The sequence below is a fragment of the Leclercia adecarboxylata genome (genome assembly GCF_035787115.1).
Taxonomy (GTDB): Bacteria; Pseudomonadota; Gammaproteobacteria; order Enterobacterales; family Enterobacteriaceae; genus Enterobacter; species Enterobacter adecarboxylatus_E.
The window spans coordinates 229,736-315,024 of sequence record NZ_JALKTL010000006.1; the positions used below are offsets into that span (position 1 = coordinate 229,736).

General features: G+C 57.6%; 82 protein-coding genes and 1 riboswitch (1 of these 83 cut by a window edge). Of the genes, 44 read left to right on the plus strand and 38 right to left on the minus strand.

Annotated elements, in window-relative coordinates:
* On the plus strand, window positions 1-1,840 hold the 3' portion of the coding sequence (locus tag MXM41_RS18385) for a S8 family serine peptidase (RefSeq protein WP_325933542.1). 212 nt of this gene lie to the left of the window's left edge; only the last 1,840 of its 2,052 coding nucleotides appear in the window; its start codon lies off the left edge, out of view; it ends in the stop codon at window positions 1,838-1,840.
* Window positions 1,841-1,871: 31 nt separating this feature from the next.
* On the opposite strand, the gene ureG is transcribed toward MXM41_RS18385, so the two are convergent.
* From ureG to plsY, 9 genes are all read right to left on the minus strand, one after another.
* Complete coding sequence (ureG, locus tag MXM41_RS18390; protein ID WP_325933543.1) at window positions 1,872-2,489, minus strand: urease accessory protein UreG; 618 nt, start codon at window positions 2,487-2,489, stop codon at window positions 1,872-1,874.
* Between the two features lie 9 nt (window positions 2,490-2,498).
* A complete protein-coding gene (locus tag MXM41_RS18395; protein WP_325933544.1) occupies window positions 2,499-3,173 on the minus strand; it encodes an urease accessory protein UreF in 675 nt (224 codons plus the stop codon).
* Complete coding sequence (locus tag MXM41_RS18400; protein ID WP_325933545.1) at window positions 3,173-3,712, minus strand: HupE/UreJ family protein; 540 nt, start codon at window positions 3,710-3,712, stop codon at window positions 3,173-3,175. Before MXM41_RS18400 ends, MXM41_RS18395 begins: the two co-directional genes overlap by 1 nt.
* A gap of 9 nt (window positions 3,713-3,721) precedes the next feature.
* Window positions 3,722-4,186 carry an urease accessory protein UreE gene (ureE, locus tag MXM41_RS18405; RefSeq protein ID WP_325933546.1) on the minus strand — a complete coding sequence of 155 codons (465 nt, stop codon included), beginning with the start codon at window positions 4,184-4,186 and terminating at the stop codon, window positions 3,722-3,724.
* A gap of 9 nt (window positions 4,187-4,195) precedes the next feature.
* On the minus strand, window positions 4,196-5,899 hold the full coding sequence (gene ureC, locus MXM41_RS18410; RefSeq protein ID WP_325933548.1) for an urease subunit alpha: 1,704 nt from the start codon (window positions 5,897-5,899) through the stop codon (window positions 4,196-4,198).
* Window positions 5,892-6,206: an urease subunit beta gene (locus MXM41_RS18415; RefSeq protein ID WP_325933550.1), complete on the minus strand. Its 315-nt coding sequence runs from the start codon at window positions 6,204-6,206 to the stop codon at window positions 5,892-5,894. Before MXM41_RS18415 ends, ureC begins: the two co-directional genes overlap by 8 nt.
* 9 nt (window positions 6,207-6,215) lie before the next feature.
* Window positions 6,216-6,518 (minus strand): urease subunit gamma, encoded by a 303-nt coding sequence (locus tag MXM41_RS18420; protein ID WP_039031754.1) that lies wholly within the window; start codon window positions 6,516-6,518, stop codon window positions 6,216-6,218.
* 10 nt (window positions 6,519-6,528) lie between these two features.
* Window positions 6,529-7,356 carry an urease accessory protein UreD gene (locus MXM41_RS18425; RefSeq protein ID WP_325933553.1) on the minus strand — a complete coding sequence of 276 codons (828 nt, stop codon included), beginning with the start codon at window positions 7,354-7,356 and terminating at the stop codon, window positions 6,529-6,531.
* Window positions 7,357-8,130: 774 nt separating this feature from the next.
* Entirely contained in the window at window positions 8,131-8,745 is a 615-nt protein-coding gene (gene plsY / locus MXM41_RS18430; RefSeq protein WP_114316766.1) for a glycerol-3-phosphate 1-O-acyltransferase PlsY, read from the minus strand.
* A gap of 107 nt (window positions 8,746-8,852) precedes the next feature.
* Here plsY and folB point away from each other — a divergent pair, with 107 nt between their 5' ends.
* Together folB and bacA are read left to right on the plus strand one after the other, a co-directional pair.
* Window positions 8,853-9,221, plus strand: a complete 369-nt coding sequence (folB, locus tag MXM41_RS18435; protein ID WP_114385734.1) for a bifunctional dihydroneopterin aldolase/7,8-dihydroneopterin epimerase — start codon at window positions 8,853-8,855, stop codon at window positions 9,219-9,221.
* Between the two features lie 104 nt (window positions 9,222-9,325).
* Window positions 9,326-10,144: an undecaprenyl-diphosphate phosphatase gene (gene bacA, locus MXM41_RS18440; RefSeq protein WP_325933555.1), complete on the plus strand. Its 819-nt coding sequence runs from the start codon at window positions 9,326-9,328 to the stop codon at window positions 10,142-10,144.
* An 11-nt stretch (window positions 10,145-10,155) separates the two neighbouring features.
* On the opposite strand, the gene MXM41_RS18445 is transcribed toward bacA, so the two are convergent.
* Together MXM41_RS18445 and MXM41_RS18450 are read right to left on the minus strand one after the other, a co-directional pair.
* A complete protein-coding gene (locus MXM41_RS18445; protein WP_325933557.1) occupies window positions 10,156-11,397 on the minus strand; it encodes a multifunctional CCA addition/repair protein in 1,242 nt (413 codons plus the stop codon).
* A gap of 58 nt (window positions 11,398-11,455) precedes the next feature.
* Window positions 11,456-12,076: a TIGR04211 family SH3 domain-containing protein gene (locus MXM41_RS18450; RefSeq protein WP_039031844.1), complete on the minus strand. Its 621-nt coding sequence runs from the start codon at window positions 12,074-12,076 to the stop codon at window positions 11,456-11,458.
* 238 nt (window positions 12,077-12,314) lie between these two features.
* On the opposite strand from MXM41_RS18450, the gene MXM41_RS18455 reads away from it, so the two are divergent.
* The 3 genes from MXM41_RS18455 to hldE are packed head-to-tail and all read left to right on the plus strand — an operon-like array spanning window position 12,315 to window position 17,967.
* The gene (locus tag MXM41_RS18455) at window positions 12,315-13,616 is read left to right on the plus strand and encodes an inorganic triphosphatase (protein WP_325933559.1); all 1,302 of its coding nucleotides are present in this window, start codon (window positions 12,315-12,317) and stop codon (window positions 13,614-13,616) included.
* An 18-nt stretch (window positions 13,617-13,634) separates the two neighbouring features.
* Window positions 13,635-16,493: a bifunctional [glutamate--ammonia ligase]-adenylyl-L-tyrosine phosphorylase/[glutamate--ammonia-ligase] adenylyltransferase gene (gene glnE, locus MXM41_RS18460; RefSeq protein WP_325933560.1), complete on the plus strand. Its 2,859-nt coding sequence runs from the start codon at window positions 13,635-13,637 to the stop codon at window positions 16,491-16,493.
* Window positions 16,494-16,533: 40 nt separating this feature from the next.
* Entirely contained in the window at window positions 16,534-17,967 is a 1,434-nt protein-coding gene (gene hldE, locus MXM41_RS18465) for a bifunctional D-glycero-beta-D-manno-heptose-7-phosphate kinase/D-glycero-beta-D-manno-heptose 1-phosphate adenylyltransferase HldE (RefSeq protein WP_325933561.1), read from the plus strand.
* 99 nt (window positions 17,968-18,066) lie between these two features.
* On the opposite strand, the gene ubiK is transcribed toward hldE, so the two are convergent.
* Window positions 18,067-18,363: a ubiquinone biosynthesis accessory factor UbiK gene (ubiK, locus tag MXM41_RS18470; protein ID WP_325933562.1), complete on the minus strand. Its 297-nt coding sequence runs from the start codon at window positions 18,361-18,363 to the stop codon at window positions 18,067-18,069.
* A gap of 120 nt (window positions 18,364-18,483) precedes the next feature.
* A riboswitch (FMN riboswitch) is annotated at window positions 18,484-18,634 on the plus strand.
* A gap of 104 nt (window positions 18,635-18,738) precedes the next feature.
* On the opposite strand from ubiK, the gene ribB reads away from it, so the two are divergent.
* Window positions 18,739-19,392: a 3,4-dihydroxy-2-butanone-4-phosphate synthase gene (gene ribB, locus MXM41_RS18475; RefSeq protein WP_325933564.1), complete on the plus strand. Its 654-nt coding sequence runs from the start codon at window positions 18,739-18,741 to the stop codon at window positions 19,390-19,392.
* A gap of 41 nt (window positions 19,393-19,433) precedes the next feature.
* Here the strand turns inward: ribB and zupT are convergent, their stop codons facing one another.
* The gene (gene zupT / locus MXM41_RS18480) at window positions 19,434-20,207 is read right to left on the minus strand and encodes a zinc transporter ZupT (RefSeq protein ID WP_325933565.1); all 774 of its coding nucleotides are present in this window, start codon (window positions 20,205-20,207) and stop codon (window positions 19,434-19,436) included.
* A gap of 196 nt (window positions 20,208-20,403) precedes the next feature.
* On the opposite strand from zupT, the gene ygiD reads away from it, so the two are divergent.
* Window positions 20,404-21,195 carry a 4,5-DOPA dioxygenase extradiol gene (gene ygiD / locus MXM41_RS18485; protein WP_325933566.1) on the plus strand — a complete coding sequence of 264 codons (792 nt, stop codon included), beginning with the start codon at window positions 20,404-20,406 and terminating at the stop codon, window positions 21,193-21,195.
* A gap of 103 nt (window positions 21,196-21,298) precedes the next feature.
* Here the strand turns inward: ygiD and MXM41_RS18490 are convergent, their stop codons facing one another.
* The 3 genes from MXM41_RS18490 to tolC all read right to left on the minus strand — a co-directional run bounded on the left by MXM41_RS18490 (window position 21,299) and on the right by tolC (window position 24,729).
* A complete protein-coding gene (locus MXM41_RS18490) occupies window positions 21,299-22,459 on the minus strand; it encodes a glutathionylspermidine synthase family protein (RefSeq protein WP_325933567.1) in 1,161 nt (386 codons plus the stop codon).
* A 2-nt stretch (window positions 22,460-22,461) separates the two neighbouring features.
* Entirely contained in the window at window positions 22,462-23,133 is a 672-nt protein-coding gene (locus MXM41_RS18495) for a DUF1190 family protein (RefSeq protein WP_325933568.1), read from the minus strand.
* A gap of 174 nt (window positions 23,134-23,307) precedes the next feature.
* Window positions 23,308-24,729, minus strand: a complete 1,422-nt coding sequence (gene tolC / locus MXM41_RS18500) for an outer membrane channel protein TolC (protein ID WP_325933569.1) — start codon at window positions 24,727-24,729, stop codon at window positions 23,308-23,310.
* Window positions 24,730-24,932: 203 nt separating this feature from the next.
* On the opposite strand from tolC, the gene nudF reads away from it, so the two are divergent.
* Genes nudF through parE form a run of 5 tightly spaced genes read left to right on the plus strand, consistent with a single transcriptional unit; the run spans window position 24,933 to window position 29,342 of the window.
* The gene (gene nudF / locus MXM41_RS18505) at window positions 24,933-25,565 is read left to right on the plus strand and encodes an ADP-ribose diphosphatase (RefSeq protein ID WP_325933570.1); all 633 of its coding nucleotides are present in this window, start codon (window positions 24,933-24,935) and stop codon (window positions 25,563-25,565) included.
* Window positions 25,562-25,984 carry a DUF1249 family protein gene (locus MXM41_RS18510; RefSeq protein ID WP_003862516.1) on the plus strand — a complete coding sequence of 141 codons (423 nt, stop codon included), beginning with the start codon at window positions 25,562-25,564 and terminating at the stop codon, window positions 25,982-25,984. The genes nudF and MXM41_RS18510 overlap by 4 nt, the downstream gene beginning before the upstream one ends.
* Before the next feature lie 28 nt (window positions 25,985-26,012).
* Window positions 26,013-26,840 carry a 3',5'-cyclic-AMP phosphodiesterase gene (gene cpdA, locus MXM41_RS18515; RefSeq protein ID WP_325933571.1) on the plus strand — a complete coding sequence of 276 codons (828 nt, stop codon included), beginning with the start codon at window positions 26,013-26,015 and terminating at the stop codon, window positions 26,838-26,840.
* On the plus strand, window positions 26,840-27,421 hold the full coding sequence (yqiA, locus tag MXM41_RS18520) for an esterase YqiA (protein WP_325933573.1): 582 nt from the start codon (window positions 26,840-26,842) through the stop codon (window positions 27,419-27,421). The genes cpdA and yqiA overlap by 1 nt, the downstream gene beginning before the upstream one ends.
* Before the next feature lie 28 nt (window positions 27,422-27,449).
* Window positions 27,450-29,342, plus strand: coding sequence for a DNA topoisomerase IV subunit B (gene parE, locus MXM41_RS18525; protein WP_325933574.1), 1,893 nt, complete (start codon window positions 27,450-27,452; stop codon window positions 29,340-29,342).
* A 132-nt stretch (window positions 29,343-29,474) separates the two neighbouring features.
* On the opposite strand, the gene MXM41_RS18530 is transcribed toward parE, so the two are convergent.
* Window positions 29,475-30,311: an AraC family transcriptional regulator gene (locus tag MXM41_RS18530; protein WP_325933575.1), complete on the minus strand. Its 837-nt coding sequence runs from the start codon at window positions 30,309-30,311 to the stop codon at window positions 29,475-29,477.
* Window positions 30,312-30,477: 166 nt separating this feature from the next.
* On the opposite strand from MXM41_RS18530, the gene MXM41_RS18535 reads away from it, so the two are divergent.
* Genes MXM41_RS18535 through MXM41_RS18545 form a run of 3 tightly spaced genes read left to right on the plus strand, consistent with a single transcriptional unit; the run spans window position 30,478 to window position 34,777 of the window.
* Entirely contained in the window at window positions 30,478-32,286 is a 1,809-nt protein-coding gene (locus tag MXM41_RS18535; RefSeq protein ID WP_325933576.1) for a DUF2264 domain-containing protein, read from the plus strand.
* Between the two features lie 30 nt (window positions 32,287-32,316).
* Complete coding sequence (locus MXM41_RS18540) at window positions 32,317-33,561, plus strand: oligosaccharide MFS transporter (protein WP_325933577.1); 1,245 nt, start codon at window positions 32,317-32,319, stop codon at window positions 33,559-33,561.
* 28 nt (window positions 33,562-33,589) lie between these two features.
* The gene (locus MXM41_RS18545) at window positions 33,590-34,777 is read left to right on the plus strand and encodes a glycoside hydrolase family 88 protein (protein WP_325933579.1); all 1,188 of its coding nucleotides are present in this window, start codon (window positions 33,590-33,592) and stop codon (window positions 34,775-34,777) included.
* Between the two features lie 21 nt (window positions 34,778-34,798).
* Here the strand turns inward: MXM41_RS18545 and MXM41_RS18550 are convergent, their stop codons facing one another.
* The 6 genes from MXM41_RS18550 to qseB all read right to left on the minus strand — a co-directional run bounded on the left by MXM41_RS18550 (window position 34,799) and on the right by qseB (window position 38,973).
* Window positions 34,799-35,326, minus strand: coding sequence for a hypothetical protein (locus tag MXM41_RS18550; protein WP_325933581.1), 528 nt, complete (start codon window positions 35,324-35,326; stop codon window positions 34,799-34,801).
* 41 nt (window positions 35,327-35,367) lie between these two features.
* Window positions 35,368-35,808, minus strand: a complete 441-nt coding sequence (lysM, locus tag MXM41_RS18555; RefSeq protein WP_325933583.1) for a peptidoglycan-binding protein LysM — start codon at window positions 35,806-35,808, stop codon at window positions 35,368-35,370.
* 127 nt (window positions 35,809-35,935) lie between these two features.
* Complete coding sequence (locus MXM41_RS18560) at window positions 35,936-36,250, minus strand: putative quinol monooxygenase (RefSeq protein WP_103822963.1); 315 nt, start codon at window positions 36,248-36,250, stop codon at window positions 35,936-35,938.
* Window positions 36,251-36,279: 29 nt separating this feature from the next.
* On the minus strand, window positions 36,280-36,861 hold the full coding sequence (locus tag MXM41_RS18565) for an NAD(P)H-dependent oxidoreductase (protein WP_325933586.1): 582 nt from the start codon (window positions 36,859-36,861) through the stop codon (window positions 36,280-36,282).
* 106 nt (window positions 36,862-36,967) lie between these two features.
* Window positions 36,968-38,317 (minus strand): quorum sensing histidine kinase QseC, encoded by a 1,350-nt coding sequence (gene qseC, locus MXM41_RS18570; protein WP_325933587.1) that lies wholly within the window; start codon window positions 38,315-38,317, stop codon window positions 36,968-36,970.
* The gene (gene qseB / locus MXM41_RS18575) at window positions 38,314-38,973 is read right to left on the minus strand and encodes a quorum sensing response regulator transcription factor QseB (RefSeq protein ID WP_325933588.1); all 660 of its coding nucleotides are present in this window, start codon (window positions 38,971-38,973) and stop codon (window positions 38,314-38,316) included. Before qseB ends, qseC begins: the two co-directional genes overlap by 4 nt.
* A 138-nt stretch (window positions 38,974-39,111) precedes the next feature.
* Between qseB and MXM41_RS18580 the strand changes: the two genes are divergently transcribed.
* The 5 genes from MXM41_RS18580 to MXM41_RS18600 all read left to right on the plus strand — a co-directional run bounded on the left by MXM41_RS18580 (window position 39,112) and on the right by MXM41_RS18600 (window position 46,909).
* Entirely contained in the window at window positions 39,112-39,519 is a 408-nt protein-coding gene (locus MXM41_RS18580; RefSeq protein WP_325933589.1) for a NirD/YgiW/YdeI family stress tolerance protein, read from the plus strand.
* A 119-nt stretch (window positions 39,520-39,638) separates the two neighbouring features.
* Complete coding sequence (gene parC / locus MXM41_RS18585; protein ID WP_325933590.1) at window positions 39,639-41,897, plus strand: DNA topoisomerase IV subunit A; 2,259 nt, start codon at window positions 39,639-39,641, stop codon at window positions 41,895-41,897.
* A gap of 122 nt (window positions 41,898-42,019) precedes the next feature.
* Window positions 42,020-42,757, plus strand: coding sequence for a 1-acylglycerol-3-phosphate O-acyltransferase (plsC, locus tag MXM41_RS18590; protein WP_325933591.1), 738 nt, complete (start codon window positions 42,020-42,022; stop codon window positions 42,755-42,757).
* 59 nt (window positions 42,758-42,816) lie between these two features.
* On the plus strand, window positions 42,817-44,229 hold the full coding sequence (ftsP, locus tag MXM41_RS18595; protein ID WP_325933592.1) for a cell division protein FtsP: 1,413 nt from the start codon (window positions 42,817-42,819) through the stop codon (window positions 44,227-44,229).
* 502 nt (window positions 44,230-44,731) lie between these two features.
* Window positions 44,732-46,909: a YgiQ family radical SAM protein gene (locus MXM41_RS18600; RefSeq protein WP_325933593.1), complete on the plus strand. Its 2,178-nt coding sequence runs from the start codon at window positions 44,732-44,734 to the stop codon at window positions 46,907-46,909.
* Between the two features lie 87 nt (window positions 46,910-46,996).
* Here the strand turns inward: MXM41_RS18600 and dkgA are convergent, their stop codons facing one another.
* Both dkgA and yqhD read right to left on the minus strand, forming a co-directional pair.
* Entirely contained in the window at window positions 46,997-47,824 is an 828-nt protein-coding gene (gene dkgA, locus MXM41_RS18605; RefSeq protein ID WP_325933595.1) for a 2,5-didehydrogluconate reductase DkgA, read from the minus strand.
* A gap of 105 nt (window positions 47,825-47,929) precedes the next feature.
* The gene (gene yqhD, locus MXM41_RS18610; RefSeq protein ID WP_325933597.1) at window positions 47,930-49,093 is read right to left on the minus strand and encodes an alcohol dehydrogenase; all 1,164 of its coding nucleotides are present in this window, start codon (window positions 49,091-49,093) and stop codon (window positions 47,930-47,932) included.
* A gap of 195 nt (window positions 49,094-49,288) precedes the next feature.
* Here yqhD and MXM41_RS18615 point away from each other — a divergent pair, with 195 nt between their 5' ends.
* Window positions 49,289-50,185 (plus strand): AraC family transcriptional regulator, encoded by an 897-nt coding sequence (locus tag MXM41_RS18615; protein ID WP_325933598.1) that lies wholly within the window; start codon window positions 49,289-49,291, stop codon window positions 50,183-50,185.
* Window positions 50,186-50,237: 52 nt separating this feature from the next.
* Here MXM41_RS18615 and yghB read toward each other — a convergent pair whose 3' ends face one another.
* Together yghB and metC are read right to left on the minus strand one after the other, a co-directional pair.
* Complete coding sequence (gene yghB / locus MXM41_RS18620) at window positions 50,238-50,897, minus strand: DedA family general envelope maintenance protein YghB (RefSeq protein WP_325933599.1); 660 nt, start codon at window positions 50,895-50,897, stop codon at window positions 50,238-50,240.
* Window positions 50,898-51,038: 141 nt separating this feature from the next.
* Complete coding sequence (gene metC, locus MXM41_RS18625) at window positions 51,039-52,226, minus strand: cystathionine beta-lyase (RefSeq protein WP_325933600.1); 1,188 nt, start codon at window positions 52,224-52,226, stop codon at window positions 51,039-51,041.
* A gap of 251 nt (window positions 52,227-52,477) precedes the next feature.
* Here metC and exbB point away from each other — a divergent pair, with 251 nt between their 5' ends.
* Both exbB and exbD read left to right on the plus strand, forming a co-directional pair.
* Window positions 52,478-53,209, plus strand: a complete 732-nt coding sequence (gene exbB, locus MXM41_RS18630; RefSeq protein WP_325933601.1) for a tol-pal system-associated acyl-CoA thioesterase — start codon at window positions 52,478-52,480, stop codon at window positions 53,207-53,209.
* Window positions 53,210-53,215: 6 nt separating this feature from the next.
* Entirely contained in the window at window positions 53,216-53,641 is a 426-nt protein-coding gene (gene exbD, locus MXM41_RS18635) for a TonB system transport protein ExbD (RefSeq protein ID WP_114316790.1), read from the plus strand.
* 82 nt (window positions 53,642-53,723) lie between these two features.
* Here the strand turns inward: exbD and MXM41_RS18640 are convergent, their stop codons facing one another.
* The 3 genes from MXM41_RS18640 to MXM41_RS18650 form a co-directional block, all read right to left on the minus strand.
* A complete protein-coding gene (locus tag MXM41_RS18640) occupies window positions 53,724-54,620 on the minus strand; it encodes an SDR family oxidoreductase (RefSeq protein WP_325933602.1) in 897 nt (298 codons plus the stop codon).
* A 120-nt stretch (window positions 54,621-54,740) separates the two neighbouring features.
* On the minus strand, window positions 54,741-55,193 hold the full coding sequence (locus MXM41_RS18645; RefSeq protein ID WP_325933603.1) for a cytoplasmic protein: 453 nt from the start codon (window positions 55,191-55,193) through the stop codon (window positions 54,741-54,743).
* Complete coding sequence (locus MXM41_RS18650; protein WP_325933604.1) at window positions 55,186-55,590, minus strand: hypothetical protein; 405 nt, start codon at window positions 55,588-55,590, stop codon at window positions 55,186-55,188. The genes MXM41_RS18645 and MXM41_RS18650 overlap by 8 nt, the downstream gene beginning before the upstream one ends.
* Window positions 55,591-55,695: 105 nt before the next feature.
* On the opposite strand from MXM41_RS18650, the gene MXM41_RS18655 reads away from it, so the two are divergent.
* Together MXM41_RS18655 and MXM41_RS18660 are read left to right on the plus strand one after the other, a co-directional pair.
* A complete protein-coding gene (locus MXM41_RS18655) occupies window positions 55,696-56,199 on the plus strand; it encodes an ESA_00282 family adhesion-associated protein (RefSeq protein WP_325933606.1) in 504 nt (167 codons plus the stop codon).
* 81 nt (window positions 56,200-56,280) lie between these two features.
* Window positions 56,281-56,769: a TIGR00645 family protein gene (locus tag MXM41_RS18660; protein WP_103822854.1), complete on the plus strand. Its 489-nt coding sequence runs from the start codon at window positions 56,281-56,283 to the stop codon at window positions 56,767-56,769.
* 390 nt (window positions 56,770-57,159) lie between these two features.
* On the opposite strand, the gene MXM41_RS18665 is transcribed toward MXM41_RS18660, so the two are convergent.
* Entirely contained in the window at window positions 57,160-58,200 is a 1,041-nt protein-coding gene (locus MXM41_RS18665; RefSeq protein ID WP_325933607.1) for an aldo/keto reductase, read from the minus strand.
* Window positions 58,201-58,283: 83 nt separating this feature from the next.
* Between MXM41_RS18665 and yghX the strand changes: the two genes are divergently transcribed.
* Both yghX and MXM41_RS18675 read left to right on the plus strand, forming a co-directional pair.
* Window positions 58,284-59,171 (plus strand): YghX family hydrolase, encoded by an 888-nt coding sequence (yghX, locus tag MXM41_RS18670; RefSeq protein ID WP_325933609.1) that lies wholly within the window; start codon window positions 58,284-58,286, stop codon window positions 59,169-59,171.
* A gap of 377 nt (window positions 59,172-59,548) precedes the next feature.
* Window positions 59,549-61,096: a methyl-accepting chemotaxis protein gene (locus MXM41_RS18675; RefSeq protein WP_325933610.1), complete on the plus strand. Its 1,548-nt coding sequence runs from the start codon at window positions 59,549-59,551 to the stop codon at window positions 61,094-61,096.
* Here the strand turns inward: MXM41_RS18675 and fucR are convergent.
* On the minus strand, window positions 61,093-61,809 hold the full coding sequence (gene fucR / locus MXM41_RS18680) for an L-fucose operon activator (RefSeq protein WP_325933611.1): 717 nt from the start codon (window positions 61,807-61,809) through the stop codon (window positions 61,093-61,095). The two genes, MXM41_RS18675 and fucR, sit on opposite strands and share 4 nt — an antisense overlap.
* Window positions 61,806-62,789 (minus strand): sensor domain-containing diguanylate cyclase, encoded by a 984-nt coding sequence (locus tag MXM41_RS18685; RefSeq protein WP_325933612.1) that lies wholly within the window; start codon window positions 62,787-62,789, stop codon window positions 61,806-61,808. The genes fucR and MXM41_RS18685 overlap by 4 nt, the downstream gene beginning before the upstream one ends.
* 167 nt (window positions 62,790-62,956) lie before the next feature.
* On the opposite strand from MXM41_RS18685, the gene MXM41_RS18690 reads away from it, so the two are divergent.
* Together MXM41_RS18690 and MXM41_RS18695 are read left to right on the plus strand one after the other, a co-directional pair.
* On the plus strand, window positions 62,957-64,009 hold the full coding sequence (locus tag MXM41_RS18690; RefSeq protein ID WP_325933652.1) for an ABC transporter substrate-binding protein: 1,053 nt from the start codon (window positions 62,957-62,959) through the stop codon (window positions 64,007-64,009).
* Window positions 64,009-64,692, plus strand: coding sequence for a molybdate ABC transporter substrate-binding protein (locus tag MXM41_RS18695; protein WP_325933614.1), 684 nt, complete (start codon window positions 64,009-64,011; stop codon window positions 64,690-64,692). The genes MXM41_RS18690 and MXM41_RS18695 overlap by 1 nt, the downstream gene beginning before the upstream one ends.
* Window positions 64,693-64,767: 75 nt before the next feature.
* Here MXM41_RS18695 and yghU read toward each other — a convergent pair whose 3' ends face one another.
* Window positions 64,768-65,637 (minus strand): glutathione-dependent disulfide-bond oxidoreductase, encoded by an 870-nt coding sequence (gene yghU / locus MXM41_RS18700; RefSeq protein ID WP_325933615.1) that lies wholly within the window; start codon window positions 65,635-65,637, stop codon window positions 64,768-64,770.
* Window positions 65,638-65,895: 258 nt separating this feature from the next.
* Between yghU and MXM41_RS18705 the strand changes: the two genes are divergently transcribed.
* The 11 genes from MXM41_RS18705 to cobT all read left to right on the plus strand — a co-directional run bounded on the left by MXM41_RS18705 (window position 65,896) and on the right by cobT (window position 76,477).
* The gene (locus MXM41_RS18705; RefSeq protein WP_325933616.1) at window positions 65,896-67,485 is read left to right on the plus strand and encodes an ABC transporter substrate-binding protein; all 1,590 of its coding nucleotides are present in this window, start codon (window positions 65,896-65,898) and stop codon (window positions 67,483-67,485) included.
* A 61-nt stretch (window positions 67,486-67,546) separates the two neighbouring features.
* Window positions 67,547-68,500, plus strand: a complete 954-nt coding sequence (locus tag MXM41_RS18710) for an ABC transporter permease (protein WP_325933618.1) — start codon at window positions 67,547-67,549, stop codon at window positions 68,498-68,500.
* 5 nt (window positions 68,501-68,505) lie between these two features.
* Entirely contained in the window at window positions 68,506-69,351 is an 846-nt protein-coding gene (locus tag MXM41_RS18715; protein ID WP_325933620.1) for an ABC transporter permease, read from the plus strand.
* Window positions 69,344-70,321: an ABC transporter ATP-binding protein gene (locus MXM41_RS18720; protein ID WP_325933621.1), complete on the plus strand. Its 978-nt coding sequence runs from the start codon at window positions 69,344-69,346 to the stop codon at window positions 70,319-70,321. Before MXM41_RS18715 ends, MXM41_RS18720 begins: the two co-directional genes overlap by 8 nt.
* Entirely contained in the window at window positions 70,318-71,295 is a 978-nt protein-coding gene (locus tag MXM41_RS18725) for an ABC transporter ATP-binding protein (RefSeq protein ID WP_325933622.1), read from the plus strand. The genes MXM41_RS18720 and MXM41_RS18725 overlap by 4 nt, the downstream gene beginning before the upstream one ends.
* 117 nt (window positions 71,296-71,412) lie before the next feature.
* Window positions 71,413-71,964 carry a peroxiredoxin gene (locus MXM41_RS18730; RefSeq protein ID WP_325933623.1) on the plus strand — a complete coding sequence of 184 codons (552 nt, stop codon included), beginning with the start codon at window positions 71,413-71,415 and terminating at the stop codon, window positions 71,962-71,964.
* A 31-nt stretch (window positions 71,965-71,995) separates the two neighbouring features.
* Window positions 71,996-73,516, plus strand: coding sequence for a cobyric acid synthase (locus MXM41_RS18735; protein ID WP_325933624.1), 1,521 nt, complete (start codon window positions 71,996-71,998; stop codon window positions 73,514-73,516).
* Window positions 73,513-74,058, plus strand: a complete 546-nt coding sequence (gene cobU, locus MXM41_RS18740) for a bifunctional adenosylcobinamide kinase/adenosylcobinamide-phosphate guanylyltransferase (RefSeq protein ID WP_325933625.1) — start codon at window positions 73,513-73,515, stop codon at window positions 74,056-74,058. The genes MXM41_RS18735 and cobU overlap by 4 nt, the downstream gene beginning before the upstream one ends.
* Window positions 74,055-74,813 carry an adenosylcobinamide-GDP ribazoletransferase gene (gene cobS / locus MXM41_RS18745; protein ID WP_325933626.1) on the plus strand — a complete coding sequence of 253 codons (759 nt, stop codon included), beginning with the start codon at window positions 74,055-74,057 and terminating at the stop codon, window positions 74,811-74,813. Before cobU ends, cobS begins: the two co-directional genes overlap by 4 nt.
* A gap of 3 nt (window positions 74,814-74,816) precedes the next feature.
* Complete coding sequence (locus MXM41_RS18750; protein WP_325933627.1) at window positions 74,817-75,416, plus strand: adenosylcobalamin/alpha-ribazole phosphatase; 600 nt, start codon at window positions 74,817-74,819, stop codon at window positions 75,414-75,416.
* 11 nt (window positions 75,417-75,427) lie between these two features.
* Window positions 75,428-76,477, plus strand: coding sequence for a nicotinate-nucleotide--dimethylbenzimidazole phosphoribosyltransferase (cobT, locus tag MXM41_RS18755; protein ID WP_325933628.1), 1,050 nt, complete (start codon window positions 75,428-75,430; stop codon window positions 76,475-76,477).
* Here cobT and MXM41_RS18760 read toward each other — a convergent pair.
* Together MXM41_RS18760 and MXM41_RS18765 are read right to left on the minus strand one after the other, a co-directional pair.
* Window positions 76,461-77,078, minus strand: a complete 618-nt coding sequence (locus MXM41_RS18760; RefSeq protein ID WP_325933633.1) for a DUF2238 domain-containing protein — start codon at window positions 77,076-77,078, stop codon at window positions 76,461-76,463. The two genes, cobT and MXM41_RS18760, sit on opposite strands and share 17 nt — an antisense overlap.
* A 116-nt stretch (window positions 77,079-77,194) precedes the next feature.
* On the minus strand, window positions 77,195-80,170 hold the full coding sequence (locus MXM41_RS18765) for an autotransporter domain-containing protein (protein ID WP_325933634.1): 2,976 nt from the start codon (window positions 80,168-80,170) through the stop codon (window positions 77,195-77,197).
* 187 nt (window positions 80,171-80,357) lie between these two features.
* On the opposite strand from MXM41_RS18765, the gene MXM41_RS18770 reads away from it, so the two are divergent.
* Together MXM41_RS18770 and MXM41_RS18775 are read left to right on the plus strand one after the other, a co-directional pair.
* A complete protein-coding gene (locus MXM41_RS18770) occupies window positions 80,358-81,197 on the plus strand; it encodes an alpha/beta hydrolase (RefSeq protein ID WP_325933636.1) in 840 nt (279 codons plus the stop codon).
* A gap of 36 nt (window positions 81,198-81,233) precedes the next feature.
* Window positions 81,234-81,953 carry a GntR family transcriptional regulator gene (locus MXM41_RS18775; protein WP_325933637.1) on the plus strand — a complete coding sequence of 240 codons (720 nt, stop codon included), beginning with the start codon at window positions 81,234-81,236 and terminating at the stop codon, window positions 81,951-81,953.
* Here the strand turns inward: MXM41_RS18775 and MXM41_RS18780 are convergent.
* A complete protein-coding gene (locus MXM41_RS18780) occupies window positions 81,941-83,140 on the minus strand; it encodes an enolase C-terminal domain-like protein (protein WP_325933639.1) in 1,200 nt (399 codons plus the stop codon). The two genes, MXM41_RS18775 and MXM41_RS18780, sit on opposite strands and share 13 nt — an antisense overlap.
* Window positions 83,141-83,415: 275 nt before the next feature.
* On the opposite strand from MXM41_RS18780, the gene MXM41_RS18785 reads away from it, so the two are divergent.
* On the plus strand, window positions 83,416-84,789 hold the full coding sequence (locus MXM41_RS18785; RefSeq protein ID WP_325933641.1) for a PTS transporter subunit EIIC: 1,374 nt from the start codon (window positions 83,416-83,418) through the stop codon (window positions 84,787-84,789).
* Between the two features lie 193 nt (window positions 84,790-84,982).
* Here the strand turns inward: MXM41_RS18785 and MXM41_RS18790 are convergent.
* Window positions 84,983-85,289, minus strand: a 307-nt coding sequence (locus MXM41_RS18790; RefSeq protein WP_325933642.1) for a hypothetical protein, incomplete at its 5' end; no start/stop codon positions are given.

Genomic DNA, 85,289 nt, shown 5'->3' on the forward strand with positions numbered 1-85,289 from the left:
AAGCGCGGCGGGCGCTGCCGAATTGCTGGCGCTGAATAAACGTTATGGCTTCGATCGTTATTTACGGATTAACTTACCGGTTAATAAAAGCCAGGACAAACGCTACATTAACAGCATTATTACTGAGCTGGAACATCATCAGAATATTGAGTCCGTTTATCCTGAGTCGCTGCCTGTTTCGTTAGAAGAGACGCCAGAGGGAACCACGCCAGCTAAACCAAAGTTAAAGTCGTCGGCAAATAATCTCACTGCGGCGGCTGTCCCGGATTATCGCCATCTTCAGGATTATTTAAAATCACCTGTCGAAAAGCGCACGGGTTATTATATGGGGGGAGTTAACCGCGACAGTGTAAATCAGTATCAAGGCAACGAAGGGGAAAATATCACCCTCGTCTCTTCCGAAAACTGTGTCTGGAATGCCAATCACGTCAATTTACCGCCGGTGGCTTTTAGCAATGGAAGCACCAGTGAGACCTGCAAAAGCCGGGAACATAATACGGCTTCTGTCGGCATTCTGGCTGCGCGGGATATCGGCGCCGGTATACGCGGGCTGAGCTGGAAAAGTAAAGTGGGCTATGCCACCTGGCCGTCGGTTCACCTTTTTAACCTGATCCCACAGTTAAAAGCGGGGGATGTGGTTTCGCTGAATATGCAGATGTACGGCGCTGAAACGGCGGTCAGCACCTGCAAAAAAGATTGTTATGTCCCCATTGAATTCGATCAGGCCTACTACAACGTGATCAAAGCGCTCACCGACAAAGGCGTGTTTGTGGTGAGCTCCGCAGGCAACGGTGGTATTAACCTTGATGCGCCGGGCTTCAACGGCATGTGGGACACCCACGTCCGTGATTCCGGGGCGATCATCGTCGGTGCATTCTGTGCCAAAACCGGTATGAAAGCCTGGTACAGCACCTATGGCAAGCGCGTGACCAGTTCATCCTGGGGCTGCGATGATGTCTTCAGCACCGGTTATGGCACGTTTAATAACACCCTCAACGCTAACTACACCCATAACTACGGTGGTACCTCATCGGCGACGCCGATTGTCGCGGGGGTTGTTGCCAGCCTGTCGGGAATCGCAAAAGCCCACGGCATTACGGTGACGCCACTTCAGATGCGACAGATCCTCCAGGAGACCGGGACGCCTGCCGCGAGCGGTACCGCTGGGATCATCGGTACGCAACCCGATATGGCGCGTGCCGTCGCCAGGATTCTGGCCCTGAAAAACGGCGGTGACACCCTGCCCGCCCCGACTGCGGCGGCAGGAGCGGATTACTCAATGACTTCCTCTGCCACGGGCATCAGCACCTGGCCGCTGGACGGCAGCAAGAGCCTGAATGCGAAGTCATATAACTGGAGCGTGACCAAAGGTTCTGGCACCTTCTTTGTTCAGGAAAAACTGAACGGTACCCTGAGCAATAGCGTTAACAGCGCTCACGCTTACGCGGTGATCCCGGCCAATACGGAAGGAGAGGCTACCTTCACGCTGACCACTACTGGCGAAGATGGCCGTACAGCCCAGGACAGCATGACGATTAAGGTCAGCAAACCGGCTGCTCCGGCGCAGGATCCAACCCCGGCGCAGGACGAAACGCCATCCCAGGACCAGTCGCCAGCCCAGGATACGACGCCACCCCAGGATACGACGCCAGCGAAAGACACCGTGCCGGCTTACAATCCAAAAATTGCCTATCCGGTGAAGTGCACCAAAGTCTCCCATAACGGCAAAATTTGGCTCAACCAGTGGTACGTCAACCCGGGCCAGGAAGAGCCGGGCAAAGGCTTCAGCACCTGGGGCGTCTGGCGCGAGCAGGGCGCATCGAATAACAGCTGCAAATGAGCGGCAAGCCTGGCGTAACGCCAGGCTTTTTTTATACCTTCAGCATGCCTTTCTCTTCCAGAAAGCCAACGATTGTCGCCAGCCCGTCACCCGCTTTCAGGTTGGTAAAGGTCCACGGACGCTCGCCGCGCATGCGGTTGGTGTCACGCTCCATCACCTCCAGCGAGGCACCCACGTAGGGGGCGAGATCGGTTTTGTTGATCACCAGAAAATCGGATTTGGTGATCCCGGGCCCGCCTTTGCGCGGGATCTTTTCGCCTTCCGCCACGTCGATCACATAGATCGTCAGATCCGCCAGCTCCGGGCTGAAGGTGGCACTCAGGTTGTCGCCGCCGCTCTCGACAAAGATCAGATCCAGATTGCCGAACTTCTCGCTCAGCGCTTCCACCGCCGCCAGGTTCATCGAAGCATCTTCGCGGATCGCGGTATGCGGACAGCCGCCGGTCTCGACCCCCACGATGCGCTCCGGCTCCAGTGCGCCCGCTTCGGTGAGGATACGCTGATCCTCTTTGGTGTAGATATCGTTAGTGACCACCGCCAGGTGGTACGTGTCGCGCATCGCTTTACACAGCGCTTCCAGCAGAGCGGTTTTACCCGAACCCACCGGGCCGCCGACGCCCACGCGCAGGGGGTGTTTGTACTCAGACATAGAGACTCCTCAGGAACGGAATAACCGTGAATATTGTGTTTCGTGTCGCGCCGAGGCGATGGCGGCGAGCGGTGTGGCGGCACCCAGTTCGTCATCGCGGAGCAGGCGTGCCTGCTCCATACCGTCGGCATAGCGGTTGCAGAGTTCAATAATCAGCTGCTGCGCCGCCTGTTGTCCAAAAGGCACCAGCTTGACGCCCGCCATGACCGCGCTTTCAATCCAGCTGTAGCCCAGGCTCAGCGCCATCTCGCGCATGCCGATGCCCCAGCGCACCCCGAGCCACGCCATCCCGCACAGCTGGCTACGGGCAAAGAGCGACAGCCAGTCGGGCGGGCAGTCCGGCACCCAGTGTTTAATCAGCCGGGCGAACGCCGCGCCGCGGTTGCGCTCCTCTTCCCGCAGCTCGCGGGTCTCGCGGCAGGCAAGCAGCCAGGCGGTCCAGCGCGCGGCGGCAGCGATATCCTGCTGCTCACAGGCGTCGTACAGGCGGTAGAACAGCGGCAGATCGACGCAGAAAAAGCCCTGCTCCATCTGCGGGCACTGCCAGCGTTTGAAGGCCTCCGCGGTGGTCACCCAGCCTGCTTCCACTGCCCACTCCAGCCCCTGAGACCAGGTAAACGAGCCCACCGGCAGGCTGCTGCTGGAGAGCTGCATCAGGCGCAACCACTGGCGGGAAGGCTCCATCAGCTCATCAGCGCCAGCAGGGCAGAGGCGATAAGCCCGCCGCCGAGGGTTTTACGCAGCCCGTCGTGACGGCGCAGCAGCATACCGGCGGCAAAGCTGGCGCACAGCACCGCGGCGCTGGCGAGCATAAAGCCGCTGGTGAACAGCCAGAAGCTGTGGCCCGCCATCTCCACCCCGTGCGCCCAGCCGTGGAACATCGCCAGCGCCGGCACGGCCAGCAGCAGGCGGTTTTCGGTTCTGAACATCATGGCCCCACACACCGCCAGCGAGGCGATAATCAGCATCTCCATACCGCTAAAGCCGCCCAACAGGCTGCCCGCTATCGCGCCGGTGAGCATCATGCCGAGGGTGGCAAAGGGCATCAGCAGCTTGCGGCCGCTCAGGGCGGCAAGCACCCCCGCGCCGGTCAACATCAGCAGATGATCAAGGCCGGTCAGGGGATGGAGAAAGCCCGCCTGAAAGCTGTCGGCGCCGTGTCCCGGATGGGCCAGCGCGGGCAGGGAGAAGGCCAGCAGGAGCAGGGGGAACAACTTACGCATGGTGAGTCCTTAATGTGAATGAGCGTGAGAGTGCGAATGCGTATGACCTTCGCTGGCGTAGGCGCCCGCTTCCGGTTCAAAGGGCAGGGTGGCGAAGGCGACGTCCAGACCAAGCAGGTGCAGCATTTCGTCGAGCACATGATCGTGGTGATAGCGCAGCTCGCCGCGCATGACCTGCAGCGGGACGTGGCGGTTGCCCAGGTGATAACAGGCGCGCGCCAGCAAAAACGGATCGCTACAGCGCACCACCGACAGCGGCTCAGGCGCGGCGATGACTTCCACGACTTCATGCCCATCGTCACTGGCAAGCAGGTCGCCGCCCCGCAGCAGCAGGCCGCGCGGCAGCATCAGTCCGGCATCGCGCCCGTCGTCCAGCACCACGCGGGCGCGGCTCTTTACCCGCACATCAATGGGCAGCGTGACGTGGGCGGTAACGGGATGGGGATGATCAAGGCGTTGGGTTAAGGCGATCATAGAGGCTCCTCAGAACAGGAAATAACGTTGCGCCATCGGCAGAACCTCTGCCGGCGCGCTGGTAATCAGCTCCCCGTTAATGCGCACCTCATAGGTTTGCGCATCCACGGTAATGTCTGGCTGCAGGCCGTTGTGGATCATGTCGGCCTTCTTCACCGTCCGGCAGCCTTTGACTACCGCGGTAGCGCTCTGCAGGTTCAGCTGCTGCGCAATGCTGTTATCGGCGGCAGCCTGCGAGAGAAACGTCAGGCGAGTGGCGTGGCGGGCGGCACCCAGCGCGCCAAACATCGGCCGGTAGTGCACCGGCTGCGGGGTGGGGATCGAGGCGTTAATGTCGCCCATCGGCGCGCAGGCGATCATCCCGCCTTTGATAATGGTGGCGGGCTTCACGCCAAAGAAGGCCGGGGACCAGACCACCAGGTCCGCCAGTTTTCCGGCTTCAATCGATCCCACCTCATGGGCGATGCCGTGGGTCAGCGCCGGGTTAATGGTGTACTTGGCGATATAGCGTTTCACCCGCAGGTTATCGTTATTGCCTGATTCCTCCGCCAGCGGGCCGCGCTGTACCTTCATGCGGTGTGCCACCTGCCAGGTGCGGATAATCACTTCCCCTACGCGGCCCATCGCCTGCGAGTCTGACGAGGTGAGCGAGAAGGCGCCCAGGTCGTGCAGCACGTCTTCGGCGGCAATAGTCTCCCGGCGAATACGCGATTCGGCAAAAGCGACGTCCTCGGCGATATCGGGATCGAGATGGTGACAGACCATCAGCATGTCCAGATGTTCGTCGATGGTATTGACCGTGTAGGGCAGGGTCGGGTTGGTGGAGGAGGGCAGAATATTCGGGTGCGCGCAGGCGGTGATGATATCCGGTGCATGACCGCCGCCCGCCCCTTCGGTATGGAAGGTGTGGATGGTACGCCCGGCGATGGCTGCCAGGGTATCCTCGACAAACCCGGACTCATTAAGGGTATCGCTGTGCAGCGCCACCTGGATATCCATCTCATCCGCGACCGTCAGGGAACAGTTAATGGCCGCAGGCGTGGCGCCCCAGTCCTCATGGATTTTCAGCCCGATAGCACCGGCCGCAACCTGCTCGCGCAGGGCGTCGGGGTTTGAGCCGTTGCCTTTACCCAGCAGGCCGATATTGACCGGCAGCGTGTCGGCGGCCTGCAACATGCGCGCGATATACCAGGGGCCCGGCGTGCAGGTGGTGGCGTTGGTGCCTGCGGCAGGGCCGGTACCGCCGCCGATCATGGTGGTGACGCCGGAGACCAGCGCCTCTTCCGCCTGCTGAGGGCAGATCCAGTGGATGTGGGTATCGACTCCGCCCGCGGTGACGATCTTCCCTTCGGCGGCAATAATTTCGGTGGCCGCGCCAATCGGGATCGTCACGCCGGGCTGAATGTCCGGGTTGCCCGCTTTACCGACGGCGAAGATCCTGCCGTCCTTCACGCCGATATCCGCTTTGACGATCCCCCAGTGATCGACGATCAGCGCGTTGGTCAGCACCAGATCCACGCACGCCTGCGCCAGCATCTGCCCCTGGCCCATGCCGTCGCGGATCACTTTTCCGCCGCCGAATTTGACCTCTTCACCGTAGATCGTCCGATCGTCTTCCACTTCGATCCACAGTTCGGTGTCGGCCAGACGAACTTTATCCCCGGTGGTGGGGCCAAACATATCGGCATATGCCTGACGTGAAATCTCAGTCATGGTTGACCTCGCCCATTACCTCGCCACGAAATCCCACAATACGCTGTGCGCCTGCGACCGCTACCAGGGTGACGGCACGCTTTTGTCCTGGCTCAAAGCGCACGGCGGTGCCCGCCGCAATGTTAAGCCGGTAGCCTCGGGTGGCCTCACGATCGAACTTCAGCGCCGGGTTCACCTCAAAAAAGTGGTAGTGGGATCCCACCTGGATTGGGCGGTCGCCGTGGTTCTCGACGATCGTCGTCCGGGTATCGCGATCCGCATTAATCCGGATCAGACCGGGTTGTATCTGATATTCACCTGGGATCATGCTGCCTCCTTACAGGATCGGGTTGTGAACGGTGACGAGCTTGGAGCCGTCCGGAAAGGTGGCTTCTACCTGAATGTCCGGGATCATCTCCGGCACGCCCTCCATCACCTGGGCGCGGGTCAGCACATGGCGGCCCGCTTCCATTAATTCCGCAACCGTCTGCCCGTCGCGCGCCCCTTCCATAATGAAGGCGCTGATCAGGGCTACCGATTCCGGGTAATTGAGCTTTACGCCACGGGCGAGACGACGCTCGGCCACCAGTGCGGCGGTAAACAGCAACAGCTTGTCTTTTTCTCTGGGGGTCAGTTCCATCGTGCTTCTCTCAGGTGTGCCAGATGCGGGGCGAACAGGGGGCTTTGGCGATGAGCTGCGGACGCAGGCGCTGCCAGATCTCACGCATCGCCTGCTGGCAAATCAGGTTGTCATGCGCGAGAAAGCGCACCGACAGCAGGCCGTCGGTGAGGGTGGCCCCGGCATAGTGTTCCAGCGGCGCCAGAGCTTCGCGGGCCTCCTCCAGCTGCGTTTCGGTTGCCGGATAAAACAGCAGGGTGCCAATCCACGGGCGTCCCGCCACGGGAGTCAGATCGCCGTCCGCCAGGTGCTGGCGTTCGATTAACAGGGGTTCGCCCTCAAGCCAGACTTCAAGGCGGCTTTCGATCTGCCCGTGGCTGAAGGTTTCGTTGATGACCGGGCGGCCGAGGCAAAACAGCTCCCAGGCCAGCAGCGTGCTGCTGCGCTGCAGATGAAACACCGAGCGCAGGGCGGCGTGACTACCGGGGAAGAAAATCGTGTCCTGCGGCAGCCACTCCAGCGTCGCCTGCTCATCCAGGGTGAAGTGCTGCGCCAGTCGCGCCAGCGCGCCGTTGCTGCGGTAGAACTTGCTGGCGCCGGGCATGGTGATCAGCGCATGGCTTTCGGGCTCAAGGTGGACAGTAATCGCCAGTTCATCTCCGCCGACAATCCCGCCAGGAGGATGCAGAAGATACAGGTGACAGGTCTCGCCTTCGGGGTAAAACGGGCGTTGCACGGTGAGCGGCCCGACGTGGCGGGCTGAGCGAAGGAGGGTTTTTTCAGGCGTGTGGGAAAAGCGCAGCGCAAGCGATGCCTGCCAGCCTTGCACTGTTTTTTCATTCGCCTGAGTTGCTGACATGCTTTATCCATCTGCTCGCTGTCGGGGGTTTTTAGTATGCCCTGGCGGAAATGAAGGCTGTCATATGAGTCGCTTATGGATGGGGGGGCGGTGGGGGGAAATATTATGAGGCAGCGGTGGAAGGGTTCCGTTCACTCCTGGTCCTCTGCTTTATGGGTATCCCGCTGCGGTGAACGTGCAAAGGGGGCTGCTGCCGCCCCCTTTGCAATCCCGGCTCCCCCGCAATGAAATTGGTGCTTCGCACTACGCTCACCTTACGACCTGCTGCCTGCGGTCGGCTCAACTCGTGATTACTCGTCCTGTCCCTGGGACTCGCCCCTTCGGGGCCAACGCAAGCGTTGTTCAAAATTGCTCCCAGCAATTTTGTCTGTCTCGATTCGCCTCTGGCCGCCATCCCTGGCGTCCAGCCCTTGTCATCCGGTCTCCGGTTCGCCGATTTCGGCGGGGACTCAACACCCGTGCCACATTCAGGCGGCTGAGGAGGTTGAGGAGTTGCCTGGTCCGGCTGAAAATCGCCGAAGCGTTGACCGCAGGCCGGGGCGAGGCGCAGGGATGCGCCGAGAGGGCGTGACCTACATGGATGTAGGATCACGCCCGACCCGAAAGCCGAAGGGAATAAGCTGAGGGGACCGCGAAGCGGCGATTTTCTTTGCCGGGAGCCGGGATTGTTAAGGGGGCGGCGATAGCCCCCTTAACACGTTCACCGCAGAGAGGCAGTCAGACAGCAGAGGACCAGGAGTGAACGGAACGATTCCACTAAAAGTAAATAAAACCCTACCGCGTCTCTTTCTTCTTCCGCTTCAACCGCGCCCAGATCTTCGTCTCCTGGTGCCGCCACAACCGCTGAATATTGTCATGGTGACGCAACAGGATCAGACAAGAGAGCATCGACACCGGGAAGGTAAACTGCGGCTTAAACCACCAGACATAAAACGGCGCAATCAGCGCGCTGACGATGGCGCCAAGAGAAGAGTAACCGCTCAGCAACACGCTCAGCAGCCAGGTACCCGCCATCACGCCGGTGAGATCCCAGCCAATAGGGGCAATAGCACCGAACGCGGTGGCCACGCCTTTTCCGCCTTTAAAACCAAAGAAAACCGGCCAGATGTGGCCCAGACAGGCGGCAATGGCAATCAGCCCCAGCCAGAAGGGGGTGACGCCCAGAGCATACGCGCCCCAGACCGGAAGCATTCCTTTCAACACGTCAAAAATCAAAACCGCTACGGCTGCTCCTTTGCCGCCAATTCGTAGTACATTGGTCGCCCCCGGATTCCCGGACCCGCTCTCGCGTGGGTCAGGTAACCCGGCGATACGGCAGACCAGAATGGCGCTGGAAATTGAGCCGCAAAGGTAGGCGAGGAGGATCATTCCAGGCGCGATTGCACTCATAACGCTGTTCCGTTTTGAAAATGTCGTTTTGTACTTAGCATCTGTGGATAATACGCATAATTCGCCGGGAGTGGTATCCGGTTTAGCCAAAAACCAGGCAGGTCGTGATGGATATAGTATTTATAGAGCAACTTTCGGTAATCACCACTATCGGGGTGTATGACTGGGAGCAGACCATCGAACAGAAACTCGTGTTCGATATCGAAATGGGCTGGGATAACGTTGCCGCGGCAAAAAGCGATGATGTGAACGACTGTCTGAGCTATGCCGACGTGAGTGAAGCGGTCATCAGCCACGTGGAAGGCCAGCGTTTTGCACTGGTGGAGCGCGTGGCGGAAGAGGTGGCGGAGCTGCTGCTCAGCCGCTTTAACTCCCCGTGGGTGCGCATCAAAGTCAGCAAGCCTGGCGCGGTGGCGCGGGCGGCCAACGTCGGCGTTATTATTGAGCGTAGCCAAAATCTGAAAGGAAATATTTAACGGTATAATAGTTAAACCAATTCCTGTTAAATCAGTCTTACAGCTGTTCCTTTTACGGTTACCCCTGCGGTAGCCCGTTTTTTCTGTCTTTTAGGGGTTAATTGATGAGCGATATGCACTCCCTGCTGGTGGCAGCAATACTGGGTGTGGTCGAAGGATTGACAGAGTTTTTACCGGTTTCCAGTACAGGCCACATGATCATTGTTGGCCACCTGCTGGGATTTGAGGGCGAAACGGCGAAAACCTTTGAGGTGGTGATCCAGTTAGGATCCATTCTGGCGGTGGTGGTGATGTTCTGGCGGCGCCTGTTCGGCCTGATTGGCATCCACTTTGGTCATCCACCGCATGAAGGCACCGGCAAGGGGCGTTTGACGCTGCTGCATATTCTGCTCGGGATGATTCCGGCAGTGGTGCTGGGTCTGGTGCTTCATGACACCATCAAATCGCTGTTTAACCCGATTAACGTGATGTATGCCCTGGTGGTCGGCGGCGTCCTGCTGATTGCCGCCGAACTGCTGAAGCCAAAAGAGCCTCGCGCGCCGGGTCTGGACGACATGACCTACCGTCAGGCGTTTATGATTGGCTGCTTCCAGTGTCTGGCGCTGTGGCCGGGCTTCTCCCGCTCCGGGGCAACGATTTCGGGTGGGATGCTGATGGGCGTGAGTCGCTATGCGGCCTCTGAGTTCTCATTCCTGCTGGCAGTGCCGATGATGATGGGCGCCACCGCGCTCGATCTCTACAAGAGCTACCACTTCCTGACCGCAAGCGACATCCCGATGTTTGCCGTGGGCTTTATCACCGCCTTTATCGTGGCGCTGATCGCCATCAAAACCTTCCTGCAGCTGATCAAGCGCATCTCGTTTATTCCGTTCGCCATCTATCGCTTTATCGTGGCGGCCGCGGTGTACGTGGTCTTCTTCTGATTTGCCCGCCCTCAGCTTTCAGGCTGAGGGCAACGCTGTTCCTTCCAGGCCGCAACCGCCTTAATCCGCCGTTTTGTTAACTCTTCACGAATCTCCGGGCCTTTAAATCCGGCCTCCACTACCGCTTTCGTCGGCACGGCTTTCGCCACCTCCCAGGCTTCACGCAGCAACCGCCCCTGTGGGTAATCGCTGGCTTCGAATCCGGTGCGTCCGCGCACGTCGGCTTCGCTGGTTAAGGCGATCTGCTCCACGCGCTGCGGCTTGCGCCAGGCGTCAATGCTGTCGAACAGTTTGATGATGGTGGCGGGTTTGAGGATCGGGAAGGTGTGGATCAGGTCATGGAACTCCGCGACCAGCTTCGCCAGATCGCGGATCTCGTTGGGCACCCGCATCCGCTGGCAGATCCTTTCAACCAGCCGGACGCCCGCCGGGCCATGACCGTGATGGCGTGGCCAGAGCTCGGGTGGGGTTAATCCCTTGCCGAGGTCGTGGCACAGCGTGGCAAAGCGGACGTCCACCTCCGGGCTCAGCATCGCCGCCATACTCAGGGTCATCAGGGTGTGGATGCCGGTATCGATTTCCGGGTGCCACTTCGCCGGAGCCGGCACGCCAAACAGCGCGTCCACTTCCGGAAACAGCACCTTCAGCGCCCCGCAGTCGCGCAGCACCTGAAAGTAAACCTGCGGGTTGCGCGTGCTCAGCGCGTTCTCGGTCTCTTTCCACACGCGTTCGGGGGTGAGATGTTCCAGCTCTCCTGCGTCAGTCATCGCGGTCATCAGCGCCATCGTTTCATCGGCGATGCGAAAGCTCAGATGGGCATAGCGGGCCGCAAAACGCGCCACGCGCAGCACGCGCAGCGGATCTTCAGAAAAAGCGGGGGAGACATGGCGCAGGATGCGGTTTTGCAGATCCGTTTTACCGCCATACGCATCGACGATATGGCCATGTTCATCCTGGGCAAGGGCATTAATGGTCAGATCGCGGCGCTGCAAATCTTCTTCGAGGGTGACGTCCGGAGCGGCATGACAGGTGAAGCCGGTATAGCCGACGCCGGATTTGCGCTCGGTACGCGCCAGCGCGTACTCCTGGCGGCTTTGTGGGTGCAGAAAGACAGGAAAATCGCGACCTACCTGCTGGTAGCCCGCATCGAGCATCTCCTGAGGGGTGGCGCCTACCACCACCCAGTCTTTATCTTTGACCGGCAGACCTAACAACGCATCACGAACCGCACCACCGACCAGATAAATCTTCACGCCACACTCTCCCGTATTAAAAATGGCAATAATACGTAAGTGTGGCAGAGATAGCGATTTAGTTCATCCAGCGATCTTTACGCTTACGGCTCGGCACCAGATGCGGTAGCACCAGACCCAGCAGCAGACCCATACCCAGCACCCCGCCGCCATACATAAACCACTGCATGATGATGGTGCGCTGTTTGTCATCCAGCTGCAGGTTGGCTGCGCTCACCTTTTTCTGGGCGACGATAAGCTCGTTTTTCAGCTTCTGGTTTTCGTCTTTGAGACCGTTGATCACCCCGTCACTCTGCGCCACTTTCTGCTGCATTTCAGCCGTGCGCTGGTTCCAGGTGGCGTCGATATTGGTCAGTTTATCGGTCAGGGTTTTGACCTGATTTTCCAGATCCGGCACGCGGGTGCGCAGGCTTGGGCTGGTGCTAAGCTCTTTCAATGGGATCCAGGCGGTACGGCCGCTGCTGTCGCGCACCTGGCCATAGCTGGAGTCTGCGTTGCTCTGTAACAGCACCACTTCCTCGCCGGCATTAATCGTACCCACGAGGCGATAATTGTCACCCGGTCCACTGCGTACCCAGGTGTTCAGTTCGTCAGAAACGTAGCGTTTCTCTTCAGCGTGAACCGCTGTTGCGGCGCTAAAAGCAAGTAATGTCAGTCCGATTAGGCGTAATTTAAGCATCAGGCAGTCGTTATTTTCATAAAAAGTGGAACGATAGTAGTGGTAACGGCTTCTCCACGCAAAGGATTCGTCAGCATTCGGAATCCTCTGTGTACGGTTTGCCATTTTAATAAACTTTACGCCCGACAAATTGCTCATTGCGTGGCAATCTGGCGCAAAATACTATCTACTGACAAAAAAGTGGCGAGTAAGTTCGCCGAAATTTACCCCGCAGTGCTGCAATCAAAAGAACAAGGCCATGGCTCAGGAAATCGAATTAAAGTTTATCATTGAAAATGACAGCGTCGAGGCGCTGCGAAACCATCTGCATCAGCTGACAGGCGAACATCACGAGCCGGTGCAACTGCTCAACATCTATTACGAAACCCAGGACCTGTGGCTGCGTCGCCATGATATGGGGCTGCGCATTCGCGGGGTTGATGGTCGCTATGAGATGACCATGAAAATCGCCGGACGCGTGGTCGGTGGCCTGCATCAGCGCCCGGAATACAACATTGAGATTGACCAGCCTGCGCTGGATCTGTCGCGTTTCCCGACGGAAGTGTGGCCGGAAGGCCAGCTGCCTGAAGGTCTGGCAGAGAGCGTGAACCCGCTGTTCAGCACCGATTTCTGGCGCGAAAAGTGGCTGGTGAACGAAGGGAAAAGCCGCATTGAAATCGCCCTCGACCGGGGCGAGGTGAAAGCGGGCGAGTTCCAGGAACCCATTTGCGAGCTGGAACTGGAGCTGCTGGAAGGCCATGCCGATGACGTGCTGAAGCTGGCGCGCAAGCTGGTGACCCAGAGCGGGCTGCGTCAGGGGAGCCTGAGCAAGGCGGCTCGCGGCTATCATCTGGCGCAGGGCAATGCGCCGCGCACCCTGAAACCGCTTGAGATTATGCGCGTCGCGCCGAAATCTTCCATTGAGCAGGGGTTTGAAGCGTCGCTGGAGCTGGCGCTGAGCCAGTGGCAACATCACGAAGAGCTGTGGGTTCGCGGCGTGAAAGGCGCGAAAGCCGGGGTGCTGGAGGCGATTGCCCTGGTGCGCCATAGCCTGACGCTGTTCGGCGGTATTGTGCCACGTAAAGCGAGCACTCACTTACGCGATCTGCTGACCCAGACCGAAACCCTGATGGCGTCGGATGTCTCTGCCGAGACGGTAGTTTACAGCCCGCAAACCGCCACCGCGAAACTGGCGCTGACCGAGTTTCTGGTGACGCGCGGCTGGCGCACCTTCCTTGATGCAAAAGCGCAGGCCAAAATAGCGGAAAACTTTAAGCGCTTCGCCGATATCCACCTCTCCCGTCACGCCGCCGAACTGAGAACCACGTTCGCGCATCCGCTGGGGGATCAGTATGGCGATCAGCTGATTCGTCTGGCGCGTAATATCGACAGCATCCTGCTGCTGGCTGGGGCGTATGACGGCCCTCTGGCCCGCGCCTGGCTGGAAAACTGGCAAGGGTTGCTGCATGCCATTAAGACGCGCCAGCACATTGAAATTGAGCATTTCCGTAACGAAGCCATTTCGCAGGAGCCATTCTGGCTGCACAGCGGAAAACGTTAACGCAGGCAAGGAACCCTAATGATGCCGCTTTCTTCACAATTACAGCAGCAGTGGCAGACGGTGTGTGAGCGTCTGCCGGAAGCATTACCCGCCTCGTCATTAAGCGAGAAGGCCCGGCAGGTGCTGGCGTTCAGCGACTTTGTGCAGGAGAGCGTTACGGCCCATCCTGACTGGCTGAGCGAACTGGAGGCCGCGCCACCACAGGCGGAGGAGTGGCAGCACTACGCCAGATGGTTACGCGACGCGCTGGTGGATATCAGCGATGAGGCTGCGCTGATGCGCGAGCTGCGCCATTTCCGCCGACGGGTGATGGTGCGCATCGCCTGGGCGCAGGCGCTGATGCTGGTAAGTGAAGAGAGCACCCTGCAGCAGCTAAGCGTGCTGGCGGAGACGCTGATCGTCGCCGCGCGCGACTGGCTCTACGACGCCTGCTGCCGCGAGTGGGGCACGCCGTGCAGTGAGCAGGGCACGCCGCAGCCGCTGCTGATTTTAGGGATGGGCAAACTGGGGGGCGGCGAACTCAATTTCTCGTCGGACATCGACCTGATTTTCGCCTGGCCGGAGAAGGGCGCCACCCGTGGCGGACGGCGTGAGCTGGATAACGCCCAGTTCTTTACCCGCCTCGGGCAACGGCTGATTAAGGCCCTGGATCAACCCACGCAGGATGGCTTTGTCTATCGCGTGGATATGCGCCTGCGCCCGTTTGGCGACAGCGGGCCGCTGGTGCTGAGCTTTGCCGCGCTGGAAGACTACTACCAGGAGCAGGGGCGCGACTGGGAGCGCTACGCGATGGTTAAGGCGCGGATCATGGGCGATAACGACGGCGTGTATGCCAGCGAGCTGCGCGCCATGCTGCGCCCGTTCGTGTTCCGTCGCTATATCGATTTCAGCGTTATTCAGTCGCTGCGCAACATGAAAGGGATGATTGCCCGCGAAGTGCGGCGCCGCGGCCTGAAAGACAACATCAAGCTCGGGGCGGGCGGCATCCGCGAAATCGAGTTTATCGTCCAGGTGTTCCAGCTGATCCGCGGTGGGCGTGAGCCATCGTTGCAATCCCGCTCCCTGCTGCCAACGCTTGCGGCTATTGCGCAGCTGAACCTTTTGGCGGAAGGCGATGCGCAAATCCTGCGCGACGCTTATCTCTTTTTGCGTCGTCTGGAGAACCTGCTGCAGAGCATTAATGACGAACAAACCCAGACCCTGCCGGGGGATGAACTGAATCGCGCCCGCCTCGCCTGGGGGATGCGCGTGGACGACTGGCGGGCGCTGACCGACGCGCTGGATGCGCATATGGCCGCGGTGCGCCGTATTTTTAACGACCTGATTGGCGACGATGAGAGCGAGTCGCAGGATGACGAGCTGTCTGAGCACTGGCGCGAGCTGTGGCAGGATGCGCTGCAGGAAGATGACACCACCCCGGTGCTGGCGCATCTCAGCAATGACGATCGCCATCGGGTGGTGGCGCTGATTGCCGATTTCCGCCTTGAACTGAACAAGCGCGCCATTGGCCCGCGCGGACGCCAGGTGCTCGATCATCTGATGCCGTACCTGCTTAGCGACGTCTGCTCCCGCGCCGATGCGCCGGTGCCACTGTCGCGTCTGACACCGCTGCTCAGCGGGATCATCACCCGCACCACCTATCTGGAGCTGCTCAGCGAGTTCCCGGGCGCGCTCAAGCACCTGATCTCTCTTTGTGCCGCCTCGCCGATGGTGGCGACTAAGCTGGCGCGCTATCCGCTGCTGCTGGATGAACTGCTCGATCCTAATACCCTGTATCAGCCGACGGCGACCGACGCCTATCGCGACGAGCTGCGCCAGTATCTGCTGCGGGTGCCGGAAGAGGACGAAGAGCAACAGCTGGAGGCGCTGCGCCAGTTTAAGCAGGCGCAGCTGCTGCGCGTGGCTGCCGCCGATATCGCCGGAACGCTGCCGGTGATGAAAGTGAGCGATCACTTAACCTGGCTGGCGGAAGCAATTATCGATGCCGTTGTCCATCAGGCGTGGGTACAAATGGTGGCGCGTTACGGCCAGCCGAAGCACCTGGCCGATCGGGAAGGGCGCGGCTTTGCGGTGGTGGGATATGGCAAGCTGGGCGGCTGGGAGCTGGGCTACAGCTCCGATCTGGATCTGATTTTCCTGCACGACTGCCCGGTGGATGTGATGACCGACGGCGAGCGTGAAATCGACGGGCGTCAGTTCTACCTGCGCCTGGCCCAGCGCATTATGCACCTGTTCAGCACCCGCACCTCGTCGGGCATTCTGTATGAGGTGGACGCCCGTCTGCGTCCGTCCGGGGCGGCGGGCATGCTGGTCACCTCCACCGAATCCTTTGCCGAGTATCAGAAGAATGAAGCCTGGACCTGGGAGCATCAGGCGCTGGTGCGCGCCCGCGTGGTGTATGGCGACCCTATGCTTAAAGGGCAGTTTGACGCCATTCGTCGTGATGTGTTGACCGCCACGCGCGAAGGCCAGACGCTACAAACCGAAGTGCGCGAGATGCGTGAGAAAATGCGCGCCCATCTGGGGAATAAGCACCGGGATCGCTTTGATATTAAAGCCGATGAGGGAGGCATTACCGACATCGAATTTATTACCCAGTACCTGGTGCTCCGCGACGCCCACGCCAAACCGAAGCTGACCCGCTGGTCGGATAACGTGCGCATTCTGGAGCTGCTGGCGCAGAACGACATTATGGACGAGCACGAAGCGCTGGCGTTGACCCGCGCTTACACCACGCTGCGCGATGAACTGCACCATCTGGCGCTGCAGGAGCAGCCCGGTCATCTGCCGCTCGACTGTTTTAACGCCGAGCGAGAGCTGGTGCGCGCCTGCTGGCAGAAGTGGCTGGTGGAACCGTGCGTAACAAAACAAGTGTGATATTATCGCGCGCAAATTGTGAATCTTTCTGGAGTCAGGAATGAAAGTAACACTGCCAGAGTTTGAACGTGCTGGAGTTATGGTGGTTGGCGATGTGATGCTGGATCGCTACTGGTATGGGCCAACCAGCCGCATTTCCCCGGAAGCCCCGGTCCCGGTGGTGAAGGTGGATACCATTGAAGAGCGTCCTGGCGGCGCGGCAAACGTGGCGATGAACATTGCTTCTCTCGGGGCGCATTCACGTCTGGTCGGGCTGACCGGCATCGACGATGCGGCACGGGCGTTGAGCAAGACGCTGGCGGATGTGAACGTTAAATGTGATTTCGTTTCTGTCCCGACGCACCCGACCATCACCAAGCTGCGCGTGCTGTCACGCAACCAGCAGCTGATCCGCCTCGACTTTGAAGAGGGCTTTGAAGGCGTGGATCCTGAGCCGCTGCACGAGCGCATCAACCAGGCGCTGGGCAACATCGGCGCGCTGGTGCTCTCCGACTACGCGAAAGGGGCGCTGGCGAGCGTCCAGCAGATGATTAAACTGGCGCGTGCTTCCGGTGTGCCGGTGCTGATCGACCCGAAAGGAACCGATTTCGAACGCTATCGCGGTGCCACGCTGCTGACGCCTAACCTCTCTGAATTCGAAGCGGTGGCGGGTAAATGCAAAACCGAGGATGAGATCGTCGAACGCGGCATGAAGATCATCGCCGATTTTGACTTCTCCGCCCTGCTGGTGACCCGTTCTGAGCAGGGGATGACCCTGCTGCAGCCGGGTAAAGCGCCGCTGCATATGCCCACCCAGGCGCAGGAAGTGTATGACGTCACCGGGGCGGGCGATACGGTGATTGGCGTGCTGGCGGCAACGCTGGCTGCCGGTAATACCCTGGAAGAGGCCTGCTACTTTGCCAATGCCGCGGCGGGCGTGGTCGTCGGCAAGCTGGGTACCTCAACCGTTTCCCCAATCGAACTGGAAAACGCGGTGCGTGGCCGTGCCGAAACCGGTTTTGGCGTCATGAACGAAGACGAGCTGAAGGTGGCCGTGGCCGCCGCGCGTAAGCGTGGTGAGAAAGTGGTGATGACCAACGGCGTGTTCGATATTCTGCACGCCGGCCACGTCTCTTATCTGGCAAATGCGCGCAAGCTGGGCGACCGCCTGATTGTGGCGGTGAACAGCGATGCCTCCACCAGGCGCCTGAAGGGGGAGACCCGACCGGTGAATCCGCTTGAGCAACGTATGATCGTGCTGGGCGCGCTGGAAGCGGTGGACTGGGTGGTCTCCTTCGAAGAGGACACCCCGCAGCGTCTGATTGCCGGGATCCTGCCGGACCTGCTGGTTAAAGGCGGTGACTACAAGCCGGAACAAATCGCGGGCAGCGAAGAGGTGTGGGCCAACGGCGGGGAAGTGATGGTGCTCAACTTTGAAGACGGGTGTTCAACCACCAACATCATCAAAAAGATCCAGAAAGACAGTGAGAAATAAAAAACGGGCCGCAAGGCCCGTTTTTTTGCCGGGTGGCAGCTTCGCCTTACCCGGCCTACCTGATAACCCAGGCCCGGGCAAGCGAAGCGCCGCCGGGCATTATTCCACGTCGTTAACCGGTGGGATCGCCGGGGCCGGTTTCACCTCTTCGGTGACGTTGCGGTTTTCCAGCTCGGTCAGGCGCTGCTCCAGCAGGGCAATCTTCTCGCGGGTGCGCAGCAGAACCTGCGTCTGCACGTCAAACTCTTCACGACTGACCAAATCCAGACGCATCAGCTGCGCCTGCAGCACCTGACGGATTTTCTTCTCAACGTCATCACCAAACTCACGCACACCTTTCGGCATGGATTCATGAACCTGGCGGGCAAGTTGTTCAATTTTTTTTGGGTCGATCATCATAGTTCCCTTGAATAAATGGTCTTTAGAACCATTGTAGCGCGTTACAGGGATCCTTAAACCAGAATTGTGTGAAGCTTATGCGTTGCCGAACATAATCATTAGCGTTATAGTTATCCCGCTTATTCTCAGGGCGGGGCGAAATTCCCCACCGGCGGTAAATCAACACCATGTTGAAAGCCCGCGAGCGCTTTGGGTGCAAATTCAAAGGTCAGCAGATCCGGTGTAATTCCGGGGCCGACGGTTAAAGTCCGGATGGGAGAGAGTAACGAACCAGCCGGGCGAGGCCCGCTCACGTTATTTTTTTGCCGTAGTACGGCGCTCCTAAGACTGCCCTGATTCTGGTAACCATAATATTAATGAGGTTTATTTACCATGAATCAGACGCTCCTTTCCTCTTTCGGTACCTCTACTGACCGTGTTGAGCATGCGCTTGCTGCGCTTCGCGAAGGCCGCGGCGTGATGGTACTTGACGATGAAGATCGTGAAAACGAAGGCGATATGATTTTCGCCGCCGAAACCATGACCGTAGAACAGATGGCGCTGACCATTCGTCACGGTAGCGGTATTGTTTGCCTGTGTATCACCGAAGATCGTCGTAAACAGCTGGAACTGCCGATGATGGTAGAGAACAACACCAGCGCCTTCGGTACAGGTTTTACCGTCACCATCGAAGCTGCCAGCGGCGTGACCACCGGTGTTTCTGCCGCGGATCGCGTTACCACCGTGCGTGCCGCCATTGCTGATGGGGCGAAACCTTCTGACCTGAACCGTCCGGGCCACGTCTTCCCGCTGCGCGCGCAGCCGGGCGGCGTACTGACTCGCGGCGGCCACACCGAAGCGACTATCGATCTGGTTACGCTGGCCGGTTTCAAACCCGCCGGTGTCCTGTGTGAACTGACCAACGATGATGGTTCTATGGCCCGCGCGCCGGAATGCATCGACTTTGCGGTTAAACACAACATGGCTGTTGTGACTATCGAAGATCTGGTGGCGTATCGCCAGGCGCACGAGCGCAAAGCCAGCTGATAACGCAGCATAAAAAACGCCGGGTTAACCCGGCGTTTTTTTTATCCTATTCCTGCCGTCTGGAGCAGTACCAGACTCAACCCCATCACCGACATCCCGCACAGCACGCCGTAGCTGGGATTGTTATTAGGGTCGATCTCTTTGGCGAGCGGCATCAGCTCGTCCACCGACAGCGCCACCATAATACCCGCCACTGCCGCCATAATGGCTGCCATCACGATTGGCGAGATCAGGCTACCGAGAATCAACCACGCCAGTACACCACCTGCGATCTCCGCCATACCGGAAATGCCGGCCCAGAATACCGCTTTACGCTTTGACCCCGTGGCCGCATAGACCGGCCCGGCAACCGCCAGCCCCTCGGGAATATTGTGCAAGGCCACCGCCAGCGCAATACCAAAACCTAACTCCAGATTGTTGCTGGCGGTCACGTAAGTGGCAACGCCTTCAGGGAAGTTATGCAGGCTGATACCCAGCGTCAGCAATAGCGCGGTGCGTCGCAGGTTGCGGGGCAGCGGCTGACTTCCTTTTTGCATCAGATCCTGCGGATGTGCGTGGGGCAGCATTCGGTCCAGCGCAAAATAGCCCAGCAGGCCAAAGACGAACATTCCGTAGCCGAGCACCGGCGACATGCCCTCGGTGCCCAGGGCGGCGGGTAACATCTCCATCAGGGAGATGAGCAGCATAATCCCGGCGGCAAAGCCGAGGGAAAATGCCAGCACGCGGTTTGAGGGCTTCTGGCCCAACACGCCGAGCATGGCGCCGATAAAGGTGGCGGCGCCTGCAAGAATAGTCAGAATCAGGGGAACTGACATTCACCTCTCCTTATGATAATGATTCTCATTCATATTAAAGGCTAATCGCGCGCAAAGCGAGCGGGTATAGTCGCCTTTACAGATCCCTTACATTCAAATTTCCTGATGATCTTCATCATGGTTATCAGAGTTCATCTTATCCTGATACCGGGTAAGGTAAAGCTATCAAATCGACATCTTGTGTAAGGATATCACCATGACATCTTCTCGAATGCCAGCGCTGTTTTTGGGGCACGGTAGCCCTATGAACGTGCTGGAGGATAACGTCTATACCCGCGCCTGGCGGCATCTGGGAGAGACGTTGCCGCGTCCGAAAGCTATTGTGGTGATTTCTGCACACTGGTTTACCCGTGGGACCGGCGTCACCGCGATGGAGGCACCAAAAACTCTCCATGATTTCGGTGGCTTCCCGCAGGCGCTGTACGACACGCACTATCCGGCACCGGGTTCACCGGCCCTGGCACAACAGCTGGTGGAGCTGTTGGCACCTGTTCCGGTGACCCTCGATAAAGAGGCGTGGGGCTTTGACCACGGCTCCTGGGGCGTGCTGATCAAAATGTACCCGGATGCCGATATCCCGATGGTGCAGCTCAGTATCGACAGTACCAGACCGGCGGCCTGGCACCTGGAGACAGGCAAAAAACTTGCTGCCCTGCGTGACGAGGGCATCATGCTGGTAGCCAGCGGCAACGTGGTACACAACCTGCGCACCGCCCGTTGGCACGGAGAAAATACGCCATATCCGTGGGCGACGTCGTTCAACGATTACGTAAAAGAAAACCTGACCTGGCAGGGGCCGGCTGAAGAGCATCCGCTGGTGAATTATCTGGCGCATGAAGGCGGCTCGCTCTCGAACCCGACGGCGGAACACTTCCTGCCGCTGCTCTATATCTTAGGCGCGTGGGATGGTCATGAGGCGGTTACGATCCCGGTCGAGGGAATCGAGATGGGTAGCCTGAGTATGCTGTCGGTACAGGTGGGGGAATAAATGCAAAACGGTAACTTTTGTTACCGTTTTTAGTGTTTGCACCCTCTCCCTGTGGGAGAGGGCCGGGGTGAGGGCATCAGGCCGCACAAACCCGGCAAATCAACTACTCCACAAAAATATGTGGATAGAAGCGCGACAGATCCTGGGTGATCAGTGCGCGATCTTCGCGAATGCCAATGCCGGCAGGCTGATCGTTGATCAGCCAGCTGCCAATCAGCATGTAGCTGTCACCATACTTAGGTAGCTGGCAGAACTGCTGGACGATCATCCCTTCTTCACCATACGGGCCTTCTACCGCTTCCACGGTGTTACCGTTTTCGATAATCGACACGTTGGCCCCCTCGCGGGAGAAAATCGGCTTTTTGACATACTTATCCATCTGCGGATAGTCATCTTCTGCGAAGTACGCAGGCAGCAGATTCGGGTGGTTCGGGAACATCTCCCACAGCAGCGGCAACAGGGCTTTGTTGGAGATGATGCTCTTCCATGCCGGTTCCAGCCAGCGAACGCCTGCATCTTCCAGCTTGGTTGAGAAGACTTCGCGCAGCATGTATTCCCACGGGTAGAGCTTGAACAGGTTGCTGATCACCTGATCCTGCAGATCGGTAAACTGGCCTTTTTCGCCCAGCCCGATATCTTCCATGTAGAGAAACTCGCTGGCAACTTCCGCTTCGGCGGCGCAGTCCTGCAGATACTGTACCGTACCGCGATCTTCGACCGTGTCACGACAGCAGGCAAAGTGCAGCAGGTTGAAGCCGTGCTGCTCGCGCAGTTCAGCGAAGCGCTCAATCAGCTTTTCCTGCAGGCTGTTGAACTGATCGCTGCCCTCCGGCAGATGGCCCGCGTTCTGCTGATCTTCCAGCCAGATCCACTGGAAGAAGGCCGCTTCATACAGGGAAGTGGGGGTATCGGCGTTATTCTCGAGCAGCTTCGGCTCGCCGGTGCCATCCCACGCCAGATCGAGGCGAGAGTAGAGCGAGGGCTGATGCGTTAGCCACGACTGACGTACAAAACCCCAGGTGTGCTTAGGAATGCGGAATTTGGTCAGCAGATCGTCACTGGCGATGACCTTCTCTACCACCTTCAGGCACATCTGATGCAGTTCCGCCGTCACCGCTTCCAGCTTTTCAACCTGAGCGAGTGTTAGCTTGTAATAAGCATCTTCACACCAGTACGGCTCGCCGTACATGGTGTGAAAGTTGAAACCGTATTCGGTGGCTTTTTCGCGCCAGTCCGGGCGCTCAACAATACTGACTCGTTCCATTATCAGCCGCCCATTGAGCGTGTTGAGGTACCTGTCGCGCTGCGCTGCATGGTGTTCTGTTTGGCAACAGATTCACCAAAGCCGCCGCGAGTCACGGTGCTGGTGGTGGCCGGTTTTGGCGCCATAGCGGTTTTCGGGACGGTCATGGTGCGCCCTGGCTGGGCGGCGCCATAACCTTTGCCGCTGGCATCGGTGTACTGGCCGTAAGCCGGGCTGGCCGGGTTTTTCGAGCTGAACAGCGGCTGCTGTTGGTAGCCCGCACCGCCGCTCATCAGACGGCCCATCATGTAACCTGCCATCAGCGGCATCCAGAAGCTACCGCTGGATTGCGCCTGCGCCTGGTTTTCTGGCGCCGTACCCGCCTGCGCCGGAGCAGGTGCCTGCTGGCACTGACCTTCGCCAAATTCTGCCACGCAGTCTTCACGGCTGGCGTACTTCGGCGCGGTACGTTCCGCTTCCTTCAGGGCATTGTTGTATGAGGTGGTACACTCCGCACTTTTGCCGGTGGCAGCAGCACAGTCATCGGCATTCTGATAGAGCGAAACCGTTTCGTCGCTTTTCTCACAGCCTGCCAGCATAAACACGGCGCCCAGCGCCAGGGCGACAGGAGTGAGGTGACGCGCGTTCCAGCTTTTGCGGAACGTAGCGTGATTAATGGATTTTGTCCGTTTCATGATTGTCTTCCAGGACCCAGTGGTAATACACAGAAAATTACGCTCAGAATAGAGGATGAGTGGTGGAAATTGAAGCGATGGGGGCGAAACTGGGAGATCTTTACGTTGGCTTACGTTTTTTTGTCGGACAGCGCGATGATACCCGGCCTGGAGAGCCCTGGCCGGGTATAAATATCAGTTGCTGGTGGTGCGAGCAGCGGCTGCGGTTAAGCCGTCGGCAGAGGCAACCTGCTGCGGGTTTTCCGGGGCCACGACTTCTGGGGTGGTGGAGATAGGTTTACCCAGGGAGCCGTTCAGCGCCAGCAGATCCTGCTCGTTCAACGTACCCAGCGCCGATTTGATGTTCAGCTGGTTAATCAGGTAGTTGTAACGTGCGTTAGAGAGCTGTTGTTTGGCGTTGTACAGCGTGGTAGTGGCGTCCAGTACGTCAACAATGGTACGCGTACCCACCGCGTAACCGGCTTCCGACGCATCCAGAGAGCTCTGAGCAGAGACAACGGCCTGTTTGTAGGCGTTGATGCTGCTGACAGAGGCGTTCACGTTATTGAATGAGGAACGCACGGTCTGAACCACGCTGCGGTGCGCGCTTTCAAGCTGTTCGCTGGCACCGACAAAATTGTACTGTGCCTGTTTAACCTGCGAATTGACCTGACCACCCTGATAGATTGGCAGGGAGAAGCTCAGGCCAATTTTATTCTGGCCAACATCGCTATCGTTGTACTGGGCGCCGCTGGTTCTGGAACCGCTGTAGCTGGTATTAGAGATCCCGCTCGAAGCGTTCAGGCTCAGGGTTGGCAGATGACCATCCTGCGCCAGGCGGATTTGCTCGCGAGCCAGATCCTGATTCAGACGGGCCTGCAACAGGCTGAGGTTACGGTTTTCAGCTTCTTTAAGCAGGGCATTCACCGCCTGCGGCTTTTCGGCTTTGAAGCGTTCAACGTTCAGCGATGCCAGCTGCGGATAGTAATTACCGGTAACCTGACGCAGCTCTTCAACAGCGTTATCCAGATCGTTACGCGCCGTCACTTCATTCGCCAGTACGCTGTCGTACTGTGAACGGGCGTTCTGCACGTCAGTGATGGCAACCAGACCCACGTTGAAACGCTGGGTAGTCTGATCGAGCTGACGATAGATAGCCTGTTTCTGCGCTTCAATGTAGGAGAGCGTGTCGATGGAGCTCAGCACTTTGAAGTAGGCGGTTGCGGTATTGAGAATCAGCGTCTGCTGGTCGGTCTGATAGGTAACATCCTGAATACCGGCCGATTTTTCCTGCAGGCTCAGGTTACGCCATTTAGACATATCAAACAGCGTCTGGGTTAACTGAAGTGAGCCGCTGGTGACGTTGGAGTCGATGCCGTTAGCGTCACGGTAACCGTTGTTATAGGTGTAGTCTGCACCTAAACCCAGCTGTGGTAATAATGGGCTGCGTGCTTCATTAATTTTTTCAAAGGCAGCATCACGATCGGCGGCGGACTTACGCAGTTCCGGGTTGCTCAGACGTGCCTGCTTATAAACCTGTATCAGGTCTTCTGCCTGGCTCAACGCGCTGAAGCCCGTCAGGCTCAGGCCGATGAGGATGGGGAGCAATTTCTTCATTTGCTTTCCTTGTTGTGAAGCTTAGTTAGCGCTGATCTAATTAAAATTTATCTACCGATTCTAGCAGACTTCGCCACTGCAAAAGGTTGGCGTTCCGTGCCATCCGGCGGTAACTTGCACCAATTTACCATACTGTAGTTGAAACCGCAGTTTAGCAAAATTGAATTTCACGTTAACGTCACCATTTATACCAGGATGCAAACATGCGTAAACCAGAAAAGATGCCAGTGACTTTCACAAAAAACGATGTAGAAATTATTGCACGAGAAACGCTCTACAGCGGTTTTTTTTCACTGGAATTGTACCGTTTTCGCCACCGTCTGTTTAACGGCGAAATGAGCGGGGAAGTGAAGCGTGAAATATTTGAGCGCGGGCATGCCGCAGTCTTGCTACCCTTTGACCCAGTGCGTGATGAAGTGGTACTGGTAGAGCAGATTCGCATTGCCGCGCTGGATACCAGCGAAAGCCCGTGGCTGCTGGAGATGGTGGCCGGGATGGTGGAAGCGGGTGAAACCCCGGATGAGGTCGCCCGGCGCGAGGCGATGGAAGAGGCCGGACTTAATGTCGGGCGGACAAAACCGATTTCGAATTATCTGGCAAGCCCTGGCGGCACCAGCGAGCGTTTATCGGTTCTGGTAGGCGAAGTGGACGCCACGACCGCGCAAGGTATTCACGGTCTGGTTGATGAAAACGAAGATATTCGTGTTCATGTGGTAAGTCGGGAGCAGGCTTATCAATGGGTAGAAGAGGGGAAAATCGACAACGCGGCTTCTGTCATCGCTTTGCAATGGCTGCAGCTGCACTATCAGGACTTACGAAACGAGTGGAAAAAATGAAGCGTTATACACCTGACTTTCCTGAAATGATGCGCCTGTGCGAGACCAACTTCGCCCAGCTGCGCCGATTGCTGCCGCGTAATGACGCGCCCGGCGAAACAGTGAGCTATCAGGTGAGCAACGCGCAGTATCGATTAACGATTACGGAATCAACCCGTTACACTACGCTGGTGGAAATTGAACAAACTGCGCCGTCCATCAGCTACTGGAGCCTGCCGTCGATGACGGTGCGTCTCTATCATGACGCGATGGTCGCTGAAGTGTGTTCAAGCCAGCAGATCTTCCGTTTCAAAGCGCGTTATGATTACCCAAATAAAAAGTTGCATCAACGTGACGAAAAGCATCAAATTAATCAGTTTTTGGCCGATTGGCTAAGATATTGTTTAGCACATGGAGCGATGGCGATTCCGGTTTGTTAGCGTCGTGAAACCTACCTAAGGACACCATTTGGAAAGCCTGTTGAACCTGACTGTTGCTGGTGGGGCGCCAGTCAGGGTATTACAAATCACCGATACTCACCTGTTTGCCAATAAGCATGAAACCCTGTTAGGTGTAAATACCTGGGAGAGTTATCAGGCTGTTCTGGAAGCCATTCATGCCCAGAAGCGCGAATGCGATCTGATTGTCGCAACGGGCGATTTGGCGCAGGACCAAACCGCCGCGGCGTATCAGCATTTCGCTGAAGGTATCGCGAGCTTTAACGCGCCCTGCGTATGGTTACCGGGAAACCACGATTTTCAACCCGCAATGTACAGCGCCCTCCAGGAGTCGGGGATCTCCCCTGCCAAACGCGTTTTTTGCGGCGATAACTGGCAGATTTTGCTGCTCGACAGCCAGGTCTTTGGCGTGCCGCACGGTGAGCTGAGCGAGTTTCAACTGGAGTGGCTCGAAGCGAAACTGGCGGATGAGCCGGAGCGTAACACCCTGCTTTTACTGCATCATCATCCGCTGCCAGCAGGTTGTAGCTGGCTCGATCAGCACAGCCTGCGCAACTCTGCCGCGCTGGATCAGGTGTTGATGACCTATCCGCGGGTGAAGCATTTACTCTGCGGTCATATTCATCAGGAGCAGGATCTCGACTGGAACGGTCGTCGCCTGCTGGCTACGCCTTCCACCTGCGTGCAGTTTAAACCGCATTGCTCGAACTTCACTTTAGATACCATTGCGCCGGGCTGGCGCTGGCTGGAACTGCATGCTGACGGCGCGTTAACGACAGAAGTGTGCCGCCTGCAAAGCAACCGGTTCCGCCCGGATACTGCTTCAGAAGGCTACTGATGTCAGCGCTCCTTTACCTGCACGGGTTCAACAGCTCCCCGCGCTCCGCAAAAGCGACGCTGTTTCGCCAATGGCTGGAAGTCCACCATCCGCAGATCGAGATGATCGTTCCGCAGCTGCCGCCGTACCCGGCAGACGCCGCCGAAATGCTGGAGACGATCGTCATGGCGCACGGCGGTGAGCCCTTTGGCGTGGTAGGGTCATCCCTTGGCGGCTACTACGCTACCTGGTTGTCGCAGTGCTTTATGGTGCCTGCCGTGGTGGTGAACCCGGCGGTGCGGCCTTTTGAGCTGCTGGTGGGCTATCTTGGTCACAACGAGAACCCCTACACCGGACAGCAATATGTGCTAGAGTCTCGCCATATTTACGACCTCAAAGTGATGCAGATTGATCCGCTGGAAGCGCCAGATCTTATCTGGCTGCTGCAACAGACGGGTGATGAAGTGCTGGATTACCGCCAGGCAGTGGCCTATTACGCCTCCTGCCGCCAGACTGTAGAAGAGGGCGGTAATCATGCCTTCACGGGCTTTGAGGATCATTTCACCCAGATTGTCGATTTTCTTGGTCTGCACAGCCTCTGACAATCGCTGCGAATTGCTAGTTTAAATCATGACGCAAACCTATAACGCTGATGCCATTGAGGTACTCACCGGGCTTGAGCCGGTTCGCCGCCGTCCGGGGATGTATACCGATACCACGCGCCCAAACCACCTGGGCCAGGAAGTTATTGATAACAGTGTTGACGAAGCGCTGGCGGGTCATGCCAAACGCGTTGACGTTATCCTGCATGCCGATCAGTCGCTGGAAGTCATCGACGACGGTCGCGGCATGCCTGTAGATATTCACCCGGAAGAGGGTGTTCCGGCTGTTGAGCTGATCCTCTGCCGCCTGCACGCGGGCGGCAAATTCTCCAACAAAAATTACCAGTTCTCGGGGGGCCTGCACGGAGTGGGTATCTCCGTGGTGAACGCCCTGTCAAAACGGGTGGAAGTGACCGTGCGCCGCGATGGCCAGGTCTACAATATTGCCTTCGAGAACGGCGATAAGGTGCAGGATTTGCAGGTGATCGGCACCTGCGGCAAACGCAACACCGGTACCAGCGTCCACTTCTGGCCGGACGAAAGTTTCTTCGACAGTCCGCGTTTTTCGGTCTCACGCTTAACGCATATTCTGAAAGCGAAAGCGGTGCTCTGCCCTGGGGTTGAAATTACCTTCAAGGATGAGGTCAACAACAGCGAGCAGCGCTGGTGCTACCAGGATGGCCTGAACGATTACCTGGGCGAAGCGGTGAACGGCCTGCCCACGCTGCCGGAAAAGCCGTTTATCGGTAATTTTGCCGGTGATACGGAAGCCGTCGACTGGGCGTTGCTGTGGCTGCCGGAAGGCGGCGAGCTGCTGACCGAAAGCTACGTTAACCTGATCCCGACCATGCAGGGCGGCACGCACGTTAACGGCCTGCGTCAGGGGCTGCTGGACGCGATGCGGGAGTTCTGCGAATACCGCAACATTTTGCCGCGCGGCGTGAAGCTGTCGGCGGAAGATATCTGGGAGCGCTGCGCTTACGTATTGTCGGTCAAAATGCAGGATCCGCAGTTTGCCGGACAGACCAAAGAGCGCCTCTCCTCGCGCCAGTGCGCGGCGTTTGTCTCCGGCGTGGTGAAAGATGCCTTCAGCCTGTGGCTGAACCAGAACGTGCAGGCTGCAGAGATGCTCGCCGAAATGGCGATCTCCAGCGCCCAGCGCCGTCTGCGCGCGGCGAAGAAAGTGGTGCGTAAAAAGCTCACCAGCGGCCCTGCGCTGCCGGGCAAGCTGGCAGACTGTACCGCGCAGGACCTGAACCGCACCGAGCTGTTCCTGGTGGAAGGTGACTCCGCGGGCGGATCGGCCAAGCAGGCGCGCGATCGCGAATATCAGGCGATCATGCCGCTGAAGGGTAAGATCCTGAACACCTGGGAAGTCTCTTCCGATGAGGTTCTGGCGTCGCAGGAGGTGCATGACATCTCTGTCGCGATCGGTATCGATCCGGACAGCGAAGATCTGAGCCAGCTGCGCTACGGCAAGATCTGTATCCTCGCGGATGCGGACTCCGATGGTCTGCATATCGCTACGCTGCTGTGCGCGCTGTTTGTGAAGCACTTCCGCACACTGGTGAAAAATGGTCATGTCTATGTGGCGCTGCCGCCGTTATACCGTATCGATCTCGGGAAAGAGGTCTATTACGCCCTGACGGAAGAAGAGAAGGCGGGCGTGCTGGAGCAGCTCAAGCGCAAGAAGGGCAAACCGAACGTGCAGCGCTTTAAAGGGCTGGGCGAGATGAACCCGCTGCAGCTGCGCGAAACCACCCTCGATCCCAATACCCGTCGTCTGGTGCAGCTCACCATCAGCGATGAAGATGAGCAGCAGACCAACGCGGTAATGGACATGCTGCTGGCCAAGAAGCGTTCGGAAGATCGCCGTAACTGGCTGCAGGAGAAGGGCGACCTGGCGGATATCGAAGGTTGATGTATTGCCGGTCGGCGGGACTCGTGCGGGCTATTTGCCCGGCGACGCTTCGCTTGCACGGGCCTACGGGACTTTCGTGGGCTTACGGGGTTTTGTAGGCCGGGTAAGGCATCGCCGCCACCCGGCAATCCCTCAGGCCGCATGATTCTTCCGGTATTGTAAGGGCGTCTCCCCGATGCCCTTTTTAAAGGCGCTGATAAAGTACGTCACGTCCGAAAATCCCACCCGCGCGGCAATCTCCCGCACGCTCGCATCCGAGTGCAGCAGGCACTCACAGGCTTTGCGTAATCGTAGCGTATTCAGGTAATCGTGAATTTTCTCGCCCGTTTCGGCATGAAATTTCCGCGATACGTAGCTGCGCGATTTCCCCAGCTCCTCTGCCAGCGCATCAAGGCTGAACTTTTGCCGGTAGTGCTCATCCAGCCAGAACATCACCTGGCTGGCGATGCCGTGGCTGTTCCCGGGTTGGCCCTCGGCATCGTGCGGCAGCATGGCGAACAGACCGATTAGCAGGCTGGCCACGCGCTCGCTGTTCAACGGCGGCGGGTAGCAGCTGAAGAGATGGTCAATGTGGCTATGGCAGTGGGCAACGTCCGCTACCCAGGCTTCGCCCCCGCGCCGGGAGAGCTTATGTAGCCGCTGTTGGGTCTGGGGAAAGTCGCGCAGGGCTTTCAGCACCGCATGCTGATCGAGATGAATAATGGTGCGGCGGTAGGTCGCCTCGGCCTGCGGATCCACCATCACCTTATGCAGGGTAAAAGGCGGAAAGAAAAACAGCCGCCCCGGACGCATGGTGTAGTGGCGGTTATCGACAATCGCCACGCCAAAGCCCTCTTCGACATAGAGAATTTCCAGGCACTGGTGCCAGTGGTGATAGCGCACGGTGTTGGCGAACAGGCGACTGAACGACACGATAGTATCGTTAAGCGTAATCAGCTCAAGGTGTTCCGCGGTAGGGGTCTCGCGCATAGTGCAATAAAACTCAACTTTTCCCTTTTCTTTCCTCTTTATAAACCACCTTTTTAAATTTCCTCAACTGCAGGTTTATTCATCTCTCACTCCTGTGACCCGGCTAACATTTCTGCACCTTGCTGATTAACTATGCTTTGCCGCAGTTGATTGCGAGGACGAGGCTATGTTGGCGGCAAATAAAGAAAAATCAAATCCGTTGTCATCCCGCCAGGATCTGGTGGCGTCAATGAACGCGTGGCTTGCGGCTGTGGACAGACAGTTTCCTGCGGGGAGTTCACGTTTTTCGCTGGGCGAGACCAGCGCGCACTACGCCACGGACGTTGCGCAGATGGAGGGGCTGTCCCGGGTACTTTGGGGGCTGTTTCCGCTGATGGCCGCTGGCGACAGCACGCCGTTCAGCGACAAGTACATCACCGCCATTAAACGGGGTACCGACCCGCAGAGCGCAGGCTACTGGGGCGAAACCGCGCCTTACGATCAACGTCTGGTGGAGATGGCGGCGTATGGCCTGGGCCTGGCGTTGCTGCAGGAGAAGCTCACCGATCTGTTCAGCGAGCGCGAAGTAATGAACCTGCACGCCTGGCTGAACCAGATAACAGACGCGACCATGCCGGACAGCAACTGGAACTACTTCGCCATTATGGTGCAGCTGGGCTTTAAGCGCGCCGGAATGCCGTACGACCAGCAGGCCATCGATCGTCGCTTCGCAATGATGGACGCCTACTACCTGGGGGAGGGCTGGTACTCCGATGGCCCGGGTCGGCCAAAGGATTACTACATCTCAATGGCGTTCCACTTTTATGGGCTGATCTACGCTACCCTGAGCGGCGATGAGGCACGTTCTGAGATGCTGCGCCAGCGCTCACGCCTGTTCGCGGAGGACTTTATCTATATGTCCGCCACCGACGGCGCCTCGGTGCCCTTTGGCCGTAGCCTGACCTACCGCTTCGCGATGGTCGCCTTCTGGAGCGCGGTGGCTTTCTCCGGGCTGGAGGTATTTACCCCGGGCATTGTGAAGGGCATTGTCCTGCGCCATCTGCGCTGGTGGCAGCAGCAGCCGATTGCCGACCGCGACGGGATCCTGACCCTCGGCTTTGCCTGTCCGAACCTGGCGATGTGTGAGGACTACAATGCCCCTGGCTCGCCCTACTGGGCGCTGAAAACCTACCTGATCCTGGCGCTGCCCGAATCACATCCGTTCTGGCAGGCCGACGAGCAGCCGCTGCCACCGCTTGCCGAAAAGCGCGTGATACCCCATGCCCAGCAGATCCTTATTCACGCCGATGACGTCACCCTGCTCACGGCCGGACAGCTGGAGCTGAACAACTACGTCAATACCGAGGCGAAATACACCAAATTTGCCTACTCCAGCCGCTTTGGTTTCACCATCGAGCGGGGACGTTTTGGCATCAAGCACGCCGCCTGCGACTCCATGCTGCTGCTGGCGGATGGCGATAGTTACTTCCGCGGACGCCGTGAGTGCGAGGCGGTGTGCGTTGACGAAAACTTTATCTATTCGCGCTGGTCACCGTGGCATGACGTCCATATCGACAGCTGGCTGGTGCCCTTCGGCGCGTGGCATCTGCGCCTGCACCGCGTAAACAGCGCGCGCACCTTGCAAACGGTAGAGGGCGGGTTCGCGGTGAAGAAAACTGACCATCAGTGCCTCGGGCGCGGCAGTTACCTGCATGCCGCTAACGGCAGCAGCGTGATTGTCGATCTCTCGCCGGTGATCAGCCGTCAGCCTGACAGCGTGGTGACGCCGCCGAACAGCAGCATCATGTTTGCCGAATGCGCCGCCATTCCGGTCCTGACAACCCCCCTTTTGCCTGGGGAAACCTGGCTGTGTAGCGCGGTGCTTGCCGCCGAAAAAGCGATCGCAGAAGCAAACACGCCGCTACTGGAAATAAAAGATAACCGGGCCGTAATTCGCGCGCCGGGAAGCGAACGTAAGCTGTCGTTCATTTTATAGAGCCTTACCCTGGATACTGGCGAGGATGACATGAATAACAAAACTGAATATTACAAAATCAGCAGTTTTATATTTCTCTATTTCTTTACCTGGTCGGCCAGTATTGGCCTGCTGGCAATCTGGCTCGGGCAAAAAGCGAATCTGAGCGGCTCGGTGATCGGCACCGTATTTGCGGTGAACGGCGTCTTCTCCGTTATTCTGAAACCGATCTACGGCTATATTCTGGATAAGATCGGCATGAGCAAATATCTGCTCTATTTTGTGGTGGCGATGTCCGCCCTGATGGCGCCGTTCTTTATTTACGTTTACCAGCCGCTGTTAATGACCAATACGATGTTGGGGATTATTATCGGCGCGCTCTATTTAAGTTTCGCCTGGTATGCGGGCGTGGCGGCATGCGAATCCTATTCCGACCGTTTCAGCCGTCTGAACGGCATGGAGTTCGGTCAGATCCGCATGTGGGGATCGCTTGGCTGGGCGGTGGCGTCGTCGTTCTCCGGCCTGCTGTTTAATCTCTCACCCGCCTACAACTTTATTATGGGCAGCGTGGCATCGGTCATTATGCTGATTGTCCTGCTGCGCCTGAAGGTAAACACCAACTCGGCCCATGCCGGTGAGGTGTTAACCAAAGAGAAAATCGCTCCGGCGGATGTCTGTGCCTTACTGCGCAGCCGCAAATTCTGGGCTTTCTGCCTGTACGTAGCGGGCGTGGCCTGGATGATGTTTATCGCCGAACAGCAGTTCTCGCGCTATTTCGTCACCTTCTTTGATGATATTCACCAGGGCAACGCGGTGTTTGGCTATCTCGGCACCGTGCAGTCGGGGACGGAATTCGTCATGTATATGGTGATCCCGCTATTCGTTAACTTTATTGGCGCCAAACGCGGTCTATTAATTGTTGGCCTGATTGTCGGCGCCCGGCTGATTATTTCCGGGCTGTGCGACTCGCATCTGTTAATTTCTGTCCTTAAGCCGCTGTACGGGCTGGAAATCTGTCTCCTGCTGGTGTCGGTCTTTAAATATATCGCTGAGCATTTCGATAAACGCGTGAACGCCACCATGTATCTGCTGGGTTATCAGGCGATGCTGTACGTCGGCAACGTCGTGGTGTCGTCACCTGCTGGTTATATGTATGACCGCATCGGCTTTGAACAGACCTATATCATCATGGGCGCCACGGCGCTGACCTTTACCCTGATTTCCGCCTTCACGTTATCCGCCTGCCAGAGCAAATGGCGCGGTGCAAAAACGCTGAGCGTTGCAGAACACCACTAATTTACGCCGTCAAAGAAGGAACCGAATTATGTTGAGTCGTATCACTGAGGAGCGCCTGGCCGATATTCCTGTGCCAGTGGATGAACACGCGTTTAGCGATGCGTTAAGCTCGGCGCGCAGCCATATCCTCGAGCTGATCAGCCGTCATTTAACGGAGTTCGGCGATAAATTCCCGGCAGAAACCTGCAAGGAGGGGTATTACCCGCTGACCGATAACGTCGAGTGGACCACCAGCTTCTGGACCGGGCAGCTATGGCTGGCGTGGGAAATGAGCGGTGACGAGAAATTCCGCGCGATGGCCCGGAAGCATACCCGCTCGTTTGGCCTGCGCATTGCCGGGCGCAGCGACACCAATACCCATGATTTAGGGTTCCTGTACACGCTCTCCTGCGTGGCAGACTGGCGGCTGACCGGTAACCGCGAGGCGCGCGGTTTCTCGCTGCTGGCCGCCGAAGCGCTGCTGGAGCGCTTCCATGAGAAGGCGAAGATTATCCAGGCGTGGGGCGATCTCGCCGACCCGGAACAGGCCGGGCGGATGATCATCGACTGCAACATGAACCTGCCGCTGCTCTACTGGGCGAGCGAGCAGACCGGCGATCCGCGCTTCGCCGATGCCGCCAGAGCCCACGTGATGCAGGCCGCGACGTATCTTATCCGTGAAGATGCCTCCACCTTCCATACCTACTATATGGATGTGGTCACCGGCGCGCCGCGCTACGGCAACACCCAGCAGGGCTATGCGGACGACTCCTGCTGGTCGCGGGGCCAGGCGTGGGGGATTTACGGCTTCCTGCTGAGCTACATCTACACCGGCGACGAGACGATGATTGTCCTGTCGAAACGGCTGGCAAACTACTTCCTGAATCGTCTGCCGGAAGATTACGTCTGTCACTGGGATCTGGCGCTGGTAGGCACCGACGCGCTGCGCGACGCCTCCTCGGCGGCGATTGCCGTGTGCGGCCTGCTGGAGCTGGTGAAGCACCTGCCGGTGACCGACCCCGACCGGGAGCGCTATCTGGCATGGGCGAAAGGCATTATGTCGTCGCTGACGCAGCACTATCTGATGGGGAAAGAGGAGAAGGGCAACGGCGTGCTGAAACACTCCGTGTATCACCTCGCCAGCAACAAAGGCGTGGATGAGTGCGCCAGCTGGGGAGATTACTTCTACGTCGAGGCGCTGGTGCGCTTTACCCAGAGCTGGAAATTGTACTGGTAAAAAAAAGCTGGGGTGAGGGTATCACCACCCCAGCACATCTTTTATGGCTCGCCGGTAGGGAGTGTCGATCTGCTCCGGTACCTGGTTAATATAGTCTCGTGCGTGCCGGCGGGACTCGCCGCTCAGGTTATCCAGATAAACAATGGCCTCGTCCACGCTGGGCACCCGACCTTCCAGCGAGGCGCTTCGCGGCGGCAGCCCGGTCCAGATCACCGCCTCGATGCCACGCTCCACCGCCCATCCCGAAAGCAGGCCGCTGTGGCGACCGGCGATCAGCAGCGAGCCGATGCCGTCACAACGTCCTTCTGGGATCCCCTCGCGTTGGCGCAGGGCCTGACAGGCCACGTTCAGCGTTTGTGCATCGAGCCACGCCCAGAGCACCGGCACGGCAGGGGCATTCATACAGATGGCGGTAGCAAGTTCACCGCCGTCGCTGACCCGGGAAAATTCAATGGGCAGCGAGGGGCCGTCGGTTTTCCACTCCCCGGCGACGAGGAGTGGGCCGCTTTTCCATATCAACGACCCCCAGCCCAGACAGGCTATCCTCATAAGCGCCCCTCTTTACGACCCTGTACCGACGTTTTTGCGTGTTACGCTTCAGGAATACGCAGCGTCTGCCCGGGATAAATTTTATCCGGGCTGGAGAGCATAGGGCGGTTGGCTTCAAAGATTTTGTTGTATTTCGACGCATCGCCATACACGGTTTTGGAGATAGCGCTCAGGGTGTCGCCCGATTTTACCGTGTAGTAGGTGGCTTCCTGCTGGGTGTCGGTAGCGGTGATGGTGTTTTCCACCTCGCTGACCCCCGCGATGTTACCCACCGCGACCTGGATTTTCTCTTTCTGCTCCTGGGTGAGACCGTCGCCTGTTACCACGGCCTTGCCGTCGTTGACATTGACCTGCACCTTTTCGGCGCCCGGGATGTTGAGCTTTTTAAGGTGTTCCGAGACTTTATCGCTTTGACCTTTGTGATCGGTCAGGTTGTCCCACAGCTTTTCACCTGCTTCTTTAACGAAGTTAAAAATTCCCATTACTTCCTCCAGATAACAATGAAATCAGGAATAAGCATAGCAGCTGCGCTTTAAGGTGATAAAAAAAGCCCGGTGGCGCTATGCTTACCGGGCCTACGAAACCTTTGGGGGAGGGCTGAGGTAAGGGTTAAACCCCGTTCTCCAGAATACGGATGTGGGTTTCCAGAACATCACCCTTCACCGCCTCGCTCCAGGCTTTCATGTGGGGGGTCTGCAGATGCGCTTCGAGGTGCGCCACGGTTTCCCACTGCTCAACCATCACGATGGAGTCCGGGGCGGTGGTCTGGAAGCTGACGCCAGCGGCGGTGTCTACCATTGGCGCGTAGCCGTGGCAGCCTGCTTCCTCTAAAACGGTCGGGATAATTTTTGCGAACTGATCCAGCACCGCCTGACGGTGATGTTGTCCAGGACGGGTACGAATTTCAGCAATAACGGTAAGCATGGTCATTTCTCCTGATAACATGCTACCAGTTAAGCAAAAATCTCAGCCAGATGCTTGCGATATTCTGCGATATAGCGTGGCACGTCCGGCATTTTGATCACGTCGTTGGTGATGAAGGTCGGCAGCGCCTCCATTCCCAGGAACTGGTTGGCTTTATGGAACGGCAGATAAACACCGTCAACGCCCACGCCGTGGAAGAACTGATCCGCTTCGGTGAAGGCTTCCATTGGGGCGTTCCAGGTCAGGGAGAGCATGTACTTTTTCCCCTGAATCAGACCACCGGAGCCGTATTTTTTCGAGGCATCTGAACGGGTGCGGCCATCGCTGGCATACAGTGAGCCGTGGCCTTCGGTAAAGACATCGTCCATATACTTTTTCACGGTCCAGGGCGCACCCATCCACCAGCCAGGCATTTGCCAGATCACCACGTCTGCCCACAGGAAGTTCTGTACTTCGGCCTGGATATCGTACTCGCCGTCGGTGCGTACGACCTTAACATCATGCCCGGCGTCGCGCAGGAAACCGTCCGCGACCTCGGTCAGGGTGTCATTCAGTTGGCCATTGGAGTGGGCGAATTTTTTCGCGCCGTTAATAATCAGGATATTGCTCATTAAGTTGTCCTCAGAGTAGCGAGTCTGGGGGCCATTCTACGCGCGACAGCGACGCGGTAAAATGAGCAAAATGTGCAAAGTCTTTTGCTGTAACAGCAATAATCCCTTACCAGCCGATCGTAACGGCGCAGCCGCCGTCCGGCGCATTACTGAGCGTGACCCTCATCCCGTGCAGCGCAGCTATTCGTTTCACAATGGACAACCCCAGCCCGCTACCGGTTTGCACCTGGCCAGGAGGGCGATAAAAGCGCTCGCCGATCCGCGCCAGCGCGTCGGGGGGGATGCCCGGGCCGTTGTCACGGACGGTAAAGCTGTGGCTGTCCAGCGTCACGTCCACCACGCTGCCGCGCGGACTGTAGCGCACGGCGTTATCCAGCAGGTTTCGTACCAGCAGGCTCAGCAACAGCTGTTGCCCGGGGCGCGTCACCTGCGGGGCGTTGAGGTTCAGGCGGATGTCGATTCCGGCCTGCTGTGCCTGAGGATAAATGTCCATCACCGCCGACTGCAGTAAATCGGCCAGCGCCAGGGGTTCAACGTCGTCGGGGCTCTCCAGCGAATCCAGACGCGACAGCGTCAGCAGCTGCTCAACCAGCCGTGATGCCCGGTCGATACCGGCGTGCAGCTGGGCCAGCGCTCTTCTCTGGCTTTCAGGATCGTCCTGCGACAGCTGCGCCACCTCGGTTTGCACCTTCAGGGCGGTTAACGGGCTGCGCAGTTCGTGGGCGGCATCCGAAGTGAAGCGACGTTCCCGGGCCATCATCTCCTGGGTACGGACGAAAAGATGGTTCAGCGCGTCGAGCAGCGGGCGTACTTCAACGGGCACACCCTGCGTCGCCAGCCGGTCGGTGGCATCCGGTGAGCGGGTGCGCAGGGTCTGCGCCAGCTTTTTCAGCGGCCAGAGTTCACGGCTCAAAAGTACGATAAGCAACAGCAGCATCACCGGCAGCGCCACCAGCCACGGCGTGAGCTGCGACTGAACCACCTCCAGCGCCATCTCCTGGCGGTATTCCCGCTCCTGGCCCACCACCACCCGGTATTTGCCATCAGGTGCGGTAAGCCATAAAAAGCGCCATTCATCGTTGTCACCGTTAAGCCGCCCGTCAGTAAACCCTTCCCGGCGATAGTGATACGGGATATCGCGTCCGTTCTCGCCGTCGTTCAGCACCATTTTGCCGTCGGGGGTGAAGAGGGCAAACGCCAGCGCATCGTCATCCAGATGCCCGTGTTTCGCTTTTTTCGGCACCTCGCGCATCCGTTCCGGGGCGCGGAGTTCATCCAGCTCCATCGTGAGCAGCCGTTTGGCAAACAGCATCTGTTGGGTGTCGAACAGCTTGTCCAGCTTATCGCTGGTCTGCTGCCAGGCGACAACACTCGCGGCAAACCATGCCGTGAGGGACAGGATCAGGAACAGCAGCGTCAGGCGCAGCTTCAGGCTCAGGCGTTGGGTCAGTTTCATGCATCACCCAGGGTATAACCGATGCCGTGCACGGTGCGGATAAAATCGCTGCCGAGCTTGCGGCGCAGATGGTGAACGTGGACTTCCACGGCATTACTGGAGACGTCGTCATCCCAGTTATAGAGTTTTTCTTCAATCAGTTTGCGCGGCAGCACGCGGCCGGCGTTGCGCATCAGCAGCTCCAGCAGGGCGAACTCTTTCGGTTTGAGCACCAGGGTTTCGCCCTTGAGGGTGGCCACCAGACGGGAGGGATCGAGCGTCACGCTGCCGTGGCGCAGTTCGCTGTGCGCCTGCCCGTGGCTGCGGCGCACCAGCGCCTCAAGGCGGGCGGCCACTTCGATAAGCGCAAAGGGTTTGCAGAGGTAATCATCGGCTCCCAGACGCAGCCCTTCGACGCGCTGGTCGAGCGCATCCCGCGCCGTTAATATCAGCACCGGCTCGCCGCGCCCCTTTTCGCGCCATTCTCGCAGGATCTGCAATCCGTCGAGGCCGGGCAGCGTCAGGTCGAGCACCACGGCGTCATAGGGGGCGCTGTAAAGCGCCGCGCGGCCGGTTTCGCCGTCGGTGAACCAGTCCAGGCTGAAGCCCATTTTCGTCAACCCGGCCTTGATACCGTCGCCAATCAGCCTGTCGTCTTCTACCAGTAAAATGCGCATGTTCCCTCCCTGTTGCCGCCAGTAAACCCTCAGCAAGCGCCTGCTGTACAGTAAAAAAATTTAAATTTTCCGCTTAAGAAGTCGTTAAGGTTTACCCTGTTTAATGGACTGTGAAACGACATCAAAGGGAGAGTTAAGATGAAAAAATTCGCGGCAGTTGCTGCCATCATGATGATCACCACCGCCCCGGCGTTTGCGGCTCAGGGCGGTTTTAATGGCCCGTCGGCAACGCAGACCCAGACGCAAACCCAGACCCAGCAGGGCGGTTTTGTCGATAATGACGCCAACCTCACCACGGCGCAGAAGGTGAAGGATATGAAGGACGACAGCTGGGTGAAACTGCGCGGGAACATCACCGAGCGCCTGTCAGACGATCGTTACACCTTCCGCGATGAGAGCGGCACGGTGGTGGTAGAGATTGACCACAAGCGCTGGAACGGCGTCACCGTGAGCCCGCAGGATAAAGTGGAGCTGCAGGGCAAAGTCGATAAAGAGTGGAACGATTTCGAAATCGACGTGAAACAGGTTATCAAGCTGAATAAATAACCCATGAAAGGGCCGGTATTCCGGCCCTTTTTCTTTGTGACTCGACTCGCCAGATGAGGTAGTATCTGCGGCAATATTGCCTGAAACCAATCGGTTTCTGAGTTGAGGAATCCCATTTAATGAGCGATATGGCAGAGCGCCTCGCGCTACATGAATTCACGGAAAACGCCTACCTGAACTACTCCATGTACGTCATCATGGACAGGGCGTTGCCGTTTATTGGAGATGGCCTGAAACCCGTTCAGCGCCGCATCGTTTATGCGATGTCTGAGCTGGGTCTGAATGCCAGCGCCAAGTTCAAAAAATCCGCCCGTACCGTGGGTGATGTCCTGGGTAAATACCATCCGCACGGCGACAGCGCCTGTTATGAAGCGATGGTGCTGATGGCCCAGCCGTTCTCCTACCGCTATCCGCTGGTTGACGGCCAGGGGAACTGGGGGGCACCGGACGATCCGAAGTCGTTCGCGGCGATGCGTTACACCGAATCCCGTCTTTCGAAATATGCTGAACTGCTGCTCAGCGAGCTGGGTCAGGGTACCGTAGAGTGGGTGCCGAACTTCGACGGTACGCTACAGGAGCCGAAAATGCTGCCTGCGCGTCTGCCGAACATTCTGCTGAACGGCACTACCGGCATCGCGGTGGGGATGGCGACGGATATCCCGCCGCATAACCTGCGTGAAGTGGCGAAAGCGGCGATTACCCTGATTGAACAGCCGAAGACCACGCTGGACGATCTGTTGGATATCGTGCAGGGGCCGGACTTCCCCACCGAAGCGGAGATCATTACCTCCCGCGCGGAGATCCGCAAAATCTACCAGAACGGTCGCGGCTCCGTGCGTATGCGTGCGGTGTGGACCAAAGAGGATGGCGCAGTGGTGATCACCGCGCTGCCGCACCAGGTCTCGGGCGCCAAAGTGCTGGAGCAGATCGCGACCCAGATGCGCAATAAAAAGCTGCCAATGGTCGATGATCTGCGTGACGAATCCGACCACGAAAACCCGACCCGTCTGGTGATCGTGCCGCGTTCCAACCGCGTGGACATGGAGCCGGTGATGAACCACCTGTTCGCCACCACCGATCTGGAAAAAAGCTACCGTATCAACCTGAACATGATCGGTCTGGACGGTCGTCCGGCGGTGAAAAACCTGCTGGAAATCCTCACCGAATGGCTGGCGTTCCGCCGCGATACGGTGCGCCGTCGCCTTAACCATCGTCTGGAGAAAGTGCTTAAGCGCCTGCATATCCTCGAAGGTTTGCTGGTGGCGTTTCTCAACATCGATGAAGTGATCGAGATCATTCGTACCGAGGATGAGCCGAAGCCAGCCCTGATGTCGCGCTTTGGCATCAGCGAAACTCAGGCAGAAGCGATCCTCGAGCTGAAGCTGCGCCATCTCGCGAAGCTTGAAGAGATGAAAATCCGCGGTGAGCAGGACGCGCTGGAGAAAGAGCGCGATCAGCTGCAGGCGATCCTTGCCTCCGAACGCAAGATGAACACCCTGCTGAAGAAAGAGCTGCAGGCTGACGCCGACGCTTTCGGCGACGACCGCCGCTCTCCGCTGCATGAGCGTGAAGAAGCGAAAGCGATGAGCGAGCATGAGATGCAGCCGTCCGAGCCGGTGACCATTGTACTGTCACAAAGCGGCTGGGTACGCAGCGCCAAAGGTCATGACATTGACGCGCCGGGGCTGAGCTACAAAGCCGGCGACAGCTTCAAAGCCGCCGTGAAGGGCAAGAGCAACCAGCCGGTGGCCTTTATCGACACCACCGGGCGCAGCTACGCCATCGATCCTATTACCCTGCCGTCAGCGCGCGGGCAGGGCGAGCCGCTGACCGGCAAGCTGACGCTGCCGCCGGGTGCGACCATTGAGCATATGCTGATGGAAGGGGATGAGCAGAAGCTGCTGCTGGCCTCCGATGCCGGCTACGGCTTTATCTGTACCTTCAACGATCTGATCTCGCGCAACCGTGCGGGCAAGGCGTTGATTAGCCTGCCGGATAATGCCCGGGTGATGACGCCGCTGGTGGTTGAAGACGAGAGCGACATGCTGCTGGCGATCTCCACCGCGGGCCGCATGCTGATGTTCCCGCTCAGCGATCTGCCGCAGCTGTCAAAAGGCAAAGGCAATAAGATCATCAACATCTCCGCGGCGGATGCGGCGTCAGGGACGGATAGCCTGGCGCACCTCTTTATTCTGCCACCGCAGAGCACGTTGACCATCCATGTAGGTAAACGCAAAATCAAGCTGCGCCCGGAAGAGCTGCAGAAAGTGGTGGGCGAACGTGGACGCAAAGGATCGCTGATGCGTGGCCTGCAGCGCATTGATCGCGTGGAGATAGACTCTCCAACCCGCGGTAATGCGGGCGACAACGCAGAGTAACAGCGCCTCGCCCCCTCCGTTCAGGAGGGGGTATCGCGGAAAACATCCTTTATAAAAACAAAGAAGTTACCCGCTTATAGTTGCAGTATAATTGTCAGCTGTCAGGGGTTTTTGAGGTCGCTATGCTATTAATTGTTCGTACCATTCTTGCCGTAATCTATTGCATTCTGGTCTGTATCTTCGGCTCTGTTTACTGCTTGTTCAGTCCGCGCAATCCAAAGCACGTTGCCACTTTTGGCCACATGTTTGCCCGTATGGCGCCGCTGTTTGGTTTGAAAGTTGAGACCCGCCTGCCGGAAGGGGCAGAGAAATTTGGCAACGCTATCTATATCGGCAACCATCAGAATAACTACGATATGGTGACCGCGGCGAAAATCGTCCAGCCGCCAACCGTTACCGTGGGCAAAAAAAGCCTGCTGTGGATCCCGTTCTTCGGCCAGCTTTACTGGCTTACCGGCAACCTGCTGATTGACCGTAACAACCGCGCCAAAGCACACGGCACCATCGCCGAGGTGGTGAACCACTTCAAAAAGCGCAAGATCTCTATCTGGATGTTCCCGGAAGGCACCCGCAGCCGTGGTCGCGGCCTGCTGCCGTTTAAAACTGGCGCGTTTCATGCCGCAATTGCGGCAGGCGTACCTATTATTCCAGTGTGTGTTTCCAATACATCGAATAAGATAAACCTGAACCGTCTGCGTAACGGTCTGGTCATTGTAGAGATGCTGCCGCCGGTCGATGTCAGTAAATATGGTAAAGACCAGGTGCGCGAGCTGGCGGCGCATTGCCGCGAACTAATGCTGAATAAAATCGCTGAGCTCGATAAAGAAGTCGCCGAGCGAGAAGCCGCTGGCAAGGTTTAAGCCGGCTTAAAGGGAAAACGAATTCCCGTATTGTTAGTGTGATTATACATGGAGCTACTATGTCACTCAGTCGCCGTCAGTTTATTCAGGCATCGGGGATCGCCCTTTGTGCAGGCGCGGTTCCGCTGAGGGCAAACGCCGCCGGACAGCAGCAGCCGCTGCCCATCCCGCCGTTACTTGAATCCCGTCGCGGGCAGCCGCTGTTCCTTACGCTACAGCGCACCCACTGGACCTTCACTCAGGGAACGCGGGCTTCGGTCTGGGGCATCAACGGGCGCTACCTTGGCCCGACGGTACGCGTCTGGAGCGGCGATGACGTCAAACTGATCTACAGCAACCGCCTGGCCGAGAACGTCGCCATGACCATCAGCGGTATGCAGGTGCCTGGCCCGTTGCTGGGCGGAGCCCCGCGTATGATGTCCCCAAGCGCCGACTGGGCGCCGGTTCTGCCGGTCCGCCAGCGCGCAGCCACCCTCTGGTATCGCGCCAACACCCCGAACCACACCGCGCAGCAGGTCTACAACGGCCTGGCGGGGATGTGGCTGGTGGAAGATGAGATCAGCAAATCGCTGCCGATCCCAAACCATTACGGGGTCGATGATTTCCCGATCATTATTCAGGATAAACGGCTGGATAACTTTGGTACGCCGGAGTACAGCGAGCCGGGCAGCGGCGGTTTTGTCGGCGACACGCTGCTGGTCAACGGCGCGCAAAGCCCTTATGTCGAAGTATCACGCGGCTGGGTTCGCCTGCGCCTGCTGAATGCCTCCAACTCTCGTCGCTATCAGTTGCAGATGAGCGATGGCCGAGCGCTGCACGTGATCGCCGGGGACCAGGGCTTGTTACCGGCCCCGGTATCGGTTAAGCAGCTGGCGCTGGCGCCTGGCGAGCGGCGGGAAATCCTGGTCGATATGACCAACGGTGAAGAAGTCTCGATCACCTGTGGCGAGGCGGCGGGCATCGTTGACCGTCTGCGCGGCTTCTTTGAGCCGTCGAGCATTCTGGTCTCGACGCTGGTGTTAACCCTGCGTCCAACCGGCCTGTTGCCGCTGGTGACCGATACCCTGCCGATGCGCCTGCTGTCGGAAGAGATCCTGAGCGGTACGCCGGTGCGTAGCCGTGATATCAGTCTTGGTGATGACCCGGGCATTAACGGCCAGCTGTGGGACGTAAACCGCATTGATATTACCGCTCAGCAGGGCTCCTGGGAGCGCTGGACGGTGCGCGCCGATATGCCACAGTCGTTCCACATCGAAGGGGTGAACTTCCTGATCCGCAACGTCAACGGCGCCATGCCGTTCCCGGAAGACAGAGGCTGGAAAGATACCGTCTGGGTCGACGGGCAGGTTGAGCTGCTGGTCTATTATGGACAGCCTTCCTGGCCGCACTTCCCGTTCCTGTTCCACAGCCAGACCCTGGAGATGATGGATCGCGGCTCGGTGGGGCAGCTGCTGGTGAATCCTGCGCCGTAAATTTACCCCTCACCCCGACCCTCTCCCCTGTGGGGAGAGGGAGAAAGACCGCAGGGTGCATTCCCCTTTCCCCTGTGGGGAGAGGGAGAAAGACCGCAGGGTGCATTCCCCTCTCCCCTGTGGGGAGCGGGAGAGAGACCGCAAGGTGCATTCCCCTTTCCCCTGTGGGGAGAGGGAGAAAGACCGCATAGTGCAGTCCCCTTTCCCCTGTGGGGAGAGGGAGAAAGACCGCATGGTACAGTCCCTTCTCCGCTGTGGGGAGAGGGAGAAAGACCGCATGGTGCAGTCCCTTCTCCGCTGTGGGGAGAGGGAGAAAGACCGCATGGTGCATTCCCCTTTCCCCTGTGGGGAGAGGGAGAAAGACCGCAGGGTGCAGTCCCCTCTCCCCTGTGGGGAGAGGGTTAGGGTGAGGGGATGACTACCCGCACAATACCCCTTCATTTCCCACATTGTTCCAGCGTATAATCCCGCTCCTTTTGGCTATTTTTTCTTCGGAAGCATTATGAGCGCAATTTCCCTGATCCAGCCGGATCGTGACCTCTTCTCATGGCCCCAGTACTGGGCGGCCTGCTTTGGACCGGCGCCCTTCCTGCCGATGTCTCGTGAAGAGATGGACCAACTTGGCTGGGACAGCTGCGACATTATCCTGGTGACGGGGGATGCTTACGTCGATCACCCGAGCTTTGGTATGGCGATCTGCGGCCGTATGCTTGAAGCCCAGGGCTTCCGCGTCGGGATCATTGCCCAGCCTGACTGGAACAGCAAAGATGACTTTATGCGTCTCGGTAAACCGAATCTCTTCTTCGGCGTCACCGCAGGCAACATGGACTCGATGATCAACCGCTATACCGCCGACCGCAAACTGCGTCACGACGATGCCTACACCGCGGATAACGTGGCGGGCAAGCGTCCGGATCGCGCCACCCTCGTGTACACCCAGCGATGCAAAGAAGCATGGAAAGACGTGCCGGTCATCCTGGGCGGTATCGAAGCGAGCCTGCGCCGTACCGCGCATTACGACTACTGGTCAGATACCGTGCGCCGTTCGGTGTTGGTTGACTCCAAAGCCGACATGCTGATCTTCGGCAACGGCGAACGTCCGCTGGTGGAAGTGGCGCACCGTCTGGCGCAGGGCGAACCGGTGGGCGACATCCGCGATGTGCGTAACACCGCCATTATGGTGAAAGAGGCGCTGCCGGGCTGGAAAGGGGTGGATTCCCGAATCATCGATATGCCGGGCAAAATCGACCCGATCCCGCATCCTTACGGCGAAGATCTGCCGTGCGCTGATAACAAGCCGGTTGCGCCGAAAAAAGCCGAGGCGAAAGCCATTGTGGTGCAGCCGCCGCGTCCCAAGCCGTGGGAAAAGACCTACGTGCTGCTGCCCTCCTTCGAGAAGGTGAAAAGCGACAAAGTGCTCTACGCGCACGCCTCGCGTATTCTGCACCATGAAACCAACCCGGGCTGCGCGCGGGCGCTGATGCAAAAACACGGCGAGCGCTACATCTGGGTTAACCCGCCGGCAATCCCGCTCTCTACCGAAGAGATGGACAGCGTCTTTGCCCTGCCGTACAAGCGCGTGCCGCACCCGTCATACGGCAACAGCCGCATTCCGGCGTATGAGATGATCCGCTTCTCGGTCAACATTATGCGCGGCTGCTTTGGCGGCTGCTCCTTCTGTTCGATCACCGAGCATGAAGGACGTATTATTCAGAGCCGCTCTGAAGAGTCTATCGTCAACGAGATCGAAGCCATTCGCGACACGGTGCCGGGCTTTACCGGCGTGATCTCCGATCTGGGTGGCCCAACCGCCAACATGTATATGCTGCGCTGTAAGTCGCCGCGCGCGGAGCAGACCTGCCGCCGTCTGTCGTGCGTTTATCCGAGCATTTGCGAGCACATGGACACCAACCACGAGCCGACCATCAACCTGTACCGTCGCGCCCGCGATCTGAAGGGCATCAAGAAGATCCTCATCGCCTCCGGCGTGCGTTATGACATCGCTGTGGAAGATCCGCGCTATATCAAAGAGCTGGCGACCCATCACGTGGGCGGCTACCTGAAGATTGCCCCGGAGCATACCGAAGAGGGGCCGCTGTCGAAGATGATGAAGCCGGGGATGGGCAGTTACGACCGCTTTAAAGAGCTGTTCGACACCTATTCGAAGCAGGCCGGGAAAGAGCAGTATCTGATTCCGTACTTCATCTCCGCGCACCCTGGAACGCGTGATGAAGACATGGTGAACCTGGCCCTGTGGCTGAAACAGCGTCGCTTCCGTCTGGATCAGGTGCAGAACTTCTACCCGTCGCCGCTGGCGAACTCCACCACCATGTATTACACCGGCAAGAATCCGCTGAGTAAGATTGGCTATAAGAGTGAGGACGTGGTGGTGCCGAAGGGTGACAAGCAGCGTCGTCTGCATAAAGCCCTGCTGCGTTATCACGATCCGAAAAACTGGCCGCTGATCCGCCAGGCGCTGGAAGAGATGGGTAAAAAGCACCTGATTGGTTCACGCCGCGACTGCCTGGTGCCTGCGCCAACGGTGGAAGAGATGCGCGAAGCGCGTCGTCAGAATCGTAATACGCGCCCGGCCCTGACCAAGCACACGCCGATCGTGCATCAGCGCTCGAACGGTGGGGCAACAGGTGCGAAAAAAGCGGCTAAACGTAAGATTGGATAACGCTGTGCCCCTCCCCCTGACCCTCTCCCCATAGGGAGAGGGAACTTGAACACCCTCTCTCTATGGGGAGAGGGCAGGGTGAGGAGATTACCCGCCAAACTGGTCCGGATCCGGCCCTAAACGCTTGCCTTTATCCAGCTTCGCAATTTCACTCAGCTCATCTTTATCCAGACGGAAATCCCACACGTCGAAGTTTTCGGCGATGCGCGACGGAGTAACGGATTTCGGGATCACCACCAGCCCGCAGTCCAGATGCCAGCGAATGACAATCTGCGCCGGGGTTTTACCGTACTTATCGGCAAGGGAGCGGATGATCTTCTGATCGAAGACCCCTTCACCGCCCTGCGCCAGCGGGCTCCAGGACTCGGTCTGGATCTTGTGGTTTGCGTTCCAGACATAGAGCTGACGCTGCTGCATCAGAGGGTGCAGCTCAATCTGGTTGATTACCGGAGCGACGCCCGTCTCATCGATCAGCCGTTGCAGATGGTGAATCTGGAAATTACAGACCCCGACACTCTTCACCAGGCCGGCTTTTTGCAGATCGAGCATCCCTTGCCAGGCTTCGACATAGTGATCGATAGCCGGAACCGGCCAGTGCATCAGATAAAGGTCGACATAGTCGAGCTGCAGCTTGTCCAGGCTCTCCTGCAACGCTTCTGCCGGACGCTTCTGGTCGTCATTCCAAAGCTTGGTGGTGATGAACAGTTCATCGCGGGGTACGCCAGCGCTGGCAAGGGCTTTGCCGACGCCGTCTTCATTTTTGTAGGCGGCAGCGGTATCGATGGAGCGATAGCCGACTTCCAGTGCTTTATGAATGGCGGAGACGACCTCTTCGTTACCGGCTTTCCATACGCCGAGCCCCAACTGGGGCATTACGTTGCCGTCCTGAAGCTTGATTACGGTTTGGTTTGCCATTTTTCCTCCTTCATTGGACATCCACCAGGGGTAATCCCCCGGTGGCGTATGTGCATTAAGCCTGGCCTAAATGCCGAAAAACGAAAGGCAATCGCGTAAAATCCCTTAGCGTGCAGCCTCGTAAATACGGCGGCTCACCTCGAGGGTAATGTCATGATGTTCGCCGATCTGCGTCATGCCATGCTCTTCGAGTTTAGCCAGCAGGGCAGGGATGGAGCTGCCATCCAGGCCGTAGCCGGAGAGGCGGGTTGGCACACCCAGCTGCTCGAAAAAGTTGCGGGTAGCGAGAATGGCGGCATCGATGCGCTCATCTTCAGAACCGGCCGTGATACCCCATACGCGCTCAGCGTACTGCAGCAGCTTGCCGCGTTTGGTGTCGCGTTTTTCATTCCACAGCGCAGGCAGCACCACCGCCAGAGTCTGGGCGTGATCGAGACCGTGCATCGCCGTCAGTTCGTGGCCCAGCATATGGGTGGCCCAGTCCTGTGGGACGCCGGCACCAATCAGGCCGTTCAGCGCCTGGGTGGCGGCCCACATCACGTTGGCGCGTACCTCGTAGTTTTCTGGCTCTTTCAGCGCCAGCGGGCCGTCTTCGATCAGGGTCAGCAGAATGCCCTCGGCGAAACGATCCTGAATTTTTGCGTTCACCGGATAAGTGACGTACTGCTCAACGGTGTGAACAAAGGCATCCACCACGCCGTTCGCCACCTGACGCGGCGGCAGGGTGTAGGTGTAAACCGGATCCAGCACCGCAAACACCGGCTGCACGTGCTCGTTCATAAAGGCCTGTTTGTCGCCGGTGGTTTTACGCGAAATCACCGCGCCTTTGTTGGACTCGGAGCCGGTAGCCGGCAGGGTCAGTACGGAGCCCATCGGGATGGCGCTCTTGATATCGCTGCCGCCGGTTTGCAGGATGTGCCACGGGTCGATGCCTTCATCGTAGTGGGCCGCCGCGGCGATAAACTTGGTGCCATCCAGCACCGAACCGCCGCCCACCGCCAGCAGGAAGGTGATCTGCTCATCACGGGCAATTTTCACCGCGTTCATCAGCGTTTCGTAAGAGGGGTTCGGCTCGATACCGCTGAACTCACGCACGTCCAGACCTTCCAGCGCGGTGTAGACCCGATCAAGAACGCCATTTTTCTTCACGCTACCGCCGCCGTAGGTAATAAGGACGCGAGCATCGGCCGGGATCTGCGCGCGCAGATCGGCGATGGCGTCTTTACCAAACAGGATGCGGGTTGGGGTATGCAGATTGAAATTGTTCATTGTTCGTTCCCTTTAGTGGGTGGAAAAACGGGGTGGCACAGAGGGCTGCCTGATGGTGCTCATTGTGGCGAGCGAGGGCGCTGCTCTCAATGCACATTTCTGCCGTTGTCTTGCCCATTTCTACACAGTGCTGGAGAATATGGGTAAAAATGCGCACACTGCAAACCTCGGAAAACGTACCCGGAGCGAGATAAGATGAAACGTGAAGCGATCTGCCTGCAGCTAACAGAACAAATTAACACCCTGAAAGATAATGCAAATTATCTTGACGCGCTGCTGCCGGACGTTCGCCTGCTGTACGGCACCCAGCCCTACGCCCGTACCCCGGTGATGTACCAGCCGGGTATCATTTTTCTCTTTTCCGGGCACAAAATTGGTTACATCAACGAGCGTGTATTTCGTTACGACACCAACGAATATCTGCTCCTGACAGTACCTTTACCCTTTGAATGTGAAACCTTCGCGACAGAGGCGGTGCCGCTGGCGGGAATTCGCTTAAATATCGATATTCTGCAACTGCAGGAACTGCTGATGGACATTGGCGAGGACGAGCTGTTCCGCCCGTCGATGGCGGCGAGCGGTATCAACTCCGCCACGCTGACGGATGAAATCCTCTGCGCCATTGAGCGTCTGCTGGACGTGATGGCGCGGCCGCTGGATGCCCGGATTCTGGGCAGGCAGATTGTGCGCGAGATCCTCTACCACATCCTGCTGGGGCCGGGCGGTGGGGCACTGCTGGCGCTGGTCAGCCGTCAGACCCACTTCAGCCTGATTAGCCGGGTGCTAAAACGCATCGAGAGCCAGTACACCGAAAACCTGAGCGTGGACCAGCTGGCGGCAGAGGCCAACATGAGCGTCTCGGCGTTTCATCATAACTTTAAATCGGTCACCAGCACCTCGCCGCTGCAGTACCTCAAGAGCTACCGCCTGCATAAGGCAAGGATGATGATGATCCACGACGGCATGAAAGCCAGCGCCGCCGCGCTGCGGGTAGGCTATGAAAGCGCATCGCAGTTCAGCCGGGAGTTTAAGCGCTACTTTGGCGTGACGCCGGGCGAAGATGCGGCGCGGATGAGAACAATGCAGGGATAGTGAGGATGTTAAAATTCCCTCTCCCCAATGGGGAGAGGGTGAAGGAAGGTTATCAGGCGTTGCAGTATTTCTTGCGGATCACCACCACAATCGTTCCCACCAGACCTGCCACCAGCAGGAACACCGGCAGGATCATCAGGAAGGTCATCACCTGATCTTCGTGGCGCTTAACGAACGGGATCATGCTCAGCGCATAGCCAAAGGTGGTCACCACGCCAACCCACAGCAGCGCGCTCAGCCAGTTAAAGAACTGAAAGCGACGGTTAGAGAGCCCGGAGATGCCCGCCATGGTCGGCAGCAGCGTGCGCACAAACGCCAGAAAACGCCCGGCCAGCAGCGCCAGCAGGCCGTGGCGATCGAACATGCAGGTTGCCCGCTGATGATATTTATAGGGCAGCTGCGCCAGCCAGCTTTTAACCACCCGTGTATTGCCGAGCCACCGGCCCTGCAGGTAGCTGAGCCAGCAGCCCAGGCTGGCGGCCGAGGTAAGGATCACCATCGTGGGGGCAAAGTCCATGACCCCTTTACCGATTAACGCTCCTGCCAGCAGCAGCAGGCTGTCGCCCGGTAAGAAGGAGGCGGGCAGTAACCCATTTTCCAGAAACAGCGTGGCGAACATAACGAAATAGACAATCCCCACCACGTGCGGGTCAGCCAGCGCTGCGAAGTCGTGTTGCCAGAGTGCAGCGATAATATCTTGAATAACAGCCATGGGCTTTCCTGTGGAACAGCATATATAAGGCTATTGTACTCCCTATTTCGCCGATGGGCTTTGATCGCAGGCGCAACAAATCAGACTTTTCTGCACCTAATGGGGAGAAAAGTGTCCACAGCGAGTTTTTATAGCCCTTCGCTATTCAATACGCGCGAAACCGGCTTCCAGATCGGCGATCAGATCCTCAACATCTTCCAGGCCGATATGCAAGCGGATCAGGGTGCCGGTAAAGTCCACTTCACCGCCCGGACGCAGGGCCGCAATCTGCTCTGGCTGGTTCGGCAGGATCAGCGATTCAAAGCCGCCCCAGGAGTAGGCCATGCTGAACAGCGAAAAGTTATCCAGATAGGCGGAAAGCTCGTCGTTGCTCAGGCGCTTATTCAGCACAAACGAGAACAGACCGCTGCTGCCCGTAAAGTCACGCTGCCAGAATTCGTGCCCCACGCTGCCCGGCAGAGCCGGATGGTTAACGCGCGCCACCTGTGGATGCTGCGCCAGCCAACGGGCAACCTGCACGCTGCTTTCATGGTGTTGACGCAGACGCACGCCGAGGGTGCGCAGGCCGCGGCTGGTCATATAGGCGGTGTCGGCATCCACCATTTGTCCCATCAGATAGGCATTCTCACGCAGCTGATCCCAGCAGCGGGCGTTGGAGACTGCGGTGCCAATCATGCCGTCAGAGTGGCCAATCAGGTATTTGGTTGCCGCCTGAATTGAGATGTCGATACCAAAATCGAGCGCCTTAAACAGCACGCCTGCCGCCCAGGTGTTATCGATCATGATGATAGCGTCCGGCGCTTTGCTGCGTACCGCCTGCACAATGGCTGGCACATCATGCACTTCCATGGTGATGGAGCCGGGTGATTCCAGGAACACAATCCGGGTGTTGGGCTGGATCAGGTCGGCGATACCGGCGCCAATCTGTGGATCGAACCAGTCTGTGGTGACGCCGAGCTTGCTGAGGATTTTAGTGCAGAAGTCCTGGCTTGGCTCGTAGGCGGTGTTGGTCATCAGGATATGGTCGCCCTGTTCAACAAAGGCCAGAATGGTGTTGGCAACAGCGGCCGCGCCGCACGGGAACAGCGCGCAGCCCGCGCCGCCCTCCAGCTCGCACATCGCTTCCTGTAAAGAGAAGTGGGTCAGCGTGCCGCGGCGCCCGTAAAACAGCTCACCGTTGGCCCGGTTACGGGTGGCGTGCTTCTTGGCTTCGACGGTATCAAACACCAGCGACGAGGCGCGCTGGATCACGCTGTTTACCGAACCAAGGGTATATTTCTTACTGCGTCCCGCCTGAACGAGGGTGGTATCAAGATGCTTCTCTTTCATGTCTGCGCAACCTGTTTTTATACGTCTGGACGTCCACACTATCACGAAAGTAAAAATGGTCACGCGAAGGGTAGTGGGTTCAGGGGAAAATTTTTTAAAATTTGTTTCCGGGAAATTTTTCCTGCGTAAGCGCAAGGAAAATGAAACGAATTTACGGCACTATGTAAATACTAATGAGAACTACTATCAATTCGACGTTGATTTGATATTATTATGCTCAGATTTTGTGATTTGCGTCCTGGAGATACCGAGTGGGTAATAATTTGATGCAGACGGATCTCTCCGTCTGGGGTATGTATCATCATGCCGACATCGTGGTGAAGATTGTCATGATCGGCCTGATTCTGGCGTCAGTCGTCACCTGGGCTATTTTCTTTAGTAAGAGCGTGGAGCTACTTTCTCACAAGCGCCGTCTTAAGCGCGAGCAGCAGCAGCTGGCCGAGGCCCGCACCCTGAATCAGGCGAGCGACATGGCTGCCTCCTTCCAGGCGAAGAGTCTGACCACCCAGTTAATTAACGAAGCACAGAACGAGCTTGAACTTTCCGCAGGTAGCGAAGACAACGAAGGGATTAAAGAGCGTACCGGCTTCCGCCTGGAGCGTCGCGTTGCGGCCGTTGGCCGTCACATGGGACGTGGTAACGGCTACCTGGCGACCATCGGCGCCATTTCGCCGTTCGTTGGTCTGTTCGGTACCGTCTGGGGGATCATGAACAGCTTCATCGGCATCGCCCAGACGCAAACCACCAACCTCGCGGTTGTGGCGCCCGGCATCGCCGAAGCGCTGCTGGCGACGGCAATTGGTCTGGTCGCGGCAATCCCGGCGGTGGTGATCTATAACATCTTCGCCCGTATGATTGGCAGCTATAAAGCGACCCTTGGCGACGTTGCCGCTCAGGTTCTGCTCCTGCAAAGCCGCGATCTGGACCTCAGCGCCAGCGCTGCGAAGCCCGTTCGTTCTGCTCAGAAATTTCACGTAGGTTGATTCGTCATGGCAATGCGTCTTAATGAAAATCTGGACGATAACGGCGAAATGCACGAAATCAACGTGACGCCGTTTATCGACGTCATGCTGGTTCTGCTGATTATCTTCATGGTTGCGGCGCCGCTGGCGACCGTGGACGTGAAGGTCAATCTGCCCGCGTCATCCAGCCAGCCGCAGCCGCGCCCGGAAAAACCGATTTATCTGTCCGTAAAAGCCGATAAATCCATGTTCCTGGGTAACGATCCGGTGACTGATGAGTCGGTGATCCCGGCGCTGAACGCGCTGACCGAAGGCAAGAAAGATACCACCGTCTTCTTCCGTGCCGATAAAACGGTCGACTACGAAACCATGATGAAGGTAATGGACACGCTGCATCAGGCGGGTTACCTGAAGATTGGCCTGGTCGGCGAAGAGAAAGCGGCGGCAAAATAAAAGCAAAAGGCAACGTAAGTTGCCTTTTTTGTTTGTCCCCTCTCACTGCGGGAGAGGGGGAGGGCATCAGCCGCAGAAGTTCTTACCCCAGATGTTCCCCACCGCACACACCGTGCACTTCAGCCGTCACGTAGCTTGATTCCTGACTCGCCAGGTAAACATACACCGGAGCCAGCTCCGCAGGCTGTCCTGCACGCTTCATTGGCGTTTGCTGACCAAACTGCGGGATCTTCTCCTGGGTCTGACCGCCGGAGATTTGCAGCGCTGTCCAGATAGGGCCAGGGGCCACCACGTTGACGCGCACGCCGCTCTCTGCCACCTGTTTCGCCAGCCCGCGGCTGAAGTTAAGGATAGCCGCTTTGGTTGAGGCGTAGTCCAGCAGATGCGCGCTCGGCTGATAGGCCTGAATCGAGGAGGTGGTAATAATGCTCGACCCGGCAGGCAGCAGCGGCAGCGCCTCCTGGGTTATCCAGAACAGAGCCAGCACGTTTACGGCATACGTCTGTTTAAACTGCTCGGTAGTCAGATCGGCAATCTTCTCCACCGCTACCTGTTTACCGGCCACCAGCGCCAGTACATCCAGTCCACCCAGCTCTTTATGGGCGGTATGCACCAGCGAGCGGGCAAATTGTTCATCGCTCAGGTCGCCGGGGATAAGCACCGCTTTGCGTCCGGCCTCTTCAATAAGCTGCTTAACCTGCTGCGCGTCCTCTTCTTCGGCAGGCAGATAGTTAATGGCGACGTCTGCTCCTTCACGCGCGTAAGCGATGGCGGCAGCGCGTCCAATCCCGGAATCGCCCCCTGTCACCAGTGCCTTACGATCCTGTAGTCTGCCGCTGCCTTTGTAGGTCTTTTCGCCGCAATCCGGTACCGGGTCCATCTTACATTGCAGCCCTGGTACAGGCTGTTTTTGTTGCGGATATTCACCGGTGTAGTACTGGGTTGTCGGATCCTGAATTTTGCTCTGAGAATTTGCCATGATTGTTCTCCTTGAGTGGTTAATCAGACTTTAAGCTTAGGAGAATCAACCAGGATGTGAGGATTATTCGGGATAATCCTTAAATGAAACGGGCCGGGCAGAAACAGGCGGGGCGGGAGGTTACGGCTTATGTGGTGCGGTGTCCGCTTTCGTAGCCAGCGCCTCTTCATTCAGCGCAACGGTGGTCACGCTGGCGGTGCGATAGCCTTCATCGGCCAGCTTACGGGTAACACGCAGGGTCGCGGTTTCACGCGCCAGCAAATACTGATAATTGGTTTCCAGTCGCGTGAGTATTTTTTCTTTTAAGTCGGGACGCTGTTGCATAATGGCGTTTATTACCGCGCCGTAGATCTCTTCTTTAACTTGTAGCGGATAAATTTCACGCCGGTTCTGCCATTTCAGGCGCACCAGTCCGGCCGGTATGGAGAGCAGATCTTTTGCAATGCGTTGTATTTCCGTATTTTTAATCTCTTTAAGCGCGGTAAGATTTTGCTCTAAGATAAATTCATCGCTCTTTTTGTCATCTAAAGTCAAATAAACGTTGTTGTTATCAACATCCTTCACGTTATTCATCCTCTAGCTTATAAAAAATGGGCGAGTTTTTTTCACAGGTAATAAGATTCAACCAGATTTCATTACCGGCTTCGTTAATCTCATCGGTTTTTTCCGCCAATATTTGACTTAGTGCCTGAGCGTCTATTTCCCCTTCCGCCTGCAGATCATTCAGCAGCCGGGCGAACACCTCGATTTTAACTACCCGAAATAACCGATCTTTAATATGCCGGTCGTGTTCTTCGAGCAACATATTGCGCGAGTTACCGGTACGGGTAACACCAATTAATATTTCTGGCGCGTAATCATCGAGTGTTCTTTTCCCCTTAGTGAAATTGGCATTGCTTTCTGCTTCTGGCGGTTTCGGTTCCACGGAAGAAATGTGAAACTTAGCCGGAACCAGATTGTCGGGCAACATTTTATATTTCCTTTAATTTCAACGGGGTAGGGTTGTCTGGAGTGTGAGATTCGTTGACAATAACATGAGGCAAATTTAAAATCAAAAAAAATGGAGCCTGCCTATATGAACAGCATTTTTTATACTGTCATTACTTTGTTATTGCTTACCGCCGTGGTTCTTTTATTGATGCGCGAGTTCAATAAAAGTAGCGATGCGGAGAGCGCGCACGTCACGCCCCCGCCGGAGCGGATGTCAAAAGAAGAGGGCGAAGACCATTTTTCAGTGTTAATGAATGCGATTACGCCGGTCTGGTACTGGCGCGTTAATCATGAATATATTGATTTCCTTCATGCCACAATTAAGCGAATGAATATGGTGGAAATAAATAGCATTCCTGACCTGTTTGAGGCGCAGCGGCGTTGCAGCGATCTTAACTCTGCGGTGTACAAATATTACGACAATATCAAGAAACGCTGCCTGAACGGTGAAAAGGTGTCGCATTCCGATCTGGAGGTTATGAACCTGCGCCAGTGTTTTCGCGAGTTCAGCCTTGAAGCCTATCCTTCGCTGGTGGTGCTGGTGTGGCCGGAGTACCAGCGCCCGGTGGTGAAACCCGAGCAGGTATAGGGTCTCCCTTGTTTAGTTGTTGCAAAGAGTTTGGACCCTTGCGATATACTGCGCGCTGGTTTGATTTGCAGACAGGACTCTATGGAACGCTTTTTTGAAAACGCAATGTATGCTTCCCGCTGGCTGTTAGCCCCGGTCTATTTTGGCCTTTCGCTGGCGCTGGTGGCCCTCTGTATTAAATTCTTTCAGGAAATTTTTCACGTCCTGCCGCATATTTTCAGCGTCGCTGAATCTGACCTGATCCTGCTTTTGCTGTCGCTGGTGGATATGACGCTGGTGGGCGGCCTGCTGGTAATGGTGATGTTTTCAGGCTACGAAAACTTTGTCTCGCAGCTGGATATCTCGTCGGATAAAGAGAAGCTGAGCTGGCTGGGCAAAATGGATGCCTCGTCGCTGAAAAACAAAGTGGCGGCATCGATCGTCGCCATCTCGTCCATTCACCTGTTACGGGTGTTTATGGATGCTAAAAATATCCCGGACAACAAGCTGATGTGGTATGTGATTATCCACCTGACGTTTGTGCTGTCGGCGTTTGTGATGGGGTATCTGGATAAGCTGAGCCGCAAGTAGATAAGCGGCGGGCGTCTTCTCCCCGTTAGAATTAAGGGATATCCAGCAATCTGTTTTCTCTTGAAGCAATTAAGTTGTCATAAGGGAATATAAAACTTACAGCGGCTCCCTTGTCCGGCTGAAAATCGCTGAGGCGTTTCCTGAAAGCCGTAAGGAATAAGCCGAAGGCACTGCGTAGCAGCGATTTTCTTGCCGGGAGCCCGGGTGGCGGCGATTGAGCCACCCTGGCACGTTCACCGGTTCCGCGGTGAAAGAGAAGCACTACTCTGGAAGTGAACGGAACAACCACCGTTGCGGTATCTTCCCCCTCTCCCTCAAGGGAGAGGGGGAAGAACTCTGCAAGTCATCTTGTTACGGGGATCTCTCTCACCCGGCAGGGAGTAACAAACACTACTTATCTGACGACGCCTGCCACAGATTCAGCTGCCCGTCGGCCACATGCTGGTCGATCCGCTGCAGCTCCTCTTCGCTGAAGTGCAGATTATTCAGCGCCTGCACGTTCTCCTCCAGCTGTTCTGTCCGGCTGGCACCAATCAGTACTGAGGTGACGCGCTCATCTTTCAGCAGCCAGCTCAGGGCCATCTGCGCCATCGTCTGTCCGCGCGCCTGGGCCATCTCGTTCAGCAAACGAAGGCTGTTCAGGTTGGCTTCAGTCAGCATGTTTTCCGTCAGGCCACGTACCTTTTTGCCTTCGCGCTGCATGCGGGAGCCATCGGGTATGCCGTTCAGGTATTTTCCGGTCAGCAGCCCCTGCGCCAGCGGCGTAAAGGCGATACAGCCGGTGCCGTTGGTGGCCAGAGTGTCCAGCAAACCGCTCTTATCCACCCAGCGGTTGAGCAGGTTGTAAGAGGGCTGATGGATAAGCAGCGGGATCTTCCACTCGCGCAGCAGCTCCGCCATTTTCTGCGTCCGCTCCGGCGAATAGGATGAGATACCAACATACAGCGCTTTTCCGCTCTGTACCGCCTGCGCCAGCGCTGAGGCGGTCTCCTCCATCGGGGTATTTTCATCTACCCGGTGCGAATAGAAAATATCCACATAGTCCAGCCCCATCCGCCTGAGGCTTTGATCGAGGCTTGCGAGCAGATACTTGCGCGAGCCGCCCGCGCCATAAGGCCCAGGCCACATGTCGTAACCCGCTTTGGTGGAAATAATCAGCTCGTCGCGGTAAGCCGCGAAGTCATCCCGCAGCAGGCGGCCAAAATTTTCCTCCGCGCTGCCCGGCGGTGGGCCATAGTTATTGGCGAGATCAAAATGGGTGATGCCGCAATCGAAGGCTTTACGCAGCAGGGCGCGCTGTGAGTCGAGGGCGTGGACGTGGCCGAAGCTGTGCCACAGGCCGAGTGACAGGGCGGGTAAACGCAGGCCGCTTTTACCGCAGTAACGGTACTGCATCGTCTCGTAACGGTCAGGGGAGGCGTTCCAGGGCATGATGTCTCCTTTCTTGATGATTAATTTTCGAAACAGCGTTTCTATTCTAACCTTACTCAGCTAACAATTCATGGAGATATGCGATGACGCGTATGACCGCCAAAGACTTTCCTCAGGAATTGCTCGATTACTACGACTATTACGCTCACGGTAAAATCAACAAACGTGAGTTCCTCAATCTGGCTGCCCGCTATGCGGCTGGCGGCGTCACGGCGCTGGCGCTGTTTAATATGCTCAAGCCCAACTACGCCCTCGCAGAGCAGGTGAAATTCACCGATCCCGATATTCTGCCGGAGTACATTACCTATCCCTCGCCGGATGGACATGGTCAGGTACGCGGCTACCTGGTCAAACCGGCGAAAGCCACGGGTAAAGTCCCGGCGGTGGTGGTGGTGCATGAAAACCGCGGTCTCAATCCCTACATTGAAGACGTCGCCCGTCGGGTGGCGAAAGCGGGCTACATTGCGCTGGCGCCGGATGGTTTAAGCTCGGTAGGCGGTTACCCCGGCAATGATGAAGAGGGGAAAATCCTGCAGCAGAAGGTCGATCCCACGAAGCTGATGAATGACTTCTTTGCTGCCGTCGGGTTTATGCAAAAACACCCGGACGCCACTGGCAAAGTGGGGATCACCGGCTTCTGCTATGGCGGCGGTGTGTCGAATGCCGCAGCGGTCGCCTGGCCTGAACTGGCCTGCGCGGTGCCCTTCTATGGCCGGCAGCCTCCTGCGGCGGATGTCGCCAAAATAAAGGCACCGTTGCTGCTGCACTACGCTGAGCACGACAAAAACGTGAATGAAGGCTGGCCTGCCTATGAGGCCGCACTTAAATCAAACGGCAAGGTGTATGAGGCCTGGATCTACCCTGGGGTTAATCACGGGTTCCACAATGACTCCACCCCGCGCTATGACGAGCCAGCCGCGGAGCTGGCATGGAAACGGACTCTGGGGTGGTTTGAGAAGTATTTGAGTTAATCCACCGCAAATGCCCGGCTTCCCTCTGACGGCCGGGCATATATTTAACAAATTCACGTAATATCCCTTGTTGTTTCTCTGGTATTCATCATTCGGGTATGACGTTTTTATTACGAATATAAATGATGCTTCGCCCTTGATCATTATGCGGATATTGCGGGCTGAAGATACTTTATATCTGCAACTTTATGAAATATAAAGGCGGATTATTTTAAGGGATATTCAGCATTGCGCTTATTTTTATTTCCACGCTAATTAAACAGAAATGAAAAGTTTTATAAAATTACGCAAGAAAAGGTATCGCTTCGCATTTTGTTGCCGATAACGAGGGTATTACTCGCCTCCGGGCGACATCTCCCTCAGGCAAGGAAATCGTTATGCGCATATTTCGTAATTTCACGATCCGATTCGTCATGCTGACGATTCTGGGTATCTTCTGTTTAATGTGGGCGGGCGTGGGGCTGTATGGCTCATGGGCGCTGTCGCGCGTTGCGGATGGCAATGAGGTCGACCGCCAGCTTGTCAGGCAGATGACGGTGCTCAGCCAGGGCAACGATCAATACTTCCGTTTTGTCACCCGACTGAGCCGCGCGATGGAGACGCAGGCGGCAGGCGGCCAGGCCGATCTCACCTCTGTGCAGAAGGCGCTGGAGAGCATGAGCAACAGGCTCGACGAGATGAAAACCCTGTCGCCGGGGCCTATGGATACAGAGGTCTCTTCCCGGGTGCTTGCCAGCTGGCAGGCGCTGCTGGATAACGGCGTAAAACCCCAGATGCAGCTGGCCCGGGAGGGCAACCTGGAGGGCTATCGCCAGCAGGCGAATAACGTCACCCCACCGCTGAGCCGTGCCTTTGGCGAGAGTGCCGGGCAGTTTAATAACGCCGCTGACGCCATCCTCGACCGCACCCGGGTGACGGTGGATGGTTTTACCAGCACCACCCGCACGGTCATTATCACGGCGACGATTATCGGCCTGCTGATCCTGCTGTTCGCCGATCGCTACCTGGTCGCAATGCTGGTAAAACCCCTTGAGCAGCTCCGCCACCATTTTCGTCAGATCGCCCAGGGCGATCTCAGCCAGCCTGTCGTCCCCTTTGGCCGTAACTGCGTTGGCCAGCTGGTGCCGCTGCTGACGGCGATGCAGGACAGCCTGCGCGACGCGGTGAGCACGATCCGCAATGGCAGTGAGAATATCTGGCGCGGGGCGACGGAGATCTCCAGCGGCAATAACGATCTCTCATCCCGTACCGAAGAGCAGGCGGCAGCGCTGGAAGAGACCGCCGCCAGCATGGAGCAGCTCACCGCCACGGTGAAGCTCAATGCGGATAATGCCCGCCAGGCCAGCGAGCTGGCGGATGTGGCCTCGGCCAGCGCCAGCCGCGGCGGCGCGCTGGTCGAAAATGTGGTCAATACCATGGCCGGCATCTCCGTCAGCTCGAAGAAGATTGCGGAGATCACCAGCGTCATCAACAGCATCGCCTTCCAGACCAATATTCTGGCGCTTAACGCGGCGGTCGAAGCGGCGCGGGCGGGTGAGCAGGGGCGAGGCTTTGCAGTGGTGGCGGGGGAGGTACGTAATCTCGCCAGCCGCAGCGCGAACGCGGCAAAAGAGATTGAAGGGCTGATCGCCGACTCCGTCTCCCGCGTGGAGGAAGGAGCCAGACTGGTGAACGATACCGGCACTACGATGGACGCGGTGCTGCGCGACATTACCGGCGTCACTACCCTCATGAAGCAGATTGCTGGCGCGTCGGAAGAGCAGAGCAAAGGCATTTCGCAGGTTGGGGTGGCGATCACCCAGATGGACGGCGTGACCCAGCAGAATGCCTCGCTGGTAGAGCAGGTGTCTGCGGCGGCCGCCGCGCTGGAGCGTCAGACCGAGGAGCTACAGCGCTCGGTGCAGAAGTTCCGTCTGGCGGGCTAACGCCGGGCGAGCCGGGCGTCGCTGATGAGCTGCGTCACCTGCGACAGGTGGCCGATTTTCACCTCGCTTGAGCGCTGAAACTTGCTTTTGTCGATCAGCAATAACGACTGGCTGGCACGGCCCAGCAGCTGTGACTTAAACCCGGCACTGTGCGGGGTGGGATCCCACATCACACCCTGCTCATCTACCCCTTCACACGAGAAGATAAACAGGTCGATCTCCAGCGATTTTAGCTGAGTTACCAGGGCCGGATTCACATAGCAGCGGTATTTACGCTCCAGGGTTCCACCCGAGCAAATCAGCGTGATGCGTTCGCGCTTCGCCATTTCATGGCAGATCGGCAAACTGTTGGTAAACACCGTCAGGGCGATATCCGGCAGCTGTCGCGCCAGGTGAAAGCAGGTTGAGCTGGCATCAAGGGCCAGCGTCATCCCTTCGCTGACCCAGTCCAGCGCGTGACGGGCGATATCGGCTTTGTCGGCGTAATGGCTTTTCAGCCGCGCGCCGAAGGGCTCGCCGCCGTCGCGGTGATCCGGATGGATGGCCCGTGCCCGCCCGTGATGGCGCACGATCTTTCCCTGCTGCTGCAGCTGTTTCAAATCACGGCGAATCGTCTCTTTACTCACGCCAAGCGTCGCGGCCAGCGCCTCAGTCGACAGCCAGTCGGAGGCCGCCAGCAGGCGGATAAGATCCTGATGACGGGTGCTTTTCATGGTTCTGTTCCAGTACGGATGATGGAGAGCGGCGTCTGGCCAATCGCCACGCCGTTCTTGCCGGTGTGCTTAATTTGATACATTGAGCGATCGGCGCGGCGCAGGGCATTGACGAAATCATCCTGCTCCAGCACGTCGTCAATGCCTACCGACGCACCCACCTGCGCCTGGCCGTTATCCAGCTCGAACGGCGTCAGCGCAGCTTTCAGACAGCTATGTGCGGTGTTGCTCACCTGCAGGCTGCTGAGCGGGAAGGGGAGCAGCAGCACGAACTCGTCGCCCCCCAGCCGTCCAACGATAGTTTCCGGCGGGCAGGCGTCGCGCAGTCGCTGGCTGAGCTGGATCAGCAGCTCATCGCCGCTGCGGTGCCCAAAGGTGTCGTTAACCGTTTTAAAGTCATCCAGATCGATAAAGGCGATGCACAGCGGCCCCTGGGCTTTGAGCCGGGCGAAGTGCTTAATTAGCGCGTGGCGGTTGGCAAGGCCGGTGAGCGGATCGTGATTCGCCAGCTGGGCCAGCTGCTCTTCGTACTGCTTCTCTTTGGTCATGTCGATATGGGTGCCGGTCACCTTCAGGGGGTTGCCGTTCTCATCCCAGTCCGTCACCCGTCCCCGGTCCAGCACCCAGGTAACGGTGCCGTTTTTGTGCTGCATGCGGTGCAGCGCCTCGTAGAAGGGGGTTTTGCCGTGCAGATGATCGTAGAAGGCATCCAGCACGTTCTGCTTATCATCCGGGTGCAGATGCTCACGCCAGATCTCAAACTGCGCGTTCAGCTCCTTGGGCTGATAACCCAGCATGGCGCCCCAGCGGCGGTTATAGATAATCAGCTTCCCGGTGGGCACGTCGAGCTGCCATAAACAGAGACCGGTCCCGTCGAGCGCAGCACTGAGCTTGTTTCGGGCGTCGCGCGCCAGCCTGGCAAGCCGGGCATTGTGCTTCTTGAGATTCTGGATCTGCTGCTTAAGCGCCTTTTCTGACATGCGAATAATCTGAAGAAAGAAATTATTGATGCCAGTTTAGCGGGAGGAAGTAAATATGATGTTGAAAAAAGAGGGGGATTTGCGTTAAGGCCTTTTAGGCCTAAAGAAGACGCGACGGCATAACCTCATCGTTGTATACTTTTTTATATAACGAATGTGAGGACATGATGAAACAGCAATTCTGGCAAGCTTTAACCCTGTGTGTAGTGGCTTTATTGCCTCTCTCTTCCCAGGCCTCCCGCCTGATCACCGACCAGACAGGTCGTCAGGTAACCATCCCCGATGAGGTCAACCGCGTGGTGGTGCTTCAGCATCAGACTTTGAACTTACTGGTACAAATGAACGCCACCGATAAAATCGTGGGAGTGATGGCGAACTGGAAACAACAGCTTGGCGACGGCTATGCGCGTCTGGCCCCTGAGCTGAACCAGAAGGCGGCGCTTGGCGATCTCACCCACGTCGACCCGGAAAAGCTGGTGGCCCTGAAGCCGGACGTGGTGTTTGTCACTAACTACGCGCCGCAGGAGATGATCGACAACATCAGCAGCCTCGGCATCCCGGTGGTCGCCATCTCCCTGCGTCACGATGCCGCGGGTGAAAAAGCGAAGATGAACCCTACGATGGCCGATGAAGAGCAGGCCTACGATCGGGGACTGCGTGAAGGGATCACTCTGATCGGCGATATTGTCAATAAACAGCCAGAAGCGAAGGCGCTGATTGACGCCACTGACAAAGGCCGCAGGATGGTCAGCGACCGACTGAAAAATATTCCGGCGGAACAACGGGTCCGCGCGTATATGGCTAACCCGGAACTCACCACCTACGGCTCCGGGAAATACACCGGGCTGATGATGGCGCATGCGGGTGCGGTTAACGTGGCGGCGGCAACAATTAAGGGCTTCAAAACCGTGGCGATGGAGCAGGTGATTGCCTGGAACCCACAGGTGATCTTCGTCCAGGACCGATACCCTTCTGTGGTTAACGAGATAAAAACCGGTGCCCAGTGGCGGACCATCGATGCGGTAAAAAATCAGCGTGTTTATCTGATGCCAGACTACGCCAAAGCCTGGGGTTATCCGATGCCGGAAGCAATGGGCCTCGGCGAGCTGTGGATGGCGAAAAAGCTCTACCCGGAGAAATTCACGGATGTGGATATGCGCAAGGTAGCCAACGACTGGTATCAGCGCTTCTACCGCACCACCTATCAGGGGATCGACTGATGCGCGTACTGGCGGCGGGCAGCCTGCGGAGGGTGTGGCCGCAGTTAATGGCGCACTTCCCGGAACCGGTTGAGACCCGGTTCGGCCCGGCAGGGTTGTTACGGGAACGTATTGAATCGGGAGAGGCGTGCGATCTTTTCGCCTCGGCGAATATAGCCCACCCGCAGGCGCTGCTGGCGGCCGGGCGGGCGCAATCCGTGGCGGCGTTCGCCAGCAATAAACTCTGTCTGACCGTGCGCAGCGATGTACTGCGCGATGGCGATGACTGGCGCTCGGTGCTGACCCGGGATGCCCTGCGCATTGCCACCTCAACGGCGGGCGCCGACCCGTCCGGAGATTACACCCAGACGCTCTTTACCCGGATGGGTGACGATGGCGAGGCGGTAAGAAAGCGGGCGAGGGCACTGGTGGGGGGGCGAGACTCTTTGCCTGTTCCGACGGGTCGGCTTGCGGCAGAGTGGATTATCCTTGAAGGGCGGGCCGAGATCTTTATCGGCTATGCCAGCTATGCGGCAAGATTGCGGGAGATCGCAGGACTCTCGGTCATCGACATCCCGGATCCCTTTAACCCTTGTGCGGCGTATGCGTGTGCGGTGATGAGGTCCCAGGGGCAGGCGCTTGCGGATTTTTTACAGTCGGATAAGTCAAAAACAATTTTGCAACAGGCGGGTTTCGGCGCGTAATTTTGCCGTTTAGGGTGTTTGCACCCTCTCCCTGTGGGAGAGGGGCTGGGGTGAGGGCATCAGGCCGTAAACAGATTACGCCTGACGTTTGTCTTCGGTATTGGTATCAAAATCGCTCGCCGCATGGCGCTCATGCAGCTGCTCGTTCAGCTCACCGTTGGTGCGGTTGACGATACGCCCGCGCTTCACCGCCGGACGGCTGGCGACATCCTTCGCCCAGCGCTGGACGTTCTTGTAGCTTTCGGCATCGAGGAATTCGGCCGCGCCGTAGACCTGGCCCAGCGCCACGCTGCCAAACCACGGCCAGATGGCGATATCGGCGATGCTGTACTCTTCGCCCGCCACGTAGCGACCACGCGCCAGCTGCTTATCCAGCACGTCGAACAGGCGTTTGGCTTCCATGGTGAAGCGGTCAATCGCGTACTCAATTTTCACCGGCGCATAGTGATAGAAGTGACCGAAACCGCCGCCGAGGAACGGCGCGGCGCCCTGTAGCCAGAACAGCCAGTTCAGGGTTTCAACCCGGCCTGCGGGATCTTTTGGCAGGAAGTGACCGAATTTCTCCGCCAGATAAAGCAGGATATTGCCGGACTCAAACACCCGGGTCGGTGGCGTGGTGGAGTGGTCGCGCAGGGCCGGAATTTTGGAGTTGGGGTTCACATCAACAAAACCGCTGGAGAACTGATCGCCCTCGCCGATGCGAATCAGCCACGCGTCATATTCCGCGCCGGTGACGCCCAGCGCCAGCAGTTCTTCCAGCAGAATAGTGACCTTCTGGCCGTTGGGCGTGCCCAGAGAATAAAGCTGCAGCGGATGTGAGCCGACCGGCAGGGTTTTCTCATGGGTGGCACCCGAGATCGGGCGGTTGATGCTGGCGAACGCGCCGCCGCTGTTGTTCTGTTTCCATTCCCAGACTTTCGCTGGCTGGTAGTGATTATCGGACATGTTGATCTGCCTTTTTGCGGATGTGTTGAGGCAGTTTAGCAGGAGTTCCGTGAACGGTTTAACGAACTGAGCGCATAAGGTTATGTGCTATTCCGCAATGCGCTTATATATATCAACTTCGTTATAAGCTTAAGCGAAAATCGCATTTTCATTGTTAATGCGAAAGCGGCGGAAGCTGAATATGATGCGCAAACAGATATCGGTAAAAAATAAAAATGAGCAGTTAAAAAAACTTTCAAGGCAAGGAGTTAGTGAGATATGCGTAAGCCATTAGTATCTGCTGTTCTGGTCGCCCTGGCGCTGGTTGCCGCAGGCTGTGATGATGCCAAAAATAAAGAGACCGCGTCAGCGCCAGCCGCTAACAAGGCTGCGCCGAAAGAGGGCGGCTCCCTGATTATCGGCATCACCTCCGGCGACCCGTTAGCGGTGAACCCGCTGTATGCCAGCGATCGCACTACCCTGACGATTATGCAGGCGCTCTATGCCCCGCTGTACAGCTTTAACGACGGCAACATCGAATGGGGTCTCGCCGAAAGCCTGACGCCGTCCGCCGATAACCTCAGCTATACCCTGACCTTAAAACCGAATCTGAAATGGCAGGACGGCCAGCCGCTGACTGCCGACGACGTGGTGTTCACTTTTAATAAGCTGCTGGACGAGAAACAGCACAGCTTCTTCCGCAGCATGTTCACCTTTGGCGGCAAGCCGGTGGCGGTAAGCAAAGTGGACGATCGCACCGTGAAGTTCACCCTGCCGCAGGTAAGCGCTGCCTTTACCGGCACCCTGGTGCAGATCTACCCTATCCCGCAGCACGTTTTTGCTGATGAAGCGGATCTGGAAAAGAGCAGCAAAAACGATGCGCCGGTCGGCTCCGGCCCGTTCAGATTTAAAGAGTACCGCGCCGGGCAGTACTACGCCCTGACCCGCTTTGACGACTACTGGAACGGCAAAGCGAAGCTCGATGCCGTGACCTACCGTTTCGCCAAAGACAGCAACTCCGCCAACCTGGCCCTGCAAAACGGTGAAATCAACCTTAAGATGGTCGATCCGCAGGATGTGTCACGCCTGAAGAACACCGGCAAGTTTGATTTTGTGGTCTATCCGGAAGGGCGCCTGGCCTATATGACCTTCAACCAGAACGTACCGGTGATGAAGAGTAAAGCACTGCGCCAGGCCATCGCTTACGCCATCAACAAAGATGAGCTGACCCAGACCGCGTTCACTTCTCTGGATTACGCTAAACCGGCCACCTCGTTCCTGACGCCGGATACGCTCTACCAGACTGACGACGTTGAGCAGTACACATTCAATCAGCAGAAAGCTAAAGATCTGCTGAAAACCTCCGGCGCGCCGGAAAACCTCAAGCTGCGTCTGGCCTATGTGAACACCAACAAAACCCAGGAGAGCCAGGCGCTCTATATTCAGCAGGCGCTGAAGGGGATTGGGGTTAACGTGGAACTGATGCCGCTGGATTCCAACGCCATGTCCCAGCGCAGCCTGGATATGAACAACACCGCATGGGAGCTGAACCTCGGCGGCTATATCATGGGTGCCGAGCCGGATGGCTACAAATCGCTGTTTATGAGCAACGAAGCCTATAACTACGCGCACTATAAGAACCCGCAGTTTGATGCCCTGTGGGATAAAGGCGCGGTGGAAACCGATACCGGCAAACGTGCGGAAATCTACAAGCAGATCCAGCAGACCGTGGCCAACGACATGACCTACTACCCAATCGCTTATACCAACGCCACCGTCGCGGTGGATAAACGCTTCGGCGGCACCAAAGAGGCGGAGCCGAAGCCGGTTTATATGTTCCAGGATCTGTCAAAAATCTATCAACAATAAGCTGTTGCCCCGGTCATAAGACCGGGGCTTTTTGTGGGATCAGTCGTTGTAAGGGCATGTCGTGAACACATTACTCACGCGTCGGTTGCTGCAACTCATACCGATGCTGTTCTTTATCTCGCTGGTGGCGTTTTTGCTGGTCAAGCTCGCCCCTGGCGATCCAGTGGCGGCCTATATCACGCCGCGTATGGCGCCAGAGGATATCGAGCGTATTCGCCAGAGTCTGGGGCTGGATAAGCCGCTGGTAACGCAATATTTTCTGTGGCTGAAAAACATTCTGCAGGGCGATCTGGGCTATTCGCTGATCTACCATCGCCCGGTGCTGGTGATGATTGGCGAACGCATTCCGGCTACGCTTGGGCTGATGGGCGCCTCGCTGCTGATGGCGATTGTGCTGGCCATTCCGCTGGGGCTGCTGGCCGGCGCGTTTAAGCACCGCTGGCTGGATCATCTGCTGAACCTGTTCGCCTATATCGGCATTTCGGTGCCGATCTTCTGGTTTGGCATTCTGCTGATCACCGTCTTTGCCGTGCAGCTCAACTGGTTTCCCAGCATGGGGATGCGCACCATCGGCATGGAGGATAACTGGCTGGATGTGGTGCGTCACGGCGTGCTGCCGTGCATCGCGCTCACCTTTTATAATCTCTCCAGCTACGTGCGCTACATCCGCTCCAATACCCTCTCCCAGCTCTCTGCCGACTATGTGCAGACCCAGCTGGCCTATGGCGCCACGCGTTCCGGGATCCTGTTCCGCCATGTGCTGAAAAACGTGCTGCTACCGGTAATCACCCTGTTCGGCCTGTCGTTTGGCGAGCTGGTGGTGGGAGCCTACGTTACCGAAAGCGTCTTTTCGTGGCCGGGGATGGGGCTGCTGGGGATCCAGTCGATCACCTCCCTCGACTACCCGCTGATCATGGCGATCATTATGCTGTCGTCGCTGATGCTGATCGTCGGTAACCTGATCGCCGATGTGCTTTATCGCTTCGCCGATCCCCGTATTCGCACCCTGAGGTAACCCGGATGAGCAGACGCTGGCAACAGGTTCGTCACCAGCTGCGCCGCAATCGTCCGGCGCAGTTCTCTCTGTTTGTGCTCTTTATTTTTGTCGTCGCGGCACTCTGTGCGGGCTTAAGTCCATACGATCCGGACCAGATGGCGCTGGGGGCGCGCACCCTGCCGCCCGACGCCGCCCACTGGTTTGGCACCGATGAGTACGGACGCGACTACTTCACCCGCGCCCTGTACGGCGGGCAGATTTCGCTGATGGTGGGCTGTCTGGCGATGGTCTTCTCCACCCTGATCGGCACTCTGGTCGGTACGGTGAGCGGCTATTTCGGCGGCTGGCTGGATAACCTGATGATGCGCGCGGTGGATATTCTGATGGCGATCCCGGCCTTTTTTCTGCTGCTGGTGCTCAACGCGTACCTGAAGCCCGGCGTGGATAACATCATCACGATCATCAGCCTGCTGACGTGGATGAACATGTCCCGGCTGGTGCGGGCCGAAACGCTGTCCGTTAAAGAGCGCGAATATGTGCTCTACGCCCGCGCCTCGGGGGAACACCCGCTGCGGATTATCCTGCGCCACATTATCCCGGGCGTGCTGCCGACGATTATCGTCGCCGCCACGCTGAATATCGCCTCGGCCATTCTGATGGAATCGACCCTCAGCTTCCTCGGGCTGGGCGTACAGGCGCCTGCCGCGTCCTGGGGCAGCATGCTCAATAACGCTCAGTCGTATATCGGCGAGGCCTCCTGGCTGGCGATGTTCCCTGGCATTCTGATCCTGCTGACGGTGTTCAGCTTTAACGTGTTGGGCGACGTGTTCCGTACCGCCTTTGAGCCGGGAGCAAACCGCGATGAGTAACTTACTCGAACTCGACAACCTGCAAACCACCTTCCGCACCCGCGATGGCGATGTCCACGCGGTGCGCGGAGTAAGCTTCCACGTTAAGCCGGGAGAGCTGGTTGGCATTGTGGGGGAATCCGGCTGCGGCAAAAGCGTCACCTGCAAATCGATCATTCAGCTTTTGGGCAGCAACGGGCGCATCACCGGGGGGCAGATCCGCTTTAACCATGACGATCTGGCGCAGAAAACCCCGGAACAGATGCGTGCGATCCGCGGCAACCAGATCGCGATGATTTTTCAGGATCCGATGACCGCCCTTAATCCGGTGGTCACCATCGGCAGGCAGATGTCTGAGATCCTGATGCGTAATAAAGGCTTAAATAAAAAAGCGGCGAAAGCGGCGAGCATCGCCATGCTGGAGCAGGTGGGGATCGCCGAGGCGGAGCGTCGCTACGGGCAGTATCCCCACGAATTCAGCGGCGGTATGCGCCAGCGGGTGATGATCGCCATTGCGCTCTCCTGCGATCCCAAACTTCTGATTGCCGACGAGCCCACCACCGCGCTGGATGTCACCATCCAGGCGCAGATCCTGCGTCTGCTAAAAAGCCTGCAGCAGAAAACCCACACCGCGATCCTGCTCATTACCCACGATCTGGGCGTGGTGGCGCAGGTATGCAGTCGCGTTGTGGTGATGTATGGCGGGCTGGTAATGGAGGAGGGCAGCGTGGAGGATATCTTTTATCGCCCGGCGCACCCCTACACTCAGGGCCTGCTGGCCTCGCTGCCGCACCCGGAGCAGAGCAGCCATCGCCTGTCGCCTGTCGAAGGCTCGCCGCCGGGCCTGCTGAATCCGCCGCCGGGCTGCCCGTTTGCGGAACGCTGTCCGAAGCGGATGCCGCAGTGCGCGCGTCAGCCCCGATTCTACCGTCAGGGAACAGAGCATCGCGCCGCGTGCTGGCTACTGGCCGATAAGGAGGTTCAGCCATGAGCAAACCACGCGCCCCGCTGGTGAGCGTGCGGGATTTGCATAAACACTTCACCCTTAATGGCGGCCTGCTGCGTAAAGGGGTGGCAATCAAAGCAGTAGACGGCGTCAGTTTTGACATCCAGCCAGGCGAGACCTTTGGCCTGGTGGGGGAGTCCGGCTGCGGCAAATCCACTCTCGGGCGCGCCATTCTGCGGCTGTTTGATATCACGTCCGGTGAGATTCACTTTGCCGGGCAGGCGATCGCACAGGCCAGTGAAAAACAGCTTAAGCCGCTGCGTAAGCGAATGCAGGCGATTTTTCAGGATCCATACTCATCGCTGAACCCGGGGATGACCGTGCAGCAGCTGGTGGCGGAACCGATGCAGATCCACGGCTACAGCCGGGAGGAGCAGCGGGAGCGAACCGAAACTCTGCTCTATAAAGTGGGGCTGAGGCAGGAGCATTTGCAGCGCTTCCCGCATGAGTTCAGCGGCGGCCAGCGTCAGCGCATCAGCATTGCCCGCGCGCTCTCGGTACGCCCGGAGTTTGTGCTGTGCGATGAGCCGCTGTCGGCGCTGGATGTTTCGGTGCAGGCCCAGGTAGTGAACATTTTGCAGGATCTGCAGCAGGAGCTGGGGTTGACCTATCTGTTTATCGCTCACGATCTGTCGATGGTGCGCCACATCTCGACGCGTATCGGAGTGATGTACCTCGGCAAGCTGGTGGAGGTAGCCCCAGCCAACGCGCTGTATCAGCATCCGGCGCATCCTTACACCCGGGCGCTGCTGGCCTCGGTGCCGCAGCCCGATCCGCGGATCCGCAATCTGGAACAGGCGACGTTGCGCGGGGAGATCCCCGGCCCGACGTCGGTACTGCCAGGCTGTAAGTTTTGCAGCCGCTGCCCGCACGTGATGCCGGTATGTCGACGCGAGGCGCCCGCGATGCAGGAGATTGCCCCCGACCATTTCGCAGCCTGCTGGTTGTTTAAGGCGTAAAGGAGATGCTGATGGCCTCTCCCTCCAGGAGAGGGCATCAGGCCACACATCCCTCGCCGCCGGGCAAGGCGTTTCGGGCTATTCTTCAGTGAGCCTTTCATTCTCCCGGAGCTAACCATGAAACGTTTCGCAAGCCTGTCTGCGGCAGTGGTGCTGTCGCTGTCTGTCTTCGTTACTCCTGTCCTTGCCGCGCTTGAAGCGGGCAGCCAGGCACCAAATTTCACCCTGCAAGGGGCGCTGGCGGGCAAACCCCTCACCTTCTCCCTGCAGCAGGCGCTGCAAAAGGGGCCGTTAGTGCTCTACTTTTTCCCTGCGGCGTTCAGCAAGGGTTGCAACATCGAAGCGAACGCCTTTGCAAAGGCGACAGATGACTTCAACAAACTGGGGGCCAGCGTGGTGGGCGTGACGGCCGGGAATGTCGAACAGGTGGATGAATTTTCCAAAAAAGAGTGCCGCGATAAATTTACCGTCGCGGCCGATCCCGGCGCGAAGGTGGCAGCGAAATACCAGACGCTGATGCAACTCAACGGTAAAACTCTCTCCGGCCGCACTTCTTTCGTGATCGCCCCCGATGGTAAAATTCTGCTGAGCTTCACCGACCGCAACCCCGAGACGCACATTCAGAAAACGATGGCGGCCGTTAAGCAGTATGCCGATTCGCACTCATAGCGCTGTCGGGGTTTCATCAACAGGAGAGTGCATGACCCAGGCAATAATGCTGCAGGGAACCGCGTCCGACGTGGGCAAAAGCGTGCTGGCCGCGGGCCTGTGCCGCATTTTTTATCAGGATGGCTGGCGCACCGCCCCCTTTAAAGCGCAAAACATGGCGCTGAACTCCGGGATCACCCCGGACGGCAAAGAGATGGGCCGGGCGCAAATTATGCAGGCCGAAGCGGCCAGTATCGTGCCGGATGTGCGGATGAACCCCATCCTGCTCAAACCCTCCGCAGGCAATCAGGCCCAGGTCGTGCTGATGGGGGAAGTGGCAAGCAATATGGATGCCGTCCGCTATCACAACTTCAAGCCGCAGCTGCGCGAGCAGGTCGCCGGGGTGTATCAGAGCCTGGCCCGGGAATTTGAGATCCTGGTGCTCGAAGGGGCCGGGAGCCCGGCGGAGATCAACCTGCGCGATCGGGATCTCGTCAATATGGGAATGGCGGAGATCGCCGGGTGCCCGGTGGTTCTGGTGGCGGATATCGATCGTGGCGGGGTGTTTGCCGCCATTTACGGCACCCTGGCGTTACTGCAGGAACATGAGCGGTGGCGGGTCAAAGGGATCATCATCAACAAATTTCGCGGCGACATGGCGCTACTCTCTTCCGGGCTACAGCAGATTGAGTCATTAACCGGCGTGCCGGTGCTCGGCGTTATGCCGTGGCTGGATCTCGACCTGGACGAGGAGGATGGCGTAGCGCTCCAGCGTGAAAGCGGGCGCCACCGTCAGACTCGCGAGATTGACATCGCGGTGGTGCATCTGCCGCATATCGCCAACTTCACCGATTTCAACGCCCTGTCGGCGCAGCCGGATGTGCGGGTGCGCTACGTCAGCTATCCACAGGAGCTGGCGGGCGCCGATCTGCTGATCCTCCCGGGCAGTAAAAGCACCCTCAACGATCTCACCTGGCTGCGCGAAAGCGCCATGGCCCAGGCACTGCTAAAGCGACACCGCGAGGCTGTACCGCTGCTTGGCATCTGTGGCGGGTATCAGATGCTGGGCGAAACCCTGATTGATGACGTGGAGTCCGGCCTCGGACGCATGCCTGGGCTGGGGCTGCTGAACACCATCACGCAGTTTGCCCCGCACAAAACCACTACCCAGGTCAGCGCTCAGATGGCCCCCGCGCTGCCGGGCTGGCTGGCGCCGCTCTCCGGGATGACATTACACGGCTATGAGATCCATATGGGGCAAACCTCGCGCGCCGACGGGACGCAACCGGCGCTGTGGCTGCAAAAAGAGCGGGTGGTGGCTGACGGTGCCGTAAGCGACGACGGGCTGGTATGGGGCACTTATCTGCACGGTCTGTTCGACAACGACACCTTTACCCGCTCCCTGGTCGATAGTCTGCGGGCGCGAAAGGGGTTACTTCCTCTCGGATCCGCGCCACAATACGCCAGCTATAAAGCACAGCAGTTCGACCGTCTGGCGCAGGCTATGCGCCAGCACATTGATATAGCGAAGATTTATCAGATCATGCGTGAGCATCAGGAGTACAGGGAATGATTGTTGTGACCGGTGGGGCGCGCAGCGGTAAAAGTGCCCACGTCGAGGGGCTGGTCGCCCGCCAGTATTCACAGGTGTTATACATCGCCACTTCCACGGTAACCGATGATGAAATGGCGGTGCGCATTGCCCGGCATCGCGCCCAGCGGCCTGATCACTGGCGTACGCTGGAGTGTTATCGCGATCTGGGCGCGGTTATCCGCCAGCAGGTGCGTCCTGGTGAAGCGGTGGTGATCGAGTGCATCACCACGCTGCTGGCGAACTTGCTGTACGACGCCTCGGGCGGGAGCGATCCTGATACGCTGGATTTTACGGCGCTGGAGGTTGCGTTGCAGCAGCAGATCGATGCGCTGATTGTCGCCTGCCTGCAGACCCGCGCCCCGGTGTACATCGTCACCAACGAGCTGGGAATGAGCATTACCCCGGAAAACCGACTGGCTCGGCACTTTGTCGATATCGCCGGGCGGGCGAATCAAAAACTGGCCCAGGCGGCGGAAGAGGTCTGGTTGGTGGTCTCAGGGATTGGAGTAAAGATTAAATGAACCTGGCGATGTTATGGGCGACGCTGCGCCTGATGTCACGTATTCCGGTGCCGGAAAAATGGACCGACGGCGTAGAATTTCGCCAGCTTGCCCGCGGGGTGCCCTGGTTTGTTCTGCTTGGCGCTATCATTGGCGTGCTGGCCGCGCTGGTAGCGTTGGTGGTGAGCCAGACCGGGGGCGGCATTTACCTCGCTGCCGCGGCGTATGTGCTGGCGCTGGTGCTGCTGACCGGTGGGTTCCATCTTGACGGGCTGGCCGACACCTGCGATGGCATCTTCTCTGCCCGCACCCGGGAGCGGATGCTCGAGATCATGAAGGACAGCCGGCTGGGCACCTTTGGTGGCCTGGCGCTGGTGTTCTCCATTCTGATTAAAGTTTGCGCGGTGTTTACCCTGGCGCAGCTTCCGGTCAGGGAGTGGTTCTCGCTGCTGGTCTGCGCCCCCATCGCCGGGCGCGCCGTGCTGGTGCTGGGGATGTACGGTCAGCGCTACGCCCGAGAGGGCGAGGGGATGGGCAGTCTCTATATCGGCCAGGTGAGCCTGCGTAAAACGGTGTTCACGCTGCTGGGCGGGGCGATAGCGGTGGGGCTGATCGCGGGCATCCACGGGCTGGCGGCTCTGCTGGTCACCGCGATGGCGAGCTACGGACTGGTGCACTATATCCGCTGTCGTCTGGGCGGACAGACCGGGGATACGCTGGGTGCGCTGGCAGAGACCGCCGAGATGGTGTTTCTGCTGGCCTTATTGTGGGTGTAACGCATGCGATTTTTTCTGGTTCGCCACGGGCAAACTGCGGCCAACGCCAGCGGCCTGTTCTACGGCAGCACCGATGTTCCCCTGACGCCGCTGGGCATTGAGCAAAGTACGCGCGTGGCCGGCCTGCTGGCGGAGGTCTCCTTCAGCCATGCGCTTTCAAGCGAGCTGCAGCGAGCCCAGCAGACCGCACAGCTGATCGTCCCGGTCACCGGGTTAGACCCGCGACTTAACGAGATCGATTTTGGCCGCTGGGAGATGCGCCACTTCAGCAACATCGCCGAAGAGGAGCCCGAAGCCTGGCAGCGCTGGATGGATGACTGGCAAAACGCCACCCCCAGCGGCGGTGAGCCGTTTGCGCATTTTGCCGAACGGGTTAAGGCGGTGGCGGAGGAGTTAACCCTGCGTCAGTCGCCGGGCGATATGTTAATTGTGGCGCACCAGGGGGTGCTCAGCCTGCTGCTGGCCCACTGGTTACAGATGCCGACGGAATCGTTATGGCATTTCCCGTTTAAGCAGGATGCGTACACGATGGTGGAAAATCGCGACGGTTTTATGATGTTACGCGCTTTTAATGACCGGAGCCCTTTCCGGACCGAAGAATGAGAACAACACGCATGCAGACAATTCAGGAACTGGTGGCTGCCATTCGGCCGCTGGATAAGAACAAGCAGGCGCAGGCGGCGCGGCATATCGATGGTCTGGTAAAGCCGCTCAATAGCCTGGGCCGTCTGGAGACGCTGGCCATCCAGCTGGCAGGCATGCCGGGGTTAACCCTGCTCGACAACCTGCAAAAAGAGATTATCGTGATGTGCGCCGATCATGGCGTCTATCAGGAAGGGGTGGCCATCAGCCCGCAACAGGTGACCCATCTGCAGGCGCTGAACATGCTGAAAGGCACCTCCGGGGTCTGCGTGCTGGCGAAAAGTAACGGCGCCTCGGTGCTGCCGGTGGATATCGGCATCGACTGTGAAGCGATTGACGGAATGCTGAATCTGAAGGTGGCGCGCGGGAGTGGCAATATCGCCCGGGGGCCAGCGATGCGTCGTAATGATGCCGAACGTCTGCTGCTGCGCAGTGCACAGCTGGTACAAAAACGTGCGGCTGAGGGGATCTCGGTGTTTGGTACCGGCGAGCTCGGCATTGCCAACACTACCCCCGCGTCGGCTATTATCAGCGTGCTGTGCGGCTGCGATCCACACGAGGTGGTGGGCATCGGCGCGAACCTGCCAGCAGATCGCATGGCGCATAAAGAGGCGATGGTCCGGCAGGCCATCGCAGTCAATCAGCCTGACCCCATGGATGCCATCGACGTACTGGCGAAAGTGGGTGGCTACGATCTGGTGGGGATGACCGGGACGATCCTCGGCGCGGGAGCCTGCGGGCTGCCGGTGGTGCTGGACGGTTTTCTCTCCTGTGCCGCAGCGATAGCCGCCTGCCAGCTTGCGCCTGAAGTGAAAAATTACTGCATCCCGTCGCACTGCTCGGCGGAAAAGGGGACGCAGCGGGCGTTAGAACATCTCGGCTTGACCCCCTATCTGTATCTCGATCTGCGCCTCGGCGAAGGGAGCGGGGCGGCACTGGCGATGTCGATTATCAGTGCCGCCTGCGTCATGTATTGCCAGATGGGCGTGCTGGCAGAAAGCGGTATCAGTCTGAAGGCGTAATCTGGCGCTGATGCCATCGCCCAAGCAGCAGCACCGACGTCAGCGCGCCGAGCAGGGCACAGAACATATCGGACTGGGTATCCCACTGATCGCCCTGGGTGCCAAGGAAATCATCCGCGCCCTGGCCCATCGCCAGCGCCGCCCACCACTCGATGAGCTCGTAGGTGGCGCTGATCGCCAGCGCAACGCAGCACACCAGAAAGCCCGTCATCTTGCGGCCCGTAACGTAGCCGCCACGCACCAGGATCTCCCGCGCCGCCAGCGCCGGAACCAGCCCCTGGAAAAAGTGCCCCAGCTTGTCGTACGGGTTGCGGCTCAGGTGCAACATATCTTGTACAGCAAAGCCAACGGGCACTTTAGCGTAGGTGTACATTCCGCCCACCATCAGGATGATGGCATGCCAGAAAATCAGCGTGTAGAGCAGGGGGGTCAGCGGGTAGCGCCGTTGGGTGGCGAGAAGCAGCGGCACGATGATAATGACCGGCGTCACTTCCATCAGCCAGGTGATGCGGTCCAGCGTATACAGACCGGTATAGATCAGGATCAGCAGCAGAAGCAGCGCGCCGACCTTTAACGCAGAGGAGAGTGCAGATTGTGTCATGTTATTTAATTGTCTGGAAAAACAGACACTATCGACCTGCCTGGCGAAAAATACAATGTTTACGTCGGGTATAAAAAAACGGGGCCACAATGGGCCCCGTTATTCGTTGATCACAATCAGAACGACTTGCGTAAACGCAGGCTGAAGGTATGCGCCTGGTAACGGTCACCTGCCTGCAGATCGTAACGCGCGTCAAAGCTCAGATCGTTGGCGTCATACAGCGTGCTGCCGATGGCCACGCCAGCCATATCTTCCACCGGAGAGGCACCTTTGGTGATAAAGCTGGTTTCACCAATGGCGTCTGCGGCATAGGTCGCATGACTGCTGACCTGACGGTTATCGTACTGGTGGATCCAGGAGACCTGGGCGAACGGCGTCAGGTTACCCAGACCGGTGGAGAAGGTCTTCTCGATACGGGCACCGATATCGCTCACGACCGACTGTGAATGGGTGCTGCTCACATCCAGCGCCATACCATTGCCGCCGGTTTCGCTGTAACCATCCACATGCTGATAACCGTAAGTCAGGCTTGCCAGCGGGGTCAGCACCACGTCGGCTGGCAGCGTGATCGGGTAGCCAAACTCGCTCTGCAGGGTGACGGACTGACCGTTGAACTTGCCGTGGGCTGCGCCGGAGAAGCCGGTGAAATCGGCGCGGCGTACGGAGCTGTAGTTCTGACGGTTCAGGCCTGCAGAGAGGTTCAGGTACCAGGGATTGCCGGTATAGCCCGCGTAACCAATCACCCCATAGTTATCGGCGGTAGAGTTGTTGCCGCTCAGGTTGTCTTTGCCGTGCACTGAGGTATTGCTGTAGTTCAGCGCCGCACCCAGGCGCCAGTCATCGCCCAGCGCGCGGTCGGCACCGATGATCAGGCCGCCAAATTTCGCCGTGTAGCCGCTCACGTCGTCGCTGCTGTCCTGACGGGCATAGCCGCCAAATGGCTGACCCCAGACGATCCAGTTGTTAGCGTAGTCATCGCCGGTCGCCACCCCGCTGGTGCCGGAGGCTTGCGGATTACGCACGGCATCGATGTGAGCACCCACTACGGCCTGAGCGGTAGAGGTAGCAACGGTTGCCGCGGAGCTGGTGTTGAGATTCTGGCTGGTAGAGAGACGTTCGCCTGCACGGTTCGCCTCTTTTTTGCCTTCGATTGCCAGCGAGGCGTTGTACAGATTCAGCAACTCCGGAGAAGCGATGCCGGAGTAGTTCGCCAGCCCGCCGAGTGCCGCAGTGGCGCTTGGGATGGTGGCGTAACCCCGTTTGCCCGGCTGGGCAGGCTCTTCTGGCGCAGGCGGCACTGGCGTCGTGACCACCGGCGGAGTGATTTCAGGCTCAGTCACTACCGGCGGTGTCACCTCTGGAGTCGGCTCGGGCTGAGGTTCCGGCAGCGGCTCTACCGGGTCAGGAATGACCGGTTCTGCCCCCAGGGTTAATACCAGCGCTTTGCTCTGTGCATCTTCATAGACGGAGCCGTTGACCATACCACGGTAGCCGAGGGCTTTATAATTCAGCTGGTCGGCATGGTAATCGGTCTCTGCGCCTGCGGCATTGATGACCACATAACGCTGACCTTCAGCGAACTTATAGGTGCTGCCGGTGCGCAGCAGGTTGATGCTGGATCCCGCGTCGATAGTGGCGTTGCCGCTAACGTTCAGGCGGCCATAGCCCGCGTCGGCAAGCAGATCGCCGTTAGCTGCGGCCAGATCGGAGACCCCGGAAATCAGCGTTGCGGCCGCTTTCTGATGGTAATCACCGGTGATGTTGATGCTGTTGTTCACCTGCAGAGAGGCAGCTTCGTTCACCACGGTGCCGGTCGATACTTCCACTTCATCGCTCATCTGCAGTGACATCAGGCCGTATTCCGGCATGCTGGTAACAATATTATCGTTCAGCAGCAGCGAGCCGGTGCCAAATACAACGTCAGAGCCGATAAGGGTACCTGTCGCTCCGTCGATGCCGGTCAGCGTGCCCGTAGTGGTGGTGCCACCATTAATGGTTAATTGTGTCGCGTTTAAGGCGTAGATATCACCGGCAATATCACCCGTGTTAGTCAGGGTCACACCATCGCTGTTATTGCTACCGATCAGCAGAGCAAAATTGCCGCCGGTTAACAGACCGTTGTTAATAATCTGCGTTGCTGCGCTCTGGTTGTAGTAGTTCCAGATGTAGATACCGCTCCAGTTGCCTGATATTTCACCGTTGTTAACGATCGTGCTGAGGTCGCCGTCACTGTAGATAGCGGCATAATTGCTGTTAATCTGGCCGTTATTTTCAATGGTGCCAATGGTGCCATAGGTATAAATTCCGGCGAAGCTGCCATTAATCTTATTATCATTAACGATAGAATGAATGGTGCTCTCGTTATATATTCCGGAACCGCTGTAATTATCAGACGTACCACCGTCAATCGTACCGGTATTCTGCAACGAGCCAATCGTACCCTTATTCAGAATGGCACTGTTTTGACCATAATTAACGTTATTTTCGGCTGGGATGTAAGAGATCAAACCCGCATTGGTTAAGCTATCAATGGTCCCCTGGTTACTGATGGCGCGGGAGCCCAGGATTTTACCCTCGGCAGTATTGATTAAGGTGTTAATCGTTCCGGCATTGTCTATCGTGCCGTTGTAATAAGAATTGGAGTCGTAGTTATAGTTATAAGTGTTCTGAACGCCCTTAATGGTGCCGCTGTTGGTGAAGGTGTTAATCACCCCCGATGCCCCCAGGGCAACGACTTTGCCATTCTGGTACTGATTGAGGCTGGTAATGGTTCCGTTATTGTTAAGCTCACCCACGGTTCCATCAATCTGCACAACATTACTGCTTAAAAATAATGGCACATTAGCAACGTCGCTGATGGTGCCGTCATTGGTAAGCGTTGTTACAGTCACGCCCGAATTAACGGTTAACGCCGATCCCGGGGCGCCGGTCACACTCCCCTGTTGGGTGATATGCACGAATTCTTTTTGGTCAGCGATCTGAACATTGCTGGTCGGCGTGTCGATAATTAACTCTGGAGAGGTGGCATAGGACTGCGCAGCCGTTGATGCAACCAGCAGAGAGATCAGCTGGCTAAGACGTTTCTTTTCCATGGTGTACCATCATAAAGTTGCGATGTTGTGCAAAATGCAATCGTGATTTCTTCGGATTAATCCGATATCTTCGGGCGCAGAATATACAATTTGTTGCCGAAAACAATAAGTGCTGCTTAATTATTTCAGCTTGAATTCAATCCCCGTTTTTTGTGATGTTGATAATTTGAGTTAAGGTTGGTGCGGTATGAGGATATATCCTCATTTTTTGCAGGGAACGGTATTGATTAATTTATCTTTATTATTGATGGGGTGTATTTCAGCCGATCTGCAAAGCACTGCGCAAAAAATAGCCAGCAAAAGTGGTCTGATCAGTGAAAAATTTGACGTAGATCCCTTCCCGATTGTCGGCTGGCATCGCATCACGCCTCCGGTTAACGTTCTGCATGTGTACATCGAAGGGGATGGCTTTGCCTGGAAAACGCGCACCACGCCTTCGGATAACCCGACGCCGCGTAATCCGACCGGGCTGAAGCTGGCGGCGGCGGATAACCACGCCAGTGTGCTCTACCTTGCCCGGCCCTGTCAGTTTATCGGGCCGCCTCTGCCGGCCAGCTGCAGCGTTAATATCTGGACTCAGGATCGCTTCTCGCCTGTGGTTATTGAGGCAATGAACGCGGCGCTGACTCAGGCCGTGGCGCGTTATCCGGGAGTGAAAATCGATCTGGTTGGCTACTCCGGGGGAGGCAATATTGCTGCGCTGCTGGCGGCACGCCGGAGCGACGTGCGCTCCCTGCGCACGGTGGCGGGCAACCTTGACGTCGCATGGGTCAACGCTCTGCATCATGTTACCCCGATGCCTGCGGCCGAAAGCGCTATCGATCGTGCGTCCGCACTTCGTGCCCTGCCTCAGATCCACTACAGTGGGGAAGCCGATACCACCGTGCCGCCCGCCGTCGCCCGACGTTTTCAACAGGCGGTGGGGGGAACCTGCGTGCAGACGGAGGTAGTCAGCGGCTTGAGTCATGGTTCGGACTGGGCGGCAGTCTGGCCGCGCTTGCTGGCCCAGGGTTTGCCGGAGTGTTGAGGTGTGGTCAACGTTGAATGATTTCAGGATCGAATTATGAAAAAGAAAGAGTTTGTGACCCAGGATCTGCTGAGCAAAATCTACCAGGACACCACCACGGGGCCACGCAAACTTCCCCCTGAAAGACAACTGGCCGAAGAGTACGGCGTGTCGCGTTTCACTATCCGTCAGGCGCTGGAAAAGCTGGTGAGCATAGGCGTGGTGCGGATAGTGCAGGGCTCGGGGATCTGGATCAACGAGCACGCGCGTAATAATCCGCTGATCTACAACTCGATCACGGAAAAGCGATTCGATCAGATGCGCTACCGGATGATTAGCCTGCATAAGACGCGACCGGATCGCGCGGCACAGCAGATCTTCGGTATCGATGAAGAGAGTTTTATCTGGCACTTTTGCCGCTTGCGCTACGTCGATGACCAGCCTGTACAGCTGGAGATATCCAGCATGCCGGCCGCCGATTTTCCCGATCTCAATCAACAGGCGATTGAGCGTTCTATCCAGCAGTACGTATTAAGCAAAGGGCTGGTCATTTCCCATATGCTGACCACCTATCGGGCGGTTAGCGTCAGCCGTGAACAGGCGGTGCTGCTGGGCTGCAAAAAAGGCGGGCCGGCAATGCATATCAACAACCGCGGGATCCTGGAGGGGGGCCGGGTATTTGAGGTGAGCGACATCATTGATATCAACTACACCTGCACCTACGTCAGCCCCTGGAATCGCGATAATTTAGCCTGGCGGCAAAATCAGGGGGTATGAAGGGTGCCGTCCGGGAGGCGGCTTTGCGTCCACTCGTGCGGGCGGTAGACCACCGGATGCGCCAGGGCCTGCTCTTCATTAAAGTCCGTACCGATGCCGGGTGCCGATGGCGGGTAGATAAATCCGTCCTTCACCTCAGGTGCGCCGGGGAACACGCTATCGGTGGTTGCTGAGCGGGGAATAAATTCCTGGATGGCGGCATTGTGCAGATGAATGTTCAGGTGCGTATTCACCGCCACGCCGATCGGGGTCATATCGCCGGGCCCATGCCAGGCAAGGCGTATTCCAAAAGCCTGGCAAAGATGCGCCAGTTTCAGCGCGGGGGTAATCCCGCCGATTTGCGAGACATGGCAGCGAATAAAGTCGATGCGGCGGTTCACAATCAGATCGTGCCACTCCGCCGGATTATTGAACAGTTCACCCATTGCCAGCGGCACGCAGCTTTGCTGGCGAACCTGTTCCAGCCAGGCGCTCTGCTGGGGCGGTAAAATATCTTCGATGAAATAGGGCTGGTATGGCTCCAGCTGTTTTGCCAGCAGTACCGCCTGCTGGGGGAACAGACGTTCGTGAACATCGTGTAAGAATTGCAGCTTCCAGCCATATTTCTCACGCAGGGCGCGGAACATCTCCACGGTATTGCTCATATATTCCTGCTGATCGAACCAGGCGCCTGAGGATGGGTTATCCGGGGTATGCAGTGCCGACGGCGTGCCGCCGTAAAAACCGAGCTGGCAGCGGATATGCCGATAGCCCTGTGCGACAAGGGTATCGACGGAGGCAAAAAGTTCTTCCAGCGTCTCGCCGCTGGCGTGGCTGTAAGCCGGAATCGCATCCCGGGATTTACCGCCCAGTAGTTGATACAGAGGCATGCCAGCCAGTTTTGCCTTGATATCCCACAGGGCCATATCCACGCCTGAGATGGCGTTATTCATCACCGGGCCGTTACGCCAGTAGGCGTTGACGTTCATCATTTGCCACAGATCTTCGATGTTGTTGGCATCCCGACCGATCAGCAGCGGTTTAAGGTACTCATCGACCAGGGTTTTGACTGCCAGGGGGCGCTGCTGGAAAGTGGCGCAACCGTGCCCAACCGGCCCTTGTTCCGTGGTGACGCGGACGGTCACCAGGTTATGTCTGTCCGGGCGCGTAATAAAGCACTCAATATTTTTGATAATCACAGGCGTCACGAGAAACTCCTTTGCTGCGCTGTGGAAATAGAGAATGGGAATATCATCACCCTAAAAATGTTGGCGGGTAAATGGTTTTTTTTATTATTTATTTTGGTCAGTTATTTGGTTTTATTTTAATTAAAAACCAGACCAATTTTAAGCAGCTCAGGGTTTTATGACTCCTGTAATGGCATATTGTGAGCAGGTTCAAGTTTTATTGGTTTGTTTTGTTGTGGTGGTTTATTTATTCTCAGTGCATCAATAAAACGACAACAATAGCGGCAGGAGTCTTTATGGGGACGCAAGAAGCCATCAATAATATTATTCGTCTGGTTGGCGGCCAGGAAAATATTAATAAAGTCTGGCACTGTATGACGCGGCTGCGGTTTGATTTAATCGACGATAATAAAGTGGATCAGAACGCGATCAAAAATGTGCCTGGCGTACTGGGGGCACAGCTCCAGAGCGATCAGTTCCAGGTGATTATTGGCCCGAAGGTGAACAGCTGGTACGAGCAAATGCTCGGCGTGCTCAGCCAGGATAGCGGCAGTGCGCCGACGGCAACAAAGGGGCGTAAAAGCCTGGTCTCCCTCTTTATGGATACCGTCTCGGGCGTATTTGGTCCGATTGTACCGGCCATTGCCGGGGCCGGGATGATAAAAGGCCTGTTGGCGGGGCTCATCGCACTGAAGGTGGTTTCGGCGAAAAGCGATACCGTCATGGTGATCGACCTTATTGCCAGCGGCGTCTTTTATTTCCTGCCGTTCTTCCTTGCAGTCTCGGCGGCGAAAATCTTCAAAACGAATGAGTATCTCGCCGCAGCGGTAGCAGCCTGTCTGATGTATCCCTCCTTAATAGAAGCAGCGAAAGCGCTGGCGGCACATCAGGAAGGGGCGGTAAGCGCGCTCTGGTTAATGAATGCGATCCCGGTATCCGTTTTTAACTACGCCTCAAGCGTCATCCCGGTGATCTTCTCGGTGCTGGCGTTGAGCTATATCCATCGCTGGGTCGATAGCATCATGCCGGATGTCCTCAAAACCGTCTTTACGCCAACGCTCACCCTCTTTATAGGTGCGCTGGCGGCGCTGGTGGTGATCGGCCCCATCGGTATCTGGCTGGGTAAAGGACTCGCCTTCTTTATAGAAGGGCTGTTTGGCGTGTCGGCCAGCTTTGCCGGGCTGATTGTCGGAGCCATCCGCCCGGTGGCGATCCTGACCGGTATGCATCATGCGATGACGCCAATCGCCCTGCAGAACTTCAGCGATCGTGGCTACGACATGCTGATGCCGATGATGTTTATGGCCAATATGGCGATAGCCGGGGCGACGTTTGCTATCTGGCGTCTGAGCCGTAATCGCCAGGAGAAGAGCGTCACGCTGTCGGCGGCTATCTCTGCGCTGCTGGGTATTACCGAACCGGCACTATTTGGAGTACTGACGCGCTATAAAAAAGCGTTCATTGTGGCGACGGCGGCAAGCTCTTTGGCATCGGCCTTTATCGCCTTCTTTGGCGTGCGTCTTTATGGCTACATTCTGTCGAGTATCTTCAGCTTGCCTGCTTATATAGGCCCGTACTTTGTCTTTGCCCTGGCAGGCGTCGCGATATCACTGGTGTTATCCTTTACGCTGACCACTCTTCTGGTAGGCAAAGAGCAAGCCTCTGACTGAATCACCCCCCCGCTTATCGGGCGCGCAACGGCAAATATCACTATGATTGTGGATAAGTCTGTGTGTAATCAGGTATAAGGCGGGGTTTTGCTGGGGAATGCAGCAGTCAGTCATTTTTCTGTCATTTAAGGGTTGCGGGCTCCGGAGAACTCCCTATAATGCGCCTCCAACGACACGGCGGATGTGAATCACTTCACACAAACAGCCGGGCCGGTTGAAGAGAAAAGCGAAAATAATCGCTTGACTCTGAAAGAGGAAAGCGTAATATACGCCACCTCGCAACGGTGAGCGAAAGCCGCGTTGCACTGCTCTTTAACAATTTATCAGACAATCTGTGTGGGCACTCAAAGTGGCATGGATTCTTAACGTCTTCGGACGAAAAATGAATACCAAGTCTCAAAGAGTGAACACGTAATTCATTACGAAGTTTAATTCTACGAGCATCAAACTTAAATTGAAGAGTTTGATCATGGCTCAGATTGAACGCTGGCGGCAGGCCT

Bases quoted from the DNA above. Each gene is read 5' to 3' on its own strand.
- ureG (WP_325933543.1), bottom strand. From the start codon at position 2,489: ATGTCTGAGTACAAACACCCCCTGCGCGTGGGCGTCGGCGGCCCGGTG.
- MXM41_RS18395 (WP_325933544.1), bottom strand. From the start codon at position 3,173: ATGGAGCCTTCCCGCCAGTGGTTGCGCCTGATGCAGCTCTCCAGCAGC.
- MXM41_RS18400 (WP_325933545.1), bottom strand. From the start codon at position 3,712: ATGCGTAAGTTGTTCCCCCTGCTCCTGCTGGCCTTCTCCCTGCCCGCG.
- ureE (WP_325933546.1), bottom strand. From the start codon at position 4,186: ATGATCGCCTTAACCCAACGCCTTGATCATCCCCATCCCGTTACCGCC.
- ureC (WP_325933548.1), bottom strand. From the start codon at position 5,899: ATGACTGAGATTTCACGTCAGGCATATGCCGATATGTTTGGCCCCACC.
- MXM41_RS18415 (WP_325933550.1), bottom strand. From the start codon at position 6,206: ATGATCCCAGGTGAATATCAGATACAACCCGGTCTGATCCGGATTAAT.
- MXM41_RS18420 (WP_039031754.1), bottom strand. From the start codon at position 6,518: ATGGAACTGACCCCCAGAGAAAAAGACAAGCTGTTGCTGTTTACCGCC.
- MXM41_RS18425 (WP_325933553.1), bottom strand. From the start codon at position 7,356: ATGTCAGCAACTCAGGCGAATGAAAAAACAGTGCAAGGCTGGCAGGCA.
- plsY (WP_114316766.1), bottom strand. From the start codon at position 8,745: ATGAGTGCAATCGCGCCTGGAATGATCCTCCTCGCCTACCTTTGCGGC.
- folB (WP_114385734.1), top strand. From the start codon at position 8,853: ATGGATATAGTATTTATAGAGCAACTTTCGGTAATCACCACTATCGGG.
- bacA (WP_325933555.1), top strand. From the start codon at position 9,326: ATGAGCGATATGCACTCCCTGCTGGTGGCAGCAATACTGGGTGTGGTC.
- MXM41_RS18450 (WP_039031844.1), bottom strand. From the start codon at position 12,076: ATGCTTAAATTACGCCTAATCGGACTGACATTACTTGCTTTTAGCGCC.
- MXM41_RS18455 (WP_325933559.1), top strand. From the start codon at position 12,315: ATGGCTCAGGAAATCGAATTAAAGTTTATCATTGAAAATGACAGCGTC.
- glnE (WP_325933560.1), top strand. From the start codon at position 13,635: ATGATGCCGCTTTCTTCACAATTACAGCAGCAGTGGCAGACGGTGTGT.
- hldE (WP_325933561.1), top strand. From the start codon at position 16,534: ATGAAAGTAACACTGCCAGAGTTTGAACGTGCTGGAGTTATGGTGGTT.
- ubiK (WP_325933562.1), bottom strand. From the start codon at position 18,363: ATGATCGACCCAAAAAAAATTGAACAACTTGCCCGCCAGGTTCATGAA.
- ribB (WP_325933564.1), top strand. From the start codon at position 18,739: ATGAATCAGACGCTCCTTTCCTCTTTCGGTACCTCTACTGACCGTGTT.
- zupT (WP_325933565.1), bottom strand. From the start codon at position 20,207: ATGTCAGTTCCCCTGATTCTGACTATTCTTGCAGGCGCCGCCACCTTT.
- ygiD (WP_325933566.1), top strand. From the start codon at position 20,404: ATGACATCTTCTCGAATGCCAGCGCTGTTTTTGGGGCACGGTAGCCCT.
- MXM41_RS18490 (WP_325933567.1), bottom strand. From the start codon at position 22,459: ATGGAACGAGTCAGTATTGTTGAGCGCCCGGACTGGCGCGAAAAAGCC.
- MXM41_RS18495 (WP_325933568.1), bottom strand. From the start codon at position 23,133: ATGAAACGGACAAAATCCATTAATCACGCTACGTTCCGCAAAAGCTGG.
- tolC (WP_325933569.1), bottom strand. From the start codon at position 24,729: ATGAAGAAATTGCTCCCCATCCTCATCGGCCTGAGCCTGACGGGCTTC.
- nudF (WP_325933570.1), top strand. From the start codon at position 24,933: ATGCGTAAACCAGAAAAGATGCCAGTGACTTTCACAAAAAACGATGTA.
- MXM41_RS18510 (WP_003862516.1), top strand. From the start codon at position 25,562: ATGAAGCGTTATACACCTGACTTTCCTGAAATGATGCGCCTGTGCGAG.
- yqiA (WP_325933573.1), top strand. From the start codon at position 26,840: ATGTCAGCGCTCCTTTACCTGCACGGGTTCAACAGCTCCCCGCGCTCC.
- parE (WP_325933574.1), top strand. From the start codon at position 27,450: ATGACGCAAACCTATAACGCTGATGCCATTGAGGTACTCACCGGGCTT.
- MXM41_RS18530 (WP_325933575.1), bottom strand. From the start codon at position 30,311: ATGCGCGAGACCCCTACCGCGGAACACCTTGAGCTGATTACGCTTAAC.
- MXM41_RS18535 (WP_325933576.1), top strand. From the start codon at position 30,478: ATGTTGGCGGCAAATAAAGAAAAATCAAATCCGTTGTCATCCCGCCAG.
- MXM41_RS18540 (WP_325933577.1), top strand. From the start codon at position 32,317: ATGAATAACAAAACTGAATATTACAAAATCAGCAGTTTTATATTTCTC.
- MXM41_RS18545 (WP_325933579.1), top strand. From the start codon at position 33,590: ATGTTGAGTCGTATCACTGAGGAGCGCCTGGCCGATATTCCTGTGCCA.
- MXM41_RS18550 (WP_325933581.1), bottom strand. From the start codon at position 35,326: ATGAGGATAGCCTGTCTGGGCTGGGGGTCGTTGATATGGAAAAGCGGC.
- lysM (WP_325933583.1), bottom strand. From the start codon at position 35,808: ATGGGAATTTTTAACTTCGTTAAAGAAGCAGGTGAAAAGCTGTGGGAC.
- MXM41_RS18560 (WP_103822963.1), bottom strand. From the start codon at position 36,250: ATGCTTACCGTTATTGCTGAAATTCGTACCCGTCCTGGACAACATCAC.
- MXM41_RS18565 (WP_325933586.1), bottom strand. From the start codon at position 36,861: ATGAGCAATATCCTGATTATTAACGGCGCGAAAAAATTCGCCCACTCC.
- qseC (WP_325933587.1), bottom strand. From the start codon at position 38,317: ATGAAACTGACCCAACGCCTGAGCCTGAAGCTGCGCCTGACGCTGCTG.
- qseB (WP_325933588.1), bottom strand. From the start codon at position 38,973: ATGCGCATTTTACTGGTAGAAGACGACAGGCTGATTGGCGACGGTATC.
- MXM41_RS18580 (WP_325933589.1), top strand. From the start codon at position 39,112: ATGAAAAAATTCGCGGCAGTTGCTGCCATCATGATGATCACCACCGCC.
- parC (WP_325933590.1), top strand. From the start codon at position 39,639: ATGAGCGATATGGCAGAGCGCCTCGCGCTACATGAATTCACGGAAAAC.
- plsC (WP_325933591.1), top strand. From the start codon at position 42,020: ATGCTATTAATTGTTCGTACCATTCTTGCCGTAATCTATTGCATTCTG.
- ftsP (WP_325933592.1), top strand. From the start codon at position 42,817: ATGTCACTCAGTCGCCGTCAGTTTATTCAGGCATCGGGGATCGCCCTT.
- MXM41_RS18600 (WP_325933593.1), top strand. From the start codon at position 44,732: ATGAGCGCAATTTCCCTGATCCAGCCGGATCGTGACCTCTTCTCATGG.
- dkgA (WP_325933595.1), bottom strand. From the start codon at position 47,824: ATGGCAAACCAAACCGTAATCAAGCTTCAGGACGGCAACGTAATGCCC.
- yqhD (WP_325933597.1), bottom strand. From the start codon at position 49,093: ATGAACAATTTCAATCTGCATACCCCAACCCGCATCCTGTTTGGTAAA.
- MXM41_RS18615 (WP_325933598.1), top strand. From the start codon at position 49,289: ATGAAACGTGAAGCGATCTGCCTGCAGCTAACAGAACAAATTAACACC.
- yghB (WP_325933599.1), bottom strand. From the start codon at position 50,897: ATGGCTGTTATTCAAGATATTATCGCTGCACTCTGGCAACACGACTTC.
- metC (WP_325933600.1), bottom strand. From the start codon at position 52,226: ATGAAAGAGAAGCATCTTGATACCACCCTCGTTCAGGCGGGACGCAGT.
- exbD (WP_114316790.1), top strand. From the start codon at position 53,216: ATGGCAATGCGTCTTAATGAAAATCTGGACGATAACGGCGAAATGCAC.
- MXM41_RS18640 (WP_325933602.1), bottom strand. From the start codon at position 54,620: ATGGCAAATTCTCAGAGCAAAATTCAGGATCCGACAACCCAGTACTAC.
- MXM41_RS18645 (WP_325933603.1), bottom strand. From the start codon at position 55,193: ATGAATAACGTGAAGGATGTTGATAACAACAACGTTTATTTGACTTTA.
- MXM41_RS18650 (WP_325933604.1), bottom strand. From the start codon at position 55,590: ATGTTGCCCGACAATCTGGTTCCGGCTAAGTTTCACATTTCTTCCGTG.
- MXM41_RS18655 (WP_325933606.1), top strand. From the start codon at position 55,696: ATGAACAGCATTTTTTATACTGTCATTACTTTGTTATTGCTTACCGCC.
- MXM41_RS18660 (WP_103822854.1), top strand. From the start codon at position 56,281: ATGGAACGCTTTTTTGAAAACGCAATGTATGCTTCCCGCTGGCTGTTA.
- MXM41_RS18665 (WP_325933607.1), bottom strand. From the start codon at position 58,200: ATGCCCTGGAACGCCTCCCCTGACCGTTACGAGACGATGCAGTACCGT.
- yghX (WP_325933609.1), top strand. From the start codon at position 58,284: ATGACGCGTATGACCGCCAAAGACTTTCCTCAGGAATTGCTCGATTAC.
- MXM41_RS18675 (WP_325933610.1), top strand. From the start codon at position 59,549: ATGCGCATATTTCGTAATTTCACGATCCGATTCGTCATGCTGACGATT.
- fucR (WP_325933611.1), bottom strand. From the start codon at position 61,809: ATGAAAAGCACCCGTCATCAGGATCTTATCCGCCTGCTGGCGGCCTCC.
- MXM41_RS18685 (WP_325933612.1), bottom strand. From the start codon at position 62,789: ATGTCAGAAAAGGCGCTTAAGCAGCAGATCCAGAATCTCAAGAAGCAC.
- MXM41_RS18690 (WP_325933652.1), top strand. From the start codon at position 62,957: ATGAAACAGCAATTCTGGCAAGCTTTAACCCTGTGTGTAGTGGCTTTA.
- MXM41_RS18695 (WP_325933614.1), top strand. From the start codon at position 64,009: ATGCGCGTACTGGCGGCGGGCAGCCTGCGGAGGGTGTGGCCGCAGTTA.
- yghU (WP_325933615.1), bottom strand. From the start codon at position 65,637: ATGTCCGATAATCACTACCAGCCAGCGAAAGTCTGGGAATGGAAACAG.
- MXM41_RS18705 (WP_325933616.1), top strand. From the start codon at position 65,896: ATGCGTAAGCCATTAGTATCTGCTGTTCTGGTCGCCCTGGCGCTGGTT.
- MXM41_RS18715 (WP_325933620.1), top strand. From the start codon at position 68,506: ATGAGCAGACGCTGGCAACAGGTTCGTCACCAGCTGCGCCGCAATCGT.
- MXM41_RS18720 (WP_325933621.1), top strand. From the start codon at position 69,344: ATGAGTAACTTACTCGAACTCGACAACCTGCAAACCACCTTCCGCACC.
- MXM41_RS18725 (WP_325933622.1), top strand. From the start codon at position 70,318: ATGAGCAAACCACGCGCCCCGCTGGTGAGCGTGCGGGATTTGCATAAA.
- MXM41_RS18730 (WP_325933623.1), top strand. From the start codon at position 71,413: ATGAAACGTTTCGCAAGCCTGTCTGCGGCAGTGGTGCTGTCGCTGTCT.
- MXM41_RS18735 (WP_325933624.1), top strand. From the start codon at position 71,996: ATGACCCAGGCAATAATGCTGCAGGGAACCGCGTCCGACGTGGGCAAA.
- cobU (WP_325933625.1), top strand. From the start codon at position 73,513: ATGATTGTTGTGACCGGTGGGGCGCGCAGCGGTAAAAGTGCCCACGTC.
- cobS (WP_325933626.1), top strand. From the start codon at position 74,055: ATGAACCTGGCGATGTTATGGGCGACGCTGCGCCTGATGTCACGTATT.
- MXM41_RS18750 (WP_325933627.1), top strand. From the start codon at position 74,817: ATGCGATTTTTTCTGGTTCGCCACGGGCAAACTGCGGCCAACGCCAGC.
- cobT (WP_325933628.1), top strand. From the start codon at position 75,428: ATGCAGACAATTCAGGAACTGGTGGCTGCCATTCGGCCGCTGGATAAG.
- MXM41_RS18760 (WP_325933633.1), bottom strand. From the start codon at position 77,078: ATGACACAATCTGCACTCTCCTCTGCGTTAAAGGTCGGCGCGCTGCTT.
- MXM41_RS18765 (WP_325933634.1), bottom strand. From the start codon at position 80,170: ATGGAAAAGAAACGTCTTAGCCAGCTGATCTCTCTGCTGGTTGCATCA.
- MXM41_RS18770 (WP_325933636.1), top strand. From the start codon at position 80,358: ATGAGGATATATCCTCATTTTTTGCAGGGAACGGTATTGATTAATTTA.
- MXM41_RS18775 (WP_325933637.1), top strand. From the start codon at position 81,234: ATGAAAAAGAAAGAGTTTGTGACCCAGGATCTGCTGAGCAAAATCTAC.
- MXM41_RS18785 (WP_325933641.1), top strand. From the start codon at position 83,416: ATGGGGACGCAAGAAGCCATCAATAATATTATTCGTCTGGTTGGCGGC.